Here is an 89,791-nt window from a genome sequence, read left to right as displayed (position 1 = left end):
CATTTAGACTATAAAACAATAAAGAAAATAGATAACAAAGTTAAAAAGTACGTGGTACCATTGGGAATAGAGAGTTATCTAGAAGGGTGGGGAGTCGATGGCGAAAAGATAACCATATTGAATTGGTGGGAAGATGAAAAGATTGATAATCTTTTGGTTACTTCAGTTCCAGCTAGACACTATTCTATGAGAAATCCTTTTAAGGACAGAGTCACTTTGTGGAGTGGATTTTTGTTGAGAAGTGATGATGTGTCTATATATTTTACGGGTGATACAGGTTACACTACTACATTTAGAGAAGTGGGAAAGAGATTTGGCCATATAGATGTTCTTATGGCAGATTCAGGACAATACAATAGTGCATGGCGTGAGGTGCATATGGGCCCGTATGATGCGTTGCAGGCGGCAGTAGATGTTAATGCAAAATATTATATTCCTGTACATTGGGGAAGTTTTGCGTTGTCTAATCATAATTGGTTTGATCCAGCGGAAATTGCAACAGCTAATCAGGATGAGTATGGAGTGAAAGTTATTACACCTAGGATTGGAGAAATGGTTGATATGGCGGAAATAGATTTGTATACAAATAAATGGTGGTAATATAAGTATTGAAGAATAGAGACAGTTAATATCAATGTATAGAGAACAAAAACATAACATTGTTGACAATTTAATAAACTATTAGTATACTAATGAGTAGGGAGTAGTGTTATATGTTAGAGGGATTTTTATAGTATTTGTGTTTTGTTCTAATACTGAAAGTAGTATTAGAGAGGAGGAAGTGTTATGTTAGATAGAAACAAAAAAAGAAGAAAAAAATTATATTATTTAGGAGTTACACCAACATTAGCAAATAAAATGGTAGATGCATTGATAGATAGAGGAGATATAGAGGATGTAAGAAATTTAATAAAACAAGGTATAGTGTGTTGTAATAGGAGAGATATAGAGGAAGAAAGAAGAATAATATTAACAAAAACTAATCTGACAAATTGTTCTATGATAGAAGAAAATTATGTGGTTATGAGAGGGGTATCAATAGAAAGTATAACATTGGGTCCTAAAACGGTAGATAAGTTGGTATGGACAGCAGCGGATAGAGGATATGTGCATGATATATATAAATGGTCGATAGATTTGAAAAAATTGAGTTCTCAAACACTAAATAAGGTTATAGAAGCATTAATAAAGGCTAATGATGCAGAAAAGATAAGTGACTTAATAAGGAATGATTTTGAAATAGGGCCTCAAGTGTTAGATAAAGTAATGGGAGTATTAGCAGATGCCAGTCATACGGTCTCTATAAGTACGTTAGTAAGGAAAGGGGCAAAAGTGGGTCCTCAAGTATCGGATAAAGTGATAGGGGTATTAGTCGACCATTGGTATAGACGCGATGCAATAAGTTTGCTTGAACGAGGAGTAGAGGTAAGTTTGGAAACGAGAGATAAAGTAATAAAGGATTTAATAAAATCAAACCATGTTAAAGAGATAGTAGAACTATTGAGATATGGAATAAAAATAAGTAAGGAACCAATTGAATATTTGTTTGTGGAAACGCATATAAAACCGGAAGATAGATGTAATATAATGATTGCAATTTTGGAGAATAAAAGCTTAATAGGGGAAGGTAGTAGGGAATTAAAAAACAAACTAATTAGGCGAGTTTTTAGTTTGTCAAATGTTAGTAAGTCTATTGAATATGTAAAAAAAGATGATGTAGAGAGATTGCAGAATTTTCTTGATAATTTATATAAGAGAAGTTTATATAAGGATAAAAGAGAACGTGTAAATGCGATTGAAAGAGCGTCTCAAAAAGTGGAATTACTAAGGTTATTTAATAAATATAAAAAGAAAGAAATAGAAAAGTTAGTAAATGAACAATTAAAGGATAAACAGGTAGACTTTAAAAACAGAATAGATAAGAGTATAGATAGGAAAAAAACTATATTAAAATTACTAGCTAAGTCAAAAGATTATATTGATAGTGAAAGAAATAAAGAGATTTTGGAATATATAATAATAGAAAAGAAGAATATAGAAGAGAAAAGGTCTAAAAGAGAAACTGTATTAAATGAAGTGGATATGACTAATAAGGGCATAAAAAGAAGAAAATGCCAAAAAGATATGTTATGAACACAAGATAAAATATTAAAGTGAATTGATTATAAGAGTTTTTGACAACAGGGTAGAAGATAGCTCCTTAAGCTATAAGAGGAGCTATCTTTTATGTTTTAAAAGATAGTAAAGTTAATACTAAAAAAACAAGATAGTTGACAGAGAAAAGATTCAAATGTATACTAGCAAGTGGTGCTAGGGGTAAAATTTTTTATGTAATGAAAGGAGGGGAGGCTTGATGATTACTGTAAACTGGCATGTATGGCTTATTTGTGCATTGATATTTTTTGTTATAGAATTAAATACACCTGTGTTAGTTTCAATTTGGTTTTCGATTGGAGCATTATGTACTAGCTTTTTGGCGGTATTTATACACGGGCTTCGTGAGCAGTTTATTGCGTTTGTAGTGGTATCTGCGATTTTACTTATAGTATCAAAATATTTTTTTGGTAGTAAAATAGATCAAGACAATAAAGATGAAGTTTTGGAAAAATTTTTAAATAAAAGAGCCAAAGTATGTGAAGACATACAAAGTAATTATGAACCTGGTAAAATTTTGATTAATGGGGTAACATGGAAAGCAGTCTCATTAACAGGGGAAAAAATTCCTAAAGACTCGATGGTAGTGGTAAAAAAGATAGATGGTTTAACATTAGGAGTGAAAATATTAAAGGAAAAGGAGGATTAGTGATATGGGAATATTAGTAATTATATTTGTGGTTATGTTTATTATAATAGGAAGTGTAAAGATAGTTCCGCAGGCATCGACTTATGTAGTAGAGAGATTAGGTGCATATAAAGAGACATGGGGTGTAGGGTTACATTTTTTAGTTCCATTTATAGATAAAGTTGGGAAAAGAATATCGCTTAAAGAACAAGTTATAGATTTTCCACCACAACCAGTTATAACAAAGGATAATGTTACAATGCAAATAGATACAGTAGTATTTTTTCAGATAGTAGATCCAAAGTTATTTTCATATGGTGTGGCATCACCAATATCTGCTATTGAAAATCTAACTGCGACAAATTTAAGAAATATTGTTGGAGATTTAGAGTTAGATGAAACGTTAACATCAAGAGAGATAGTAAATACAAAAATGAGAGCTATCTTGGATGATGCAACAGATGCGTGGGGGATAAAAATAAATAGAGTGGAACTAAAAAATATAATGCCGCCAGATGATATAAGAAGGTCCATGGAGACTCAGATGAAAGCTGAGCGCGATAGGCGTGAAGCAATACTTAAGGCAGAGGGTGAGAAGAAGTCTGCTATATTAGTCGCTGAAGGTAAAAAAGAGTCTACAATACTAGAAGCTCAGGCTAAAAAAGAAGCACAAATATTAGAGGCAGAGGCTGAGAAGGAAGCTGCAATAATAAAAGCAGAAGGAGAGGCAGAGGCAATAAGAAAAGTTCAAAAAGCTAATGCAGAAGGTATTGAGTTTTTAAATAAGTCAGTTCCTAGTAAGGAAGTTTTGACACTAAAAAGTTTGGAAGCATTTAAGAGCGTAGCAGATGGTAAAGCAACAAAGATTATAATACCATCTGAAATACAAGGTATTGCAGGGTTAGCAAAAGGTATAACTGAAGTAGTGAAAAGTGATAACGAAGAGAAAGACTAAGATATTTAGAGTAGTTTAAAAGGTTTAAGTGGTAGATTTGTTTTTCGCTAGTTTTTTTAAAAAATATTATAGTGTTTTTACTTAAATAAGTTGTACTAGAGTATAATCTAGGTAAAGAGAGAGGAATTGGTTATGGCTAAAAATAAATTTTATGTGGTCAAAAAAGGAAGGACCCCTGGCATATATACTACTTGGGATGAGTGTAAGAATGAGGTTGCAGGTTATAAGGGAGCGATTTACAAAAGCTTTTCTGGTTATCAAGATGCGAAAGATTTTTTTTCAGATGAGCATGGTTACGAAAAATCTTTTAATAGTGATGATAAGGTGATAGCTTTTGTGGATGGAAGTTATAATATAACAACAGGTGAGTTCTCATATGGAGCAGTTGCTTTTTATAAAGGAGAAAAAATTTGCTTTAGTAAAAAATTTAATGATGTAGAATTGTCTAGTATGAGAAATGTTGCAGGAGAGATAGAAGGAGCTAAATTTATTATGCAGTACTGTGTTGAGAATAATATACGTAAATTAGATATATATTATGATTATATGGGAATTGAAAAATGGGCACGAGGTTTGTGGAAGACTAACAAAGTTGGTACTATGATGTATAAAAAGTATTATGATAGTATAAAAGACAAGGTTAAAGTTAATTTTATAAAGGTGAAAGCTCATTCTAATAACAAATATAACGATTTGGCAGATAAATTAGCGAAAGAAGCTATAGGGATAGCATAATTTCTGAAAACAGGCAAATATGAAACAAAATGTGTATTGACAAGAGTAATAAGCATTAATATAATTGACGTTAGTGGTGTTATAGAGCGCTTTATTTGTTGGTATACAAAAGATATTGAAGGAAGGGTGTAAATTTGAAGATAATATTAGATGCAATGGGAGGAGATCTTGCGCCGAAATCAACTGTAGAGGGAGCTGTACTGGCGTTACAGGAGATGGAGGATTGTCGTTTAGTGTTGGTTGGAGATAAAGACATTATAAAAGAGAACCTTAGAGGATTGCAGTACGATAAGAATAGATTAACTATAGTTAGTACAACAGAGGTTATAACAAATGATGATGTTCCAACTAAAGCGATAAAGCAAAAAAAAGATTCATCTTTGGTTGTTGCGTTGAATATGTTAAAAGAGCATAGAGGAGATGCGTTGGTTTCAGCAGGAAGTACAGGAGCTGTTATGACAGGTGGATTATTAGTATTGGGTAGAATAAGTGGAGTAGATAGACCTGCGCTGCCGACTGTTTTAGATGTTAACGATACCAAATTGATGATTATAGATTCGGGAGCGAATACGTCATGTAAGCCATTAAACTACGTTCAGTTTGGCATAATGGGGTCTTTGTATATGCAAGATGTGTATAAGGTGAATAATCCTCGTATAGGATTGTTAAATATAGGAGTAGAAGAGAAAAAAGGCAACGAAATTACAAAACAAGCATATGAGGCGTTAAAAGAGGCTGATATAAATTTTGTTGGAAATGTAGAAGGCAATGAAATTATGAAAAATAAGGCGAATATCGTAGTGTGTGATGGCTTTAGTGGGAATATATTGTTAAAGTTTGCAGAAGGATTGGGAGAATTTTTCAAAGAAGGATTAAAGGAAGTGTTTACTAGCAGCTTATTAACAAAAGTATCATACTTGGCAGTGGAGAAAAAAATAAAATCCTTCTTTAGGGGATTGGATCCTTCGGAAGTTGGCGGTGTGCCGTTGCTTGGTATTAATGGAAACATTATAAAGTGCCATGGAAGATCTGATGCAAAAGCGATAAAGAGTGCAATAAAAACAGCCTATAGGCTCGCAAGTGAAAAGGTTATTGATGGTATAGAAAATAAGCTACAGGAGAAGATAAGAGTTTAATTTATAGAATAGAGTAAAATTACTTGAAAGGAGGTGCTTTTTAATATGTTGGACAGATTGAAACAAGTAATAGTTGATCAGTTGGGAGTTGAGGAAAGTGAGATTACATTGGAGTCTTCTTTCATTGATGATTTAGGTGCAGATTCTCTTGATGTTGTTGAATTAATAATGGCATTGGAGGAAGAATTCAATATAGAGATTCCAGATGAAGATGCAGAAAAAATACTTACAGTAGGAGATGCATTGGATTATATAAAATCTTAGATTTCGGTAAAGTGCTTTAGGTGAGGCAGACCTTTTGTACCTTAATAAAGGAGGCCTCATTCCTTTATATAGTAAGGTGGTTTTTTGATAATGATAAAGAAGTTTTATTTTTCCCAGGAAAGGTGAAGTAGTATGTGTAATGTGGAGAAGATTATTGAAACAAATAGAGCGTTTGAAGAAAACATAAATTATACATTCAAAGACAAAAATTTATTATTACTAGCTTTAACACATAGTTCATATACAAATGAAAATAAAAAATGGAAGTTCCCATCAAACGAGAGAATAGAGTTTTTGGGAGATTCTGTTTTGTGTATAGTAATAAGCGAGTATTTGTATTTGAATAGACCAGATATGGCTGAAGGAAAGATGTCTAAGGTAAGATCTGGTATAGTTCGAGAAATTTCATTGGCAGATGTTGCAAGGAAAATAAAGTTGGACGAGTATATATTGTTAGGTAAGGGAGAAGAAGTAACAGGAGGAAGACATAGAGATTCTATTTTGGAAGATTCATTTGAGTCTTTGGTAGGAGCAATCTATTTAGACAGTGATTTAGAAACAATAAGAAAATTTATTTTAACTAGCATGGAAGACATTATAAAAAAGATAATTAATGGAAAGATAATTTTAGATTTCAAGTCAAGGTTACAAGAAAGAGTGCAACATGATGGTGTGTTGGGTATTTCTTATAACATAATAAAAGAAGAAGGTCCAGATCATGATAAAAAGTTTAAGGTTAATGTTGAAATAGATGGTAAAGTGATGGGAGAAGGAATAGGTAGATCTAAAAAAGAGGCAGAGCAAAATGCCGCAAAGCAAGCATTGGAGCGGATAAATAATGCATAAGAAAATAATTATTCCCATATTCATACCACACAAAGGTTGTCCATTTGATTGCATTTATTGTAATCAAAAATCTATTAGTGGCCAGATAAAAGATGTTACAATAGATGATGTAAAATCTACAATAAGAGCATTTAAGGATACAATAAGTTTTGATGAAATTCCAGAGGTAGCGTTCTATGGAGGAAGTTTTACGGGCATAGATATGGAAGAGCAAACCAAGTTTTTGGAGTGTGTGTATGATTATATAAAAAAAGGAGAAGTATCGTCTATTAGATTGTCAACTAGGCCTGATTATATAAGTCATGAGATATTAAAAAATTTGAAGAAGTATGGTGTTAAAACAATAGAATTGGGTGTGCAAAGTTTAGATGATGAAGTATTAAGAATTAGTCATCGTGGACATACAAGAGAAGATGTAGAGAGTGCAGTAAGGTTAGTCAAGGAGTATGGATTTAATTTAGGAATTCAGACTATGATAGGTTTACCTAACGATACAAAAAAGAAAGCTATTGATACGGCAAGAAAAGTAGTTTTACTAAAGCCGGATTTTGTTCGTATATATCCAACACTCGTTATAAAAGATACATATCTTTGCAAAATGTTAGAAGAACATAAATATAAGCCATTATCATTAGAAGATGCGGTTGATATAAGTGCTAGTTTATATAGAATATATATGGATAATAATATAGAAGTGATTAGGTTGGGATTACAGCCTACTAAAAATATAGAAGAAGGTGAAGATGTCCGAGGAGGACCTTTTCATCCAGCATTTAGACAACTCGTTGAGGCTAGAATTCTTAGGGATATAATAGAGATACAAATAAAGGAAAAAGATTTGAGTGATAGTGTAGATATATATGTAGGGAATTGCTATGTATCTTCTGCTGTAGGACAGAAAAAAGAAAATATACAATATCTAAAGAATAAATTCGGGTTTAAAAGAGTTAAAATTCATGGGGTAGAAGGGCAAAAGTTTGGTCTTGTATTAGTTGGGTGAATTTATTATAATATATATATAAATAAAAAGAAGGTGATTTTTTTTATGGCAATTAGAGAAGTAAGAATATGTGGGGACGAAATATTAAGAAAAAAGTCTAGAGAAGTGACCCAAATTGATGATAGAATATTAACACTTTTAGATGATATGAGTGAAACTATGTATAAAGAGGATGGAGTAGGGTTGGCAGCACCTCAAATTGGAGTACTAAAGAGAATAATAGTATTGGATGATGGAAATGGATTAATAGAGTGTATAAATCCTGAGATTAAGTTTATGGAAGGGTCACAAGATGGAATAGAGGGGTGCCTTAGTGTTCCAGATCTTAGGGGAAATGTTGTGCGTCCGTCAAAGGTTGTAGTTACAGCATTAGATAGAAATGGAGAAGAGGTAGAATATGTAGCGGAGGGATTTTTGGCCAGAATATTTTGCCATGAGATAGATCATTTAGAGGGTATATTGTTTAAGGATAAGGCGAGTAAGTTAGAAAAGATATAAATTATTAGCGGAAAGAGTGTGAAATCATTGAGAATTGTATTTATGGGAACACCGCAATTTGCAGTACCGTGTTTTGAGATGTTAGTTAAGGAGGGGCATGAGATTAGTGCAGTTGTGACCCAGCCAGACAAACAAAGAGGTAGAGGCAATAAAGTTTCTTATTGCGAGGTAAAGGAGTGTGCACTGTCACATAATATAGAAGTGTTGCAACCAGAAAAGGTTAAGAATAATCAGAATTTTATAGATAAAATAAAAAGTATTGCACCAGATGTTATAGTTACTTGTGCTTATGGGAAGATATTGCCTAAAGAAATCCTGGACATACCATCTTTTGGATGTATTAATGTACATGCGTCGCTACTTCCTAAGTATAGAGGTGCATCACCAATAAATAAGGTCATTATAGAAGGAGAAAAAGAAACTGGTATTACGACTATGTACACTGATGTGGGTATGGATACGGGAGATATTTTGCTCAGTGCCAAAGTGGAAATAGGTGATGATGTAACAGCAGGACAGTTGCATGATGAGTTATCTTTTCTTGGAGCAAGGGTGTTAAGAGAAACTTTAGTTAGATTAGAAAATGGCGGGATAGAAAGAATACCTCAAGATGAGTCGAGATGTAGTTATGCGAATATGATGAACAAGGATACAGGAAAAATAAATTGGAGTAAGAGTAGTAAAGATATACATAATTTGGTTAGGGGGACTAATCCGTGGCCTGTAGCTTTTACATATTACAAAGACACAAAATTAAAGATTTGGGAAACTAAGTTACTTAATCAAAAGATAGAAGATGAGCCTGGCAAGATAATTAGTGTGTCAAAGGAAGGAATAGATGTTGCTACAGGAAATGGTATTATAAGAATAATAGAAATTCAGGCACCATCTAAAAAACGGATGAAAGTATCTCAATATATATTAGGAAATAACATAGAAAAGGGAGAAATGTTTTGGTAAGGGAACTTATACTAAAGATTTTGGTAAATATATTAAAAGAAGGAGCATATTCCAATATTGAGCTAAACAAGTGCTTTAAGGTTAACAAATTAGATCAACGTGATACTGCATTCATATCAGAAATGGTAATGGGTGTGTTGAAGTATAAAGAACGTTTAGACTATGTAATAGCACAATTTTCTAGTATTAAATTAAAAAAGATATCGGTGTGGATAATAAATACACTAAGAATGGGTGTGTATCAGCTTATGTTTATGGATCGAGTGCCTCAATCGGCAGCGGTAAATGAGTGCGTTAAGTTGGCTAAAAGGTATGGACATGCTTATTCTTCTAAATTTGTTAATGGAGTATTAAGGAATATTGCAAGGAATATAGAAAAAATAGAGTATCCAGCAAAAGATACTCCGGAATATCTTAGCGTGTGCTATTCGTACCCGATGTGGTTAGTGGAAAAATTTGTAGATGAGTTTGGACATGATTTTGCAAAAGAGCTTCTTAAAAGTTTAAATGATAAACCTAAATTTTGTATAAGAGCTAATACAACAAAAGTGACAGTTAAAGAGCTTTTAGATATGTTTAAGGAGCGAGGAGTAAAAGCTTTTGAAAGTGGGATGTCTAAGTATGGGTTAGTAGTAGAAAATTCACATAATATAACAGGTATGGATCTTTATGAAAATGGATATTTTACTATACAGGATGAAAGTTCAATGAAGGTTGCAGAAATACTTGATCCACGTGTAGGAGATGTTGTAATTGATGTGTGCGCAGCACCAGGTGGTAAAACTACTCATATAGCAGAAATAATGAATAATAGCGGAGTACTTTATTCGCAGGATTTGTATTTACATAAGGTAAATCTTATAAAGAGTGCTGCAAAAAGGTTAGGCCTTAGCAATATTAAAACAAATGTCTATGATGCTACTAATGTTCGAGAGAATTTAATTGGCAAGGCAGATAAAGTGTTGGTAGATGCTCCATGTACAGGGCTTGGAATAGTAAGAAGAAAGCCGGATATAAAGTGGAGGAAAGAGATTAGTGATATTGACAACATAAGTACTTTGCAGTATAAGATATTATGTAGTGCATCAAAATATGTAAAGGTTGGCGGTAGTATTGTTTATAGTACATGTACAGTAATGAGAGAGGAAAATATAGAAGTGGTAAATAAGTTTTTAAAAGAGCATGGAGATTTTGAAATAGAGGATATAACAGGTTTTATACCTGATTCTATAAATAGCAGTACAGCAAAAGATGGATATATGGAGTTTTACCCTAATATTCAAGGGACAGATGGTTTTTTTGTGGCAAAAATGAAAAAGATAAAGTAGGGGTTTGTTTATGAGTATTGATGAAAAGGTAGATTTAATTAATTTGAGCCTGGTGGAATTAGAAGAATTTATGCAATCAATAGGTGAGAAGAAATTTAGAGCCAGACAAGTGTTTGAGTGGATACACAAAGGGGTGCTTAGTTTTGATGATATGACTAATTTATCTTTGGAGCTAAGAGATAAATTAAAAGAGGTTGCTACTATTTGTAATTTAGAGATAGTTGAGAAGCTTGAATCTAAGTTAGATAAAACCGCAAAATATCTTTTAAGGTTGCCAGATGGGAATATTATTGAAAGTGTGCTTATGAAGTATAAGTATGGATATTCAGTGTGTATATCATCGCAGATAGGATGCCGAATGGGATGCCGTTTTTGTGCATCAACAGGGATAGGTTTTGTAAGGAGCCTAACTGCGGGAGAAATATTATGTGAAGTGTTAACCATACAAGAAGATTTAGGAGAAAGAATAAGCAACATAGTTATGATGGGAATAGGAGAACCATTTGATAATTATGACAATGTGATTAAATTTTTAAATCTTGTAAATGATAAGTGTGGGCTAAACATAGGAAGTAGGCATATATCGATATCTACATGTGGGTTAGTGCCTAGAATTTTAGATTTTGCAAAAGAAAATTCGCAAGTTACGTTATCGATTTCATTACACTCGGCGAATGATGAAGTAAGAGAGAGCATGATGCCAATAAATAAAAAATATAAAATTAAAGAATTGATAAGTGCCTGTAATATATATACAGAGAGGACAAACAGGAGAATTACATTTGAATATGCATTGGTTAGAGGAGTAAATGATAGTGACAAAGATGCATTAGATCTGGTAAAATTAATAGAGGGGATATTGTGTCATGTAAATTTGATACCGATAAATGAAGTTGATAGTAGTAATTACAAACAAAGCTATAATGATAGAATAGAAAATTTTAAAAATATATTATTAAAAAAAGGTATTAATGCAACAGTGAGAAGGGAATTAGGCAGTGATATAAAAGCAGCATGTGGTCAACTAAGAAGGAGTAAACTTTGAAAATACTGGAGGAATGATAACGTGCGATACGGTATATGTACAGACGTAGGGTTAAAGAGGGATATAAACGAAGATTACTATGGAGTAATAGAAAGTACAAAAGATATGCCTAGTGTTTTTATTATTGCAGATGGCATGGGAGGTCATCAGGCTGGCGAAGTAGCGAGCAAATTGTCTGTTGAATTGACTATGTCTGGAATACGTGAAGGGATAAATAAGAGCATGAGTAAGGAAGAAGTAGAGGTAAAGTTAAAGCAGATTTTAGAAAAAGTTAATAAAGATGTATATGATGTAGCACGAGAAGATGAAGATAAATACGGTATGGGAACTACCTTGACTGCGGCGGTAGTGATGAATGGTTGCTTAGTTGTAGCACATGTTGGAGATAGTAGATTATATTCATTTAGGGATAACAAGTTAAAAAGAATAACAACTGATCATTCGTACGTGGAAGAACTGGTACAGAATGGAACTATCACTACGGAGGAAGCTTTAGATCATCCTAAGAAAAACATATTAACAAGAGTGATAGGATATTTTAAGGTTGTAGAAATAGATACATATGAATGTGTAACTGACTCTAAAGAGACATTTTTAATGTGTACTGATGGGTTAACTAACATGGTTAGCGAATCTAGGATAAAAGAAATTCTATCAAAAGAGGACAAGTTGCAAAGTATAGCAAATAGCTTGGTGAAAGAATCTAATAAAAACGGTGGTGTAGATAATACAACAGTTATTGTTTTTGGAAATGAGGTGGCCGATAATGGAAGGTAAAATTCTTGGAAACAGATATGAGTTAATAGAAATGATTGGCGAAGGAGGAATGGCATTTGTTTATAAAGCCAGATGTAGGCTTCTTAATAGATATGTGGCTATAAAAATTTTAAAACCTGAGTTTATAAATGATCAGGAATTAGTACATAGATTTCAAATAGAAGCTCAATCTGCAGCGAGTTTATCACATCCTAATATAGTGTCAATATATGATGTGGGATGTGAAGATGACATGCACTACATTGTTATGGAGTACGTGGATGGAAAGACACTAAAGGAGAAAATAGAAAAAGAAGGAGTAATCAATTGGAAAGAGGCATTAGGTATAGCTAAAGAGATATGTTCAGCTATAGAGCATGCGCATAAAAACAAGATTATACATAGAGATATAAAGCCTCATAATATATTATTAACTAAAAATGGGACAGTTAAAGTAACTGACTTTGGTATAGCAAGAGCTACATCCACAGGGACTATGACTATGGCTGGGAAAACAATAGGATCAGTGCATTATTTTTCTCCAGAGCAAGCAAGAGGAGGATTTGTAGATGAGAAGTCGGATTTGTATTCTCTAGGTATAGTGATTTATGAAATGCTTTTGGGAAGAGTTCCGTTTAATGCACAAAGCCCAGTTGCAGTTGCGTTAAAGCATATACAGGAAATGCCAGATGAGCCTATTAGTATAGATCCCGATTTACCAAAGGGCGTAAATTGTTTAGTCATGAAGGCAATTAGTAAAAAGCAAAGTTGTAGATATCAGTCTGCAACAGAACTTCTAATAGATATAGATAGAGTTTTAATAGAACCTGATATAGATATAATTTATGATAAAAGTAGTATGGAAAATACTATTATCATGAATAGCTTGGATAAAGAAATAAAGAAAGTGGACGGTCTTAAGGATAGAAAAAATAAAGATAAAATTGTGCGAGTATCTGCTAATGTAACAGCGATAACTATAATGGTGATAACTATCGCAATATGTATTAAGATATTGTTGCCGCTACTTGGGCTAAACAGAAGCTCATCGAGAGAATTTATAGTTGACAATTATGTTGGAAGAAATTTTTATGAAGTAAAAGGAGAGTTATTAAACAGAAATATAGAAGCGATAGATAAGGAAAGAGTAAATGATGATCTAGTGCCTCGTGATGTGATAATATCACAAAGTAGGCCAAAAGGGGATAAATTAAAGCCTGGAGGTTTTAATAGCACATTAGAATTTGTAGTTAGTAATGGAGCAAAAAAAATAAAAATACCGGATTTAAGAAAAGAACAGAAAAGTGAGGCAATAAGCATACTAGAGGAATTAGGATTAGATTATGATATCATAGAAACGCATGATAAAAATGTAGTAAAGGGAAGAGTTATAAAGACAGTGCCTGCATATGGAAATGACGTGGAAGTTGGAAGTACAATAACTATATACGTAAGCCAAGGAAGAGAAGTAAGATATGTATTAGTACCAAATATAATAGGATGTACAAAAGAACAGGCGGAAAAAATAATAAGAGCATCTAGTTTGGATGTAGGAGATTTATACTTAACGGATGAAGAAGAAGAGACGGACATTGTACAAAGACAGGATCCACAAGCAGGGGAAGAAATCGAGGAGAATTCAATGGTGGATATGTATTTTATGAAGAATCCTCAATATGATCTACGGGAGGAAGAAGATATACCATAAAAGCTTAGGAGGGTAAATTAGTTGAAGGGAACCATAATAAAGGGAATAGGTGGATACTATTATGTTGATGTAAATAAAGTTGTATATGAGTGCAGAGCTAGAGGTGTTTTTAGAAATGATAATATAAAACCGGTTGTGGGGGATAAGGTTCGTATTCTAATTTTAGATAATAAGAACAAAAAAGGCAGTATAGAGGATATATTGCCTAGGAAAAATGCGTTTATCCGCCCACCTGTGGCCAATATAGATAATATTGTTATAGTGATATCTGCGACTATACCCAAAGTAGATTTTATGCTTCTAGATAAATTATTAGTGATATATCAGATGGAGGGTATAAAACCTATTATTTGTATAAACAAGATTGATGAGGGAAAGAAAAATGGCACAAGTATACATAAAATTTATGATACGTCAAAGTTTAAAGTTATTATGGTTAGCGCAAAAGAAAATATAGGTGTTGATGAGTTAGAGTGTACTATAAAAGATGCAACAACGATTTTTACAGGACAGTCTGGTGTTGGGAAGTCTAGTATAATAAATAAAATAATAAAACAGGATATGTTTGATACTGGGTCTTTAAGTAAAAAGATATCTCGAGGCAAGAATACGACTAGACATGTTGAATTAGTGGAAATTGATAGAGGCGGCTATATATTAGACTCACCGGGTTTTAGTTCTATAAAAATGGATGAAATTGATGTCGGTCAATTACAGTACTATTATCCAGAATTTATTGATTATATCCCTGATTGTAAATTTACTGGATGTAGTCATATAAGAGAGGTTGAGTGTAATGTAAGAAAAGCACTAGAGAATGGATTTATAAACGCTGAAAGGTATAATAGATATGTAGATATATATAATGAATTGCTAAACAAGAAAAAATATTAAAACATACTATATGTGGCAAATTTAGAAAATTGAAAAAACAAAAACATTAAAAGTAAACGATTTTATATCTTGTATAAAGATCGATTGAGTGGTAAAATGCTCTTCGAGGGTTTGAAAATTCATAGAATTACAAATGAATTTGGTATAGAGAGTTTGAATAAATCTTTTGTACAGTTAATATTGGCATAACAGAAGATGAGATAGATGAAGGTGCTCTTTTATCATGAGTATCTTCTACTTTTTTGTGACACAAACAGAGGGAAATAGACAAATAGGGGGTTAATTTATGTGTTCAAATTGTAAGTGTGGCGCAAATGGCGCGAAAGATGAGAAACGACTCAAACTAGATAGTATAATTGAGAAGTACAAGGATACCAAAGGAGCTTTAATACCAGTGTTGCATGAGGCTCAAGAAGTTTATGGATATCTTCCATTATCAGTGCAAAAGGTGATATCAGAGGGGCTTAATATTCCATTAGCAGAAATTTATGGAGTTATAACATTTTATACTCAGTTTTCATTGAATCCAAAAGGTAAGTATAAGATTCAGGTTTGTATAGGAACTGCTTGTTATGTAAAGGGTTCTGGTTTAATTTTGGAAGAGTTGAAGAAAGAGTTAGGTATAGATGTAGGAGAATGTACAGAAGATGGTAAGTTTTCATTGGATGCATGTAGGTGTATAGGTGCATGTGGATTAGCGCCAGTCGTTACAGTTAATGATGAAGTGTTTGGACGTTTAACAAAAGGTGATGGGAAAAAAATATTAGATAAATTCAAAGAATAAAATACTTTAAGTGGTTAAGGGAGTGGACTAAAAATGAAATCATTAGAAGAACTAGGGCAAATAAAAAAAGAAGCTTTAAAAGACATGATTTTAAGAAAAGGTAAGTATTTAACCAAGATAATGGTTGCCATGGACGACTGTGGAATAAAAGCCGGAGCAAAAGAAGTAATGAACTTGTTTGTTAAGGAGTTAAGAGAGAGAAATATTATGGATGCAGTTGTTATGATGACAAGTTGCCAAGGAATGTGCGATAGGGAACCTATGGTTAAGATTATAGACAAAGATGAGAGTGTTACAGTATATGCAAATGTTACACAAGACAAAGTTGTTAGAATAATAGAAGATCACATATTAAAAGGCAATGTTTGTAAAGATTTGTTGGCATAAAATAAGGACTTATTTAAAGGAGGACATTATGGATATAGTGAGGAGTCATGTTTTAGTTTGTGGTGGTACAGGATGTACATCTTCTAATTCGGGGAAGATTATAGAGAAATTTAAGGAGTATTTGAAAGAGAATAATATAGATAAAGAAGTTAATGTAGTAAGGACAGGATGTTTTGGCTTGTGTGCGCAAGGACCAATAGTTGTTGTATATCCTGAAGGTGCTATGTATACAAGAGTTAGTATTGATGATGTAAATGAGATAGTATCGGAGCATTTAGTTAAGGGTAAATTGGTAAAGAGATTGTTAGCTGGAGACAAAGAGGCAGTAGATATTACTAAAGTGCTAGATAAAGAAGGGTTTTTTAATAGACAAATACGAGTTGCATTAAGAAATTGTGGTGTGATCAATCCAGAGAATATAAGAGAATATATCGCATTAGACGGATACAAGGCATTAGGTGAAGTGTTAACTAAGATGCAACCTCAAGACGTAATAGATATCATGAAAAAATCTGGATTAAGAGGAAGAGGGGGCGGAGGGTTCCCTACAGGAATGAAGTGGGATTTTGCTGCTAAACAACCAAAGGGCATAAAATATGTATGCTGTAATGCCGATGAAGGAGATCCTGGTGCATTCATGGATAGAAGTATATTAGAGGGAGATCCACATTCAGTTATTGAGGCTATGGCAATAGCGGGTTATGCTATTGGATCTAATCAGGGGTATGTGTACGTAAGAGCAGAATATCCTATAGCTGTACAAAGGCTTACAATAGCAATAAATCAAGCTCGTGAATACGGACTATTGGGAGAAAATATATTTGGAACAGACTTTAATTTTGATATAGATATAAGGCTTGGTGCGGGAGCGTTTGTTTGTGGAGAAGAGACAGCACTTATGACATCTATTGAGGGCCATAGAGGAGAACCAAGGCCAAGACCGCCGTTCCCTGCAGTAAAAGGATTATGGCAAAAACCAACTATTTTGAATAACGTTGAAACTTATGCGAATATACCTGTTATAATATTAAAAGGTGCAGATTGGTTTTCTAATATGGGAACAGAAAAGAGTAATGGTACAAAGGTTTTTGCTATTGGAGGAAAGATAAATCATACAGGATTAGTAGAAGTGCCTATGGGAACCAAATTAAGAGATGTTATATATGATATTGGTGGTGGTATACCAAATGGCAAAAAGTTTAAAGCAGCTCAAACAGGTGGACCATCAGGGGGTTGTATACCTGCAGATTTAATAGATACGGAAATAGATTATGATAATTTGATAAAGATAGGCTCAATGATGGGATCAGGTGGACTTATAGTAATGGATGAGGATACATGTATGGTGGATATAGCTAAATTCTTCTTAGAATTTACAGTGGACGAGTCTTGTGGTAAATGTCCTCCTTGTAGAATAGGTACTAAGAGAATGCTTGAGTTGTTAGAGAAAATTACAAGTGGAAAAGGGGAAGAAGAAGATATTGCAAAACTTGAAACATTAGCTAAAGGAATAAAATCGGCTGCACTTTGTGGACTTGGACAGACTGCACCTAACCCAGTTTTGAGTACATTAAGATATTTTAGAAATGAGTATGAAGAACATGTTAGAGATAAAAAGTGCGCAGCTCATGTATGTAAGGCTATGTTGAGTTTTATTATAAAAGAAGAAATATGTAAGAAGTGTGGGCTATGTGCTAGAAATTGTCCAGTTGAGGCGATAGAAGGAAGTAGAGAAGAAGGATATAGGATAGATAAAGAAAAGTGTATCAAGTGCAGTACGTGTGTAGATAAATGTCCATTTAAGGCAATAATAAAGGCTTAATGAAAGGAGATGCGTGAAGAAATGGAAATGATTAATATTACGATAGATTCCAAGGAATTGCAAGTGCCAAAGAACTTTACAATATTAGAAGCTGCAAGACAAGCGAATATAGAGATACCGACATTGTGTTTTTTAAAAGATGTAAACGAGATAGGTGCATGTAGGATGTGCCTAGTTGAGATAGAGGGCGCAAGGAGTTTGCAAGCTGCTTGTGTGTCACCAGTAGGAGAAGGTATGAAAATAAAAACCAACTCACCAAAGGTAAGAGAGGCTAGGAAGGTGACATTAGAACTTATATTGTCAGATCATGATAGAAAGTGTTTGACCTGTGTTAGAAGCGAGAATTGCGAACTTCAAAAGTTAGCAAAGGACTTAAATATAACAGATATAAGATTTGAAGGTAAACATGAAAGAAAACCTATAGATGATTTGTCGCCGTCTATAGTAAGAGATCCTAATAAATGTATTTTATGTAAGAGATGTGTTAGTATGTGTAAGAATATTCAAACAGTGGGAGTTATAGATACAAATGAAAGAGGAATAAGAGCTATAGTTTCGTCAGCGTACAACAAATCACTAAATGAGGTTCCGTGTACAATGTGTGGCCAGTGTATAGTGGTATGTCCAGTTGGAGCATTAAGAGAGAAAAATGACGTAGAAAAAGTTTGGGATGCGTTGGCAAATGATGAACTTTATGTTATTGCACAAACAGCTCCAGCAGTAAGAGCGGGATTAGGAGAAGCATTTGACTATCCAATAGGAACCCCGGTTACAGGGAAAATGGCAGCTGCATTAAAAAGATTGGGATTTAATAAAGTATTTGATACAGATACAGGTGCGGACTTTACTATACTGGAAGAGGGCACAGAGTTAATTGAGAGGATAAAAAATAATGGTAAGTTACCAATGATAACATCATGTAGTCCTGGATGGATAAAATTCTGTGAACACAATTATCCTGAATTATTAGATAATTTATCTACATGTAAATCGCCACATACTATGTTTGGAGCGCTACTTAAGACATATTATGCGGAGAAAATTGGTGTTGATGCATCGAAGATATTTGTTGTGTCTATAATGCCATGTACAGCAAAGAAGTATGAGGCTAAGAGACCGGAGATGGGTGTAAATGGTCATCCAGATGTGGATGTTGTGTTAACTACTAGAGAGCTGGCACAAATGATAAAAGAAGCTAGGATAGATTTTAGAAATATAGAAGAAGAACAGTTTGATGATCCAATGGGAGAAGCAACTGGAGCTGCCGTTATATTTGGAGCAACAGGAGGAGTAATGGAAGCTGCTCTTAGGACAGTTGCTGATATATTAACGAATAAAAGCCAAGATAAGGTAGATTATACAGAAGTAAGAGGAGTAGAAGGAATAAAAGAAGCTAATATAAAAATAGGAGATATGGTAGTAAAGGCAGCTGTAGCACACGGTTTGGCTAATGCAAGAAAGATACTAGAGAAGGTAAAAAGAGGTGAAGCTGATTATCACTTTATAGAGATTATGGCTTGTCCTGGTGGATGTGTAAATGGTGGTGGTCAACCTATTCAGCCTTCATCAGTAAGAAGTTGGACAGATTTAAGAATAGAAAGAGCTAAAGCGCTCTATCAAGAAGACAAGCGAATAAATGTAAGAAAATCACATGAAAACAAAGTTGTACAAAAGATATATGATGAGTATCTAGAAAAACCTGGTAGTCATAGGTCACATGAGTTGTTGCATACACATTATACGCCAAGAGAAAATTATCCGGAAGATTAAAAAAAGAGGAGAGAGAAATCTCCTCTTTTTTGTCATAGTATTAAAAAGTTAATATCTAAAATTAGTAAAGCTACAAACAACAGGTTCTGTTACAATCAATTCATTATTTTGAATTTTTATTTTGGCACCAATTGGTATAGTGATAGGGTTTCTGATATGCCCCGCATGAACATTATATATTATAGGTATATTTAAATCTTTGAACACATCAAAACAAATATGTTGCAATCGAGATTCTGATCCAGATATAGGAGTTAAAGATCCTATGATAATACCAGATACGTTTTTTAGTTTACCTGTTAATTTAAGATGCCAGAGCATACGATGAATTTTGTAGTCATGTTCTTTTACTTCTTCAAAGAAAAGTATCTTGTTTTTGTAATTAGGTTCATAAGGAGTACCTATCATGCATTGTATAAGAGAAAGGTTGCCACCTATAACCTGGCCTTCACATGTACCTTCTTTATAAGACTTAAAAGAGGAATTATCATCTATATTAAAAAGCTTAGTCGATTTTTTAGGATTTGTTAGCATTGCAAACAAACAATCAAAAGTTTTGCTTTCATTGTAATTTATATCCGCCCCAACCATTGGTCCGTGGAATGTTATTATACCTGATTTTTCAAAAATTGCAAGTTCAATTGCAGTTTCATCACTAAATCCAACAAATATTTTTCTATTGGCCCTAAACGCACTATAGTCTAATTTGTCTAATAGATGCATTGCGCCATATCCGCCCCAAAAAGAGAAAATTGCTTTTACGTTTTTATCTCTTATTGCTTTATTAAATAAGTCAGCACGTAACCTTTCGGTAGAATAACCTAAGCCTAGTGTAGAAGGTTTGAATGAGTCACTGTAGACAACTACATTGAATCCGCGTTGTTTTAATTTTGCTACAACAGAATCTATACGAGACTTGTATATGTTCATGCGATGCGCATCTGTACATGAAGGTTCAAGAATACAAATAGTATCGCCCAAATTTAACTTGGCTGGAGGTAAAATAGCTCCACTAAAAGCATAAGACTTTGTGCACATACCAGCTATCAATGAAGCACAAATCAAAAATAAACACAAAAATTTTTTCAAAAAAACCACACCCTACTAGTAAACTTATTTTTTTGCAATGTTTTACAAAAATCACAAGTTTGACTATATCATATAAAAAACAATGAGTCAATACTGTATAAAAACACCAAATTTAACATAAAAGTACAAAATGAGATGTAGGTATATAAGTTTTTCGTTTTTTTTAATTTTAATTGTCCTAATAAAATTAAGAAAAAAGCCGTTATATATATAAAGAATAGCGCCGTGTGGAGGGATAAATATGAGTAATGCATCTGAAATAGAAAAGTTAAAAAAAGATGTAGAGTCAATAGATGACTTTCTAGCTAAGGAAAGAGCATATATAGCCAGTGCCACAAAAGAGGTTATTGAAATAGAAAAAGAAGAAAATAGTTTAAAACTATTGTATCCGGATGTATGTGAATTAGATGCACAAAAAGAGAAAATTAATGAGAATAAGAAAATGTTGGATGAATTAAGCGAGGATGCTGTTGATGATAGAAAAATTTTAGAAGAAAGAATTGAGTCGCTAAAAAGTGGATTAAATGGAGTTGTAGAGCGTCTTAATAGTCATGGAATACATAGTAAAGATGATTATAAGATGGCTATGGATACAGTTCAAGCTAAAAAAGAGTCTATACCTAATATCAATGTAGAGATAAAAAAGAAAGAATTGGATATTGTAGAACAAGAAGAGAGGAAAAAAACTATATTACTTCGCATAGAGGAGCTTGAACAAGAAGGTGAAGAATTAAGCGGAGAGACAGTAGAACAAAGTACGCCAAAAGATGAATTAAAACCTGAAAAGGATTTGGCTGTCAGTGAATTAGCCGCGTTTATAGACTATCAACAAGACGATGAACCTAAAGTTAAGTCAACTGCAACAATTGAGAAAAAAACAGGCCCCAAAAAGAAAGAAACATTGGATATTGTTATTGAGGATATGTTAAATATACAAAAAAAGGTTGAGAATAAGTTCCAAGAAATTATGCATGAGAATAAAGAGGAAGATTTAACAAAATCAATAGAAGATTTCCATAATAAATTTTTGGAAATAATTTATCAGCGCGTGAATGATGCTACTAAAAAACTTATGGATAAAAAAGAGTATATTAATACATTAACAGAGTACGCGAATCAATATACTCCTGATATGGAAGACGAAAGGTTAATAAAATTAAAAGATACTATAACAAGTTCAATTAAGGAGATAGAGACTAAGGGACAAAAATTTGAGGAGGAAATAAAGTATAGTTTTAATGAAGCTAGTGAGTATGCAAAGAATGAGTTTAGCTATTTAGAGATGTTGCAATCCAGGATAAAAGATCAAATCGCGGGGTTACAAGAAAAAATAGATAATATAGAAAAAGAGTTAGGGGAGCTAAAAGGAAATTCAAAGGAAGGATTACTAGAGAATATCAATAATAAACAAAAAGTTATAGATGATAAAGAAAGAATATTAAAAGAGATGGATAAGTCACTAAAAGAAGACATATTGAACTTGCTGGATAACATTAAAGAAAAACTAAGTAAAATAGATACGTATGAAAATGTGAAGGATACATTGGGAGAACTAGAAAATAGTATTAAAGAGAAAGTGCAAGAGACAGATAATCATATTTTAAGTATAAAAGAGGAAATAGAAAAACTTAGTGCCGAGAAAACTGAACTTGAGAAAAAGTATGAAGAAAAGAAGGATAGTGAAGAAAGTGATACAGAAAAAGAGGCACTTTTAGTGGATTCAAAAAATATGTTAAAAGAGGAAGCACAAAAAATAATAGATACGATGGGTATCCTTGGAGAAAAGAATAATGAATTTTTATCAAAACTAGACGAGAATAAGAAGGCATTAAAAGATAAGATAAAGGTTAGCGATTTGGAAGTAGTAAAGGATAAAAAAGAACTTTTAGAGAAAGCAAAGGAAGAGATAAAGCCATATAATTTAAGACTTTTTGAGAATGTAGAGGAATATAATAATGAATATACAAAAGAATTTGATAGATATATGACAAAGGTTATAAGCGATATAGATGAAATGAAGAATGAAAACAATGCAATAAAAGCTAATGTGCATAACATAGTTGTGTCTAGCGAATTTGATGAGAATATACAGTTGATGGATGAATTGAAAAATTCAATAAATAAAGTATTATCAACAGATAAATTAACTAAAAATGTAGAACAACCACCTAAACATGATAAGACAAAATTTGAACAAGAGATAGAAGAAAGTATAGTGTATATAAAGCCAGAGGAGACAATAGATGAAAAAATTGATTTTAGTGGAATATATTATATGGAGGATAAGGTAAAGGATTTGGACGAATTAAAAGAAAGCATATCCAATGTGTGCGAAAGATTGGGTGTGGAGTATGGAAAAAGAAGTAGTGAACCAAAAGATAAAAAAGCAGCACAAACTAAGAAGATGTACGTAAAAGATAAGTCACATGAAAATATAGCGGGACTTGAAGGATATGATGAGAATATACGAGAAATACTTATGGATATAGCATGGGATCAACTAGAAGAGCTAAAGAATATGAATGTAAAATATAATAAAATTTTATATATTAATGATCTAAAGGAAATAAGAGACGAGAAAGTTATGAAAATAGCAAAATTAAAGGAAGATTACAAGAATGCGGTAGAGGCCGCACGTAAGTTATACGACATAAAAAAATATGTGTTAGCGTATAAAAAAGGAATGGAAGAATTAGCAAGAGGTGCAAAATCTAATGACAAAGATGATCAAATGGAGTATAATAAACTGATGAAAGTAGCGACTAAGTCGTTAAAGACTATGCAAGAGAATGGAATAAGTAGTTTTGAGGACTTTAGAAGTAAAGTTGTCAAGAATTCGGATCTTGTTAAACAAGTATTAGCTAATACAAAAATGGAAAATGAGGAGTTGGTAAAGATCGCAAGCCTTATAAAGGCGATAGAAATTGCAAGCAATGAATATAAAGAATCCACCCAAAAAACAGAGGTGGGGTGATTTTAGAAAGGAGTAGGGAGTTACGAGCGATATGAAAAAAAGCAGGAGATTAAAAAGTTTTAGAAGATGTTTTATATTAAGTGTGCTTCTAATAGGAGCGACAGTGGCCTTTTGTATGTCACCGCTGTTCGATATAAAGGAAATAAAAGTTAATGGGAATAACCATTATACTAAAGACGAAATCAAAAATATTGTGAATATAAATTTAAATGATAATTGGTTTAGAAAAGTTGCCCAAAACAGCAAATTTAGTGTAAAAAGTATTGCTATGCATAGGTATTTTGAAGGAGAAAGACAAGTTATAAAGGAGTGTCCATACATAAAAAATGTAAAGATATTACTTGTTGGGTTAGGAAAATATAAGATAGATATAGAAGAAAGACAACCGGTAGCTCGAGTATCATACCATACAACTTATGTTGTAGTAGATCAAGAGGGCGTAGCTTTGGATATAACTGATGACATTAATAATGATAAAATACCAAAGATAAATGGCATACGTTTAAAAGGAGTTAGGCTTGGCGATAGAATAGATATGAGTGAAGATAAAGTAAAGGCGTTTTATCATATTTATGAAACAATAAAAAAATCGGACTATCAGTCAGAAAACCTGTACGATAAGATAGATTACATAGATTTAAATGATGTTAAAGATACTAAACTTTTTTTAGACAATAGAATCTTAGTGTACTTGGGCAATGAACGTGATATAAATTTATATAAAATAAATTACGTAAAAGAGATATTTTTTAACAAACTGGACAAGGAAGAAGAAGGTATTTTGAAGTTTAGGAATAAAGGATATCCTACTTTTACGAAAAAAACATATGCATTAGCCCAAAGATAATGTATAATATTCTACATAGCACAAGAAAGTTTTTACGATGTACCAAAAAAAAGGAGGACAAAACATGTTATTAATGGTAATGGGTGCGATTTTAGGTGTATTGATAGGTATAGGGATGCCTATTACAATTCCAGCGAAGTATTCAATATATGTAGCTGTTGCTATATTAGCTGCAATGGATACAGTTTGCGGAGGTATAGTCGCTAAACTTAAAGGAAATTTTAATTTATCGATTTTTTTATCAGGATTTTTTTTGAATGCGATATTGGCGGCCGTGTTAACTTATATAGGTGATAAAATAGGCATACAATTATATTTTGCTGCGATAGTTGCGTTTGGTAATAGAATGTTTTTTAATTTCGGAACAATGAGAAGGATTATGATAAAGAAATATTGGAATAAAAAGGATGATTCTTTGACGGTAGCTGAATAGAGTTTACTAAATTTATGTAAAGATGACGGTCCTAACCAGTTTTGTGGCCGTTGTTTTTTTGCGTAAACAATCGCCCCAGGCTAAGATAAGACTTTTTTTTATGCCATTTGACAAAAATAATGTTAGGGTATATAATGTAGGGCATAAAAGGTTTTAACTTGTAGCAATGGAAGGTTTAAATTTAGAGAGAAATGGTATTTGTTTTTTGAAAGTCAAAGAAGATGAATATTGCAGTTGAAAGATTAACCTTGGCAGGTAAGTACATTTCAATTAAGTTTCTCCCCAGAATTTATAATCCGATGCAGGTAAAAAAATCTACTGTTTTGGTTGTCATGTTAAAAGTGATGGCTAAGAGTTGGAGGGTGTCAGTGTTTTTTTGACTGAATAGGTGCTTAGTTGATGTTTTTGTGGGAGGTTTTTTTATGTATAACATAGGCGATAAGGTAGTTTATCCAATGCATGGAGCAGGCGTCATAGAGGACATTGAAGAAAGAGAAATATTAGGGTCAAAGCAAAATTATTACGTTCTTAGGATACCTGTGGGAAGTATGAAGATATTGGTACCCATTTCGAAAATGGAAGAAATTGGTATAAGGGATTTGTCAGATGAGTCGCTAGTAGAAGATGTTTTTTCCGTATTTCAAGAGGAGCCAATGTATAGCAAGGAAAGTAACTGGAACAAAAGATATCGAGATAATATGATTAAATTAAAAACAGGAGACATATTAAATGTAGCAAGTGTTGTGCAAGGCCTAATGATTAGGGAGAGAGACAAGGGCTTGTCTACGGGTGAGAAGAAGATGCTTAGTAATGCAAAGCAGATTTTAGAAAGTGAGATAGTTCTTATAAAAGGATGGAAACAAGATCATATAGATAGAATGTTGTATGACTACATATACAATAATAGGGCGAAGGCACAGTAACATGAACAAAAAATGTAATAGTGTGAGTGCAATAATTGTGGCAGCTGGATCCGGCAAGAGGATGATGTTGGATGTTAAGAAACAATTTATAATGTTGGGCAAAAAGCCTGTACTTAGTTATTCGTTAGATGTGTTTGCTGCTAACGAGCGAATAAAAGAGATAGTGTTGGTTGTTGGAAGAGAAGATATGGAATATGCAAGGGCTTTGATTGATGGGATAAAGAAGAAGGTAAAGATTGTTGAAGGCGGAAGTAGTAGACAAGAGTCTGTTTTTAATGGATTGTGTAGTGTTGAGGATAGTATAGATTTGGTTGTGGTACATGATGGAGCTAGGCCATTTGTTAGATGTGTAGATTTAAAATGTTTACTCGATGCAGCGTGTAAATATGGAAGTGCTACATTTGGAATTACCCCTAAAGATACAATAAAAGTAAGAAATAATTTTATGGAAATTGAAGAAACGTTAGACAGAAGTAAATTAGTTATTGTACAGACGCCGCAAGCTTTTGTAAAAGAAGATCTTTTAAAGGCACATATTATGGCGAAGGAAGATGGATATCAGGGAACGGATGATACCGTTTTGATGGAAAGATGTGGTATTCGAACAAAGGTAGTAGAGGGAAGTAACTATAATATAAAGATAACAACGAGAGAAGATTTGATTGTTGCGGACATAATAAAGGAAGAATTGAGCTTTTAGATGTTATAGAGAGGAGTTTTTTGTGAAAGATAAAATTGAGCTTTTGGCACCTGCGGGTGATGTTGAGTCATTTTATGCGGCTGTTAAGAATGGTGCGGATGCGGTTTATTTAGGAGGGAAGTTGTTCAACGCAAGGATGTCTGCGGACAACTTCTCTATTGATGATATAAGACATTTGGTGGTATACGCGCATATACGAGGTGTGAAGGTGTATATCACAGTAAATACTTTGGTGTCAGATGAAGAATTCGAGGATGCGATTGATTTTTTGAGCCAATTATATTTGGCTAATGTAGATGGTGTTATAATTCAGGATTTAGGCTTAGCGTGCATAGCAAGACAGATGTTTCAAGAGTTAAGTTTGCATGCTAGTACACAAATGACTATTTATAATAAATACGGAGTGGAATTTTTAAAGCGGATAGGGTTTAGTAGAGTTGTATTGGCACGAGAGACTTCTTTAATTGAGATAAGAGATGTAGTAGAAAATTGCGATGTAGATATAGAAGTATTTGGTCATGGCGCGTTGTGCATATCATATTCAGGACAATGTTTGCTAAGTAGTATGATTGGGTCTAGGAGTGGTAATAGAGGGAGGTGTGCTCAACCTTGTAGACTTAAGTATGAATTACTACAAAATGATAGAGTTGTATCAAAAGGGCATCTTATAAGCCCAAAAGATTTGTGTAGTATTGATAGAATGAACGAATTAATTGATAGTAAAGTAAAATCAATAAAAATAGAGGGACGGATGAAAACACCGGAGTACGTAGCTACAGTAATTAGAATATATAGAAAATACATAGATAATAAGAGATACAACGTGGAAAAGCAAGATTTTAAAGACTTGATGCAAATTTTTAATAGAGGTGGGTTCACGAAAGGTTATTTTGATGGTGGGGCCCCCAATAATATGATAACTACAGATAAGCCCAAGAATTTAGGTGTGTTTTTGGGTAAGGTGGTGTTTTTTGATGTAAACAAACGTCTAGTAACAGTCAAACTGAAAGATTCTATTGAGATAGGTGATGGTATAGAAATTTGCAATGGCGAAGAGAAGAACCCAGGAGTTATTGTGTCACAAATTTTATTGAACAATGAAATGGTGAAAAACGCAAAAAGTGAAGACATTGTCAAGTTAGGGTATCTTGATGGGAATATAAAAAAGAACAATCTTTTATATAAAACATCTAGTAAAAGGTTAAATAAATTAGCTAAAGCAAGTATTTGTGGGAAAGATTTAAAAAGAATTGCACTTCGAGGATCCATAATAATAATGGATGGGAAGCCTTTAGAGTTAGTTATTGAAGATAAAGATAAAAATGTAGTGAAAAAAATAAGTGATGTTTACCCGTGTAAAGCGATTAATAAGCCGTTAGTTTGTGATAGAGTAATAGAACAATTAAAAAAGACGGGAGATACGCCATATTATTTTGAAACCGTAGATGTTAAATTGGAAGATGGAGTAGTAGTGCCTATTAGCGAAATAAATAATATACGAAGATTGGCAATTGAAGAATTGGATAGTATTAGAGGAGAAATTAAGGACAAGAAAATTGCGACTCTGGGTAGAGCTAATTATGAGATGGATACTAGCCATCCATTGGAGATTTCGTTATTTTTCTATAATGTAGATTATGATATGAAATATTGGGAATTGGGGGCGTCTAGAATATATTTGCCTGTTTGTATTATTGAGGATGAGCGTTATAAAAAGTTAATTGATATGTGTAGAAAAAATAACGTATCCGTATATGTGCATATACCAGCAGTGACAAGAAAATGGTATGATGAATACATAGAAAGAAAATTAGATAAATTAAAAGAATTTGCAGGTGTTATGTGTGGAAATGTGGGCACAGTAAAGTATTTGGAAGATAAAATTGAAAATATTTTGTGTGATTATACCTTAAATATATTTAATACGCATGCAATTGAATTGCTAAAGCGCATGAAGACAAAAGAAGTTACATTATCATGTGAACTTACACTAAATCAAATTAATGCTTTAAAAAAAGTAGAGAATGTGGAGAAGGAAGTTATAGTATACGGGAGTCTTCCTGTTATGACAATGGAATATTGTATAGTAGGAGATTTGTGTGGTAGATATAAAGATGGTAAGTGTAATGAAGTTTGTAGAAAGGATACTTATTATTTGAAAGACAGAAAAGGTGAAAAGTTTAGGATAATGTGTGATCCACATGCACATAGGTGTATTTTATTTAATTCAAATAAGATATTTATGGGGAAAGATATAGAAAAGATGAGTGGAGTAAATAGAGTTAGATTAAATATATTAGATGAGAATTTTGATGAAATAAAAGAGCTTGTAGATTTTAATATAAAGATATTAAGGGGAAGCTCTTGCGAAGGATTAATAAAGCAAGATAAATATACAAAAGGGCATTTATATAGGAAAGTATAAGCTTTTCTATAGCTTGGGTGATAGAGGTATAATTTTAAAAGAATAAAAGGAGATGCAGAACACATGACAAATGTTTATATTAAAGTACTAGAAAGTGGAAGGGTTCCAGAGTATCAATCTTTAAATGCAGCTGGTTGTGATGTATATGCAGCAAAGGATATAGTTTTGTTACCAGGGCAGACAAAGGTGGTACCGCTAAATTTTATTATAGCAATGGAGAAAGATGTGGAAGCACAGGTAAGACCGCGAAGTGGTCTGTCACTTAAGACAGATATACGATTGGCTAACTGTGTAGGTACAATTGATAGTGACTATAGAGATATAGTTGGAGTTATAGTGCAAAATACTTATAATCCTGCGGTGCTAGCGTATAGAATTATGAACGATTCGAGTCTACTAAAAGATTTAAGTGAAAATTATACTAAAATGACAATTGGGGAATATTTAGAGAAAAATATAGAGTGTGAAAAAGACAAATTGCCTTGCATGAATGATGTATGTTACATAGATAAAAGAGGGAATCCATATGGGTCAATATATATAAAAAAAGGAGAAAGAATTGCACAAATAATATTTGCAAAAGTTGAAAGGGCTAATTTTATTATGCATGATGATCCAACTAAAGTAGGCCATAATAGAGGCGGTGGATTTGGACATACTGGACAATAATTCTAAATAATAAGATAGCCTTAAAAGGGGCTATCTTTGTGTTTTTACAATTGACGAGACGCTCTTATAGCATCGGGAATTCTATGACAAATTTTTTGCCGGATAATGTCACGAACTTTCTTTTGGACATTAATTGAAATTTCACCCAAAATTTCTTTAGGCTTTTGAGCATTGATTTTTGTAGATGTGGATAGTATGACTTTTACATTATCAATCATTTCATTGTATTTGTAAAGTAGATTTGCAATATCTTTAGTTGAAGATTCAACGACATTAGTATAATCTACAATATAATTTAACGTATTGGTTGGTATACTAAATTTTGTAGTAGTAGGAACCCCCATATAATACTTCAATGTTAAATTAGTTATTTCCTTCCACAGTGTATCAAGTGTAAGCGAATAGAATCTTTTATTAAAGAAATATTCTTTAGAAAAAAAAGTGGTGCAATTACCAGCACTTTTTTTAAAAGATAATGCATAACCGGTTTCACTTTCTTGAATAGAAGTTACGTTTGTTGTATTGTGAAAATCGAGTACTTTTTTAGCTAAAAAAGCTGGGTTTTCAGATCCTACTTTAATATTTTTCTTATATGTAATTAAAATCTTTTGGAATTCGTCTAATTCTTCTAGATCAAATATTTTTTGTGGATTAAATATACGTAGGGATTCTTTGTATAAATTTAAGTATAACATTCCTAATTTCTCAAAAAAAATATCAGGTTGACTTTTAGAAAATTTAAAAGTTAATGCAATTTCTTTCACGTAAAAATACCTCCTCTTAATAAAAACCTCTGGCGAGGAGAACTGCATTTCTCGCCAGAGGGAAAAACAAGTTAACTATTATTGTTGCGTAGGAGCACCAACAGGACATATGTTAGAACAAGCTCCGCATTCAATACATTGATTAGGATCAATAACGAATCTATCTTCACCTTGGCTTATGCATGATACAGGACACTCGCCCTCACAAGCGCCACAACTTACACAATTCTCAGTTATAAAGTATGCCATATGTAAAACCTCCTCCACTAAAATTCTGCAAACTTACAAATGAGAAAGTTTGTCGACATCAAGTATAGCATTATTTTGACATTTATACAAGGGGGAAATTACATAAGATATGTCAATTATTGCAATAGATATTGCATATTTAAAAAAATGATGTATACTGGTATAGCGACACAATTATGATAAAAAAAGGAGAAAGAGGAACGGTATGATGAAAAAGGATATTCTGAAAAAATTCCAAGTAACATTAAAAGATGAACGCTGTATAGGAATAAAGCTTACGGAGAAGATTAAAAATAGTTCTAATGACAAAAAAGATACGTTAGAGGATTTAATAAAAACTATATTTACTAAAGCAAGGAAAGAGTTTGAAGATAATGCGAAAAGTAAATTTTTACGTTTACGAAAAACTAAAGAAACATTTACAACATTTGTAAATAAAATTGATAAAGATGTAGTAATATATAATGGGGCAAGACAAATATTATATAATGAATTAGCAAAAGAGGAGAATTATAAAATTTTAAAAAACTGGATAAATGATTATCTACATGCAAATAAAGTAGAGCAAAATGCATATAAGTTTATGATGGATTATGTTATGACAAAAGATTGCAAACCAAGGTATGTTGCATTAAAAGAGATATTACGGTACAGTGGTTTTGTTAGGTTTAAAAAGGGGAAATTGATAAAAAATAAAGATATAGTAGAAATAAGAGAATTGATACATGACGTAAAGTTAGAAGAAGAGATAAAAGAGCTAAATGAATATATATTAGATTCACTTGACTGCAAGATAAAAATATTTGAGATAATTGATAGTATTATAAAAAATAAAAGTTATGAAATATTAAAAGAAGATACAGTAAGAAAGCTTGCTATGGAAAATGAAATTAGTGTAATGAATTATATAGCAAATAGCAAAAGATATGATATATTACCAGAAGAAGAAATAAATCGTTTACTTGCATCGATTCGAAAAGAAGATAAGAGCTTTTTGGTGAAGGTTTGTAACATGGCAGATGAGGATACAATAAGATTTTTGTTAAATTACGTACAGATAGAAGACGTAGCGACGTCAAAAGATCTTGTCACACCGCTTGAAGTCGCAATTAGGAGGAAATTACCTATTGATATAATAAGAATATTATCATATGGAGGAATGAATATAAGTGATAAAGATAATAATGGCAGGATTCCTCTTGTAAATGCGATTATTAATGGCCTATCTGATGATATAATAAAGACACTAATATACGAAGGATCAGATTTAAATTCATTAGATAACAGAGAATGGACACCACTTATGTATGCAGTCGAAAAAAGCACATCAACTAGAGTTATAGAGGAGTTAGTCAGATATGGAGCGAATGTGAATATAATTGATGTAAATAAAAAAACATTGTTGATGTATGCAATAAAAAAAAGTTCTCCCGTTAGATTAATAAGAGTATTATTAAGGAGTGGAGCTAATGTTAATATAGCAGATGGTACTGGGCGTACTGCACTCATACATGCAATTATTAGCCGATCATGTGATGATGTAGTAGAAGAATTACTATGCAGAGGAGCAAATGTCAATATAATAGATAATAAAGGATGGACGCCCCTTATGTACGCAATTGAAAATAAAGTATCCTTTAGAATTATAGAAGGATTAATAAAATGTGGCGCTAATACAAATGTAGAGTTTATGGATAGAAAAACGTTGTTGATAGCTGCAATAGAAAAAGAAGCTCCATTGCAAGTTATACAATTGTTATTGGCAGGAGGAGCAAGAGTTAATGATGGAGACATTAACGGGATAACCCCTATTACGTGCGCGATTTGTAAAGGGGCCACTGATGATATAAAATATGAATTATTATATAGAGGTGCTGATGTTAATGCTGAAGATAATAGGGGGTGGACTCCGCTCGCTTACGCAATTAAGAGGAGAGCATCTGTAAAAATTATAGAGAGACTAGTAAAATATGGAGCAGATGTAGACCTAGTTTTTGCAAAAGGAAAAACGTTGTTAATGTGTACAATTGAAAGAGGAGTGTCGGTAGAAATAATAAAATTGTTAATAAGAATGGGTGCAAGAGTGAATGGAGGGGATGCAGATGGAAAGACACCACTTATGTATGCAATTTTAAATAGAGCTTCTGATGAAGTAATAGAGGAATTAATAGATAGTGGGGCAGACGTAAATGCAGTAGACAAAAATGGATGGGATGCAATTATGTATGCAATTAAAAATATGCTATCCATAAGAATTACGAAGAAACTATTAAGCAATATAATGAGAATAGACGGAGTTTACATAGGGGAGAGGAAAGTTACTTTGTTGATGTACGCCATTGAAAGAGGAGCTTCAGTTGGAGTTATAAAAGCGTTATTAGATACAGGGTTTAAAGTTAATACAGTAGATAAAAATGGAAGGACACCACTTATGCACGCACTTATTAATAAAATGTCATCAGGTTGCATAGAAATGCTATTAAGTAGAGGTGCAAATGTTAATTTGAGGGATATTGAAGGTGTAACACCACTTATGTACGCAATAAGAAATAGAGGCTCTATTAAAGTGATAAAAGCGCTAATAGACGTGGGAGCTAGAATTGATGAAGAAGATAATGAAGGAAATACCGCACTTATGTATGCGATATTCAACAAATCGTCAGTTGATGTAATAAATTTATTGCTGTATCTAGGAGCTGATGTTAATAAGTGTGCAGATAATGGATGCGGGCCACTTATGTATGCAATATTAGATAACGTATCTTCTGAGATAATAAAGGAATTAGTAGATAATGGAGCGGATGCAAAACAAATGAATGAAGATGGAGAAACACCATTAACAGTTGCAATTAAAAGAGGAATGCCACTGGAAGTGATAAAAATGTTAGAAGAAGCAAAATGTAAAAAAAGGTTTTCTAAAAGGAAAATTAAGATACCTAAAGAAAAAACATTACGAAAAAAAAGAAAAGTTGGGAACAAAGAGAAAGAATTAGGTTAAGTTGTTATTGAGCCTTGCTTTGTAATAATAACTATTGATAATAATTGAAATTAGTTGTATAATTAAATGTGCTTTTTTTAGGCAATAAGTTTTTGAAAGATGGAAGTTTAGGAGGGGTTTTATGGCAAAGAAGATAAAAGCTAATAAAAAAAGTTCGCCGTCATATGTAAAAAGTTATGTGTTTCGAGTGATTAAGATATTAACAGTGTTTTTTATAACATTATCAATAACAGTTGGCAGTATTTTACTTGGTGGCCTGTTAGGAATATTAAAATCTACTGAAGCTATTAGCCCAGATACATTAATACTAAAAGGATTTACGTCAGCTATATATGATAGCAGAGGAAACTTTGTCATGTCATTAAAGGGAGAAAAGAACAGAGAAATGGTTGATATGAAACAAATCCCTAAACATTTAAAGGATGCGTTTGTTGCAATAGAGGATAAGAGATTCTATAAACATAATGGAATTGACTTAAAAAGAATAGCAGGGGCAGTTATAAGTTATATAAAGCCCGGTGGAGGTTCTTATGGAGGAAGTACAATAACTCAGCAGGTTGTGAAAAACGTAACAGGAGATAATGAACGTTCCATAAAAAGAAAAGTTCAGGAGCAATGGAGAGCTATTAAGCTAGAAAAGAAACTCACAAAAGATGAAATACTTGAAGTGTATATGAATTTGATATACATGGGAGAAAATTGTTATGGAGTTCAAGCAGCATCTAAAATGTATTTTGGTAAACCTGTGTCAGAGCTAACGCTTGCACAATCGGCGTGTCTTGCGGGTATAACTAATTTACCTAGTGTTTATGATCCATTTACCCAAAATGGTAAGGAAAATAACTTGAAGCGTCAAAAGATAATATTAAGAGAGATGTTAGATTTAAACTTTATAACTAAAGAGGAATATGAAGAGGCAAAAAAAGAAGATGTAAAATTTGTAGAGAAAAACAGTAATGTTTTTAATAAGGAAGTACAACCTTATTTTGTAGATCAGGTTATATTGGATCTAAAAAAAGATCTTATAAATAAGGGATATTCGGAAGAGATTGCAATAAAAACTATATATAATAATGGACTTAAGATATATACTACAATAGATATGAATGTTCAAAAAAGTTTGGACAAGGTGTTTGAGAATGAAAATAATTTTTCAGTTCTTAGTGAGAAAAAAGGTAAGCCTCAGGCAGCAATGGTGGTTTTAGACGCAAAGAATGGGCAAATACGAGGTTTGACCGGAGGCGTAGGTAAAAAACAAGGTGTTCCATTTAACAGAGCGTCGTCTAATTTAATGAAGAGACAGCCAGGTTCAACATTTAAGCCAATAGCAGTGTACGGGCCAGCAATAGGTGAAGGTATTATAACACCTTCTACTATAATTGATGATGTGCCAGTGTACATGATGGGATTATCTAAGGGATTATATCCTAAGAATTATGATAGAACTTATGGAGGATTAACAACTATACGCGATGGAGTAAGAAGATCTATTAATGTAATCGCAGCAAGAGTTTGGAAAGAACATTTGGGTGTACAAAAATCACTAGATTATTTAAGAAAGGTAAATATAGATAGAAGTAATGAAAGGTATATTTCACTTGCAATGGGTGGATTGAATGAAGGAGTAAATCCATTGCAGATGGCAGCGGCATATGTGCCATTTGTAAGCCAGGGGAATTATTATGAACCTATTACTTATACAAAAGTTTGTGATAAAGAAAATAAAGTTCTTATACAGAAAGTGGGACGAAAAAGAAACGTATACACACCTCAAAGTGCATACGTTATAACAAATGTATTGCAAGAGGTACCTAAAAGAGGTACAGCATATCCAAATGGATTAATCAAAAAGGGACAGATACAATCAGCTGGAAAGACTGGAACAACAAGTGACAATAAAGATAAATGGTATGTGGGTTACACTCCATATTATGTTGCAGCAACTTGGTATGGGTATGATAAGGGATCTACTTTAGCTGGAGCTGAATATGGTAGAGCACTTAAAGTGTGGAATATGGTTATGGAAGATATACATAAAAATTTACCTGATAAGGCATTTGATAAACCAAAGACTGGTATAGTAGAGGTTGAAGTGTGCAAATGTTCAGGTATGAGACCTACTGAGTTATGTTATGAAGACCCTAGAGGTAGTATGGTTACAAAAGAAATTTTTGTTGAAGGTACAGAACCTGGCGAAGAGGATTGCTGTGAAGTGCATGTTAGCAGAAAAATATGTACAAGCAGTAAAGATATGGAAGGTAAGAATTATTTAGCAAATGATTTGTGCCCTAAAGATTTAACTAAGACGTCTGTCTTTATACAAAGAAAAGAACCATATGTTCCTAAGAGTCCAGGAGACCCTTATCCTAAGGATAGAATATATGAAACACCATCTGTTAAGTGTAAAACACACGAAGGAGTTTTGGAAGTATTAAGTAACATCGAAAGATCTATCATAAAAAAAATACAAGGGAACAAGAAAAAGCTAATCAAAGATAGCAAAGAAAGTAAAAATATAGCAAAAGATAATAAGATAGATGAAGGGTAGGTATATTTTAGAATATGTTATTAGCAAAGGGCTGGAAGGATTATAAAATTATAGATGCTGGTGATGGTGAAAAACTTGAGAGATGGGGTGAGGTTATATTAAGAAGACCTGATCCACAGATAATATGGCCAAAGGGAAATGAAAAAATGTGGGATAGAGCTGATGCGAGTTACCATAGGAGTAAAAGTGGGGGAGGCTTTTGGGAATATAATTCGACTATTCCTAAAAGATGGCCCATAAGTTATAAAAATTTAAAATTTTATGTTGAACCTACAGGATTTAAGCATACAGGACTTTTTCCTGAACAGGCTGTCAATTGGGATTGGATGATGAAAAAAGTGGAGAACGAGTCCAGAACTGTTAATGTATTAAATTTATTTGCGTACACAGGAGGTGCTACGGTGGCACTTGCTTCAAAGGGGGCAAAGGTTTGCCATGTAGATGCATCAAAGGGGATGGTTAATTGGGCAAAAGAAAATTTAGAATTGTCTGGGCTAGGAGATAGGCCAGTAAGATTTATAGTTGATGATTGTTTAAAGTTTGTTCAAAGGGAGAAGAGGCGTGGTAATGTATATGATGCAATAATAATGGATCCACCCTCATATGGAAGAGGCCCAAAAGGCGAGATATGGAAGATAGAAGATAAGTTATTTGAGTTTGTGTCAGAATGTGTTGATTTATTGTCTTACAAGCCATTGTTTTTTTTAATTAATTCGTATACTACAGGCTTTGCACCTAGTGTTGTAGAGAATATACTAAAGCTTACAGTTAATAAAAAAATTAAAGGAGAAATTTCTGTAGGAGAGGTAGGCCTTCCAGTTTCTGAGATAGCATTACCTTGTGGTATTTACGGGAGATGGGAGAGATGATGAATTTAAATGTAATTTACGAGGATAATCATATAATAGTGGTGGAGAAGTTATGTAATGTTCCTTCTCAAAAGGATGATACGGGCGATGTTGACATGACATTCATAGTAAAGGAATATCTAAGAAGTAAATATAACAAGAAGGGTAATGTGTATTTGGGCTTGGTACATAGATTAGATAGACCGGTTGGGGGGATTATGCTTTTTGCTAAGACATCTAAAGCGGCTTCAAGATTAAGTTCATGTATAAGAAACAATGAAATGGAGAAATATTATTTAGCGGTGATTAATGGAAAGATAAAACCAAAAGAAGGTATATTAAAAGATTATTTATTGAAAAATAAAAAAACTAATATGGTATCTGTTGTGATTGAAGATACCATAGGAGCTAAAGAAGCAATTTTAGAATATAAAATTTTAAAAGAGGTTGATAATTTAAGTCTAGTAATGGTAAAATTAATAACGGGTAGATCACATCAAATACGAGTACAGTTTAAAAATATGGGTGCTTCGCTATATGGCGATCAAAGATACGGAGTGGGTACTTCCCAAAAAGGTCAGCAAATTGCGTTATGGTCATATAAGATAAGTTTTATGCACCCAGTAAAAAAGACTCTGATGCAGTTTAGTATAGAGCCAAAGAGTGAATATATACCGTGGAGATTTTTCAAAATGACAGAAATTATTAGAAGAGGAGAATAAAGTAAAGTGATAAGAAATTATATACAAGCAGTATCAGAAAAATTAATACAGGAAAAAAATTTTTTATTGGTAGATAAAGAGTTTAAAGATAATAAAATTATATTTGTGAGAAATGGGGGACAGGTGTTTTCTCTAATAGAGCTGTATGATTTAGATAGTTACACGGAGGAAGATATACAAAAAGAAATAGTATTGGGAATAAATAATTTGCACAGAATAGTAGAAAGCCCGACAGATTATAAAATATTTAAAGTATTTATATCACAAAAAGGTATATCTGATGCGCTAAAAGAAAAAATAAAGTGGTCACATGTGCATGATGGATATCATAGAAAATATATTAAACCAATACATGTGGAGCTTGATACACAAACAATAACTTGCTGTTATGAAAGGGCTTTCCCAGACTATGGATTAATAGAAGTTTTGTATGATAATCTAGAACCAGATAAGTGGCTGGAGGGTAATAGGGATAATTTGTTGCAGCTAGATTTAAAGAAGCAAGAAGATTATAAGGTTACGCTTTTGACGCATAGGCCAATAACTGTTCGTACAGTGATTGCTTTGAATATAACTATATATCTATTGGCTATGGTAAGGACAAGTTTAGGTAATATAAAATATATTGATTTTATGAGACTTATGGGAATAAAAGATAATTTGCTTATACGGGAAGGAGAATACTTTAGATTAGTAGCACCGATATTTTTGCATGGAGGATTAATGCACTTAATGACCAATTGCTATTCGCTTTCCATAATAGGACCTGTTTGTGAAAAACTTTATGGGAATCTAAAATTTATAGGTATATATATGTTGAGCGGAATAGGTGGATTTATATTTAGTTTTGCATTATCAGAAAGTTTAAGCCTAGGAGCATCTGGCGCGGTATTTGGAGTAATGGGGGCATTATCGTATTTTGGTATAAGGAAGCCTATCTTGTTTAGGAATTTATTTGGGACATCCTTTTTGGCAGTAATAGCAATGAATGTGGGGTTAGGTTTTGTTTTACCTAATATTGATTCATGGGGACATGTAGGCGGGCTAATTGGAGGATTTTTGGCTGCAGGCATGTTTAGATATTCAGAAGAAGATAAATGGTATGTAAGAATTGTTTGCTTAGTTTTATTTTTGGCACTATATGGAGGATTATTTTATATGGGAATGAGGTAAAGTTTTAGGAGGGATTAAAAGTGAGGATTAATATAAATAATGCAAATTTTGAGATTTCGGCTGTAGATAAAAACCAATATCCTAATGCTAGTTTGCCAGAAGTTGCATTAGTAGGTAGATCTAATGTGGGAAAGTCTTCTTATATAAATATGATGTTAAATAGAAATAATATAGCAAGGACAAGTCAAACACCGGGAAAAACTAGAGAGATTAATTTTTACAATATAGATAAAAAACTATATTTTGTTGATTTGCCTGGCTATGGATATGCAAAAGTTTCGAAAGAAAAGAAAGAAACTTGGGGAGATATATTAGAGGCTTACTTAAATAAAAGACAACAGCTAAAGTTAGTAATACACCTTGTTGATATAAGACATAAACCAACTCAAGATGATGTAATAATGTCTAATTGGGTAAAACAAAGAGGTGTAGAATATTTGGTATTGGCATCTAAGCTTGATAAAATCTCTAAAAGTCAGGTAAGGCAAAGGCTTTTAGAGATAAAAAATACACTTATGTTGCCGGAGGATTTTTCTATTATTCCTTATTCTATAAAAGACAAAAAAACTAGGGAAATAATATGGAGCAATATAGAAAAAAAAATAAACAAAGGAGAATAGTTATGCTAGAGATTAAAGTCAATTGTGAAGATGATGAAATGACGGTTTATGATGATGGTAAGTTAATTGGACACATGACTTTTCCTAAAGAATCGATGGAGGTGGTTCTTTTAAATGAGGTTTATTTAAAGGAAGAATATAGAGGACAAGGGATTACGCAAATGATGATGGAGGAATTTATAAACAGTTTAGAAAAAACAAAAAGAAAAGTGAGACTTATATGTCCTTTTGCTAAGAAATGGTTTAGGAAAAATCCTCAATATAGTAAATATGTGGAGGGTTATGTTGAAGAATAGGTTGCATATTTAACATAGTAATTGAAAATAATAATACTGCCTTTATAATTTTTGTTTAGGCAAAAAAATTATTATTGGAGGATTACCATGAAAAATATAGCAATAGAAAAGGGATTGTCATCAGTTAAGAATTATTTACAAAGCCAAGGGTATAGTGTTAGAGAATTTGATTTGTCTAAGAACAATGATACTACATTACTAGGTTCGGTAGATGCAGTTGTTGTTGCAGGAGTTAATACAAATTTTACTGCACTAGATGCTAAGGTGACAAATGCGCCAATAATAGAGGCAGCTGGACTTAGTCCTGAGGAAGTAAAGGAAGAAATTGAAGAAAGAGTAGGATAAGTGTAGGGCTTTTAATTGATACACTAAATAAAAAAGGTCTAATCAGTTTGAACTTTCTTAGTGATTAGATCTTTTCTTTCAATGGAGGGAATTTAATGTCAAGTAGTAGATTAGACGCAATAATTAATTTAGTACCCAAATGTAATATAGTCGCTGATATTGGTACAGATCATGCATATGTTCCAATATCGCTGATTAAGAGAGGGATAGTTAAACGGTGCATAGCATCTGACTTGAGAAAAGGTCCGCTAAATATAGCATGTAATAATATTGTTAGCAACAATATGGAAAAAGTAATTGAAACGAGATTAGGACCAGGGCTTGATATTTTAGAAAAAGATGATGAAGTTGATTGTATAGTGATATCTGGCATGGGAGGGACATTGATAAAAAATATATTAGATGAAGGAAAAGAAAAATTATCTCCCAAAACTTTGATTATAGCTCAACCTAATAAGTATCAAAATGATGTACGCGAATGGTTTTATAATAATAATTATAATATTTATAAAGAAAAGTTGGTATTAGAGGGAAAAAGGATGTATAATATAATATGTGCTGTAGTAGAAAATGGTACAACATATGATGTTGATCCTTTTAAGTATTACGTAGGGGACAAGCTAAAACGGGATCCACTGTACGGGCTTTATATAAAGAACATGTTGAAAAAGTACAAAAGGGCATTGAGTGCCATGGATAATATGCGAGAAAAAAATTCATATTTAAGAGAAAAATATGAATGGCTAGTAGAAGGCTTACAAAGTGAGCTTAATAATTTTTTTAAAGGAGATGAATTTTAAGTGAAGTTGTTTTTAAAGGATGTTGCAGCCTATATAGAAAAGATTTCGCCTGTTAGTTTAGCTTGTGAATGGGATAACGTAGGTTTGATAATAGGTAATTCGGATAAGCCAATAAAACGTATAGTGGTTTGTTTGGACTTAACTAGAGAAGTTTTGGATTTTGCAATACAAAAAAATGCAAACTTAATATTATCACATCATCCATTTATTTTTAAAGGAGTTAAAAAAATCAATACAAAAGAGTCGTATGGTAAAATGGTAGAGGACATAATAAAAAATGATATATGTGTTTATGCGGCTCATACTAATTTTGATTTTGCTCATAATGGGTTAAACGATCTTTTGGCGAAAGTAATAGATTTGCACTATTCAAATAGTCTTTACTTGGGGCAATCCAAAGATAGGATAGTGGGAAAAATAGGTGAAGTTATAGGAGATAAAACATTTGGTGAATTTGCAGAGAAAGTAAAAGAAAAATTAAATGTTGAAAATGTTAGGATTGCTGGGGATGTGGACAAGGTGGTAAAAAGAGTTGCAGTGTTTTGCGGGTCATTTGATGAGAACTTTTTGAATTTGGTTACAAAAAGGGCAGACGTTATAGTAACAGGAGATTTAAAACATCATGTAGTGTTGGATATAATGCAAAAAGGATTGTGTGCCATTGATGCTGGTCATTTTGGTACAGAACATATTTTTGTTGATTATATAAAAAGATTGTTAACGCAAAACTTTGATGGGATTGAAGTGTTTGCGTTGAGTGATGAAAAAGATTTATTTAAGTATTTGTAAAAAACGCAGAAGGAGAATTGATATGATAAAGAAACCAAAGGGTACTCATGATATATTGCCAGATGAAATAGACACGTGGAGAGCTTTAGAGGAAAAGTTTTTTGGTGTTTGTGAAAGATTTGGTTATAAAGAAATAAGACTTCCTGTGTTTGAACATACTGAATTATTCCAAAGAGGTGTGGGAGACACAACTGATATAGTGCAAAAAGAGATGTATACATTTAAAGATAAGGGTGACAGAAGTTTAACTTTGCGTCCTGAAGGGACAGCAGGAGTTGCGAGAAGCTTTATTGAAAATGGGATGTCAGAATTACAAAAGCCTGTAAAACTTTGTTATAATATAACTGCTTACAGGTACGAGAATGTGCAAAAAGGACGCTATAGAGAATTCCATCAGTTAGGATTGGAAGCCTTTGGAGCAGAGGGACCTGAAATTGATGTAGAAATTATATCATTGCTTAATTTATATTTAAATAGTTTAGGGTTAGAAAATATTTCTCTTAGTATAAATAGTATAGGGTGTCCAAAGTGTAGAAAAGAATATAATGAGATATTAAAAGAGTTTTTGGGTAATAAGCTTGATGGGTTTTGTGGTTTATGTAGAGACAGATTTAGCAAAAATCCATTGCGAATACTAGATTGTAAAAATGAAAAGTGTCAGGAAATAACAAGAGAGGCACCATTATTAGTTGATTATTTGTGTGATGAATGTCGTGATCATTTTGAAGGGCTACAGAAGGGGTTGAATAATTTAGGTTTAGATTATAAGATAAATAAGAGAATAGTTAGAGGCCTAGATTATTACACCAAGACAGTCTTTGAATTTGAGGCTGGAGCTATAGGAGCTCAAAGTGCTATTTGTGGTGGAGGACGTTATGATGGTTTGATAGAAGAATGTGGAGGGAAACCAACATGTGGTATTGGTTTTGCCATTGGTTTGGAGCGCTTAATTCTTTTATTAGGAAGTGAAGGGATAAAGTTAGGATGCAAGGACATACCTAGTATTTATGTGGCGTCTACAGATGGTACTAGAGAGTACGTTCAAAAATTAACTTTTGAATTAAGACGGCTTGGGATTACTGCATGGTGCGATTTAATGAATAAGAGCTTAAAAGCACAGATGAAGTATGCAGATAAAATAAACGCTAAGTATTGTGTTGTAATAGGTGAAGATGAGGTAACAACCAATAGCTGTGTTATAAAAGATATGAAGAATGGAGAAAAAAGGGAAGTAGCTATAGATGAGTTATCTAAGATTTTAACAAACTAAGGGGGATGCAAGATGGGCGAGAGTATATATGGAATAACAAGAACACATATGTGTGCCGATTTATGTAGCAAAAATATAGGACAAGATGTTGTACTTATGGGATGGGTGCAAAGAAAGAGAAATTTGGGTAGCATGATTTTTGTTACACTAAGAGATAGAACAGGAATAGTGCAAGTTACTTTTAATGATAAAACTCCTGATAAGTTATTTAAAAAAGCTGAATCGGTTAAGAGTGAGTATGTGTTAGCGGTATTGGGAAAGGTTGCAAGACGAACAGAAAAGGATATAAATAAAAATATGGCAACAGGAGAGATTGAGGTAATAGCAGATGATCTTAGAATATTGAGTGAGTCTGAAACTCCGCCTATATATATAGAAGAAGATATAGATGCCAATGAGGCTATTAGATTAAAATATAGATATCTAGATTTAAGAAGACCGGATATGCAGCGTAATCTTATGTTAAGACATAAGGTGGCAAAGGTTGCAAGAGATTACTATGATGAGAATGGATTTTTGGAAATAGAAACTCCTGTACTAACTAAAAGTACACCCGAAGGAGCAAGAGACTATTTGGTACCAAGTAGAATACATAAGGGCAAGTATTTTGCATTGCCACAATCGCCACAATTATTTAAACAATTACTTATGGTATCAGGATTTGATAGATATTTTCAAGTTGTAAAGTGCTTTAGAGATGAAGATTTAAGAGCAGATAGGCAACCTGAATTTACACAGTTAGACTTGGAGATGTCGTTTGTTAATGTTGATGATGTTATAGCTATAAATGAAGGCTTTTTGAAAAGAGTCTTTAAAGAAGTGTTAGATATAGACTTAAAAATTCCATTTGAAAGACTAACATATAAAGAAGCCATGAGAAGATTTGGATCAGATAAGCCAGATACAAGATTTGGTATGGAATTAATCGATATGTCTGATTTAGTTTTTAATTGTGACTTTAAAGTATTTAGCCAAGCAATAGCCAATGGTGGAAGCGTGATGGCCATAAATGCTATAGGAGGAGCCAAGTTTAGTAGAAAAGAAATAGATGCGTTAGGGGAGTTTGTGAAAACATATAAAGCTCACGGACTTGCATGGATTGCTGTGGAGGAAAATGGTGTGAGATCACCTATAGCGAAGTTTTTTGATGAATCAAAATTAAATGAATTATTAGAAAGAGCAAAAGCAAAAGTGGGAGATCTTGTGCTTTTTATAGCGGATGAAAATAAAGTTGTGTTTGACGCTTTGGGACAGCTAAGGCTTGAGGTGGCTAAAAAACTTAATATGATTGATAGTGATAAATTTAATTTCTTATGGGTAACAGAGTTCCCATTACTTGAGTATGATCCAGAAGAAAGAAGATGGGTAGCAATGCATCATCCGTTTACAAGTCCTATGGATGAGGATATAAAATATTTAGATACGGATCCAGGACAAGTTAGAGCTAAGGCGTATGACATTGTGTTAAATGGAATAGAGATAGGCGGAGGAAGTATAAGAATACATATTAAAGAGTTACAATCCAAAATGTTTGAGTTGTTGGGCATGTCTGAAAAAGAATCTTATGATAAATTTGGACATTTATTAGAGGCATTTAAGTATGGAACACCACCTCATGGAGGATTAGCATTTGGATTAGATAGACTTGTTATGTTAATGGCAAAAAGAGAATCAATAAGGGATGTTATAGCTTTTCCTAAAGTACAAAATTCGTCCTGCCCATTAACAAATGCTCCAGATACGGTATCAGAGGAGCAATTGGAAGAATTGCATATAAAAAATATTACTAATGAGTAAAATATAAAAATAGGAGGCAAGCACTTAAGATCCCGAATAAAGCCTAGATGCGGTATTGTTAGCATTCTAGGCATAGTGCATAAATCAACAAATGAGAATTTTACATACATCGGATTGGCATCTAGGAAAAAGTTTAGAGAGGATAAGTAGAATTGATGAGCAAAGAGAGTTTATAGATTGCCTATGTGATATAGCAGAAAAGGAAAATATAAATTTAGTATTAATAGGTGGAGATATCTATGATACATATAATCCTGGTGCTGCAGCAGAGGAGCTATTTTATTATGCTATAGATAGATTGAATGATAATGGGAAAAGGGCTATTGTTGTTATTGCGGGAAATCATGATAATCCGGATAGGCTAGAAGCAATTGCATCGCTTGTAAGCAAAAATGGTATATTTATATTAGGGTATCCTAAGACTGATATATCTTTATATAAGGAAAATTGTAGGTATACAAAGATAATTGATGCAAAAGAAGGACTAGTTGAGCTTTCGATACCGGGTTGCGACGATAATGTTATAATTTTGACAATGCCATATCCATCTGAATCGCGTCTTGAAGAAGTATTGAGTGATAGTGCAGATGAGGGGTTAATACAAAAAGCTTATTCAGATAAAATAAAGTATATATTAAATGAGCTTGCATCCAATTTTAGAGATGACACAATAAATATTGTGTTGGGACATATTTTCTTAATAGGGGGAAAAGAATCAGAATCAGAGAGGACAATACAAGTGGGTAGTGCAATGACTGTTAATTTAGATGCGATACCTAAAAATGCACATTTTATGGCGTTGGGGCATTTACATAGGCCGCAAATGATAAAAAATGATCGTTGTCCTGTATTTTATTCAGGTTCTCCGTTAGCGTATAGCTTTTCAGAAGCTGATTATAGTAAAGCTGTATACATAATAGATGCAAAACCTAATTGTGAGGTTAAGATTACGCCAAAGATTTTGGATTGTGGGAAACCATTAGTTAAATGGTGTGCAAAAGAAGGGGTGCAGCAGGTTATTGAGTGGTGTAATGAAAATAGAGATTCTAATGCTTGGGTGGACTTAGAAATTTTTACAGACAGATTACTAACACAAGAAGAGCAAAAAACTATAAGAGATTTACATAAAGGTATTGTGAATATACGGCCATATATTATAAATCAAGTAGAAGATGCGGGAGATTTTGAAAATAGAGAGCAGAAAAAAATAGATGAGATATTTAAGGAATATTATAGATATAGAACACATACAGAAGTATCTTCAGAAATTATGGATATATTTTTAGACATTGTTAATAGTGATAAATAATATGGCGGAGGGGAATGGATAATAGATGAGACCAAAGCTACTAGAGATAGAGGGGCTACAAAGTTTTATAGAAAAGCAGACAATAGATTTTGATAAAATCAATCAAAATGGGCTGTTTGGTATATTTGGAAATACGGGGAGTGGCAAGTCAACAATATTAGATGCAATAACTTTAGCGTTGTATGGAAAAGTGAAGAGGGCAGGGAATACAAAGCAGGGTATTATAAATACGAATTGTACTGTGACTCGGGTTATGTTTATGTTTGAAATATCAAAAATTACATATAAGGTTGAGCGTGAATACAAACGGAAAAAAGCATCTGATAATCTGGTTGAATCAAAAACAGTAAGGCTTATACAAATTAATAAGGAAGAGTCTGTTCCATTGTGCGATAAGGAAGAAGCGGTTAATAGGAGAATAGAAGAAATACTTGGATTAAATCATAAAGATTTTACAAAGGCGGTTGTTCTACCTCAAAATAATTTTCAGGAATTTTTGCTTTTAGGCAATGCAGAACGTCGGCAAATGTTGGAGAGAGTGTTTTACTTAGAAGAATATGGGAAAGAACTAATGTCTAAAATATCAGATAAAATTATGTTATTAAAAAACCAAAGGGATGATCTTTATATAAAGTTAAAGGGATATGAAGATGCATCAGATGAAGCACTTGAAAACTACAAACGTGAGTATAGGGAAGTGTTTGCTAAGAAAGAAATATCAGATAAGGTACTTAGTAAAGTAGAAAAAGAATATGAGGAGAAAAAGAGAATATTTACGTTTGGTAGAGAATTAGAGGAAGTTATAAAAAGAGAAAAGGAACTTAGCTTTAAGGATCAAGATATAAAAAAAGAAGAGGACAGATTAGAAAGAGCGTTAAAAGCAGATTTACTAAAAGAAAAATTAGAACAAGTTCAACAATCTCATAAATTGATGATAGATATGCAAAACGAAATTAAAAAGTGTGAAGAAGAATTACCAAAGTATATAGAAAATGGCGCGAAATTAAACAAACGGTACGATGAATTAAAGAAAAGCTTAGATCACAGGAATTTCTTGTATGATAATATGGCGTTAGAGATTAGTGTCAAGTCGTTATCAGAAGAGATTGAGGCAATTACTAAGAAAGAAAACGTATTAAAAAACGATATAGAGAAAAAGAAATTAGAGCAAAAGAAAATTGAAGAATATATTAAATCAAAAAATGAAGAATATGAGAAATTGAGAGAAAATGAAGTAGCTAGTATGTGTTTGTTTTTGGCAAAGGATTTGAAAGATGGAGATGTTTGCCCAGTATGTGGTGGTACATATAAAAAAATATCTCAGACTGATGTAGAGTGTAGCGATATAGACATAAATAAATTAAATGATATGAATAAAGATATAATGAGTGCATCAGTAAAAAAAGAAAGATTTGAGACAGAATTAAAAATGAAAAATGATCAACTTTTGGATGAGCAAAAAAATAAGAATGCAAAAGAAGACGAGTTAAAGAAAAAAAATGACGAATATCAAAAGATATTAAAGACGTATAACATTACTAGCATAACAGAAGAATTAAACAAAATGAAGAATAAGGATATTTTGGTACGAGAGCTTGAAAAAAATATAAAAGAAAATGAATGGCATGTAAACGATAATACAAATAAAAAAATTGCGGCATTGGCTAGATATGATACATATTCTAAGCAATATGAGAAAGATAGTGGTATACTAAAAAATAATATGGTAGACAATGGATTTAAAACTACCAAGGAGATAAAAGAAAGTCTTTTGCAAGAAATTGAAAGGCAAAGTGTAAAACAAAAAATAGAGAATTATAAGAAAAGCGTATCTGAGAATTTAGGACAAAAAAAGAGTATACAAGAAAAGTTACAGGGTAGAACTATTACACCAAAAGAGTGGGAAAAAATTGACGAGAATTATCATACATTAGTAGATGAAAATAAATTGTTAAATACTCAATACGGAATAGCTAAAAATACGTATGATAAATCAATTGAGAGAAATAAAGAATGGAATGCGATATTAAAAGATTACACCAAGAAAGATTTAAATTACAATAAGCATATCGAATTAAGAGAGCTACTAAATGGTGATAGAGGTAAAGATAATAGTTTTATAGATTATATAGCGGAGGAAAGATTACGATATTTGGCGAAAAGGGCATCGGATATTTTAGGAGTTATGACGCAGTATAAATTTGAATTGAAGTTAGATACAGAGTCTGGTTTTATAATAGTCGATAATAAAAATGGAGGAGTATCAAGAAAGGTTAGTACACTGTCAGGAGGGGAAACTTTTTTAACGTCGTTATCATTAGCTTTGGCATTGTCTGAACAAATTCAGTTAAAGGGGCAGAGTCCATTAGAATTTTTCTTTTTAGATGAGGGCTTTGGAAGTTTAGATAATGAGTTATTAGATTTAGTTATCGATGCTCTAGAAAGGATCAGCAGAAAGGAACGAGTTATAGGGGTTATAAGTCATATCCCTGAATTAAGACAAAGAATAATGCAAAGAGTAATTGTTACAGCGCCAATTGATAATGGCACAGGGAGTATCGTAAAAATAGAAAAAGGATAGGCTTCTTAAATTTTAGAAGCCTGTGATAGACTTGGTAGTTAAATCTTGGTTGGCGTATTTATAGTCGTTATTTTTATATGCTAGCACATATATATTTGTTGCTAAACATTCTAGCTCAAATAATTTTTTAGAGATATCATCCGCAAGATTTAGACAATCTGATGAATTTACTAAAACGGGTAAGCTAGCATTTTTTGATATGTGACCTATAAGTTTTTTGCCGCGAGTATTTGCTCCTAATATTCTTATATAAGAAGGCTTAAACTCACTAAAACTTTGTTTTGTTATTCCAAATAAAGTATTTAGTAGTATCCTTTTTATTCTAGCATCTGTATATCTTTTCGTATTAAGAGAACGAATTAAGTTGTCCACAGTAGATGCTTTGTTAGAAATTTTTTTTATTCGATTTTCAAAACCCTCATTAACATGATTTATTTTAGATATTTCCTTGCTAGACATGCAACGAAGCTTGGATAGTAGAATATTATTGAAATCATTGAAAAATACAGGAGCTATTCCCAAAGATATATCATTTTTTAGTAGATCAACGCAGGATGCTGGCATACATTTGTAAAGATTAGATACATCTTGATGTTTATTTTTAAGGAAATTACGTATGGCACTAGAACTAAATTCAGTATCACTTAAAACTAACGAATCGTATGCAGTTGTTCTTTTTATAGTAAAACAATTTATATTGCTTTTTAGCTTTGTTATTGCTTTTAAATATTCTATACCTAATATATTGTTAGGACAAGATATAATTTCACTAATATTAGAGCTGTTGTATAGGTATCTACATAAAGACATCTCTTGGCTTTTTGGAAAAGAGTATCCAATGTTTAGGTATGCTTTAAGATAGTATTTATATTTTAGAGGTTCTAATATAAGTACATTAGCGATATCTTTTAGTATACCAATTTCTCCGATTTCCGAACCGAAACAAAAATCTGAAATAATATTTAAGCTGTCAAGAAGTTTTATGCTGCCAAGGGCGAACAAATATGCACTAGATATACAATAAGGCAGTGGCAATTCTATTACGACATCAACGCCATTTAGTAGAGCCATTTTAGTCCGGGTCCATTTGTTTAATATTGCAGGTTCGCCACGTTGAACAAAATTTCCGCTCATAACGCAAACGACATAGTCTGCATTACACATTTTCTTTGCTGTGTCTATATGATGTAGATGTCCATTATGAAATGGATTATATTCGGAAACAATACCTAAAACTTTCATAAAAAATTCAACCTCCCATATGAGGTATTATACGGCAAAATTGTATTATATACAATATAAATTAATAAGATTTTTTTTGAAAAAATAAGTTACCATTAGATTCTAGACTTACGAAAAAAGCATCTTTGTAACTTTCGATTTTGAATTTTTTCAATTCTTTATCTAGCCATTCTTTACTAAGATTTAGCTTTTTTAGATTTAAATCTATTATTTTGCCGTCAATAACTAACGGGAAAGGTATTCCTTCATATTCTGTAGGAATATTCATATCGCTAGGAGTAAGGGGTCTTTTTTGTGATTTAGGTATGATAGAAAGCTCACCATTGGTTTCTAAAATTGCAAATTCTACATCAGATATATTAGGTATATTTTTTATGCGTAGCTGTTCTAAAAGATCAGATAAGTTGTATACTTCATTTATTAAATTATTTTCAATAATTTTCCCATTTTCTATCAATATTTTGGGAGTTCCACATATTAAATTTCTTGCATGATAGCTTTTTATTGATAAATAGGATAGTAATAATTGACCGGATAATAAAGTTAGGATGGGCAATACGCCTTTTAGCAAGGATTCTGTTGAATTTTGCATAGGGATAGTAGCAAGATCAGATATCATTATTGCTACAACAAATTCAAAGGGTTGAAGCTGGCCTATTTGACGTTTGCCCATACATCGCATTACAACAACCACAAGCACGTATAAAATAAGTGTTCGAATACAAATAGTCAACATAAAAGAACCTCGCTTTAAGTATATTTTTGGGGAAAATCTTCCCCACTAAAGATATGGTCTTAAATCAACAGATAGTCTTTCTTCAATATTTATGAGATTGCGTGCTATATCCAAAACATCCTTGTCTGCATCTTTGTACTGATTAATATATTTGCTCAAAGATTTTACACCCATGTTACACCCATCTGTAACTAAATCGGCTACAGTACTATCAGATTCATCCATTAGAAGATGTATATTTGTTTTTACCCAAGACATACTTTTGGCCATTATGTTTGGTTCTTTACCTGATTTGTCGTATTCGGACAAAATTACTTTAAGTTTTTCACCTATTTGTTGATGCTGCTCTTTGCTGTTTATGAGGATTTTTTTTAGTTTTTCATGTGTTACGTTATCCAAAACTTCATCAAGAGAGCTAACTCCCATTTTGACAGCCATATCACACTCTTTTAAAAATTTAATTGTATCAGTATTTGCCATATCACAACACTCCTTTAAAAATAGTGATGATACTAATATGTACTATCGATAAAGAGTTTATACGTGTTAAAAATGAAATATAGGCAGAATTTGTTAATTTCCTTGAAAATAGGCAAAAAAATTGGTAGAATAAATGGTGTGTTTTAGAATTCTGTAAATAGGAGAAATTGAATATGCCTGATTTAAATATGCAATTAAAAAAAATATCTAAAAAAATATTTAATGATGAGAGAAGTGTAACAATAAATATTATAAGTAGATTAAATGAGAGTAGAGATATATTATCAAAATTAAGGAGTGAAGGAATAACTAAACCAAGTGAGATAGTAAAGTTTTTGAAAGATATGATAACCCTTGATAAGGGAAGTTTTGTGGCTAAAAACATAGAAACATTTTGTGTGATGAATCAAAATGATTTGATTGATTTGTGCTATAAATTGATAGACTATAATTATGGTCAGATTTTGATAGATAATTTTGAAAAGTTCAATATACGAGAGGAAAGAAAGAGAGTCGATATTGCGATAGAGCTAATAGATAAAGGGATGGGGTATAATTTAATAGATAATATAGAAAAATTTGAAATACAGGTAGAAAAAAATAAAGTTTTATTAATAAAAGAAATTATATCATTTACGGGTAGTAGATTAACTCCGTACATGGTAAAGAATTTACATAGATTTAATTTAAGGCATTTTAGTAGTAGATATGGTTTGGCTAACAAACTAATAGACATGAATTGTGGAGACGTACTAATTGATAATATAGTTAAATTTGGTATCAATAGAGAAAAAGAGTTATTGGTTTTAATAGACAAATTAATAAAATTAAACTATGGATATGGGTTGATTGATAGCATAGAAGATTTCAATTTAGACTTAGGCAAGAATGGATTTAACTTGGCTAAGAGATTAGTAAGAAATAATGGATATAAATTGATTTATAACATAAAGAAATTTAAGATAGAAAAAGAAGAAGATAGATTATATATAGCAAAGCAATTAATAAAAGGGTACATGTATACGTTTATAGAGAACATAGAGCTTTTTTCAATATCGAATAAATGTGAATTATTAGAAGAATTTGCGATAAAGGATAAAAAAGATGTGTGTCTACTAAGGACAGGGTTGGATAGGTATGAAAATAATATTAAAAATATGGAAAGGATATTTAATGTTATATTGTTTAAAGATAAATTTGATTTGGATATGCTAAATAACATATCATTGTACAGAAATTCCCTAGAAATAGTTGCGAAAACCTTTTTGAAAGAGGAGGAAGTATTCTTGTATCAAAAGAATTTAGATAATATAAAAAAACTAAGAAATTATTGTGAAGAGAAAAAAATAAATTTTGATTTATGTGAAATATTAGGTAAGAACAATTCATTGAAAATAGAAAAGACAATATCTCTTATAAAAGAAAAAAGGCGTGAGGATGATGCAAATGAAATTGTAGAGAAAATATTATTCGCATTTGTCAATACCAAAATAGGTAAAGAAAATAAAGACGAATTGACCGAACTTATAATAGAGCTAATATCAATAAAAGATGCACGGTTAAAAAAAGAGTTGTTGCCGATAGTTGCCAAATTTATGAACAATGATAAATTATATAAAATACATGATGAAGTACTGCGCAATAGAAAGAAAAAAGCGTTTCCAGCAATAAATGCTATCATATTCTATAGATTAGCTTTGTATGAAAAAAAGAATATAAATATGCTTTTTAAGCTAAGGAATGCATTTGACAATAGTAATTTTTTGCGAAACAGTATGGATGTTCAGGAAACATTTAGAAAGATGATAAAACTAGAATCTTTGCAAATTGAATTTGATAAGGTAATAGATATTTTAGATTTTTTGTCTAAAAAACCTAAAAATATGTGTAAAAATTTGGGATATATACTAGACATAATTACATTAAAAGGAGAAGAATTTATAGATGTAATAACTGATAATTTTGAAGAAGGCCAACTAAGATTATTATTTTATCAAGTTTATAGTGAGCATTTAAAATTAGATAAAGATGAAAATTTCATAAAGAATTATGAAAATTTTGTAAATAAAAGTGAAAATGTTAAAAGAAATTTGGGTGAATATATATTAAAATATGTAGCTGACAATAATTGTGATAAAGAGGTAATGAAAGAGGTAAGAAAATTTATAAGTACTATGCATGATATAAAAGAGTTTAGAAAATATAAATATGATATAAGAAGTGATGGACAGTTAAGAGCTATAAAGAGGATTGACGAAGAAGTATATCTAAAATGGACAAGCAGGCAGGATGAGTTTGAACACAAACAAGAGAATATGAGAGCCCAAATAACAGATAATCCAGTAGATTTGTTTTTAATAGGGACAGAAATAGATGGGTCATGTCAAAGTATTAAAGGCAGAAGAGAACTAAATAAGTGCCTCGTAGGGATAATAGGGGAAGGAAGGAATAAGGCAGTTGTTATTAAGGAGAATGATAGGATAATAGCTAGGTGTATAATAAGAATACTCATAGATAAGAACACAGACGAGATTGTCTTGTTAAGAGAAAAGATGTATAAGGTAAATGGATTAGAGAGTAGAACAATAACGGAATTAAATAAAAAGTGCATAGAGTACGCGAAATGGCTTAAAGTTTCTCTTGTTTGTGAGGATGAAAACGTGTCTGACACACATACAATGACATTAGCTTCTATGGGAGGCCATGCAAAGTATGAATATGTAGATTTTGCAAAAAAGCTATTTGATACTATAGGAACATATATCGTGACAAATGACAAATTAGTATATTTGTACAAGGAATAAAAGTATTATATAATAAAGGGAAAAGTAGGAGGATAAAAATGGCAAAACAAGTATGGAAACCGTCAACACTATTAAATCCGGTACCTGTAGTATTGGTTACATGTGGAGACGATAAGGGGAATAAGAATGTTTTTACTGTAGCTTGGGCTGGTACAGTTAGTAGTAAGCCGCCTAGGGTATCTATTTCAATAAGGAAATCTAGATATTCATATGAGATAATAAAAAGGACTAAAGAGTTTGTTATTAATCTAACAACAAGTAAATTGGCATATGCGACAGATTATTGTGGAGTTAAATCTGGGAGAGATGTAGATAAATTTAAAGAAGTGAAACTTACTTTAGATAAAGCAACAAAAGTTTTGGCTCCAATAATAAAAGAAAGTCCTGTAAATTTGGAATGTAGGGTTGATCAAATAATAGAGCTGGGATCACATGATATGTTTATAGCAGAAGTTTTAGCGTGTCATGTTGATGATAATTTGATTGACGATGAAGGAAAATTAAATTTAGATAAATCAGATTTGATTTGTTATTCCCACGGAGAGTATTGGACTTTAGATAAGTCACTGGGCTATTTCGGGTATTCAGTCACAAAAAAGGAAAATTTAGCAAGGAATGAAAGAAGAAAATGATGCATACACTAGGTACATGATTTACATAGCATAAACCACCTAAGAAAAGTGGTTTATTTGGCACTTAGGTGGTTTGTATGCATATAGACGCTAAAAAAATTTTCAAGAAAATATCTAAAAATAATGAAATATATGAAGACATGTCTTTTTTAATTCCACAAGCATTGGATTATTATAATGTAATAGATGATGCACAGTCAGTAATTCCCTACGCAACAGTAGGGATTGTATTAGACAGTGCTAAGCTTATAAAGAATATAACCGATATAATAAACAACAGGAGTAATATTTCTAAATTAGAAAATATACGGCAAGAATTTGGGGATGGATGTCTTATTAGGGAAATACAAAAGATTGATATAAAAAATAAGAGGAGAAGTTTAAAAGAAGTATCATTAAATGTAACTAGATGTACAGGAGATATTTTGTGTTTTGCATTTTTGACCTGGATATATGGAGAAAGTGCGAAGATTTCTGCAACAGCGGCTGAAATTCTTATAGAATGGTCAAAAAGAGTGCGCCAAAAAGGAAGAGACTTAGCCAAAGAGAAGGGGAGGGACAGTATATATGCTAAAATTTTTAATATGGAGAAGTCTACTGGCGATAAAATCAAGAAAAAATGTAAGATAATTTCTCTACTTGATGAGGAGTTAATAAAATATCTAGACATAATAGATAATAATTTAAAAAATAAAGAGTTGAAAAAATTAGAATTATATGTTAAAATTCTAGGTAGGTACAAGAGTAGTTTTGGTGTAAGAAAAGAATGGAATGAGATTTTAGAGGGAAGGTTACATGACAAGAATTTAGAGAAGAATAAGTTTGGAAACTTAAAGATTCTTGAAGATGGTGATGTCCCTTTCATGACTTCGTTTGTGGACATATGGCAATTTCAAAGATTTGTATTAATACTGGAGTTTACAAATGAAATGAAAAAATCCATTACTAGCGTCTCTGCTAGATATACACTAAGAGAAAGACTAAAAGAAATACAACTTAGTATTATAAACAAAGATGAATGTGAATTAGTTGGCTTTTTGATTAAGTATAACAAAAGGAAATTAAAAAGGTTGACTTCGTCTATGATGATACTAGGTAGTAGTATAGTCGGGGAGTTAGGAGAGTTTGCAGCATATTTTAAGGATACAGTATTTGAAATAATAGGAATTTTTGTAAAGGCATGTGGCGTTATTTTAAGAGAAGGCGTACATTGTAAGTATAAAATTACTAAACGCAAAAGTAGAAAAAATAGAAAAATAATAAAATATGCAGATCAGATATCTAATATTATAAAGAATATTGAAAGTTTAAGTTTAGATTATCGAACATTTCATGAGATTATGACTAGAGTTTATATATATTTAAATACGATTGGCTTAGACTGGGTAGATGTTGCGAATAAGGATGTTCAAACATTAAGGATGATTTTAATCAATGCACTTATTACATAATATAATGTGATAAAGCAAGGGAGGAATGGAAGCATGAGTGAATTTAATGTATTTGACATAATAGGTCCTATAATGATAGGTCCTTCGAGTTCACATACAGCAGGAGCTAATAAGATTGGTTATTTGGCCAAAAAGATAGTGGGAGAGGAAATAAAGGAAGTGAAGTTTTGGCTTCATGGATCTTTTGCTAAAACTTACAAAGGACATGGTACAGATAGAGCATTGCTTGCAGGTATCATGGGCATGCTATCAGATGATGAAAGGATAAGAGATGCGTATAAGATAGCAGATGAAAAGGGACTTAGATATTCTTTCCTTGAGATAGAAATGGAAAATGTGCATCCGAATACGGTAAAGATGGAGATAGTGTCTAAATCAGGCAATGCATGGGAGATAGTTGGTTCATCTATTGGTGCAGGAAAAGTGAAAATTATAGAAATAAATGGAATGCAGATGGAGTTTGATGGAGAGTATTATACTTTAATTACAACACATAGGGATTTGCCAGGAGTGGTTGCACATATTACGAATGTGCTAGCTTCTGGCAATGTAAATATAGCTTTTATGAAGCTATATAGAGAAGAAAAAGCGAAAGATGCTATGCTTATAGTAGAAGCCGATCAAGATATACCAGACTATATAGTAGAAGAAATAAAGAGTAATCAAAACGTGATCAGTGTAAAAGTCTTAAAAGCACTAAACTAGAAAAAAGTTAGGTGGGTGATTATAATGGAGATAATAAAAGAGGGAAAAGATATAATAAAGATATGTAATGAGCAGAATTTAACCATATATGAGTTAATAACAAAGTATGAGATTGAGAAGTCTGGGAAAACGAGAGAAGAGATAAGAGATCACATGGCAAAGTGCTTGGAAGTTATGAAATGTAGTGTGAGAAAAGCACTTGATGATAATGATAATGAAGTAAGAGGAAAAATTATTGGTGGACAGGCTAAAAAATTTAAAGAAAGATATGAAAAACACAAAACAGCATGTGGTAAGACTATAGCAAGAGCAGTAAGTTATGCGTTATCAACAATGGAAGTGAATGCGAGTATGGGAAAGATTGTTGCAGCACCTACTGCAGGATCATGTGGAGTTATCCCTGCTGTGTTATTAAGTGTAAGAGATACCCATGGAGTTGATGATGAAAAATTAATAGATGGTTTATTGGCGGCTAGTGCGATAGGTCTAGTTATAGGTAAAAATGCTACTTTATCTGGAGCTGAAGGTGGTTGCCAGGCTGAGATAGGTTCAGCTAGTGCAATGGCGGCAGGGGCTACAGTTGCTATGTTAGGCGGTACAGTGGAGATGAGTTTTGATGCTGCAGCTATGGCGTTAAAGAATTTAATGGGACTAGTATGTGATCCTATTGCTGGATTAGTTGAGTCACCCTGTAGCAAGAGAAATGGGATAGGTACAGCTAATGCATTGATCTGTGCAGATATGGCGTTAGCTGGAATACAATGTGTTATACCATTTGATGAGGTTGTGATTGCTATGAAAAGAGTAGGTAATCAGTTGCCTTGTGAATTAAGAGAGACTGCATTGGGTGGAGTTGCGGTGACACCAACAGCATTAGAAATAACAAAGAGAATATTTGGAACTGAATAAAAAAATTATATAATATAATTTAGCCCATTATCTTAAATGGTAATGGGCTTTTCGCTACTTTTGTATAAAAAAACTCTTTTTAAGATAAAATAATAAAAAGGTTTTGAATCAAATTCAAAGTGTTTTTATTATCACCAAAAGGACTGATAAAGAGTGAGAAAGAAGATAACTATACTATTAGTAGCTTTAATTATTTTAAGTCTTAGTATATATAAAGAGAATCAGCAAAGGACGATATTTACTAATACATTATCTGATAAAAAAATTGCAGTTAGTGGAGATGCAATAGGAGTAAAGCTTAAATTAAATGGGGTAATGATTTTAGAAATAGGGCATGTATTAAATGAAAAGGGGCACAAAGAATTTCCATTGAGAAGAAGTGGAATAAAAGTAGGAGATATAGTAATAGGTTTTAATGAGAAAAAGGTTGATAATATATTAGATTTTTTAGATAATATTAAAAATAGTAAAGGCAAGAAATTTTGTTTGACAATAAATCGTAAAGGGAGAAGTTTAAAAAGAAAACTAAAAGCCGTACGAAGCTATGAGGATAATGAGTATCATTTAGGGGTATGGGTAAGGGATAGTATAAAAGGTATAGGAACAATTACATTTTATGATCCGGATACAAAATATTTTGGAGCATTAGGTCATGGAATAACAGATATGGATACAAGACAAATATTTAATTCTAAGGGTGAGATATTAGAATCTAGTATTTTGACGGTAAGAAGAGGAAAAATCGGCATACCAGGAGAGCTAAAAGGTGTTTTTGTATCAGGAAGTGGGAAGATAGGGAATATTTTAAAAAACACACATGAAGGTATATATGGAATTTTAAAGCAAGAGGGTGTTTTGAAATTAAATAATAAATTATATGAAATATCACCTAAAGAAAATATAACTTGTGATAAAGCAAGTATTATAACCAATGTCGTTAATAATAAGAGTGACGAATATGATATAGAAATTCTAAAAGTATATAGGAATAACAAAAAGGGTATGAATATAAGAATAGTAGATCCAAGATTAATAAATACAACCGGTGGTATAGTGCAAGGGATGTCGGGTTGCCCTATACTGCAAAATGGGAAAATTGTGGGAGCTGTAACACATGTGTTTGTAAATGATCCAACAAGAGGATATGGTATTTTTATAGAGAATATGTTAAATCAAGGCTTTTTTAATAAATAAGATGAGGGGGGAAGAACCTCATCTTATTTACATATATTCATTAAAATTGATAATAAATGACTTATTAATGCCATCAATATAATCAATTTGCAAGATTGCATCTTTAGAAAAATCAATTTTAGAGAAATTGAAAGATATAACTCCAGAAAATGTATTGGTATAATTATTATGTCTCTTTTTTGTTAGAGTACCTAAATTTTTTAGAGGAATTTTATCTAGAACGACTGAGTCCTGGATTAGCAGCATATAAGCATTTTTGTAAAAGTTTTCTCCATTTCCGTATAAGGAAAAAGAAAAATCTATCTTGCCATTAAGATAGTAAGATTTAAGATAGCTAATGGCATTGTCTATAGAGTAATTTGGATCTTTGTTAGCTTTTTTCATAATTTCTAAAAAAGGTGTATTAAATACGATATCTCCAAATAAATTGTCAACAAAAATATTTTTATTGTTAGATTCGGGCAAAATATATACATAATCCAATATTTCATCTGCAGATAAATTTTTCCCGATTTCTATGGCTCTGTTTATTTCAGATATAGACAAATTTAATAAATTATTTCCATTTATTGTACTTAAAATTTGGGTTAAATTATCTGGCGTAGGTATTGGACGAGGGGTATAATCTGGAGTACGTAAATATATTTCATTAAAACTACCATTATATTCAATGTTTAATCCCAAAGCCTCTGCAATAGATCTTACAGGAACAAGGGCTCTACCATTGACTATAATAGGGTCAACATCTGTTTTTAAAAAGGTATCATTTAAAAATATTTTAACTGAACTTTTGTAAGAATTAGCGAAACAAAAATAAGAAGATAAAATTAGAGCTATCACTGAGGATGTGACTAAAAAAATAATTGGCTTTTTCATAAAAAAACTCCTCTCAAATTTTTAGACTAGCAATATAATTATTATACACCAGCAAGAGAAATTAAAAAAGAGGGATAAGCACAAAAAAGCTTAAACGGGAATATATTGTAAATAAAAATGTTTCAAGGAGGATATGATATGTCTGAGAATAGATGTGGATGCTTAGGAGGATTATTTGGAGGTAATTGTTCAATATTGTTTTTCATAATACTTTTCTTATTGCTTTTTGATGGTGGAGTTTTTGGTTGCTGTGACTAATGTATTTCCTAGAGGGGCACGTTTTTAACTAAAAAGTGCCCTAAATTTTTGCGTAATCTTAATTAATATAAATGCCACACCAATAGAGTATATTGGATGAAGAGGGAATACGTATCTTGAGTTTCCTTCTAAAACAAACATCATAAAGTTAAAATATAGAAAAACAATTAAAATGAATGTATGAATGTTAATTATTTTATTTTTTATAAAGTCAATTATAACGTATATAATATACACAAAAGTAAGTATATAAAATGGCCTGTATAAAAAAGTTTCCAATTTTATTGCATCAACATATCTAGAGTCCCAAATATTAAGACCAGTTGGGAATGCCCACATAATATCATCTAGTTTAGCCCAGTACGAGTTGATAATCCTTTTGGATGCTAGATATAAAAATTGATCTGGATTATCTGATATCCATTTGATAGCAAGTTTCTTACCTTCTCTATTTATCGCTAATTCATCAAAATTATCTTTAAACAAATATTTTTTAAAAGGACTATTAGGATAGGAGTAAGGATCGCTCCAAGAGCCAGTAGCATACGGGTTATTATTTACATATAAAACATATCCGCCATTTGTTGAATAAATAACTTGTCCAAATTGAACATAGTTTCTAATTAACCAACCGGATATAACCAATAAAAAAGTTAAGCTAAAAGTAGTAATAAATTTTATATTATTTTTTGATTTTTCTAATAACAGGAATAATATTAAACAAAAACAAAAGAATATTCCTATGGGTCTAACAAGAGCGAGATATCCAACCAATATGCCAAGGATATAAGGATTTTTTTTGTGAAATAAATTATATGTTATCAACAAAAGCAATGTTTGAAATAATGTTTCAGATCCAATTATACTAGTATAACATATACTAAGTGGGGAAAAAGCAAAAAGAGCTAAAGCAAAATTAGAAACGCTATTACTAAAGAACATTTTACATAATTTATATAAGCTTATCATAGATAAGGTTGACAATAATATATTGAATATCTTTGCCACTAAAAAATTTGTTCCAAAAATAGAATATAAAATAGCTAATGTTAAAGGATAGCCGATAGGTCTAAAGGCTGTTGGACAACCAATCTTTCCAGTATAAAAAGGATAAATTCCATTTAAAAATCCCATATTACAAGAAAGTTCAACGCCTTTAACATGGTACCACATAAAATCGGTCTCCGGATATGTTTTCATATAAAATATCCAAGCAAATCGTATAACAATACCTAAAAATATTACACAAAAAGGTACACTTCTAAGTAAAATTTTTTTAAGCATAAATATACTCCCTTATAGTGAATAATTTTTGAAGACAATTGTGATGGTATCATATACACCTAAAAAAGTCAACAAAAATACTCCGAGATTTATCTACCACGGAGTATAACTGTAAATTATCTAAAACTAAAAATCAATTTTTGATTTCAAAAAAGCAACTAATTTTCTAAAATAAGTTTTAAAAGCTGCGGTTATACCAAACCCAATCATCAAAAATCCGGTTGATATAGAATTTATGATTGTTGTTTTTTGGTCTGCTACTTCTAAAATATTATCTTGCAAAGTATTAACATCTTTAACTAAATCAGAAACTTGCCAGTTGTTATTAATATACTTTTCAGCTATATTAGTCAAATCTAATTTTTTAATGTTTATTAAACATCTTTTTAAATTACTATCTCTTTTGCAATAAGATAGCATTCCATCAATAAAAGAGTTAATATCCTTCGCTAAATCTTCAGGGGATCCTTTCCCAAAGATATGTTTAACAACACGTGTCAAATTCAATCTTTCATTTGCATTAACACAAACATACGTAGTACCAACACAAGATAGAATAAAGAATTCTTTTAAAATATTGTTCTTTATGTATCTTAAATTGTCTCTGGTAGTGTGTCTTCTAGCCTTTGACGAATTATCTATCTTAGGCTGCTCTTTAGTAATGGTAGGCTGGCCAATAGGTTTAACCAAATTATCGTATTCTAAAGCAGAAGATCTCACATCTTGCACAATAGGTGTTACCTTAATATCGCCAATTCTCTCACTAACAGTGGAAGATGGTCGAATTGTGCTTACACTAACTGTGCGAGATGGATATAAAGATGATGCTTCATCATCATAAGCTAAGTAGCTTAAACTATCCACCTTAAATAAATCTGCGTCAACCTCCTCATTTGTTTTATGCCAACTAGAAGCTTCATCCGAATGAAGTCTTTCTAAATATCTATTTGTAAAATCAAAATTATCGTCATTGTATAATCTTTGGTTGTAAATTTTAAAATCTAAAATATCACTTGAAAATACATCATGTGCTAAATGAGAAGTGGGAATATCTTTTACAATGATGTTTTCTGCGATATTTAGCGAACGTGCTGATGAAGGATTTACTAAATCATTAACGCTAACAGCACCAGCAGTGCCTAATCCAACCAATATACCTTTTTTAAAGTCCATAATTAATCCAACTCCTTTTTCGGCAACGTGAAACTTACGTAAACAAGCGATTTCACGAGCTATTACACAAGCTTTTGATTACAATGCGTTGCAAATCAAAAACCATACGTTTATTATTATAATACATTTTATTTACTCAGTCAATAGAAAAAAGAAGAAAAAAAGGACTTTACAAAAACATAGTATTTGTGATAACATATGGGATGTAACGTGAGAGCCATGCGCTAAGGTTGTAGTAGATACTCCGGACCTTCTCTTGGCTTTTGGCGATTTTTAAATTTAGGAGGATAATAAAAGAATGGAAAGAGTAAGTAAGAGCGACATAATCGCAAGTAACAGGAGACATGAGACAGATACTGGTTCACCAGAGGTGCAAATAGCAATTTTAACAGACAGAATAAATAGTTTAAATGAGCATCTAAAAATTCACAAAAAAGATTCGCACTCAAGGAGAGGTCTTTTAAAGATGGTTGGAAAGAGAAGAGCGCTTTTGGATTATCTTGAAAGATGTGATATTGAGAGATGGCGTGCGATTAGGGAAAAATTAGGCCTAAGAAAGTAAAAATAATAGAGGAAGGAGGTTTATGTCCTCCTCTTCTTCTTGAATAATTGCGGCGTCAGTAGAAGGTAGATTGTATTTTGAAGGTACTTTTAACTAGCCTTTACGATAGAATCTACAGCCTACAGTCGCCAGCTAATTAACAATATAGGAGGAAGTTTTAATGAAAAAAGTTTTTAGTATGGATTTGGCGGGAAGAAAGTTAGAAGTAGAAGTAGGAGAGATAGCACAAATGGCAAATGGGGCTGCATTTGTAAAATACGGTAAAACAGTTGTGTTATCGACTGCAACAGCTTCAGCCGAGCCTAGAGAGGGAATAGATTTTTTCCCATTAAGTGTGGATTTTGAAGAAAGGCTTTATGCCGTGGGTAAAATACCTGGGGGTTTTGTAAAAAGAGAGGGTAAGCCATCAGAGAAGGCTATATTAACGTCTAGGGTTATAGATAGGCCCATAAGACCACTTTTCCCAAAAGATTTAAGAAATGATGTTGCAGTAGTAAATACAGTTATGGCGGTGGAGCAAGATAATTCTCCAGAGATAGCCGCGATGATAGGAACATCTGTTGCGCTTTCTATATCTGATATACCGTTTAACGGACCTATAGGTGGAGTTGTACTAGCGTTGGTTGATGGGAAAATTGTGATAAATCCTACACAAACTCAAAGAGAAAGAAGTAGGATGTATGTTACATTAGCCGGAACAAAGGACAAAATCACTATGATAGAAGCTGGTGCAAAAGAGGTAGAAGATGAAGTTATGCTTGAAGCGATAAAAGTTGGGCATATTGAAATAAAGAAGATAGTTAAGTTTATACAAGAGATTGTAGATCTAGTAGGTAAAGAAAAATTTACTTATCAGCCAATTACTGTTCCTAAAGAAATTTTTGAAGACGTTAAAAATATAGCTTATGAAGAGATGAAAGTTGCGGTTTTATCTAAGGACAAGATGGAGCGCGATAGGAATATTTCAGCGTTAACTAAGAAAGTAAAGGAAGAGCTTAGGGATAAGTACGAAGATTTTGAAAGTGCTATAGATGAATCCTTGTATAAATTGCAAAAAAAGGTAGTAAGGGATTATCTTATGAGAGAAGGAAGAAGAGTTGACGGAAGAGGATTAAATGAGATACGTCCATTATCAGCGAGGGTTGATGTATTGCCGATGGTACATGGGTCAGCCTTGTTCCAGAGAGGGCAAACGCAAGTATTGACGGTAGCTACATTAGGTGCGATGAGTGAGACACAAGTGTTAGATGGATTAGATTTAAACAAAACAGATAAGAGGTACATGCACCATTATAATTTTCCGGGATATAGTGTAGGAGAAGCTAAGACGTCAAGAGGTCCTGGAAGAAGAGAAATAGGACACGGAGCGTTAGCTGAAAGGGCTCTAGAGGCGGTCATACCAAGTAAAGAAGATTTTCCGTACACAATACGCTTAGTGTCAGAGGTTACAATGTCAAATGGGTCAACATCTCAGGCAAGTGTCTGTGGAAGTACGTTGGCATTAATGGCTGCAGGAGTTCCTATAAAAGCTCCAGTTGCGGGAATTTCAGCTGGACTTATAGTAGATGAAGAAAATGAAGAGAATTTCTTAACCTTTATGGACATACAAGGGATAGAGGATTTCTTCGGAGATATGGACTTTAAAGTGGCAGGTACAAAGAAGGGTATAACGGCAATACAAGTTGACATAAAAGTGGACGGTTTGTCATACGAAGTTATAAGGCAGGCATTTGATTTAACGAAAAAAGGGCGTTATCAAATAATAGATGACGTTATATTAAAAGCGATAAAGAAACCCAGAGATGAGGTTTCAGTTTATGCACCAAAGATTTTCACATCTAATGTAAATCCAGATAAAATAAAAGATATAATTGGACCTGGGGGAAAGACTATTAACAAGATAATAGAAGACACAGGAGTAAAAATAGATATAGAGGAAGATGGAAAAATATTTATTTCTGCTGTTGACTTAGATAATGCCAAAAGTGCAATGAAAATTATTGAAGGTATTGCTAAAGATATTGAAGTTGGCCAGATTTATATGGGAACAGTAAAAAGGATAACTGCATTTGGGGCATTTGTAGAGATACTTCCAGGAAAAGAAGGACTTGTACACATATCAAAGCTAGATAGAGAAAGAGTCCAGAAAGTAGAAGATGTAGTTAAAGAAAATGATGAGATATTGGTAAAGGTCATAGACATAGATAAGCAGGGAAGGATAAACTTATCTAGAAAAGATGCTATGGATTTAAAAGAAACAAAAATACGACAGGATGCAATTAGGTAGAACGCAGCAAGGCCACAAAAACTAAAAAAAATGTGGCTTTGTTTACGATATAATAAGAAAAAGGAAAGAGGAAAGTTGTATTATGGATAGAAAAAAGCAAGGGATAGCGTTGATGTTGTTGTCTGCATTGTCATTTTCAAGCATGCAGGTTGTTGTGAAGTTGTCTAGTGGGACGGTACCGCTGATGGAACAGATTTTTGTTCGTAATGTAATAAATCTTTTATTAATATTTTTTTTGGCTAAGAGAAGTAAGGTATCTCTTAAAGCAGAAAAGAAATATCGTTTTTGGTTATTTATAAGATCGTTTTTTGGTTATTTGGGGATGATATTTTTGTTTTATGCATCTGCAAATGCAAACCAGGCAGATGTTACTGTGTTACACAAAATGTCTCCATTTCTAATTACGATACTTGCGAGTGTATTTTTAAAAGAAAAGTTATCTAGAATACAGATACCCGCATTAATTATAGCTTTTTCGGGGGCTTTTGTAATAGCAAATCCGCAATTTAACTCGAATGCATTTCCGATATTAGTGGCGTTTTTATCGGCGACGGCATCAAGTGTTTCGTATACACTGTTGAGTTATTTTAAAGATAAAGTTAATGGGCTAACAGTAGTTTGGAATTTTTGTTTGTTCAGTATATTAGGGTCAATACCATTTTTGATAAATAATTTTGTTTTACCTACGTGGAAAGATTTGTTTATGTTATTTTTGATAGGAGTATTTGGATCAGCAAGTCAACTTACGTTAACATATGCGTATAGATTGGCACCAGCATCGGAGGTTAGTATATATAATTATGCAGGAATATTATTCTCTATGCTATTAGGGTATTTTATACTTGGTCAAAAAGTTGGTATTAGATCAGTTGTAGGTGGAGGAATAGTTATACTAGCATCTTTTATTGTGTATATATACAACAATAAAAAAGATAGAATAGGGGTACAGGAAAAGTGTCAAGAGTGTTAAAAAATGCACTTACCTTGTCGCATGAGGTATTAGCTAAGTTTGTACATGAGAATGATGTAGTAGTTGATGCAACATGTGGCAAAGGTAATGATACTATGTTTTTATCACGTTTAGTAGGAGAAAGAGGTAGGGTATATTCTTTTGACATACAAGATATCGCGATCAATATAACAAAGAGTAAGATAGCCCAAAATGGGGACTTTGGCAATATTGAATTTATTTGTGATGGGCATCAGAATATGGATAAGTACATAAAAGATGTTATAAGTGCCGTTGTGTTTAATTTAGGGTATTTTCCGACAGGAGATCATACTATAGCGACAAGAGCAGATACAACTATTGTTGCTATAAATAAGGCATTGACTTTGCTGAAGGTAAATGGAATTATAGTAGTTGTTGTATATTCAGGGGGAGACACGGGATTTCAAGAGAAAAAAGAAGTTTTGGAGTTTGCGTCAAAGCTAAATCCAAGAGGATATGGTGTTACAGTGGTAGATTTCCCGAACCAGGTAAACAATCCTCCTGTTTTGTTGTGTATAGAAAAATTAGCTTAAGAGATTAATCAGAAACCATGTAATTATTGTACAAGATAGAATAGTTAAACCTATGATTAAAAAAGTTTTTAGCCAAGAGTGAAAAATATATGTGTTTTTGATACCGTTTTGTTTGAGAAGTAAAGTGTCCATAACTTGATTAAGTTTTTCTTGATCTTGAATGGATTTTGGTGTTATTTTTACTGAGTATCTGAATTCGTGTTCATAGGGTATTTTGTCAATTACAGTTCCGTATAAAGAAAGTTGTAATTTGCGGGTTACATTTATTGTAATTAAAATATTAGAACTTAACTTTAGATTGTGTTTTGAGAAGAAACACAATCCACCAAAACTTAGGTCAGAAATTTTAACATGGAATTCGTCCAAATTGTCAACTTTGATATTGGCACCGTAATTTACTAAGAACCTTACGAATTTTCTTTTATCATAAAATGATAGGATTGATTTTATATGTATTTTTAAAAAATGTGACCTTTTGTTTATTATGCTTCTATTTATAGTACCAATATATATATTTTCATGAGTTGAATCTAAAGCTTTTATAATTATTTCATTTTTAAAATTAGCATATTTAAAAAAATTCTTTGAAGATAAAAATACAGACATAGAATTATTGTGGTGGGATAAGGCTGTTATTATTCCCTGAATCCAAGTGTATCCTTTATCCATAGATATTTTGCAAAAAATGGCTATATTATTATTAGACGGAAAATTCAAATTTAATCACCTCACTGTGTAAACGGTTGTAATTTATTGTATCGTATGAATTAAAAAAATATATAATACCTGTAAGTTACTTTTTCCCCCTACGTACACCTCAAATTTTTTTTCATAAAATTCTCAATGTGAAGCTTAAGGACTAAACATTTCCCATCCATTATCACATATTATTTTTCTAAAAGTTTAAAGCTTGTGATATTGAAATTAACACAAGTCTCGACCCTTTAAGGTTGGGGGTAATTGACAGTATTTAGAAAGGAATTTTACAAATTCTCTAAATTGTTGTAGAATGAATTTGTTGTAATCATAACAGATGTGGAGTGATTTTATGGAGAATAAAGAGCCATTAGCATATAGAATGAGACCAAAAACGCTAGATGAGTTTGTGGGTCAGGATAAGATTGTAGGCAAAGGTAAGCTATTATATAGGATGATAAAAAATGATAGAGTAAGTTCTATCATCCTTTATGGACCGCCGGGCACAGGTAAGACTTCATTGGCCAGGATAATAGCGAATTCTACAAAAGCTCAATTTAAAAAATTAAATGCAGTTTCGGCAAGTATAGGAGATATAAGAAAGATTGTAGAACCTCAAAATAATTACACAATTGGGGAATCAACCAAAACAGTAGTTTTTATAGATGAGATACATAGGTTTAATAAAACTCAGCAAGATGTGCTGTTGCCTTATGTTGAAAGCGGAAAGATTGTTTTAGTTGGAGCTACGACTGAAAATCCGTTTTATGAGGTAAATAAAGCGTTAATTTCAAGATCAACAGTTTTTATGTTAGAACCTCTAACTAAAGATAATATAATTACTGTTTTGAATAACGCTATTACCAATAAAGAAAATGGATACGGAAACTTTAATATTTCTGTAGATAATAAAGTAATTGAATTTTTGGGAGACGTTTGTAATGGGGATTCTAGAGTTGCCCTAAATGCCTTGGAATTGGCAGTTAATACAGGCAAAATTGATAAAGATGGTAAAATAAAAATAGGTTTAGATGATATTAAAGAATGCGTGCAACAAAAAACAATATCGTTTGATAAAAATGGAGACTCCCATTATGACAATATAAGTGCATTCATAAAATCTATGAGAGGTAGTGACCCAGATGCGGCAGTGTTTTATTTGGCAAGGGCATTGTACGCAGGCGAAGATATAAATTTCTTAGCAAGAAGAATAATAATTTGTGCCTCAGAAGACGTGGGCATGGCGAATCCTAATGCGCTTTGTGTTGCAGTTGCCGCAGCAAATGCAGTAAAAATGATAGGTATGCCAGAGGCAAGAATTATTTTGTCGCATGCGGCAATTATGGTGGCTACTAGCCCAAAATCTAATTCTTGTTATATGGCGATTAATAAGGCGCTTTCGGATGTATCTACTAAAAATACTGGAGATGTTCCTCTAAAGCTTAGAAACGCAACAGTAGATGGATTGGACAAATTGGGTTATGGAAAAGGGTATAAATATGCACATGATTATCCTAATAATTTAGTTAGGGATGTTTTTCTCCCATCTTGTATGGAAGGAACAATATATTATAATCCAACTCAAAATGGTTATGAAGCTAAGATAAACGAGTGGTTGATGAAATATCGACCTTAAGGGTTAACAATGCGATACTTAAAATGAAAACTTTTGCATACTAGCAAAAAAAGAGTTTTTGGTGTATAATCTTTTTGACGGAAAAAAGTATTTTATATGGAAGGTGAATTATGGGCTTTAAAAATTTAAGAAAACCAAAGATGAAATTTCGTAAAATGGAGATAAATGTAGATGAATTAAGAAAGATTGACTCTACTAATTTTGAGATACAGAAAATAAGCAAAAGAGAAAATCCGTATGATATGACATTCTACAAAACGGTTAAGGAGTTTTTTACAAAAGCGGTAGAAGAATATAGTGATAGGCCATGTATTTTAGAAAAACCTAATCATAAGGAAGAGTATGTAACAAAAACATATAGAGAATTTTATAGGGACGTTTTAAGTCTTGGTACATCGCTTATTAGTGTACTTAATTTGAAAAATAAAAGAATTGTTATTGTAGGGGAGACTCAGTATGGGTGGTATGTGTCATATATGGCAATACTTTGCGGTGCAGGGATTGCAGTGCCAGTTGATAAAGAGCTCCCTCCAAATGAATTAGAAAATTTGATAATAAGGTCTAAGGCGGAGGCTGTTATATATTCTCCAAAGAAAAAAGGGGACATACAAAAAATAGAAAAAAATATACGTAATGTAAAGTATTTTATAGAGATGAAGTCTGATGCTGGTTTACAGAGTAAAAATGTAGGATTAAATAATTTGATGGAAATAGGAAAGAACATAGTTGATTCAGGCAATAAAGACTTTGAAAATATTGTTATAGATCCTGAAGAGTTTAGGGTATTGTTTTTTACTTCAGGGACAACATCCAATTCAAAAGGAGTTATGCTAAATAATAGAAATTTGGCAGAAAATATTAATGCAGTTACTGCGTATGTTAAGATTTATCCTGAGGATAGGTTGTTTTCTGTGCTTCCATTGCATCATTGTTATGAATCAACAATAGGATTTTTGTATCCTGTGTCACAAGGTGCATCTATTGCTATATGTGAGGGACTAAGGTATATAGTTCCCAATTTGAATGAAGCAAAACCTACTGCTATTTTAACAGTGCCGCTTTTGGTTGAAAGCTTGTACAAGAAGATCAACGAAAAGATAGTTAAGAATAAGAAAAACAAGTTAGTTAGTGCAATGATTTCGGTTACAAATCTTTTAAAGAAGGCTGGGATTGACGTTAAAAGAAGGGTGTTTAAGGAGATACATGAGAATTTGGGGGGCAATTTAAGGATAATTGTTTCTGCAGCAGCGCCTATCGAGAAAACGGTTGGAATTTGGCTCGAGGGGATAGGAATCACTTTCTTACAAGGATATGGATTAACAGAAACTGCGCCTATAGCGGCATTAACACCGGAATATGATACACATACTGGGTCTGCGGGAAAAGCGATTGTCCAGGCAGATATAAAAATATTAAATCCGAATGAAAATGGAGAAGGAGAAATATTGATAAAATCACCTACTCTAATGATAGGTTATTATGAGGATGAAAACGAAACTAAAAAGGTAATAGATGAAGATGGATATTTTCATTCAGGAGATATAGGATGTATAGATGAGGATGGATTTTTGTATTTAACAGGTCGAAGTAAAAATGTTATTGTTACGCAAAATGGTAAAAATATATATCCCGAAGAGATTGAAATGTTGCTTGAGAAGAGTGAAGAAATAAAGGAAGTTATGGTATATGGTAAAGAGTCAAAGGAAGGTCGTAGCATTGATTTAACCATAACGGCCAGAGTTGTTCCTAATTTTGATAGGATACAAGAAAAGTATGGAAATGTAAGCGATGATGAGATACGTGACATAATATGGAAAAGAGTAAAAGAAGTTAATAAGAAACTGACGTCGTACAAAGCAGTGAAGTTATTGGAAATAAAAAATGCGGAATTTGAAAAAACATCAACTATGAAAATAAAAAGGTATAAAGAGATACAAGAAGTAAAATAGGGAGAGCTTTTATGCTGCTCCCTTTTTAAGTATTTTACATAGGGAGGTACATGATGAGAAAAATAACTATATTTTTATCAGTGGTATTAGTGGCAATGCTAGCAATGGTAGGGTGTACTAATAAAATCAAAAGATCTCCTAAAGAGATTCAGAAAAAAGTTGTTGTAAATTTGCGAACAGATCCAAAAGAATTAAATAGCATATTTGCAGATAATGCTGAATCGAACGTTATTATGGGGCATATATTCGAAGGGCTTACTCGTTTGGATAAGAACCAGAATGTAGTACCAGGAGTAGCTAAAAGTTGGTATGTATCGGAAGATAAATTAACTTATACTTTTTATTTGCGAGGAGGTAGATGGTCTGACGGCTCGAGAATTACAGCGATGGATTTTGAGTTTGCATTAAAAGAGGTGCTAAATCCTCAAAATGAGTCTAAGTGTGCAAGTAAGTTATATTTAATAAAGAATGCAAAATCGTACAATTTAAGTAACGGTCAAAGGGATGATGTTGGTGTAATAGCGAAAAGTGATTATGTTTTAGAGATTACTCTAGAAAAGTCTTGTCCATATTTGTTACATTTATTAGCTAATCCTAGTTTTATGCCAATAAAAAGAGAATTCTACGAAAGACAACAAGGAGAGTATGCAAAAACTGAGTTTAATTTAATTTTTAATGGACCATGGATATTAGATGAATGGAATCGTGGTGAGAGTATAAAGCTTAGAAAAAATGTTTATTACTGGAACAGAAATAATATAAAATTAGATGAAATAGAATTCTTAATAAGTGACGATGATGAGTTACTGTTTAATATGTTTAAAGCACACGATTTAGATATAATTGATGTTAAGGGTGAATATTTGAAATCTTTGTATATGAGTGGATATAAAATAAAAAAATGTCTTGACGGTCAAACCGTATATTTAGAGTTTAATATGAAGAAGGATCTTATGCAAAGTAGTGATGTAAGAAAAGCGATAACGTATGTTATTGATAGGGAGGAATTGTGTGATAAGGTTTCAGGAGAGGTTAATGTTCCTGCAAAATTGTTTACGAATCCTGTTGTAAAGTACGCAAATAATATGTCTGCAATTAAGTTTAGGCCAACTAAGCAACAATGTATAAAGATGGCTAAAGAGATATTTGATAATGAGCTAGGTAGATTAGGAAAAGATACGAGTCTTAGTCTATTAACGAAAAATAATGAATTTTGGTTGAAAGAGGCTCAATATTACAAAGATTGTATAGAAAATTATTGGGGTATAACAGTTAATATACTAAGTGCAATAGACACAGAAGAGTTTGAAAAGTATAAGGCTATGGGGGTTGATATAGTGGTTGATAGTATCAAGCCTAATTACGATAGTCCTATTACATATCTTGAAAAATTAGGCAAAGGAGGGTCTACTACTTATAGTAGTCCAGAGTATGACGCCTTGATGGATCAAGGTTTGTTTTATCTTAATAAAAAGGAAAGCATTGATATATTCGATAAAATGGAAGCTATAATAGCAGATGATATTCCTATATACCCACTGTATTATGTTAGAATAAATTATGTTGTTCAGCATAATCTAAAGGGAGTTGTGCGAGGACCATTTAAAAATATGGATTTGTATTATGCACATTATTAATATATTATGAGACACAGTTTGAGTCCAGTCCAATAAACGAAAATAATTCTTGTATTGATTAGGAATTTGATGTAGAATATTCTTTGGTAATTCTTGAACAATTACAGAAAATATGATAACAGGGAGTTGATAGTTGTGCCATTAGTTACAACAACAGAGATGTTTAAGAAAGCGTATGAAGGTGGATATGCTATAGGAGCTTTCAACGTAAACAATATGGAGATCATTCAGGGAATTACAGAGGCAGCTAAAGAAGAAAACGCACCGTTGATCCTTCAAGTATCAGCAGGAGCTAGAAAGTATGCAAAGCATGTATATCTTACAAAATTAGTAGAAGCTGCAATAGAAGATACAGGACTTCCAATAGCACTTCATTTGGACCATGGAGATAGTTTTGAGCTTTGTAAACAATGTATCGATGGAGGGTTTTCATCAGTTATGATAGATGGATCCAAGTATTCTTTTGAAGAGAACATAAAATTAACAAAGCAAGTTGTAGATTATGCTCATGATAAGGGAGTTACAGTTGAAGGAGAGCTCGGTAAGTTAGCTGGTATAGAAGATGATGTTAATGTAGCTGATAAGGATGCTGCGTTTACAGATCCTAATGAAGTTGAGGAGTTTGTTCAAAGGACCGGTGTTGATTCATTGGCAATTGCTATAGGAACAAGCCACGGAGCTTTCAAGTTCAAAGGTGAACCAAGATTAAGATTTGATATTTTAGAAGAAGTTCAAAAGAGATTACCAGGGTTCCCAATAGTTTTACATGGAGCTTCGTCAGTAATGCCAGAATACGTTGATATAATAAATAAATTTGGCGGAAATATGCCTGGAGCAAAAGGGGTCCCAGAGGATATGTTAAGACAGGCTGCAAAAATGGCGGTTTGCAAGATAAATATAGATTCAGATTTAAGACTTGCATTGACAGCGTCTATAAGAAAACATTTTGTTGAACATCCGGAGCATTTTGATCCAAGACAATATTTATCACCAGCTAGAGCTGCGATAAAAGAAGTGGTGAAACACAAATTAGTACATGTTTTGGGATGTAATGGAAAAGCTTAATATAATTGCGCTTACCCTTTATAAGCGGGGTAGGTGCTTTTTTACTAATAATATTTATGTATTAGTTTTTGTTGTTGTTTTAGGGTGCAAAGATATTATTGCCTTGGCTAATCCGGTTAATATAGACAAAAATTGTAAAATTACAACCAGTATATATGAGGGTATAAGAGCAACTAAAAGTTGCAAAATAGCATTTAACAATTCACAGGATATTATTATTGGAGATATGTATAATAATAGGTGTCCAGGTATTGAAATATCACCAGGCATTACTTTGATCATACAGATAAGAGGTTGCGGAAATATAAATGTTTATGGTGGTAGTTTGAATAGTTGGGACAATGGGTATTCGTATGCAGGTATATATGTTCCTACAGGGGCAACGCTTGTAATAGAAGGGAACAAGACAGGGGTATTGAATGCTCTGGGGTACTTAGGAGCCGCGGGAATAGGTGGATGTGGAGTAGCTATGAAGAGCAGGGATATGGATTATAGCATGATAAATGCTGGTAGTATTTACATAAAAAGCGGAACTATTGTAGCGTCAAGTTCTTGTAGTTGTTTTAATAATTCTTTTGGAGGAGTTGGAGCTGGAATAGGCGGCGGTGGAGTATTTAATGCAATAGATAGGGAGAATTTAATAGGCGGAAGCTTAGATTTTATAGAGATAAGTGGAGGAAATGTAACTGCCATGGGAGGAGGCTGCACAGATTGCGATGGAATTGGGGCTGGGATAGGTGGCGGTGGTGTTTGTAATATAGCAAGTAAAGTAGGAAATATAAGAGGCGGAAATTTAAATAAGATTCGTATCGCAGGTGGTGTTATAACAGCAAGAGGTGGCAGTAATAACAATATAAAGGGCCTAGGAGCTGGAATAGGTGGTGGTGGCATATTTAATGAAAAAGCATGTCCTAGAATATACGAAGGACAGTTGATAGAGTTTGAAAATATTAAGGATGAAAGATTAAATGCAGCTAGTGGATATAAAGATGGTGCGGATATAGGAAGTGGTAGTGTAAATTGTAATAATACATGTATTAAGGGAAGTTTGCCTGTATACAATTTAGATACAGAATTTATTGGTGTAAGAGATGTGTTGGCAAAATCTAGAGATAAGATATTTTCAACTATTCTGATGTTTTTTGCAGGTATTATAGTTATGATTGGCAAGTAGTGTGAAATAACATTGGAGAGGGGATAGTATTTTGGAATATGCTAATATTGAGTGCATAAGAAAATACATAGTTTTGTGCATGGTTTTTTTTATAATTATGAATTATAGGACAAGCTTAGCATATGCACACAATGTATTTGAAAATACTGTTATAGCGGAGAGTATTGATGATGGAATAAAAGTATTAAAGAGTTGTGTTTTGCGATTTGAAAATATGGAAGATATATTCATAGGAAATAGTGAGAATAATTGCTCTGGGATCGAAATTGAGCCAGGAGTTACATTAATAATAGATGTTGCATCTAAAGGCAATGTAAATATTTATGGTGGATATTATTTTAAAGACGGAAATGAGTATGATTGCGCGGGAATATATGTGCCCAATAAATCTACCTTAATAATAGATAGTAGGGGAGAAGGTAATCTTATTGTTTATCCGTTTGATAGAGGAGCTGGAATAGGTGGCAATGGCATTTTGGTGGAGAATTTTCAAAAAAGAATTGATTGTCAAAATGCTGGTAATATTATTATTAAAAAAGGGAAAGTATTGATAAAGAATTCAGTTGAATATGGAGAATATGCAAAAGGGGCTGGGATAGGTGGCGGTGGTGTTTGCAATGTCAATAACGAAATAAAGTTTTTGTATGGCGGAAATTTAAAGATGTTTTATATGCTAAATGGAGAAGTAACAATAATGATGAATTCAGAGGAAATTTCAAATGGAATTGGGGCTGGGATAGGTGGCGGTGGTGTTGCAAATTTAAACAATAGCATTAATAATATCCAGGGAGGAAATGCAAGCAATATTGTTATAGAAGGAGGTAAAATTAACATATATAATAAAAGCAAAGGCGTACACAAAGGCTTGGGTGCTATGATAGGTGGCGGTGGCATATATAATACTGCAGAAGTGCATATAGTGTCAAAGGGACGTCTGGAGACATTGCGAGATAGCAAGAAAATAAACATATATTGTGATGATGAAGATAGCATATTTGGTGATGGAGGTATATATAGTAACGGTATTACGATAGAATCAAGTTTTCAAAAGGAAAATTTGAGTACACCAATTAAGAATTTCAAAGGCTGGGTAATAGATAAAGCATTAACTTTGGGAGTGTTTTTTTCTGCACTGTTTATGATCTTTGAATTGGTAACATAATATTTATGATTAAATGAACGATAAAGATAAGGAGATGATTATAAAAAATACAAAGGGGCCAATATCATATGAGTATGTCTTTTCATTTTAGGGATATAATGGATTATGTCAATAGTTTTACTGTTATTGTAATAATTCTATTAAATTTTATAGCTATTATTGTATATAAAATATATCATAAAATTTTAATTTGGGATAAAACATGGAATAGGTATGAGGCAGAGCAGGTACAAGATAGATTAGACAAAGTTACTGGTATCTATACTAAAGATGAATTTTATAGAAAAACACAGGCTATGTTGTTTAAATCTAAAAGTGGTGAATTTTCAATGTTTAGATGTGATATAAATAGATTCAAAATTGTAAATGAACTCTTGGGTAGAGATGCCGGTGATAAAATATTAAAAGCAGTTGCATTTGCAATAAGGAATCTTGTTGCTGGTGGCATAGGAACATATGGAAGACTAGAAAACGATATATTTTTAATTTGTATTCCAACAGAAAGATATAGGGCAAAGGATGTATACGAATATTTATCTCAAACATTAAAGACAGTTGAAGAAGGGTTTAGTATAACTATTTGTGTTGGTGTATATGTGATAGATAATCCATGTTTGCCGGTTGGTTTGATGTCAGATAAAGCGGCACTTTCGCTAAAAAATGTAAAAGGGAAGATAGTGGATGGGTACGCTTATTATGATAATGTATTGTATGATTCTATTTTGAAAGAACAAAAACTTTTTTATAATATAAATTTGGCGCTACAAGAACACCAATTTGAGATATATTTTCAGCCAATATATAATTTAAAGACGTTAAAAATAGAATACGCTGAGGCCTTGATAAGGTGGAAACATCCTACAAAGGGACTGCTATCACCAAGCGAATTTTTACCATACGCCGAGAAAAATGGTTTTATAAATACTATTGATATTTACGTATGGACTACAGTATGCAAATATTTGAAAAGAAGAAAAGACGAGAACAAAAAAATTATACCTATATCGGTAAATATATCAAGAGCAAGTTTATTATCTAAAAACTTGTCACAAACTCTTAAATCACTGGTTCGAGAGTATCAATTGGAACCATCGTGTTTAAAATTGGAAATTACAGAAGATTCATATATGAATACAACAAAAGAACTTTTGTCTATAATACATGATTTAAAAGATTTCGGATTTGAATTTTTTATGGATGATTTTGGTAGTGGATATTCTTCATTAGGGAATTTAAGAGATATACCATTTAATGTTATAAAATTAGATAAATTATTTATCGACGGACTAAGTTTTCAGAAAACGTCAATAAACTTTTTATTATCAATTCTAAATATGACAAAAGTATTAAATATACCTGTTATAATTGAAGGGGTTGAAACTAAAGAACAGGTTGCTTTTTTAATAGAAAATGATTTTGATTTTGCTCAAGGATATTATTTTTCAAGGCCAATAATATACCAAGAGTTTGAAAAATTTTTAGATAGAGAAGTATAGATAAATAATGTCACATTTTAAGTTGAAAAGTATTAGATCTAGCTTTTTTAGATTTGATACATAAGTCTATAATTTGGTTATTACGATTTAATTCTAATATGTTTAATGCTTGTGTTTTTTCTTCATGGGTTATATTTAAACTTCTAACAAGTTCTCTAGATTCTCTTAAGGATGTAGTCCTTGTATATGTATCTAAAATTGAAAGCAATAATTTATTTTTCTTATTATCAAAATCAAAAATATGATCTAACACAGTAGGTAAATTTTCATCATTTACAAAAATACCCTCCTGTCTTAATGAAAGGGATATATTATACCTAACTAGAGGGTTTAAATGATGCGTATAATTTAATATGTCATCTAGAAATTCTTTATCTATTGTTGCTTTTTTCTCAATTAAAGTATTTATTATAGCAAGCGTACGATTCATGCAATTGTTATTGAATGTAGCCTCATGGAAAAAGATAAAACAAGCATGGTAAATTAATCTATCTAATATATCTTGATCTATTTGTTTAGCATGACTAATCATATCGCAAAATAAGTCTTTCCATCCGTTGTTAAAAGGTATGTTTTTTTCGATGTTGTCGAACACTAGATCTAACACACATTCATGTTCATATTTAAAGGTTTTATTTAGAAATATAACTGAATACTTATATCTATTATGATCTACAACTGTTGTTGGATCAGCTCCACGTGATAGTATACTTTTTGCTAATTGTAAATCTTCGGCGTAGCACGCCTTTTTTAAAGTATTGTTTTTAACAGGTTGAACCAAAGAATGAAAAGGATAACCTACGTAATGCTTTGAATAATTGTACAAAAGCATTAATGTTTTACCTCTAATTTTCTTTAAGCAACTTAAAAAGTAATTTGTAGGTTTCGCAAACTTATGGTGCGAGTAATTTAAAAACTTATTTTTCATTATAATTATACCTCTACTTTCAATCTCTAATATAAAATATATCCTATTTAGAGTCAATGAGTCCTATTAAAAACTAATGGCTAAAGCAAAAAGTAACACAAGCCTTTAGTCAAAATTTAGCTCTTGTATTTATATCAATTCACAAAAAAAATTATCTACTGTAGCATAAGATAGGGCTAAGATGGTACACATAGCCCCATATGTTAATTTGAACTTAAATGCTCGTTTAATTTTTTTACTAATTCATCTGCATTAATACCATGAGTAGCGCAAGCATCTTTCACACTTTCTTGTGCAGCAGATGCACATCCCACACAAAACATGCCGTTTTCAAAGAATACAGCAGCAAGTTTAGGATCTATTTCTAAAATTTCTGATATAAGCATATCCGATGTAATCACAATAATTCACCTCACTATCCAAATCTTATTAACCACAGGATCTAGTGTATCATCTTGTAGTTAGTATTGTCAAATAATATTCTTAAAATGATTGTTGTCTTATATCATTTAACTTGAAATATAGTAAGATATAAGACAACTTGATTAAATAAAGTTAATTATATTTTAAGAATATTAATCTATTTTTTCCCAATATTCTTTGATGGTACTATTTACAACTAAATATTCTTTACCGCCAATCTTTTCTTTATTAAATTTGTTACTTGTTTTTAAATATACAAGCGAATTAGAACTAACAAGTCCACCGTTTCCTTTATCTGGTATGTTATATAAAACTTTTACTTCATTTTCACCTAAACCCAAATTACTTATTGTATTTTCATCAGAAGCCTTTAAATTTTTATTTCCAAAAGTTTTTATAATGTCTAATTTATAGTTACCTTCATATTTTTTTAAATTATTGCCAACTCTCATAGCACAAAAACAATAGGTATCGTTACCTTTACTATCTTTTATTAAATATCTTATAGGATCGGTATTTCCAAATACAACATCTATAAAAGATTTATTTAAGTATTCTAATGCATTATCTAAATTAATACTAGTATATCCACTCATCACTGATTTATCAAAATAAAAATTTAATAACAATGCATTGTCTTTATTTGATAGCCATACAAATCTATTTACATAAGGTGGTACATTAGTTTCGGCAGGATCATAAATACAAAAAGCAAGAGATTTTAATACAGCTGTATTATCAGAAAAATATACGTCTTTTTTAGCTTCAGTTATACATTTTAGATAGCTTAAATCTTGTGCTAGGTGCCTATCTTCGTTTATATAGGCATTCATTAAAACATCATAAACTACATTACCTTTATTTTTCTCTTTAAATATTTTATTTATGTCTACCTTATCACCAGTTGATTTGTAATACATTTCCCCAACAGTGTGTAGGCCATAAGGTAATCCAGACGCATTCATAATTGGGTATTCAATTGATAAGATATCCTTTCCCACAAAAACTATTTTGCAATCAAGATATATAGTCTCTAATAATTCTTTATTACTCCACTGCAATGCAGATTTTAATTCATCATCGGAAAATTTATTTGCAAAATTTTCAAAATGTTGATTCATTTTTGCATAAGCTTTTTCTTTATTATGATCTTTAGTTGAAAAATGTGGTATATTTATTTGTGCTAATCCTGTTACAAATCCATCTTTATCTTCTTTGTATATTGTTTTTCTTATATTGGTTGTATCCATAGAGATATTCATTTTATTTTTAGCTGTTATTATAAAATCTCCTTTGGGATTTATTTCTACGGAATCACCTAGTCCAAGCTGTATTATCGAAGCTGTAACAAAAGTTCTATTATCCACAATTACTGGTGCAACTTTTACTTTTTTAGCTTTACCATTTACTATAATTGTATTACTACCAATTGTAAGAAGTAGTGTATTATTGTCTCTTGTGACTTTTACCTGATAATTTTGTCCATCCCACGAAACGTTACAACCTAAATTTTCACAAATCTTTTTAAGCGGAAGAAATCTATTTCCATCTATTGAAAAAGGTCTTTGATCTAGATGCAATTTTTTCCCATTAACTAAAATTTCCTCAAAACTATCATATGATATGTTGGATATGTTTGCAAACATTTGTTGTCTATTAGTAGAAGTTTTCCCAAAAGCCTTATGAGTTGTTTGTAAGCCTGAATTTGATGCGAATGTAACAGAACTAACCAAACAAGAAATCATGCAAAATACTAAAAGTATTTTTTTCATAATAAAAATCCCCTTTCTTAACTACAGTGAACGATATAGTAGAATATTCACTATGAAAATATTATACCACAATGTTTCTTGTTTGGGCAACAAAAAAGTATTTTAATTGCTAATTATTTTAAATATTTAATGAACAAATATATTGTTGCAAATGCAATAGTCAATATCATCATAGGAAAAGATTCAAACAAAAACTTCCTAAAAGTTATTTTATGACCTTGTTTGTTAGATAATCCTGCAGCTATAACATTGGCACTTGCACCAACAATTGTTCCATTGCCTCCAAGACAAGCTCCCAAAGATAGTGCCCACCAAAGAGGGTTTAAATTCATTTCAGATATAGCTCCTAAATGTATTATTAATGGTATCATAGTAGTAACAAACGGAATGTTATCAATGAAAGCTGAAGCGATAGCAGACACCCATAATATTGATATAGTTGTCAATGTCAAATTGCCACCGGTGAGTTTTAAAACATACTCAGCCAACATATCTATAGCACCAACAGCTTTCAATCCTCCAACTAATATAAATAGCCCAATAAAGAAAAATATTGTGTTCCATTCAACACAAGCTAAAGTTTCTTCAATGTTTACCCCTGATATTAGAAGAAGCACAATAGCACCAGTCATAGCGATTGTTGCTGATTCATATCCGAACGTTTTGTGGAGCAAAAATGCTATAAAAACAAAGAATAAAACGCATAAGCTTTTTATTAGAAGATTCTTGTTCTTTATTAATTCTGATTCGTTTATTTTCAAGAGTTCCTTTTTTAATTCATCCGTTGTTGTAAGACTTTTTTTATGACGAAGCGCATATAGCCCTATAGTTAAAATAAGTGTAACTAATACAAATGGGCCATTATTTATAATAAAATCGGAAAAAGAGAGCCCTACAGCACTACCTATGATTATGTTAGGTGGATCACCTATTAATGTGGCAGTTCCACCCACATTAGATGCAAATATCTCTGTAATAACAATAGGTATTGGATCTATTTTTAGTTTATCAGAGATGCTTAGTGTTATAGGAATAATTAACATTATGGTTGTTACATTGTCTAAAAGGGCAGACAATAATCCTGTAGATAAAGATAAAAAAATCATTATTCTAACAGGATTAGCTTTTGCAACTTTAACTAATTTTATAGATATATATTCAAATATACCACTTCGTTTAGTTATCGTGACTAATATCATCATACCTATTAAAAGGCCGAGTGTGTTAAAATCCACTTCAGCTAGCGCTGATTTCTGATTCATAATTTTTAAAATAATCATAGAAAACGCACCCATAATTGCAACTAAAGTTCTATCAAATTTTTCTAAAATAATAAACAGATATGTAATTAAAAAGATTGCTATTGCCAAGTACATCGAAATATTTGAACTAAGCATAATGTAAGCTACTCTCATAAATTTAATACACAAGAAATAAGATACATTTTTTTTATCAATTTGTCAATATAGTTATAATATCCCATCAATATTTATAAATTGCAATAATAAATCACCAATTTTTTAAAAAATTACAAACATAATTCTTCCATTTAATAATTTAATTTTACCATTTGTATATTTTATCAATATTTTAAAAATAGTATAAATTAATTATAATTTAGGGGGTTATTATTTTTTTTAAAACTGTCGAAAAAAAGAGAAAGAGAAAGCTTAAGCTTGATGGATCTAGAAATTGAATACAAATGGATACATATAGGCTCTTGATAAAAATGTAAAAAAGCAATATACTAAAAAAAGATAGTATTATTACGAGTTGAGGAGGGAATTTTTAATTTTGGATAGCGCGAGTTTGGCCCAAATTATATTGAAGCTTTTAGTTGTTTTTGTTTTACTTATGTTCAATGCTTTTTTTGTTGCGGCCGAGTTTTCAATAGTGAGGATAAGGCCTACCAGATTGACGCAGTTGATTAAAGAGGGAAACATAGGAGCTAAGTACACTAGAGCAGTTGTAGGTAAGTTAGATGCATATCTTTCAGCGTGTCAGATTGGAATAACATTGGCTTCAGTTGGTTTAGGTTGGGTTGGTGAGCCTGCAATGGCGTTTATTTTAGCACCAGTTATTAAATTGTTCGGGATATCGCCGCAATTATTGGGTACGTTGTCATTTACTTTAGGATATATGCTTATTTCTATGTTGCACATAGTATTGGGAGAATTAGTTCCCAAAACAATAGCAATACAGTCTACTGAAAAAATAGCTATTGTTTTATCTATACCACTTACCTGGTTTTATAAAATCACATATCCTTTAATATGGCTTTTAAATCATACGGCCAATGGTGTAGTAAGGCTTTTTGGATTTAATCCGTATTCGGTTGAGAGTGAGCAGGCACATACAGAAGAAGAGATACGTTTGTTAGTTGATGAGAGTCATAAGAATGGTTTGATAAATCAAACAGAGAGTATGCTAGTAGATAATGTTTTTCAATTTTCAGACAGAATAGCAAGAGAGGTTATGATTCCGAGAACAAGTACGGAAGTGTTGTTTGTCGAAGATTCATTTGAGGAAAACTATAAAAAAGTATCTGAAACTAAGAATACCAGATATCCTGTTGCAGAAGGAGATAAAGACAATATAATTGGATTTGTTCATATAGCAGATTTTTATTCAGAATGTTTGGCAAAAGAAAAGTTTGATTTGAAGAAGATAACAAGAGAAATTTTAAGAGTTCCAGAGACTGTGGAACTTACTTTACTTCTCAAATTGATGCAGAAGAAGAAAATACTAATTTCTACGGTTGTGGATGAGTATGGAGGAGTCGCAGGCATAATAAATTTGGAGGACATGCTAGAAGAAATAGTTGGGGATATACAGGATGAGTTCGACAATGAGAGACCAGAGATAGAAAAAATAGGAAATGTATATTCGGTTGACGGAAGAATGTTGATAGAAGATTTGAATCAAGAAATAGGAACTGATATTTCTAATGAAGAGGTTGATACTATAGCTGGATGGTTTCATATGGTGTTAGAAGATGAGATGCCTAGGAAGGGTAAGAAAATTACTGATGGGCATTTTTTGTTTGAAATAGCGGAGATGGATAGAAATAGAATAGCTAGAATCTTGATAAAGAAAGATTCAGAAGTAGAAATTTAAGGTGGTGTGTATTTGAATAACGAATACAAAACTGTGCTTGGTGAGGCAGAGATATTATATGAAGAAAAAAAGTCTAAGTTTATATCTAGGGTCGTACCTGTTTCAAAAGAAAGGGAAGCTATTGATTTCATAGATTCTATAAAAGAGCGTTACAGAGATGCTACGCATAATGTATATGCATATAGTGTGTACGAAGATGTTTTGTTGCAGAGATTTTCAGATGATGGGGAACCAAGTGGAACATCGGGTAAACCTACGCTAGAGTCTATAGTAAGACTTGGTGTGGTAAATGTCGCAGTAGTTACTACGAGATATTTTGGAGGAACACTTTTAGGTGCGGCAGGACTGATACGCGCATATGGTAAAAGTGCACAGCTGGCCATTGAAAAAGCGAAAGTTATTAAAATGGTTTATCGCATAAATATAAAACTAATATTTGAGTATAATTACATAGGAAAGCTACAAAATTTGGTTCAAAAGATTGGGTACCGAATAGATAAACTTGTTTATGATATAGATGTAGAAATGGTAGTACAGGTGCCTAAAGAAGAGAAACTTAATTTTATTACAAAAGTGGTAGATGAAACAAATAACAGAATATTGTGGGAAGAGTTAGATGGTGTTTACGTTGCAAGTGACGATTAGCCCTCTTGACTTTTTACTTGATTTAAAATAAAATTTAATTTGTGTGAAAATAGAATTATAGATAGGTAGGGGGATTATATGTCAGGGCATTCGAAATGGGCAAATATAAAACATAAAAAAGGTAAGGCAGACGCACAAAAGGGTAAATTGTTTACTAAGCTCGGAAGAGAAATAGCGGTTTGTGTAAAAATGGGAGGGCCTGATCCTGAGACAAATTCAAAACTTAAAGATGTTATAGCAAAGGCTAAAGCTTCTAATATGCCAAATGATAGCATTATGAGAAGTTTAAAAAAAGCATCAGGAGATCAAGATTTAACTAACTACGAAGAGATAACATATGAAGGCTATGGTCCTAATGGAGTTGCGGTTGTTGTCGAGGCAACTACAGATAATAGAAATAGAACAGCAGGAGATGTCAGACATTTTTTTGATAAGTTTGGAGGTAATTTAGGTACTTTAGGGTGTGTATCGTTTATGTTTGATCGCAAGGGAGTAATACTAATAGAAAAAGACAATACTATAGACGAAGATGAACTTATGATGGAAGTTTTGGATTATGGTGCAGAAGATTTTACATCAGAAGATGAATATTTTGAAGTTTTGACTTCACCAGAAGATTTTTCTTCGATAAGAGAGAAGTTGGAGGATAAAAATTATAAGTTTTTATCAGCAGATGTTGAGATGATTCCACAAACAACAGTTAAGCTCGATGATGAAAAACAAATTGAGAAGATGGAAAGATTGATAGATAACCTTGAGGATTTAGATGATGTAACAAATGTATTTCATAATTGGGAACAAGATTAGAAATCAAGTTATATATAAGAGTATGCGTTACTTAAGGCGCATATTTTTTTGTGCCCTAAAATGTTTCGGGTATTTAAGAAGGATTTTGCCTCAAAAGTGTCGAATATTATAGCGAGAGGGATATTCTTTGAATTGGAGGTTGATGTGTTGTGCCCAAAAAGGTGAAATTTTTGTCAAAAAAAACAATCATTATATTGCTAATTGCAGGCACTCTTTGCCTTGGAATACGTCATTTGTTTGGTTCCAAGGAAAAAACTGATACTACCGAAAAATTGAATATACAAAGAGTATCTTATGGCAATATAAACGTATCTATCTCTGGAGATGGAGTTATAGAACCGTTTGAAAGGTATGATATAACACCATTGGTAAATGGTACAATAGAAGAATGTAGTTTTAATGAGGCAGATACTGTTAAAAAAGGTGATATTCTTTATCGCTTTGAATCTTCTAATGCACAAAATATCATACAGAAAATGGAGAATAATATCGCTAGGTCAAAGATAAACCAGGAGAGGCTTCGCGAAAATATAGAGAAAGCTACAATATATGCTCCTCATAGTGGACGATTAAGTGAATTTAAATTAAAAAAAGGTGAAAATATAGGTATACAGACAATAGCTCAAGTAGTTGATGATAGTTATTATGTAATAGAGGTATTTTATAATAAAGCACAAACTCAAAATATGTATGTAGGGAAGTATGCGGATGTTGTTATCCCCGCCGTTATGTCTAGTGTCCAAGGAACAATTTCTAAAATAAGTAATATTTCAATACCGCAGAGCAATGGTGTGAGTTTGTGTAGTGTTGAAATTACAATTAAAGATAAGCTTAGTATTTTAGAAGATACCTTTGCATACGCATTTATAGATGGTATACAAAGTGTAGGAGATGGAAGAGTAAAGAATTTTGAACGTTATCCAGTTATTTCAGAAATTTCGGGTAAAGTAAAAGAGATATACGTATCAGAAAATGATTATGTAGAAAAAGGACAGAAAATTCTAAAAATAGATGAAGAAACATATGTACGATCTTTAAAGGATGGAGAAATAGATTTAAAAAACGAGTATCTTTCTTTAGAGGAAGCAAAAAAGAATTTAAAAGATTATAGTATAGAATCTCCAATAGATGGAGTAGTGTTGTCTAAAACATATAAAGCTGGAGATTCGTTAAATGTAAATAGTAAGGCTAGTAGTCTTATGGTTGTAGCAAATATGTCCAAAGTAAAGTTTAATATGAATATAGATGAATTAGATATTGCAAAGGTAAAAAAAGGACAAGAGGTAAAAGTTACTGCGGGAGCACTAGAAGATGAATATTTCAAAGGAAAAGTTACATCGGTTGCAGAAGAAGGGATATCAAGTAACGGTGTAACTAACTACGTTATTGAAGTAACAATAGATAAACCAGGTGATCTTAAATCAGGAATGAATATTGATGCAGTTATAGTAATAGAAAATAAAGAAAATGTATTAGTTGTTCCTAATTCGGCTATAAGTAAAGATGGAACTTCGTATTATGTCAATGTGTATTCAAAAGAAACGGAGAAAACAGAAAAAAGAAAAATAGAAAAAGGATCTGGAGATGGAACAAATGTTGAGGTGTTAAGTGGATTATCTGAAGGAGAATTTGTACTTGTAAATGGTGCAAGTGAGTCAATATCAGTTAATATGAGCGGCATGGGTAGAGGTACACCTGGAGGAAGAAGGTAGAGTTTCGTTAGAAAGGAGGATTATTATGACTATTCCTCTAATACACATAAAAAACATAGTAAAGACCTATACAATGGGAGGTGTAAGTTTTAACGCCTTGGATGGTGTATCTATGGATATATACGAAAAGGAATTTGTGTCTATTGTGGGACCATCTGGATCAGGTAAATCAACATTTATGAATATGCTGGGATGCTTAGATGTACCAACTAGTGGAGAATACTATATACAAGGGGAAGATGTGTCTTGCATGACAGAAGATGAGCTAGCAGTATTAAGAAATAAAACAATAGGTTTTATATTCCAGGGATTTAATTTGCTTAGTAAATTGACAGCATACGAGAATGTGGAATTACCATTAATATATCAGGGAATATCTTTTACAAAGAGAAAAAAGCTTGTTCTCGATGCATTAGGTAGAGTAGGGTTGGCAAATAGATTGGATCACAAGCCATCGGAATTGTCAGGTGGTCAACAACAAAGAGTAGCCATAGCAAGAGCACTATCGGCAAAGCCTCCTATAATATTGGCAGATGAGCCAACAGGTAACTTAGACTCAAAATCTGGCGCGGAAGTAATGAATATGCTAAAAGAGTTACATCAAGAGGGCAAAACTATAATACTAATTACACATGACAACAACATAGCAATGGAGGCACAACGTATAGTTAGAATAGCAGACGGAAAAATAACCATGGATTCAAAGAAGGAGGACATAAAAGGTGAGGTGGTTACACGATGAACATATATCAAATTATAAAGATGGCATTGAAGAGTTTAGCAAGCAATAAAAAACGAGCATTTTTAACAATGCTTGGCGTTATGATAGGTATAGGTGCGGTTATAGGCATAATGGCAATTATGCAGGGGGCGACCAATAATATAACGGAACGTTTTAATAATATAGGCGCTAACCTTATAAATGCAGTAATTTTAAATAGAAGTGATAGTAATAGGAAAGTTACCTATGCAAAGATAAAGCAATTTGAGGAAGAGAATAAGGATATTATAAAAGCTGTCTTACCTTCATTATCAGGGTCAGTTATTATTAAATATAAAAACGATAGTGTAAATACAAATATAGATGGAGTTTTGCCTTTATACAAAGAAGTGAGAAATGTAGAAATAGAAGAGGGAAGATTTGTAACGGATTTGGATGTATCACAAAAAGAGAAGGTTGCTATAATTGGGTCATATATAAAAAATAAATATTTTAGTAAAACAAGTGCAATTGGGAAACAAATAAAATTAAATGGACAATTATATAAAGTAGTGGGAGTGGCACAAGAGAAATCTACAGGTGGTGAATATTCTTCGGACAATAACGTATTTATACCTTACACATCTGCTGTAAGACTTTTAAAAAATGCTCGTATAACTGCATTTTCAGTGGCTATATACTCAAATGATGATATGCAGGAAGCGGTAGAACGGGTTGAATCATTTTTGTTTAGAGTATATAAAGATGAGGATGCATATTATGTAACGGATCCAAGACAAATATCTGAAAGTTTAAACAGTGTTCTTGGTATTTTAGCAGCAACACTTGTTGGTATAGCTGGTATTTCGTTGGTGGTAGGTGGAGTTGGTATAATGAATATAATGCTAGTGTCGGTAACAGAGAGGACAAGGGAGATTGGAATAAGAAAGGCAATTGGTGCATCAAAAAGAAGTATCATGCTACAGTTTTTAGTGGAGGCAGGACTTTTAAGTGGATTGGGTGGAGTGTTTGGTATTTTGTTGGGTAAAGGTATAGCTAAGGTTGTTTGTGAATTTATAAAACTAACTCCAGAGGTTACTATTAAAAGTATAGTAGTATCAGTTGCGTTTTCAGTTGGTATAGGTATGTTTTTTGGATGGTCACCGGCCAATAAGGCAGCAAAATTAAAACCAATTGATGCGTTAAGAACAGAGTAGAGGAGGTATATACTATGACCAAAAAGATTAGTATTTGGATTATTAGTATTTTATTTGTATTAATCTTTACATCAAATCTTTCTTTTGCGAAATTTTCAGATATTGCTGGCAATGCATATGAGGCATCAATAGATGAAATGAAGGATTTGGAAGTATTAAGTGGAGTAGGTGGAAATAAATTTTTACCAGAGGGAAAACTAACTAGAGAGCAATTTGCAACTATCATAGTGCGTATATTAAATTTGCAGGTTAATGCACTAATGAATAGGTCAAAGTCTGTGTTTAGTGATGTAGAGGTTGATAGATGGTCAGTAGGATATATAAACGAAGCATATGCTCACGGTCTAATAACAGGGAAAACAGACGGTCTATTTTATCCAGAGGAAAACATAACATTTGGACAAGTATGTACTATTTTAGTAAAAACGCTGGGATACACTGATAATGATTTGATTGGAGTTTGGCCTAATAATTATATTAACAAAGCTAACGATTTAGAAATAACAAAAAATCTTAACATAAATCCATTTTCTGAAGTTAGAAGAGACCAGATGGCATATATTCTGGATAATTTTTTAAATGCTAAGCCTAAGAATAGTGATATAACTATTGCTAAAAAGTACGACATATACGTAGAGGATATCATAATTGGAAACACAGTAACAAATGACAATCTAAAAAGTAATCAAATAATAACAT

General features: G+C 32.2%; 79 protein-coding genes. 65 read left to right on the top strand and 14 right to left on the bottom strand.

The features are described from left to right. The 20 genes from J6Y29_04530 to J6Y29_04435 all read left to right on the top strand — a co-directional run. A partial coding sequence (locus tag J6Y29_04530) for an MBL fold metallo-hydrolase (protein ID MBP5427139.1) occupies positions 1–600 on the top strand: 600 nt, incomplete at its 5' end. Between the two features lie 186 nt (positions 601–786). Next, entirely contained in the window at positions 787–2,133 is a 1,347-nt protein-coding gene (locus J6Y29_04525; GenBank protein MBP5427138.1) for a hypothetical protein, read from the top strand. 220 nt (positions 2,134–2,353) lie between these two features. Continuing rightward, the gene (locus tag J6Y29_04520; GenBank protein ID MBP5427137.1) at positions 2,354–2,803 is read left to right on the top strand and encodes an NfeD family protein; all 450 of its coding nucleotides are present in this window, start codon (positions 2,354–2,356) and stop codon (positions 2,801–2,803) included. 4 nt (positions 2,804–2,807) lie between these two features. Further along, positions 2,808–3,737 carry an SPFH/Band 7/PHB domain protein gene (locus J6Y29_04515; GenBank protein MBP5427136.1) on the top strand — a complete coding sequence of 310 codons (930 nt, stop codon included), beginning with the start codon at positions 2,808–2,810 and terminating at the stop codon, positions 3,735–3,737. A 132-nt stretch (positions 3,738–3,869) separates the two neighbouring features. After that, a complete protein-coding gene (locus tag J6Y29_04510) occupies positions 3,870–4,472 on the top strand; it encodes a ribonuclease H family protein (protein MBP5427135.1) in 603 nt (200 codons plus the stop codon). 134 nt (positions 4,473–4,606) lie between these two features. Then, a complete protein-coding gene (gene plsX / locus J6Y29_04505) occupies positions 4,607–5,608 on the top strand; it encodes a phosphate acyltransferase PlsX (GenBank protein MBP5427134.1) in 1,002 nt (333 codons plus the stop codon). 45 nt (positions 5,609–5,653) lie between these two features. Further along, a complete protein-coding gene (gene acpP / locus J6Y29_04500) occupies positions 5,654–5,872 on the top strand; it encodes an acyl carrier protein (GenBank protein MBP5427133.1) in 219 nt (72 codons plus the stop codon). A gap of 132 nt (positions 5,873–6,004) precedes the next feature. After that, positions 6,005–6,718, top strand: a complete 714-nt coding sequence (locus J6Y29_04495) for a ribonuclease III (protein MBP5427132.1) — start codon at positions 6,005–6,007, stop codon at positions 6,716–6,718. Next, positions 6,711–7,718, top strand: coding sequence for a radical SAM protein (locus J6Y29_04490; GenBank protein MBP5427131.1), 1,008 nt, complete (start codon positions 6,711–6,713; stop codon positions 7,716–7,718). The genes J6Y29_04495 and J6Y29_04490 overlap by 8 nt, the downstream gene beginning before the upstream one ends. Positions 7,719–7,763: 45 nt before the next feature. Beyond that, a complete protein-coding gene (def, locus tag J6Y29_04485) occupies positions 7,764–8,216 on the top strand; it encodes a peptide deformylase (GenBank protein MBP5427130.1) in 453 nt (150 codons plus the stop codon). A gap of 27 nt (positions 8,217–8,243) precedes the next feature. Continuing rightward, positions 8,244–9,176, top strand: a complete 933-nt coding sequence (locus J6Y29_04480; protein ID MBP5427129.1) for a methionyl-tRNA formyltransferase — start codon at positions 8,244–8,246, stop codon at positions 9,174–9,176. After that, a complete protein-coding gene (gene rsmB, locus J6Y29_04475) occupies positions 9,170–10,504 on the top strand; it encodes a 16S rRNA (cytosine(967)-C(5))-methyltransferase RsmB (protein ID MBP5427128.1) in 1,335 nt (444 codons plus the stop codon). The genes J6Y29_04480 and rsmB overlap by 7 nt, the downstream gene beginning before the upstream one ends. A 16-nt stretch (positions 10,505–10,520) precedes the next feature. Further along, complete coding sequence (gene rlmN, locus J6Y29_04470; protein ID MBP5427127.1) at positions 10,521–11,549, top strand: 23S rRNA (adenine(2503)-C(2))-methyltransferase RlmN; 1,029 nt, start codon at positions 10,521–10,523, stop codon at positions 11,547–11,549. A gap of 21 nt (positions 11,550–11,570) precedes the next feature. Beyond that, positions 11,571–12,326, top strand: a complete 756-nt coding sequence (locus tag J6Y29_04465) for a Stp1/IreP family PP2C-type Ser/Thr phosphatase (protein ID MBP5427126.1) — start codon at positions 11,571–11,573, stop codon at positions 12,324–12,326. Next, positions 12,316–14,013 carry a Stk1 family PASTA domain-containing Ser/Thr kinase gene (gene pknB, locus J6Y29_04460; protein ID MBP5427125.1) on the top strand — a complete coding sequence of 566 codons (1,698 nt, stop codon included), beginning with the start codon at positions 12,316–12,318 and terminating at the stop codon, positions 14,011–14,013. The genes J6Y29_04465 and pknB overlap by 11 nt, the downstream gene beginning before the upstream one ends. 21 nt (positions 14,014–14,034) lie before the next feature. Beyond that, on the top strand, positions 14,035–14,907 hold the full coding sequence (gene rsgA, locus J6Y29_04455; GenBank protein ID MBP5427124.1) for a ribosome small subunit-dependent GTPase A: 873 nt from the start codon (positions 14,035–14,037) through the stop codon (positions 14,905–14,907). 286 nt (positions 14,908–15,193) lie between these two features. Beyond that, complete coding sequence (locus J6Y29_04450; GenBank protein ID MBP5427123.1) at positions 15,194–15,691, top strand: NAD(P)H-dependent oxidoreductase subunit E; 498 nt, start codon at positions 15,194–15,196, stop codon at positions 15,689–15,691. 33 nt (positions 15,692–15,724) lie between these two features. Then, positions 15,725–16,078: a (2Fe-2S) ferredoxin domain-containing protein gene (locus J6Y29_04445; GenBank protein MBP5427122.1), complete on the top strand. Its 354-nt coding sequence runs from the start codon at positions 15,725–15,727 to the stop codon at positions 16,076–16,078. A gap of 28 nt (positions 16,079–16,106) precedes the next feature. Further along, entirely contained in the window at positions 16,107–17,900 is a 1,794-nt protein-coding gene (nuoF, locus tag J6Y29_04440; protein ID MBP5427121.1) for an NADH-quinone oxidoreductase subunit NuoF, read from the top strand. A 21-nt stretch (positions 17,901–17,921) separates the two neighbouring features. Then, the gene (locus tag J6Y29_04435; GenBank protein ID MBP5427120.1) at positions 17,922–19,670 is read left to right on the top strand and encodes an iron hydrogenase small subunit; all 1,749 of its coding nucleotides are present in this window, start codon (positions 17,922–17,924) and stop codon (positions 19,668–19,670) included. A 48-nt stretch (positions 19,671–19,718) separates the two neighbouring features. Here the strand turns inward: J6Y29_04435 and J6Y29_04430 are convergent, their stop codons facing one another. After that, the gene (locus tag J6Y29_04430; protein ID MBP5427119.1) at positions 19,719–20,759 is read right to left on the bottom strand and encodes an LD-carboxypeptidase; all 1,041 of its coding nucleotides are present in this window, start codon (positions 20,757–20,759) and stop codon (positions 19,719–19,721) included. Positions 20,760–21,000: 241 nt separating this feature from the next. On the opposite strand from J6Y29_04430, the gene J6Y29_04425 reads away from it, so the two are divergent. The 7 genes from J6Y29_04425 to J6Y29_04395 all read left to right on the top strand — a co-directional run bounded on the left by J6Y29_04425 (position 21,001) and on the right by J6Y29_04395 (position 29,730). Then, positions 21,001–23,733, top strand: coding sequence for a hypothetical protein (locus J6Y29_04425; GenBank protein ID MBP5427118.1), 2,733 nt, complete (start codon positions 21,001–21,003; stop codon positions 23,731–23,733). Positions 23,734–23,764: 31 nt separating this feature from the next. Further along, positions 23,765–24,580 carry an FtsQ-type POTRA domain-containing protein gene (locus tag J6Y29_04420; protein ID MBP5427117.1) on the top strand — a complete coding sequence of 272 codons (816 nt, stop codon included), beginning with the start codon at positions 23,765–23,767 and terminating at the stop codon, positions 24,578–24,580. A 64-nt stretch (positions 24,581–24,644) separates the two neighbouring features. Then, positions 24,645–25,013 (top strand): small basic family protein, encoded by a 369-nt coding sequence (locus tag J6Y29_04415; protein ID MBP5427116.1) that lies wholly within the window; start codon positions 24,645–24,647, stop codon positions 25,011–25,013. A 422-nt stretch (positions 25,014–25,435) separates the two neighbouring features. Continuing rightward, positions 25,436–25,936 carry a CarD family transcriptional regulator gene (locus tag J6Y29_04410; protein MBP5427115.1) on the top strand — a complete coding sequence of 167 codons (501 nt, stop codon included), beginning with the start codon at positions 25,436–25,438 and terminating at the stop codon, positions 25,934–25,936. Position 25,937: 1 nt separating this feature from the next. Next, on the top strand, positions 25,938–26,636 hold the full coding sequence (gene ispD, locus J6Y29_04405) for a 2-C-methyl-D-erythritol 4-phosphate cytidylyltransferase (GenBank protein ID MBP5427114.1): 699 nt from the start codon (positions 25,938–25,940) through the stop codon (positions 26,634–26,636). A gap of 22 nt (positions 26,637–26,658) precedes the next feature. Then, positions 26,659–29,061 carry a U32 family peptidase gene (locus J6Y29_04400; GenBank protein ID MBP5427113.1) on the top strand — a complete coding sequence of 801 codons (2,403 nt, stop codon included), beginning with the start codon at positions 26,659–26,661 and terminating at the stop codon, positions 29,059–29,061. 63 nt (positions 29,062–29,124) lie between these two features. Then, complete coding sequence (locus tag J6Y29_04395) at positions 29,125–29,730, top strand: aminotransferase (protein ID MBP5427112.1); 606 nt, start codon at positions 29,125–29,127, stop codon at positions 29,728–29,730. 44 nt (positions 29,731–29,774) lie between these two features. On the opposite strand, the gene J6Y29_04390 is transcribed toward J6Y29_04395, so the two are convergent. Both J6Y29_04390 and J6Y29_04385 read right to left on the bottom strand, forming a co-directional pair. Continuing rightward, the gene (locus J6Y29_04390) at positions 29,775–30,494 is read right to left on the bottom strand and encodes a hypothetical protein (protein MBP5427111.1); all 720 of its coding nucleotides are present in this window, start codon (positions 30,492–30,494) and stop codon (positions 29,775–29,777) included. A 78-nt stretch (positions 30,495–30,572) separates the two neighbouring features. Then, on the bottom strand, positions 30,573–30,743 hold the full coding sequence (locus J6Y29_04385) for a 4Fe-4S binding protein (GenBank protein ID MBP5427110.1): 171 nt from the start codon (positions 30,741–30,743) through the stop codon (positions 30,573–30,575). A 208-nt stretch (positions 30,744–30,951) separates the two neighbouring features. Between J6Y29_04385 and J6Y29_04380 the strand changes: the two genes are divergently transcribed. The 14 genes from J6Y29_04380 (at position 30,952) to J6Y29_04315 (ending at position 48,839) form a co-directional block, all read left to right on the top strand. Next, positions 30,952–33,741, top strand: a complete 2,790-nt coding sequence (locus tag J6Y29_04380; protein ID MBP5427109.1) for an ankyrin repeat domain-containing protein — start codon at positions 30,952–30,954, stop codon at positions 33,739–33,741. A gap of 121 nt (positions 33,742–33,862) precedes the next feature. Next, a complete protein-coding gene (locus J6Y29_04375) occupies positions 33,863–36,289 on the top strand; it encodes a PBP1A family penicillin-binding protein (protein ID MBP5427108.1) in 2,427 nt (808 codons plus the stop codon). Positions 36,290–36,303: 14 nt separating this feature from the next. After that, the gene (locus J6Y29_04370; GenBank protein MBP5427107.1) at positions 36,304–37,158 is read left to right on the top strand and encodes a class I SAM-dependent methyltransferase; all 855 of its coding nucleotides are present in this window, start codon (positions 36,304–36,306) and stop codon (positions 37,156–37,158) included. Further along, positions 37,146–37,859, top strand: coding sequence for an RNA pseudouridine synthase (locus J6Y29_04365; GenBank protein MBP5427106.1), 714 nt, complete (start codon positions 37,146–37,148; stop codon positions 37,857–37,859). Before J6Y29_04370 ends, J6Y29_04365 begins: the two co-directional genes overlap by 13 nt. A 6-nt stretch (positions 37,860–37,865) precedes the next feature. Continuing rightward, a complete protein-coding gene (locus J6Y29_04360; GenBank protein ID MBP5427105.1) occupies positions 37,866–39,032 on the top strand; it encodes a rhomboid family intramembrane serine protease in 1,167 nt (388 codons plus the stop codon). 26 nt (positions 39,033–39,058) lie between these two features. Further along, the gene (locus J6Y29_04355) at positions 39,059–39,652 is read left to right on the top strand and encodes a YihA family ribosome biogenesis GTP-binding protein (protein ID MBP5427104.1); all 594 of its coding nucleotides are present in this window, start codon (positions 39,059–39,061) and stop codon (positions 39,650–39,652) included. A 2-nt stretch (positions 39,653–39,654) separates the two neighbouring features. Next, positions 39,655–39,948 carry an N-acetyltransferase gene (locus tag J6Y29_04350; protein MBP5427103.1) on the top strand — a complete coding sequence of 98 codons (294 nt, stop codon included), beginning with the start codon at positions 39,655–39,657 and terminating at the stop codon, positions 39,946–39,948. Between the two features lie 87 nt (positions 39,949–40,035). After that, a complete protein-coding gene (locus J6Y29_04345; GenBank protein MBP5427102.1) occupies positions 40,036–40,293 on the top strand; it encodes a YkuS family protein in 258 nt (85 codons plus the stop codon). Positions 40,294–40,388: 95 nt separating this feature from the next. Then, positions 40,389–41,093 (top strand): SAM-dependent methyltransferase, encoded by a 705-nt coding sequence (locus J6Y29_04340; protein ID MBP5427101.1) that lies wholly within the window; start codon positions 40,389–40,391, stop codon positions 41,091–41,093. Further along, positions 41,094–41,882 (top strand): Nif3-like dinuclear metal center hexameric protein, encoded by a 789-nt coding sequence (locus J6Y29_04335; GenBank protein ID MBP5427100.1) that lies wholly within the window; start codon positions 41,094–41,096, stop codon positions 41,880–41,882. Between the two features lie 22 nt (positions 41,883–41,904). After that, positions 41,905–43,152, top strand: a complete 1,248-nt coding sequence (locus tag J6Y29_04330) for a histidine--tRNA ligase (GenBank protein MBP5427099.1) — start codon at positions 41,905–41,907, stop codon at positions 43,150–43,152. A gap of 12 nt (positions 43,153–43,164) precedes the next feature. Beyond that, complete coding sequence (aspS, locus tag J6Y29_04325) at positions 43,165–44,949, top strand: aspartate--tRNA ligase (GenBank protein ID MBP5427098.1); 1,785 nt, start codon at positions 43,165–43,167, stop codon at positions 44,947–44,949. Positions 44,950–45,040: 91 nt separating this feature from the next. Next, positions 45,041–46,258 (top strand): exonuclease subunit SbcD, encoded by a 1,218-nt coding sequence (sbcD, locus tag J6Y29_04320; GenBank protein ID MBP5427097.1) that lies wholly within the window; start codon positions 45,041–45,043, stop codon positions 46,256–46,258. A 25-nt stretch (positions 46,259–46,283) separates the two neighbouring features. Beyond that, a complete protein-coding gene (locus J6Y29_04315) occupies positions 46,284–48,839 on the top strand; it encodes an SMC family ATPase (protein MBP5427096.1) in 2,556 nt (851 codons plus the stop codon). A gap of 12 nt (positions 48,840–48,851) precedes the next feature. On the opposite strand, the gene J6Y29_04310 is transcribed toward J6Y29_04315, so the two are convergent. The 3 genes from J6Y29_04310 to J6Y29_04300 form a co-directional block, all read right to left on the bottom strand. Beyond that, positions 48,852–50,081, bottom strand: a complete 1,230-nt coding sequence (locus J6Y29_04310; protein ID MBP5427095.1) for a nucleotidyltransferase — start codon at positions 50,079–50,081, stop codon at positions 48,852–48,854. Positions 50,082–50,142: 61 nt separating this feature from the next. After that, on the bottom strand, positions 50,143–50,817 hold the full coding sequence (locus J6Y29_04305) for a DUF421 domain-containing protein (protein ID MBP5427094.1): 675 nt from the start codon (positions 50,815–50,817) through the stop codon (positions 50,143–50,145). A 45-nt stretch (positions 50,818–50,862) separates the two neighbouring features. Beyond that, the gene (locus J6Y29_04300) at positions 50,863–51,297 is read right to left on the bottom strand and encodes a hypothetical protein (protein ID MBP5427093.1); all 435 of its coding nucleotides are present in this window, start codon (positions 51,295–51,297) and stop codon (positions 50,863–50,865) included. Between the two features lie 173 nt (positions 51,298–51,470). Here J6Y29_04300 and J6Y29_04295 point away from each other — a divergent pair, with 173 nt between their 5' ends. From J6Y29_04295 to spoIVB, 6 genes are all read left to right on the top strand, one after another. Further along, complete coding sequence (locus J6Y29_04295) at positions 51,471–54,101, top strand: hypothetical protein (protein ID MBP5427092.1); 2,631 nt, start codon at positions 51,471–51,473, stop codon at positions 54,099–54,101. A gap of 38 nt (positions 54,102–54,139) precedes the next feature. Beyond that, positions 54,140–54,733 carry a flavin reductase family protein gene (locus tag J6Y29_04290; protein ID MBP5427091.1) on the top strand — a complete coding sequence of 198 codons (594 nt, stop codon included), beginning with the start codon at positions 54,140–54,142 and terminating at the stop codon, positions 54,731–54,733. A 77-nt stretch (positions 54,734–54,810) separates the two neighbouring features. Beyond that, positions 54,811–56,184 carry a hypothetical protein gene (locus tag J6Y29_04285; protein MBP5427090.1) on the top strand — a complete coding sequence of 458 codons (1,374 nt, stop codon included), beginning with the start codon at positions 54,811–54,813 and terminating at the stop codon, positions 56,182–56,184. A 33-nt stretch (positions 56,185–56,217) separates the two neighbouring features. Further along, positions 56,218–56,889 (top strand): L-serine ammonia-lyase, iron-sulfur-dependent subunit beta, encoded by a 672-nt coding sequence (gene sdaAB / locus J6Y29_04280; protein ID MBP5427089.1) that lies wholly within the window; start codon positions 56,218–56,220, stop codon positions 56,887–56,889. A 24-nt stretch (positions 56,890–56,913) separates the two neighbouring features. Further along, positions 56,914–57,798: an L-serine ammonia-lyase, iron-sulfur-dependent, subunit alpha gene (gene sdaAA, locus J6Y29_04275; GenBank protein ID MBP5427088.1), complete on the top strand. Its 885-nt coding sequence runs from the start codon at positions 56,914–56,916 to the stop codon at positions 57,796–57,798. 153 nt (positions 57,799–57,951) lie between these two features. Further along, complete coding sequence (spoIVB, locus tag J6Y29_04270) at positions 57,952–58,992, top strand: SpoIVB peptidase (protein ID MBP5427087.1); 1,041 nt, start codon at positions 57,952–57,954, stop codon at positions 58,990–58,992. 27 nt (positions 58,993–59,019) lie between these two features. Here the strand turns inward: spoIVB and J6Y29_04265 are convergent, their stop codons facing one another. The 3 genes from J6Y29_04265 to J6Y29_04255 all read right to left on the bottom strand — a co-directional run bounded on the left by J6Y29_04265 (position 59,020) and on the right by J6Y29_04255 (position 62,583). Then, a complete protein-coding gene (locus tag J6Y29_04265; protein MBP5427086.1) occupies positions 59,020–59,868 on the bottom strand; it encodes a hypothetical protein in 849 nt (282 codons plus the stop codon). A 282-nt stretch (positions 59,869–60,150) separates the two neighbouring features. Further along, complete coding sequence (locus tag J6Y29_04260; protein MBP5427085.1) at positions 60,151–61,410, bottom strand: glycosyltransferase family 39 protein; 1,260 nt, start codon at positions 61,408–61,410, stop codon at positions 60,151–60,153. 126 nt (positions 61,411–61,536) lie between these two features. Continuing rightward, the gene (locus tag J6Y29_04255; protein MBP5427084.1) at positions 61,537–62,583 is read right to left on the bottom strand and encodes a hypothetical protein; all 1,047 of its coding nucleotides are present in this window, start codon (positions 62,581–62,583) and stop codon (positions 61,537–61,539) included. Positions 62,584–62,881: 298 nt separating this feature from the next. On the opposite strand from J6Y29_04255, the gene rpsO reads away from it, so the two are divergent. The 4 genes from rpsO (at position 62,882) to J6Y29_04235 (ending at position 66,956) form a co-directional block, all read left to right on the top strand. After that, positions 62,882–63,145 (top strand): 30S ribosomal protein S15, encoded by a 264-nt coding sequence (gene rpsO, locus J6Y29_04250; protein ID MBP5427083.1) that lies wholly within the window; start codon positions 62,882–62,884, stop codon positions 63,143–63,145. Positions 63,146–63,305: 160 nt separating this feature from the next. Continuing rightward, the gene (locus J6Y29_04245; protein MBP5427082.1) at positions 63,306–65,432 is read left to right on the top strand and encodes a polyribonucleotide nucleotidyltransferase; all 2,127 of its coding nucleotides are present in this window, start codon (positions 63,306–63,308) and stop codon (positions 65,430–65,432) included. An 82-nt stretch (positions 65,433–65,514) separates the two neighbouring features. Then, positions 65,515–66,402 carry a DMT family transporter gene (locus J6Y29_04240; protein ID MBP5427081.1) on the top strand — a complete coding sequence of 296 codons (888 nt, stop codon included), beginning with the start codon at positions 65,515–65,517 and terminating at the stop codon, positions 66,400–66,402. Beyond that, entirely contained in the window at positions 66,387–66,956 is a 570-nt protein-coding gene (locus J6Y29_04235; GenBank protein MBP5427080.1) for a class I SAM-dependent methyltransferase, read from the top strand. The genes J6Y29_04240 and J6Y29_04235 overlap by 16 nt, the downstream gene beginning before the upstream one ends. Here the strand turns inward: J6Y29_04235 and J6Y29_04230 are convergent. After that, complete coding sequence (locus J6Y29_04230; protein MBP5427079.1) at positions 66,948–67,673, bottom strand: PilZ domain-containing protein; 726 nt, start codon at positions 67,671–67,673, stop codon at positions 66,948–66,950. The two genes, J6Y29_04235 and J6Y29_04230, sit on opposite strands and share 9 nt — an antisense overlap. Before the next feature lie 331 nt (positions 67,674–68,004). Between J6Y29_04230 and J6Y29_04225 the strand changes: the two genes are divergently transcribed. The 7 genes from J6Y29_04225 to J6Y29_04195 all read left to right on the top strand — a co-directional run bounded on the left by J6Y29_04225 (position 68,005) and on the right by J6Y29_04195 (position 77,771). Further along, positions 68,005–69,288 (top strand): replication-associated recombination protein A, encoded by a 1,284-nt coding sequence (locus tag J6Y29_04225; protein ID MBP5427078.1) that lies wholly within the window; start codon positions 68,005–68,007, stop codon positions 69,286–69,288. Positions 69,289–69,398: 110 nt separating this feature from the next. Beyond that, the gene (locus tag J6Y29_04220; GenBank protein MBP5427077.1) at positions 69,399–71,237 is read left to right on the top strand and encodes an AMP-binding protein; all 1,839 of its coding nucleotides are present in this window, start codon (positions 69,399–69,401) and stop codon (positions 71,235–71,237) included. Between the two features lie 53 nt (positions 71,238–71,290). Next, complete coding sequence (locus J6Y29_04215) at positions 71,291–72,874, top strand: peptide ABC transporter substrate-binding protein (GenBank protein ID MBP5427076.1); 1,584 nt, start codon at positions 71,291–71,293, stop codon at positions 72,872–72,874. A gap of 135 nt (positions 72,875–73,009) precedes the next feature. Beyond that, positions 73,010–73,939: a class II fructose-1,6-bisphosphate aldolase gene (gene fba, locus J6Y29_04210; protein MBP5427075.1), complete on the top strand. Its 930-nt coding sequence runs from the start codon at positions 73,010–73,012 to the stop codon at positions 73,937–73,939. Then, the gene (locus tag J6Y29_04205) at positions 73,926–75,113 is read left to right on the top strand and encodes a hypothetical protein (GenBank protein ID MBP5427074.1); all 1,188 of its coding nucleotides are present in this window, start codon (positions 73,926–73,928) and stop codon (positions 75,111–75,113) included. The genes fba and J6Y29_04205 overlap by 14 nt, the downstream gene beginning before the upstream one ends. A 31-nt stretch (positions 75,114–75,144) precedes the next feature. Continuing rightward, complete coding sequence (locus J6Y29_04200) at positions 75,145–76,275, top strand: hypothetical protein (GenBank protein ID MBP5427073.1); 1,131 nt, start codon at positions 75,145–75,147, stop codon at positions 76,273–76,275. A gap of 68 nt (positions 76,276–76,343) precedes the next feature. Further along, entirely contained in the window at positions 76,344–77,771 is a 1,428-nt protein-coding gene (locus J6Y29_04195; protein MBP5427072.1) for an EAL domain-containing protein, read from the top strand. A gap of 10 nt (positions 77,772–77,781) precedes the next feature. Here the strand turns inward: J6Y29_04195 and J6Y29_04190 are convergent, their stop codons facing one another. From J6Y29_04190 to J6Y29_04175, 4 genes are all read right to left on the bottom strand, one after another. Continuing rightward, positions 77,782–78,603 (bottom strand): hypothetical protein, encoded by an 822-nt coding sequence (locus tag J6Y29_04190; GenBank protein ID MBP5427071.1) that lies wholly within the window; start codon positions 78,601–78,603, stop codon positions 77,782–77,784. A 299-nt stretch (positions 78,604–78,902) separates the two neighbouring features. Then, the gene (locus tag J6Y29_04185; GenBank protein ID MBP5427070.1) at positions 78,903–79,103 is read right to left on the bottom strand and encodes a DUF1858 domain-containing protein; all 201 of its coding nucleotides are present in this window, start codon (positions 79,101–79,103) and stop codon (positions 78,903–78,905) included. 171 nt (positions 79,104–79,274) lie between these two features. After that, positions 79,275–80,894: a copper amine oxidase N-terminal domain-containing protein gene (locus J6Y29_04180; protein MBP5427069.1), complete on the bottom strand. Its 1,620-nt coding sequence runs from the start codon at positions 80,892–80,894 to the stop codon at positions 79,275–79,277. A gap of 113 nt (positions 80,895–81,007) precedes the next feature. Further along, the gene (locus tag J6Y29_04175) at positions 81,008–82,270 is read right to left on the bottom strand and encodes an ArsB/NhaD family transporter (protein MBP5427068.1); all 1,263 of its coding nucleotides are present in this window, start codon (positions 82,268–82,270) and stop codon (positions 81,008–81,010) included. A 418-nt stretch (positions 82,271–82,688) separates the two neighbouring features. Here J6Y29_04175 and J6Y29_04170 point away from each other — a divergent pair, with 418 nt between their 5' ends. The 7 genes from J6Y29_04170 to J6Y29_04140 form a co-directional block, all read left to right on the top strand. Continuing rightward, positions 82,689–84,011: an HlyC/CorC family transporter gene (locus J6Y29_04170; protein MBP5427067.1), complete on the top strand. Its 1,323-nt coding sequence runs from the start codon at positions 82,689–82,691 to the stop codon at positions 84,009–84,011. Positions 84,012–84,023: 12 nt separating this feature from the next. Next, positions 84,024–84,656 carry a YigZ family protein gene (locus J6Y29_04165; GenBank protein ID MBP5427066.1) on the top strand — a complete coding sequence of 211 codons (633 nt, stop codon included), beginning with the start codon at positions 84,024–84,026 and terminating at the stop codon, positions 84,654–84,656. 78 nt (positions 84,657–84,734) lie between these two features. Further along, positions 84,735–85,463 (top strand): YebC/PmpR family DNA-binding transcriptional regulator, encoded by a 729-nt coding sequence (locus J6Y29_04160; GenBank protein MBP5427065.1) that lies wholly within the window; start codon positions 84,735–84,737, stop codon positions 85,461–85,463. Positions 85,464–85,612: 149 nt separating this feature from the next. Beyond that, entirely contained in the window at positions 85,613–87,175 is a 1,563-nt protein-coding gene (locus J6Y29_04155) for an efflux RND transporter periplasmic adaptor subunit (protein MBP5427064.1), read from the top strand. A 25-nt stretch (positions 87,176–87,200) separates the two neighbouring features. After that, the gene (locus tag J6Y29_04150) at positions 87,201–87,917 is read left to right on the top strand and encodes an ABC transporter ATP-binding protein (protein MBP5427063.1); all 717 of its coding nucleotides are present in this window, start codon (positions 87,201–87,203) and stop codon (positions 87,915–87,917) included. Then, positions 87,914–89,092, top strand: a complete 1,179-nt coding sequence (locus J6Y29_04145) for an ABC transporter permease (GenBank protein MBP5427062.1) — start codon at positions 87,914–87,916, stop codon at positions 89,090–89,092. The genes J6Y29_04150 and J6Y29_04145 overlap by 4 nt, the downstream gene beginning before the upstream one ends. A gap of 14 nt (positions 89,093–89,106) precedes the next feature. Beyond that, positions 89,107–89,791, top strand: a 685-nt coding sequence (locus J6Y29_04140; protein MBP5427061.1) for an S-layer homology domain-containing protein, incomplete at its 3' end; no start/stop codon positions are given.

This window comes from Clostridiales bacterium (assembly GCA_017961515.1).
Taxonomy (GTDB): Bacteria; Bacillota; Clostridia; order Acetivibrionales; family RGIG10202; genus RGIG10202.
Note: the sequence above shows the minus strand (reverse complement) of the source record. Positions and strands in the feature narration are given on the sequence as shown.

Bases quoted from the DNA above. Each gene is read 5' to 3' on its own strand.
- J6Y29_04525 (MBP5427138.1), top strand. From the start codon at position 787: ATGTTAGATAGAAACAAAAAAAGAAGAAAAAAATTATATTATTTAGGA.
- J6Y29_04520 (MBP5427137.1), top strand. From the start codon at position 2,354: ATGATTACTGTAAACTGGCATGTATGGCTTATTTGTGCATTGATATTT.
- J6Y29_04515 (MBP5427136.1), top strand. From the start codon at position 2,808: ATGGGAATATTAGTAATTATATTTGTGGTTATGTTTATTATAATAGGA.
- J6Y29_04510 (MBP5427135.1), top strand. From the start codon at position 3,870: ATGGCTAAAAATAAATTTTATGTGGTCAAAAAAGGAAGGACCCCTGGC.
- acpP (MBP5427133.1), top strand. From the start codon at position 5,654: ATGTTGGACAGATTGAAACAAGTAATAGTTGATCAGTTGGGAGTTGAG.
- J6Y29_04495 (MBP5427132.1), top strand. From the start codon at position 6,005: ATGTGTAATGTGGAGAAGATTATTGAAACAAATAGAGCGTTTGAAGAA.
- J6Y29_04490 (MBP5427131.1), top strand. From the start codon at position 6,711: ATGCATAAGAAAATAATTATTCCCATATTCATACCACACAAAGGTTGT.
- def (MBP5427130.1), top strand. From the start codon at position 7,764: ATGGCAATTAGAGAAGTAAGAATATGTGGGGACGAAATATTAAGAAAA.
- pknB (MBP5427125.1), top strand. From the start codon at position 12,316: ATGGAAGGTAAAATTCTTGGAAACAGATATGAGTTAATAGAAATGATT.
- J6Y29_04450 (MBP5427123.1), top strand. From the start codon at position 15,194: ATGTGTTCAAATTGTAAGTGTGGCGCAAATGGCGCGAAAGATGAGAAA.
- J6Y29_04445 (MBP5427122.1), top strand. From the start codon at position 15,725: ATGAAATCATTAGAAGAACTAGGGCAAATAAAAAAAGAAGCTTTAAAA.
- nuoF (MBP5427121.1), top strand. From the start codon at position 16,107: ATGGATATAGTGAGGAGTCATGTTTTAGTTTGTGGTGGTACAGGATGT.
- J6Y29_04435 (MBP5427120.1), top strand. From the start codon at position 17,922: ATGGAAATGATTAATATTACGATAGATTCCAAGGAATTGCAAGTGCCA.
- J6Y29_04425 (MBP5427118.1), top strand. From the start codon at position 21,001: ATGAGTAATGCATCTGAAATAGAAAAGTTAAAAAAAGATGTAGAGTCA.
- J6Y29_04420 (MBP5427117.1), top strand. From the start codon at position 23,765: ATGAAAAAAAGCAGGAGATTAAAAAGTTTTAGAAGATGTTTTATATTA.
- J6Y29_04415 (MBP5427116.1), top strand. From the start codon at position 24,645: ATGTTATTAATGGTAATGGGTGCGATTTTAGGTGTATTGATAGGTATA.
- J6Y29_04410 (MBP5427115.1), top strand. From the start codon at position 25,436: ATGTATAACATAGGCGATAAGGTAGTTTATCCAATGCATGGAGCAGGC.
- ispD (MBP5427114.1), top strand. From the start codon at position 25,938: ATGAACAAAAAATGTAATAGTGTGAGTGCAATAATTGTGGCAGCTGGA.
- J6Y29_04395 (MBP5427112.1), top strand. From the start codon at position 29,125: ATGACAAATGTTTATATTAAAGTACTAGAAAGTGGAAGGGTTCCAGAG.
- J6Y29_04385 (MBP5427110.1), bottom strand. From the start codon at position 30,743: ATGGCATACTTTATAACTGAGAATTGTGTAAGTTGTGGCGCTTGTGAG.
- J6Y29_04380 (MBP5427109.1), top strand. From the start codon at position 30,952: ATGAAAAAGGATATTCTGAAAAAATTCCAAGTAACATTAAAAGATGAA.
- J6Y29_04375 (MBP5427108.1), top strand. From the start codon at position 33,863: ATGGCAAAGAAGATAAAAGCTAATAAAAAAAGTTCGCCGTCATATGTA.
- J6Y29_04370 (MBP5427107.1), top strand. From the start codon at position 36,304: ATGTTATTAGCAAAGGGCTGGAAGGATTATAAAATTATAGATGCTGGT.
- J6Y29_04365 (MBP5427106.1), top strand. From the start codon at position 37,146: ATGGGAGAGATGATGAATTTAAATGTAATTTACGAGGATAATCATATA.
- J6Y29_04350 (MBP5427103.1), top strand. From the start codon at position 39,655: ATGCTAGAGATTAAAGTCAATTGTGAAGATGATGAAATGACGGTTTAT.
- J6Y29_04345 (MBP5427102.1), top strand. From the start codon at position 40,036: ATGAAAAATATAGCAATAGAAAAGGGATTGTCATCAGTTAAGAATTAT.
- J6Y29_04340 (MBP5427101.1), top strand. From the start codon at position 40,389: ATGTCAAGTAGTAGATTAGACGCAATAATTAATTTAGTACCCAAATGT.
- J6Y29_04330 (MBP5427099.1), top strand. From the start codon at position 41,905: ATGATAAAGAAACCAAAGGGTACTCATGATATATTGCCAGATGAAATA.
- aspS (MBP5427098.1), top strand. From the start codon at position 43,165: ATGGGCGAGAGTATATATGGAATAACAAGAACACATATGTGTGCCGAT.
- sbcD (MBP5427097.1), top strand. From the start codon at position 45,041: ATGAGAATTTTACATACATCGGATTGGCATCTAGGAAAAAGTTTAGAG.
- J6Y29_04315 (MBP5427096.1), top strand. From the start codon at position 46,284: ATGAGACCAAAGCTACTAGAGATAGAGGGGCTACAAAGTTTTATAGAA.
- J6Y29_04310 (MBP5427095.1), bottom strand. From the start codon at position 50,081: ATGAAAGTTTTAGGTATTGTTTCCGAATATAATCCATTTCATAATGGA.
- J6Y29_04305 (MBP5427094.1), bottom strand. From the start codon at position 50,817: ATGTTGACTATTTGTATTCGAACACTTATTTTATACGTGCTTGTGGTT.
- J6Y29_04300 (MBP5427093.1), bottom strand. From the start codon at position 51,297: ATGGCAAATACTGATACAATTAAATTTTTAAAAGAGTGTGATATGGCT.
- J6Y29_04295 (MBP5427092.1), top strand. From the start codon at position 51,471: ATGCCTGATTTAAATATGCAATTAAAAAAAATATCTAAAAAAATATTT.
- J6Y29_04290 (MBP5427091.1), top strand. From the start codon at position 54,140: ATGGCAAAACAAGTATGGAAACCGTCAACACTATTAAATCCGGTACCT.
- J6Y29_04285 (MBP5427090.1), top strand. From the start codon at position 54,811: ATGCATATAGACGCTAAAAAAATTTTCAAGAAAATATCTAAAAATAAT.
- sdaAB (MBP5427089.1), top strand. From the start codon at position 56,218: ATGAGTGAATTTAATGTATTTGACATAATAGGTCCTATAATGATAGGT.
- sdaAA (MBP5427088.1), top strand. From the start codon at position 56,914: ATGGAGATAATAAAAGAGGGAAAAGATATAATAAAGATATGTAATGAG.
- J6Y29_04265 (MBP5427086.1), bottom strand. From the start codon at position 59,868: ATGAAAAAGCCAATTATTTTTTTAGTCACATCCTCAGTGATAGCTCTA.
- J6Y29_04260 (MBP5427085.1), bottom strand. From the start codon at position 61,410: ATGCTTAAAAAAATTTTACTTAGAAGTGTACCTTTTTGTGTAATATTT.
- J6Y29_04255 (MBP5427084.1), bottom strand. From the start codon at position 62,583: ATGGACTTTAAAAAAGGTATATTGGTTGGATTAGGCACTGCTGGTGCT.
- rpsO (MBP5427083.1), top strand. From the start codon at position 62,882: ATGGAAAGAGTAAGTAAGAGCGACATAATCGCAAGTAACAGGAGACAT.
- J6Y29_04245 (MBP5427082.1), top strand. From the start codon at position 63,306: ATGAAAAAAGTTTTTAGTATGGATTTGGCGGGAAGAAAGTTAGAAGTA.
- J6Y29_04240 (MBP5427081.1), top strand. From the start codon at position 65,515: ATGGATAGAAAAAAGCAAGGGATAGCGTTGATGTTGTTGTCTGCATTG.
- J6Y29_04225 (MBP5427078.1), top strand. From the start codon at position 68,005: ATGGAGAATAAAGAGCCATTAGCATATAGAATGAGACCAAAAACGCTA.
- J6Y29_04220 (MBP5427077.1), top strand. From the start codon at position 69,399: ATGGGCTTTAAAAATTTAAGAAAACCAAAGATGAAATTTCGTAAAATG.
- J6Y29_04215 (MBP5427076.1), top strand. From the start codon at position 71,291: ATGAGAAAAATAACTATATTTTTATCAGTGGTATTAGTGGCAATGCTA.
- J6Y29_04205 (MBP5427074.1), top strand. From the start codon at position 73,926: ATGGAAAAGCTTAATATAATTGCGCTTACCCTTTATAAGCGGGGTAGG.
- J6Y29_04195 (MBP5427072.1), top strand. From the start codon at position 76,344: ATGAGTATGTCTTTTCATTTTAGGGATATAATGGATTATGTCAATAGT.
- J6Y29_04190 (MBP5427071.1), bottom strand. From the start codon at position 78,603: ATGCTTTTGTACAATTATTCAAAGCATTACGTAGGTTATCCTTTTCAT.
- J6Y29_04180 (MBP5427069.1), bottom strand. From the start codon at position 80,894: ATGAAAAAAATACTTTTAGTATTTTGCATGATTTCTTGTTTGGTTAGT.
- J6Y29_04175 (MBP5427068.1), bottom strand. From the start codon at position 82,270: ATGTACTTGGCAATAGCAATCTTTTTAATTACATATCTGTTTATTATT.
- J6Y29_04160 (MBP5427065.1), top strand. From the start codon at position 84,735: ATGTCAGGGCATTCGAAATGGGCAAATATAAAACATAAAAAAGGTAAG.
- J6Y29_04150 (MBP5427063.1), top strand. From the start codon at position 87,201: ATGACTATTCCTCTAATACACATAAAAAACATAGTAAAGACCTATACA.
- J6Y29_04145 (MBP5427062.1), top strand. From the start codon at position 87,914: ATGAACATATATCAAATTATAAAGATGGCATTGAAGAGTTTAGCAAGC.